A 92,074-nucleotide genomic window follows, 5' to 3' on the forward strand; every position below is an offset into this window, starting at 1 on the left:
CGGTGGGCCTCGTCGAGTCCGAGCCGACCGGAAGCCTCGAGCCGCGCCGAGCCCTTGAGCAGGCCGAGCCGCGTGATCTCGATCCCGCCATTGGCCGTGCGCCAGCTTTCCAGTGCATCGGGATTGAAGCCGCGGCGGAAGGCGAAGGACTGCGAGATGGTCGCCTGCACGTCGAGATCGCTCGGCGCGCCGTCGCCGAGCAGACCGTCGAGCACCGGCATCACCGCGCCCTTCGTGCTCAGCGCGACATCGATCGCCTGCTGGCTGGCATAGCCCTGCTGATTCGGCCGCAGATGCGCCTCGAACAGCGCCGAGCGAAGGCTCTCGGTCCGCAGGCTGCCATCCGCCCCGTCGGGCGTGCGCAGCGTCGCGACCGGCTCCCGGACGACGAGCGAGATCCGCTCGAAACCGCTGGTGGTCAGGCGCAGGCTGGCTTCGAGCGCGCTCCAGCTGAGATCGGCGTTCTGCTTGGCCGGCAGCGTCGCCGTCAGCGGGCCGGTCGCCTGCAGGATCAGATGTCCGGGCGCGGTCGCCTGCGCGACGGCAACGGCCGGACCGGTCTCGATCTTGACCTCGTCGCCCCAGCGCGAGGAGACCAGCGTCACCCCGGCGCAGCGCACCTCGATCCGGAACGGATAGCCACCGATGCTGCGGTCGCGGCAGGTCCAGTTGCGTCCGGCGGCCGCCTCGCGCGCAATGCCCGCGTCGAGATGCTGCTCGACCTTGCCACGCGCCATGAACCAGAGGGCGGACCAGCCTGCCGCCAGAAGCGCGAGCAGGCCGAACGGAGCGTAAAGCCAGAAACGGCTGTTCCGTCGCGCGGTGGTGGCGGCAGGCATGCGCGGTCGCTCCCTTGCAAGGATTTCGGCGGATTGATAGCGACCGGGGCGGCAGGAGGCCAGCGCCGATCGTCTTGCGGATTGCGGCGTCCTGTCTGCCGAGGCAAGCGGGCCAAATTGTGAGGGTGCGGATGACGGAAGCGGCGACGCCGGACGATCTCTGGGTCTTCGGCTACGGCTCGCTGATCTGGCGGCCTGGCTTCGATTTCGCCGAGCGCGCCGGGGCGCGGCTGCACGGCTTCCACCGCTCGCTCTGCATCTACTCGCATGTCCATCGCGGCACACCCGAGACGCCGGGGCTGGTGCTGGGGCTGGATCGCGGCGGCATCTGCCGCGGCGTCGCCTTCCGCGTGCCGGCTGTGCAAGCCGAGGAAACCATCGACTATCTGCGGGCCCGCGAGCAGGCGACCGCGGTCTATCTCGAAAGGCGGCTCGCCATCCGCCTCGACGATGGCCGCCGCTTGAATGCGCTGACCTACATCGCCGACCGGGCCCATACCCAGTATGCCGGCCGCCTGCCGGAAGCGGCGGTGCTCGGCCTCGTAAGGCAGGGCAAGGGCGTCTCGGGCGAGAACCCGGACTATGTCCGGCGCACCCAGGAGCACCTGCACGAAATGGGCATCCACGACCCGCTGCTCACCCATCTCGTCACCGAGCTCGACAGGATCGCGAGCCCCGCCTCGACCTGAACCTCAGGCCTCGGGCGTCAGATCGGCAAGCGCGGCGCGCCGGCTCTGGCTGTCCTCGGCCAGCAGATGCACATGGATCTCGCAGGCGCCGGCCATGGCGGCCGCGTCGCGCCAACGCGTCAGGGCCGCGTCGATGCCGAAGGCGCCGCTGTCGCGCGCCGCGACGATCGTCCGCTCCGGCGATACGGCGAGCAGCACCGCATCGGTGAAGTTCAGCGCATGCCCATCCTGAACGGCGAAGACCGAGGCGACATAGCGCCGCCCCGAACGGCCCCGCCATGCGGTGAAGCGACGTTCGGCGAGTTGCGCCGCGCCGCGCAGCGGAGCCTCACGCGCGGCCCGCACCGGGCGATCCTCGCAAGGCGCGGCCAGAAGAGCGAGAGCAGCCATCCGTTCCTCCTTTGTTCCAGAACGAAATCAGAACATAGTGACGCTGCTGTCAAGTTCAATCAGCTCTTCTGTGCGGCCTCCTGCCGCGTATTGGCAGGAGCGGGCACGCCGAGGCGGGCAAGCTCCGCCCTTCCCTCGCTGACCAGCCGGTCGGTAGCGGTCTCGATCTGCTCCTGCAGCAGGGCGTGGAAGGCCTTCTTGTCCATGCCGGGCGGGATCGCCGGCAGGATTTCGACGCGGATCGTCCCCGGCCTGCGCAGGAAGGAGCGGCGCGGCCAGAACAGGCCGGCATTGAGCGCGACCGGGACGCAGGGCACGCCGAGCTCGCCATAGAGATGGGCAACGCCGAACTTGTAGTCGGGCGGGGCGCCGACGGGGCGACGCGTCCCTTCCGGGAAGATCAGCAGCTGACGGCCGTTCTGCCCGAGTTCGACCTTGGCGCGTCGCGTCGCCATCTGCAGCGCCCGGCTGCCGGCACCGCGATTGACCGGGATCATCCGCATCTTCAGCAGGCACCAGCCGAAGAAGGGCAGCCAGGTCAGCTCGCGCTTCAGGATGTAGACCGGGTTCCGGAACACCGTGATCAGCGCGAAGGTCTCCCACGCCGATTGGTGCTTCGCGGCCATGATGATCCCGCCCGGCGGGATGTTCTCGACGCCACTGATCTCGCAGCGCGTCCCGACGATCACCCGCATCAGCCAGAGCGAGCTCTCGGCCCAGTTGAGGGCGACGCCGAGCAGGAAGCGCTTCGGCAGCGGCATGGTCGCCATCGCACAGACCAGCCAGAAGGCGAGGTTGAGATAGAAGGCGATATTGAAGAGGAGCGAGCGGAGCACGAGCATGGCCGGCAAGAAGCCTGCCGCCGCGCATCCGTCAAGAGCGCCTGCCGCCTCAGGCGCCGCCGTCTCAGGCGCCGCGGTCCTGGCCGAGGGCACGCGAACGCTTCTCGTGCTCCGGGCCGATCTGGTCCCCCGACTTGGGCGAAACCGGCTTGCGGCCACCGATGATCACCGAGAGTCGCGAGGTTTCGGGGTCGTCCTCGACGAGGCTGCGCAGGTTGGCGACGAGGTATTTGGCGTATTCGGGCACCAGCAGGCGGATGGTGTGCCAGTCCTTCCACCAGGCGGTGACGTCGACCTGGTCGGTCACCACCGGGTAGGGCACGATGCGCACGCCGGGCATGGCGTGGTTGAACTCCAGCATGGTGCGCGGCATGTGGTAGTTCGACGTCACCAGCAGCAGCGAACGGAAGCCGTGCTGACGGACCCAACGCCGGGTCTCGATGGCGTTGCCGATGGTGTTGCGGGCGCGATAGTCGAGATCGACGCAGCAGGCGAGCGCCTCGCGCGCCTTCGGATTGAGCTTGGCGAGTTCCTCGCGCCCCGTGCGCTCGTTGACGCCGCTGATCAGCAGGCGCGAGCCACGATCGGCATGCAGCAGGCCGATCGCATCGCCGACGCGCTGCGCACCGCCGGTGACGACCACGATCGCGTCGGTACGAGGCGCCGTCGCCTCGTTCAGCGCGAGGCGGGACGCGAAATTGACATAGCCGCCGACGAGCACGACTAGACCGCCCAAGGCAAGCCAAAGCAGCGCACGCCCGGCTCTGCGCCGGAACGACGTCCTGGTCACGATGGGGCGCGCATCGGCCAAATCGCCCTCAGCACGCGTAAGATGAGTCGGCCTCGCTGCGGTCATCACCATGACCACCGCAAGGTAACCGCCCAATCGGGCACAATAGCGGCATGATCGCTGCGTTCCCCCCGCAATGCATCACGACATCGCCTTCAGATAATTTCGCACGGTAACCCGCGAGACGAGACCAGCGATAGCCGCCACGATGACCGCCACCAGCACGACGACCCCATAGCCCGACCAGCCGATCTCGAAGGCGCCGAACATCGCCTGCAACTGATCTGCCTCGGGCGTTGCGCTCCAGGCCGAAGCCAGCCAGCCGAGCAGCGCGATGGCGATGACCGCGGCGAGGCCGCCGGCTCCGCCACCGCGCAAGCCGAGCGTGATGAAGCGGTTCTGGAACTCGCGCGCGATGAATTCGTCATCGGCACCGACCAGATGCAGCACCTCGACGCTGTCGCGGCTGCCCGCCATGGCGCCGCGCGTCGCGAAGGCGACCGCGAGCGCCGCCGCGAGCAGCACGAGCATGACGACCGCGACGCCGGCGACGATGATGGTGTTTGCCATGGTCGAGAGCCGGCGCAGCCAGAGACGGTGATCGTCGAGCGTGGCCGTCGGCACCTCGCGCCGCAGGGTCTGGCTGAAGGCGACGAGGTCGTTCGCCACGGTTGCGTTGAGGCGCAGCACGATCAGCCGCGGCACCGGCAGCTCGATCAGATCGAGTCCCGCGCCGAGCCAGGGCTCCAGCAGCTTGTCAGACTCCGCCCGCGGCATGGCGCGAACCTCGGCGACGCTCGGCACGGCGCGGGCGAGCTCCACGGCTTTGGCGAGATCAGCCTCGATATTGCGGCGCGGATCCGGCCTGACCTGGATCGTCATCTCGTTGGCCACCGCACCACGCCATTGCTCCGAAGCCCGCGCCGCCATCAAGGCGCCGCCGGCGCTGAGCGCGGCAAGGAAGGTCAGGATCGCGATCACCACGACCAGAGCGCGGCCGGCGACCGTATCGACCGGGACCAGCGGCTGATCCCGGCGCAGATTGACCGGCAGGCGGGGTTTCGGCTGGACGAAGCCCTCATCATCCTCATCCTGCTCCGCCGGCTCGGCGCGCCAGTCAGGCGTCGACATGGAGATGCCCGTCGGCAAGCACGAGGCGCGGCGCGTCGTACTGCTCCATCAGCGCAAGATCATGGGTTGCGATCACGACCGCGGTCCCGAGCGTCTGCAGCTCCATGAACAGGCGCAGCAGCCGCCGGCCCAGCCCCGGGTCGACATTGCCGGTCGGTTCGTCGGCGAGAAGCAACTGCGGGCGCGAGATCAGCGCCCTGGCGATCGCCGCGCGCTGCTTCTCGCCGCCGGACAGCACCGACGGCACCGCATGCATGCGCTCGCCGAGCCCGACCCAACGCAGCAATTCGACGACCTCGGCGCGATAGCCGGCCTCTTCCTTGCCGAGCACCCGCAGCGGCAGGGCGACGTTCTCGTAGACGGTGAGGTGATCGAGCAGGCGGAAATCCTGGAAGACGACGCCCATCTTGCGCCGGAAATCGGTCAGCGTCGTCGCCTCCAGCCGCGAGACGTCCTGGCCGAAGAGGTGGACAAGCCCGCGCGTCGGCTTCAGCGCCATCAGCACCAGCCGGATCAGCGTCGTCTTGCCGGCGCCGGAAGGCCCGGTCAGATACTGGAACGAACGCGGCGCGATGCTGAAATTGATATCTTTCAGCACCTCCGGCCCCATGCCGTATCGCAGCCCGACATTTTCGAACCGAACCAACTCTGCTCCTATCTCGCCACGCCCCGAATCGGGCTTCGCCGGCCTCACCGAGCCGCGATCCTACACCCGGAGCGCCCGCCCGCGGGAAGGGTCATGCCGTCGCTCCCCGCAATTCTTCCCGTAGAAGCACCGGCTTTACGCGACGTTAACCATAAATTGCGCCAATGGCTGGACGAACCGCCTCCCGGCATGGCTGCGCTGGCGCACCGCCGGAAACCAAGAGGTTCGGGCACCATCGCCGCGCCTTCCAAGCCGGCCTTAGACCAACACTGCGCGGAGCGACCACCCGAAGGCCATGCTGATCGTCTGCCCCTCCTGCGCCAGCCGCTACGAGCTCGACGAGGCCAAGATCGGCCCATCCGGTCGCAAGGTCCGCTGCGCCTCCTGCCAGACCGCCTGGCAGGTCGAGGCGCCCGCCCCGCTTTCACCGATCGTGGAGCAGGAGCCGGACGAGCCGCAGCCCGCCATCGACGCGATTGCGGAGCAGGAATTCCCAAGCGCTCCGAGCGAGGACGAGACCAACGCCCTGCTGGCAGAAGAACTGCGCCGCGCCGCCCAGATCGAGGAAAGCGTCTCGGCCCTCGCCGCCGAGCGCAACGATGCGGTGGCGCCGACGCCGGCCAAGCCGCGCAGGCAGGCCAAGCCACACAAGCAGACGCGCGCGAAAGGCTGGATGGCGGCGATCAGATCGCCATCACGCCTGCCGGTCAGCACCCCCGCCGCAATTGTGCTTGCCGGCCTCGGCCTGCTCGGCCTCGCGCTCTGGCAGCGCAACGCAGTGGTCCGAACCGTGCCGCAATTCGCCGCGCTCTATGAAAAGCTCGGTCTGCCCATCAATCTGCGCGGGCTTGCCTTCAGCGCCGTCGAAAGCGAGCTTGTCCAGGATACGCAGGGCCGCTTCCTGGTGGTCGAGGGCGACGTGACCAATATCGCCCGGACCAAGACGAAACTGCCGCCGATCACGGTCGCGGTGAAGGACGAGGCCGGGCAGGTGCTTTACACTTGGACCGCCGAACCGCCCCGGCCGGTGCTCGAACCGGCCGAGCTGGTGCGCTTCCGGGCGCGGCTGGCGGCGCCGCCGGAAAACGGCCGCTCCGTTCAGGTTCGTTTCGGCGCGGCCGCGCAGGCGACGCTCGCCAACGCGAACTGATACCCCCATAGCATTACGGCGGCGGTCTTCAATTGTCCGCCCGCCGGGGTTATCGATAGTGCCAGTTTCAGCCGCGATCATGGGGCGGCGCTAACGGGCGCCGGAGCCCGGAAGGAATGCCAGACGATGCCCCAATCCCAGCGTATCCGGGTCCTCTACGACGAAGCCGCCATCGCCGCCCGCAATGCCGAGATGGCAGCGGAGATTGCCGCCGATTCGCCGCCCGACCTGCTGGTCGTCGCCGTGCTCAAGGGCAGCTTCATGTTCGTGGCCGACCTGATCCGGGCGATGCACCGCGCCGGCATGGCGCCGCAGGTCGAGTTCGTCCATCTCTCGAGCTATCGCGCCGCCACCATCTCCTCCGGCCAGGTCGAGATCCTGCGCGACGTGCAGAGTGATGTCCGGGGCCGGCAGGTCCTGCTGGTCGACGACATCCTCGAATCCGGGCGCACCCTGGCCTTCGCCAAGGACCTGCTGGCGGCGCGCGGCGCGGCCAAGGTCTCAAGTGCGGTCCTGCTCGAGAAGCCGGCCAAGCGCGCGGTCAACATCGAGGCCGAGTATGTCGGCTTCGAATGCCCCGACTACTTCGTCGTCGGCTACGGCATGGACGTCGCCCATTCCTATCGCCAGCTCCCCTATGTCGGCGTGATCGAGACCGCCGACCAGGCCGGCCTGCCGGGGATCTGAGGCGATGTCCCGCATCCTGGTGGTCGATGACGAGGAAACCCTGCGCGTGCTCGTCGCGCGCGGCCTCGCCATGGACGGACATGATTGCATGATGGCGGGCGACGGCGCCGAGGCGCTCGAGGTCCTGATGGCGGAGAAGGGCCGCTTCGACCTGCTGCTCACCGATATCCGCATGCCGCTGATGGACGGCATCGCGCTCGCCCTCGCCGCGAAGCGCGAATTCCCCGACCTCACCATCATGCTGATGACCGGCTATGCCGAGCAGCGCGAGCGCGCCAAGAGCCTGGAGACTATCGTCGCCGAGGTGATGGCCAAGCCGTTCACCATCGCCGAGCTGCGTGAGACCGTGATGCGGGTTATCGAACGCTCGATCGGCTGAGGTCGCCCCGCGCCCTCAGCGGTTCAGCCACCAGATCGAGAGATTGAGCACCGCGGCGAACGAGACCCAGGCGAGATAGGGCGCGAGCAGCCAGGCCGCGAACCGGTCGGGGAGGGCCGCGAAGCGCCTGATCGTCCAGAGGATCGCGGCGATCAGCAAGGCGATGACGACGAGCCCGCCGGCCGGGCTGTTCAGCCCGAAGAAGACGCAGGACCAGGCGAAATTGAGCGCGAGCTGGACATGATAGGCCAGCAGCGCCCGGCTGCGGCCGATGGTGTCGGACGGCCGGCGCAGCACGCGGAAGGCGGCAAGACCCATCAGCGCGAACAGCGTCGTCCAGACCGGCGCGAACAGCCAGTTCGGCGGATTGAACGGAGGTTTCGCGAGCCCGGCATACCAGCCCGGGATCTGCGGCACGGTCACCGCGCTGCCGACCAGCGACGCTGCGACCACCGGCAGGATGGCGATGAGAAGGGCCAGCCACACTGCCGGCTGACGATCGGAGCTATCGGTCTGCGTGCTCATGCGGCAAGGATGGGGTGTCCCTGCGCTCCCGGCAAGACGGGCCTCTTGCGCTGCAGCAATCATGGTGAGATGAAACGTCTCACATAGTGGAAATCGGATCGCCCATGACCAAGCGCCCGCTGCATCCCCGTTCGCTCGCCGCCCAGGCCATGGGCAAGATCGACCCGCTGACCAAGGGGGTCGTGCCGCCGATCCACGTCTCGACCACCTATATCCGCGACGAGGACAACGCCTACTCCTCGGGCTTTATTTATGGTCGGCCGGACAATGAGACGGTGCACGAGGCGCAGGCCGTGCTCGCCATGCTCGAGGAGGCGAAGGCCGGCGCCCTGCTGTTCGGCTCCGGCATGGCCGCCGCGACCGCCGTGTTCCAGGCGCTCTCCCCGGGCGACCATGTCGTCGCCTCCAAGGTGATGTACTGGGCGCTGCGGGCCTGGCTCCTGACCGAGGCGACGCGCTGGGGGCTGAAGATCGAGTTCGTCGAGACCGATGACCTCGTCGCGCTGAAGGCCGCGGTGAAGCCGGGCGTCACCAAGCTCATCTGGGCGGAGACGCCGTCGAACCCGCTCTGGACCATCACCGATATCGCCGCCGTCGCCGAGATCGCCCATGCCGCCGGCGCCAGGCTCGCAGTCGACTCGACCTGCGCCTCCCCGGTCCATACCCGCCCGCTGACGCTTGGCGCCGACATCGTCATGCACGCCGCGACCAAGGTGCTGAACGGCCATTCCGACGTCGTCGCCGGCGCACTCTGCGCCCGCGAGGACGACGAATTCTGGGCCCGGATCAAGACCGTCCGCAAGGGACAGGGCGGCATCCTCGGCCCGTTCGAGGCTTACCTGCTGATGCGCGGCATGCGCACGCTCCATGTCAGGCAGGAGCGCCAATCGGCCTCGGCCATGACGCTGGCCCAGAAGCTCTCGGCCCATCCGCTGGTTTCGCGCGTGCTCTATCCCGGCCTGCCGCAGCATCCCGGCCATGATATCGCGGCGCGCCAGATGCAGGGCGGCTTCGGCTACATGCTGTCGATCCAGGTCAGCGGCGGCGAGCAGGCCGCGATCAAGGCGGCGGCCCATGTCGAGCTCTACAAGCGTGCGACCTCGCTCGGCGGCGTCGAGAGCCTGATCGAGCATCGTGCCTCGATCGAGGGCGCGGGCTCGCCCTGCCCGCCCGATCTGCTGCGGCTGTCGACCGGCATCGAGGATGTCGAGGATCTCTACGCCGATCTCGACCAGGCGCTGCGGGCCGGCCACGGCTGAGCAGCGCAGCCGGTTCACATCGGCTTTCGCGCTAGCCGACCTTGAGTCTGACAAGCTCGGCAGCATCGCGTCGGCCCTCCGCCGACGGCCAGCTATGGGCCAGGAGTTCCGTGTCGTCAGTGCTGACGGCGACCCGGTCGCGACCGTTCCGCTTGGCTGCATAGAGAGCCTTGTCGGCGTCGTGCAGGAGCGTGTCGAAATCGATGACGCTGTGCTCGGACCAGGCGACACCGGCACTGACAGTGCTCGCAAACGAACCGCCATTCCCGCTGAAATGGCGCTTTGCGAGGCGCCTGCGCACGCCATCGGCCAGCTTTGCCGCCGTGACCAGCGAGGCTCCCGGCAGCAGCAGCGCGAACTCCTCGCCTCCGAGCCGCGCTGCGAGCCCCTTTGACCGGGCGGACAGCATCAGGATCTTCCCGAAGCTTCGCAGCACGTCGTCGCCTGCCAGATGACCATGGACGTCGTTGGTCGTCTTGAAGTGGTCCATGTCGAAGATGATGAGCGCGGCGGGACCTTTGATGTCTTCGATACGGCTGAGCAGCGCCCGCCGGTTGAGCAGGCCGGTCAGCGGATCGATCTCGGCATCGCGCTTGTGACCGCGCGCCAGCCGCGCCTGGTTGAGCGCCAAGGACAGCGCGCCGATACCGGAAAGGGTGAGCAGGCAGACGACGATGTTGAGGTCTTCGGCCCAGTTCGACGGCGCCTGCGACAGGCGCCACTCGCCATCCAGCAGCAGCAGGATGGCACAGGGAACGAAGGAAAGCCCTGTCAGGACGTAAAGGACCGTGAGCAGCGGGATGGCCAACCGGGCTTCGGCGCGTCCGAGCCAGTAATCCCAGGCCGTGATCAGGAGGATGATCGTCGCCGCCACATTGAGCATGACGATGGCGACGCCGTTGTAGCCGGCCAGCATCGGCACGGCCATGGCGAGCGACGAGACGATCGCCATGACGGTCATGCTGCGCCAGGGCAGGATGCCAGTGCGGAACTCACGGCCGGCGCCGAAGACGAAGGCGAGGCCGGTCAGCAGGATCGTGTATCCGGCGGCGCCGACAGCCGGCGACATGGTCTGGGCGTACCAGCTGTAGATCAGCACGCCGAGCGCCATGAACGCCACGCCGAAAGTCCAGGCGATCAGGAATCGTTCCGTCCTGGAGGCCAGCCAGCTGACGAAGAAGGTGATCGCCAATCCGCAACCGGAAAGCGCAAAGGCCGTCAGCAGCGAATTGTAGTCCAGCGGCAAGGCATACTCTGCGGCAGGTGGCGAGCGGCGCGCCCGTTATGGCCGCCTGCCGTTGCGAAAGGTTTAAGCCGATCGGGTGAATTCCGACCTATCGCGGCCGACGGGTGATCCGGACCGATTTCGTCCCCCGGGCAGGCTGCCCGATCTAGACCCAGATGCCCTTCGCCGTCGCCAGCAATTGCCGGCGGTCGGCGAGGCCGTTGGCGCCGCCGTTGATCAGTTGCGTGACGCGCGCCGCGTCGTCGCGGTCGGCGGCGGCGTTGAGGTTGCGGTCGCGCCAATAGGCGAAGGCGATCTGGATCGAGATGCGTGGATCCAGTGCGAGTTCAGGCCGGCCCTCGAGATCGACGTTCAGCATCCGGCCATAGCGCCGGTAATTGGCCCGGCCGGTGAGCTGGAAGACGCCGCGGCCATGATAGCGCGCCCCGTCGCCGGGCTCGGTGTTACCGAGATCGGCGCGCCCCTCATAGCGCGCGAACTGGGCCGGACCGCCCTGCTCCTCCAGCGTCCGGAAACGGTCGGTCTCATGCGCCGCCTGAGCCAGGAAATGGCAGACCCTCAACCGCGTCGTCACGTCGGCCTGGGCGGCGAGCCGATCGAAATGCAGGGCGATGTTCGCCATGATCTCGGCCTTGCCGACCGGAGCGAGCCGGGCGAGCCGCGCCACGGTCACGGCGAGATCAGGCTCGGCGACCAGCACGTCCTGGGCCGGAACCTCTTTGGCCGGAACCTCTTCGGCCGGCACCGGCGCGGCGGGCTTCTTGCGGCTTCGCGATCCCTTCATCGACATGACGGCGCTCCCCATGGCTGCGGGCATCATGCACCGGTTTTCCGGGACGGGGATAACTCGGCGCGGCATCCCCGTTGGTCTGCCGCGAGGCCCGAGCAGAAGGCTCGCCGTCATTCTCGGACGAGGCGAAGCGCAGACCCGAGAACCTCACGACACGGGGCCGCCGACCCACGCCTCCTCCGGCCGGAGATGCCGGGGTCGAGCCCGAGCATGATGCGAGGATAGCGCTCAGTTCCGCCGTAGCAGGCGCTCGAGATAGTCGAGCTCTTCCAGCGGTCGCGAGGGATCGCCGAGGCGGCGGCGCAGCTCTTCCAGGATGCGCCGCGCCCGCTGCGTCGCGCTCTCGTCGGCGCCGGGCACACGGACCCGGCCATCGGCCCAGTCGCGCTGGCGCTGCGGCCGGCCGAGCGGATCGTCGCGGGTGCGCTGCTGAGGCGAAGGCCGTCCAGCCGGGCGCCCATCGGGCTCGCCATAGGCGTTCTCATTGCCCTCGCCTTCACCGGGCTGGCCCTGCATCTGCTGGGCGAGGTTCTGGCCGCCCTTGCGCAGCGCGTCGAGCGCCCGCCCCTGTGCATCGACGGCGTCGCCCTCCTGGCCCTGGCCGAGCTGCCCCTCGGCCTCGCGCATCGCGTCCTCGGCCTCGCCGAGCTCGCCCGGATCGGCGCCCATGCCGCGCATGCGCCGCTGCAGCTCCTGCAGGCGCTCGCGCAGGGCCTGCTGGCGCTGCGACAGGCCCTGTCCCTGGCCCTGGCCGCCCTCGGCGTTCTGGCCGTCCTCGCCCTCGCCATCCTCGCCTTGCTCGCCGGGCTGCTGCCCCGGCTGCTGGCCGCGTTGCCCGCGCTGGCCCTGCTGCCCTTGCTGGCGCTGGCCCTGCTGTCCGGGACGGGCCTGCTGCTGCCCCGGCCGCTGGCCGCGCTGAGCCCGGTTCTGGCGCTGCTGGTCCTGCTGATAGGTCTCGTCGCGCAATTGCTGTTGCTCGCGCGTCATCCTGTCGAGATCGCCGAGCGCCTGGTTCATCTCACGCTGGCGCTGATCCTGCTGGCCGGGTCGCGCCGTCTTGAGGTTGTTCAGGAGGTTGTTGAGCTCCTCCATCAGGCGCTGCGCCTCGGCCATGTCGCCGCGTCTCGACAACTCCTCGATCCGGTCGAGCATGTTCTGCAAGTCGCGCGGCGTCACCGTGCGGAAGTTCTCCGGCAGCTGCGCCTGGTTCTGCTCGCCATTCTGCTGCTGGCGCTGCATCTGCTGCGCGAGTTCGCGCATATAGCGATCCATCGCGCGCCGCATTTCCTCGGTGAGCTTCCTGATCTCCTCCTCGGAAGCACCGCGCTCAAGCGCCTGCTGCAGGTTCTCCTGGGCGGCGCGCAGTGCCTTTTCGGCATCGGAGAGATCGCCATCCTCGAGCTGCAAGGCGAGGCCCCACATCAGATCGGCGACCTCGCGCAACTGGTCGTCGCTGCTGGCACGGCGCAGGCGCTCGCTGATCATCCGCATGGCGAGATAGACCCCGGTCTCCTTCATGAAGCGATCGGGCTCGATCATCAGCGCATCCATGGCGAGCTGCACCCGCTTGCGCGTCTCGACATTCATCACCAGCCGGCGGCGCTCCTCGACCAGCGCCTTGGCCAGCGGCTTGCTGAAGACGCGCTGCGGCAGCACCACTTCGAGCGTTTCGCTGCGGCCCTCCTGGCCGGCCTCGTCGTGCGCCAGCAGGCTCATATTGACCTTCGCGCCCGCCCAGGGATGGGCCGAGAAATCGACCGTGCTCTTCATCTCCTCTTCGCCGGAGGCGGAGGACGGCGCCGGCAGCGTCTGCTTGGGCGCCTCGACCAGCGAGCGACCGGCGGTGAGCGGTCCGGCCCGCGAGACGATCACCTCGACGGCGGAGACCCCGTAATCATCCTTGGCGCGGTAGCCGATGCCGAGCCCTCCCTGCACGCCGCTCACCGGCTTGGGGGCTTCCACGAAGGCGATCTCGGGCTTGGCGTCGATCACCGCGTGCAGGCTCAGCGTCTGTTCCGGGGCGCCGCTGCCAGTGATGCGCAGCGTGCCATCGCCGGCGAGGAGATAGCGCTTCTCGAGCACTGCGACGGCCGCCTCAGACGGCTTGCCGGCGCCCGCCGGTGCTGCCTTGTCGTCGGCCGCAGCGCGATGGATGTCGCCACCACCGGCCGGCTCGATGCGCACGACCACAGTCGACTTCTCGGGCACGTTGAAGCGCGGGCTGGCGAGCCGGGAGAAATCGATCAGGATCGGCGGCAGGCGCGTATAGGCCGGCGGGTCGATCCAGGCGTCGATCCGCACCGGTACCGTCGCCGCGGCCGGGCCGCGCCAGTCGAACGCCGCCGAGACCCGGGGCCAGACCTCATGTCCCGCGATGAAGAAGCCGGTGACGGCCGCAAGCAGTGGCACGGCGCGCAACGCCAATCGGTCACGCCCCGCCATCAGCGGCCGCGGCGCGCTCACCTTCAGCGCCGCCACATGCTCGCTCTGGCGTTGCAGATGCAGCTTCCACAGCGCCTGCGAAACCGGATCGCGCCCGCCCACGGCGAGGCTGTCTTCCAGCGCAGTGGCAGGGCGATGGGCCCCCGCCATCGAGCGGTCGAGCCGCGCCAGCGCCTCGCGCCGGCTCGGCCAGCGGTCGCGGACGATCGGCCAGAAGCTCGCGACGAAGGCGGCGGCGAACAGCACGGCACCGCCGGCCCGCCCCCACCAGGGCAGGTGCAGCCAGAGGCCGAACCAGGAAACTGCGAGGAAGAGCAGGACGACGGAAATCGGCGCCCAGAGCCGCGGCCAGAGCCGCTCCCAGGCCAGTGACAACCGCGAACCGGCCGCGAGGCGTTCGAGCCTCCGGCGGATCAACGCGACCGGGTCGAGCGCCGTGCGGCGCGGCTTATCATCCATTCCGACGCTCCGAGCCGCGCCTCGCGGCTCCATGCCTCTCAGATGACACCAAGGCTAGCACGGGAATGTGGCATGACCAGCGCCGAAGCGCGGCATCGCCCAGGCGCTCCGGGAATCGTGAAGCTGCGTCAGGAGAGCCAGGGCGGGGACCGATCGGTGCCGATCAGCTCCTCATAGCTCTGCCTTGGCCGCGTCACCGCGAACTGATCGCCCTTCACCAGCACCTCGGCGACCAGCAGGCGCTGGTTGTAGGTCGAGGACATGCTGGCGCCATAGGCTCCGGCGGTCATGAAGGCGATCAGGTCACCGGGCTTCTGCTGCGGCAGTTCGCGCCCGGTGGTGAAGGTGTCGCCTGATTCGCAGATCGGCCCGACCACGTCATAGGCGACCGCAGCGGTGCCCGGCGCCGGCTCGGCGACCGGCCAGATCTCGTGATAGGCCTCGTACATCGCCGGCCGCATCAGGTCGTTCATCGCCGCGTCGACGACGAGGAACTGCTTGGTCGGGCGCGGATTGAGGTGCAGCACCCTGGTCAGCAGGATGCCGGCATTGCCGACGATCAATCGGCCCGGCTCGAAGCCGAGCTCGACATCGAGCCCCGCCGTCAGCTTCCCGACCATGCCGGCATAGGCTTCGATCAGGCCGGGGCCATGATCGAAATCCCGCGGGACTTCATAGGGAATGCCGAGCCCGCCGCCGAGATCGAGCCGGTCGACCCGGTGCCCCTCCTCGCGCAGCGCCAGGACGAGGTCGCGCATCTTGGCGTAGGCGGCCTCGAAGGCGCCGGTCTCGCGGATCTGGCTGCCGATATGCACGGCGAGCCCCATGATCCTGACGCCGGCCATGTTGGCCGCGCGGGCATAGAGCCGGTGCACATCCTCGAAGGAGACGCCGAACTTGTTGGCCGAGGAGCCCGTCGTGATCTTGGCGTGACCGCCGGCCCCGATATCCGGGTTGACGCGGAACACCGCCTCCTGGCGGCGGCCGAGCCGCTCGCCGACGCGGGACAAGAGATCGAGTTCGCTCTCGCTCTCGATATTGACCTGGTAGATCCCGGCCTCGACTGCGAAGGCAAGCTCGCCCTCGCTCTTGCCGACGCCGGAGAAGACGATGCGCTCCGGCGGAAAGCCGGCCGCCAGCGCCTTGCGGATCTCGCCCTCGGAAACGGTATCCGCCCCTGCCCCCAGCGCCGCCAACGTCTTCAGCACGCCGAGATTGCTGTTCGCCTTCATGGCGTAGAAGACATGCGGCTTCCGGCCAGGCGTGATCGACGCCATGGCCTGCTCGTAGAGCCGGTAATGCCGCTCAATCGTCGCCGAGGAATAGACATAGACGGGGGTCCCGACCTTCTCCGCGATCTCGCGCAGGTCGACATCCTCGGCGAAGAGCGCGCCGTCGCGATAGGCGAAGTGATGCATCGTCAGCTCAGAGCAGGGGGTCGAGCACGAAGGAGGATTCGGGAACCTGGATCACCTTGTTCGTCTTCGCCGGCTTGCCGAGCGGCGAGGCGTCCATGGCGGTCGGCGGTGTGTTCTCGACGGCGCCAATCTGCTTGTCCGGCAGGGCGATGGCGTTCTTGGCGTTCGGAGGCGGCTCGAGCGGGCCCTTGCGGCCGCAGGCTGAAAGCGCAAGTCCGAGCAGGCTGGCCAGCAGAACGGCACGGCCGAGTTTCAGGCGGGAATGCGGCACGAAAGAAAATCCTCGGACGGTGTTCGAACGGCAGTGTAGCGAATGGCGCCGCGGCTTGCGAGGCTCGTGGGGCGTCATTCTCGGGCGCAGCGAAGCACCGGCCCGAGAATCCCCTTCAAGTGAGGCTCAGGTCAAGCCCGGGCAGGACGGGCTCCGTCCTTCGCCAGCTGCTTCAGCCAGCGCTTGGCCTGGCGCTTCACATTGGCGGGAGCGGTGCCGCCATAGCTGACCCGGCTCTTCACCGACTGCTCGACGCCGAGCACCGCGAAGACCGCATCGGTGATCGTCGGCTCGACCTCCTGCATCTCCGCCAGCGAGAGCTTCTCCAGCCCGACGCCCTTGGCCGAGGCGACCCCGACGAGACGCCCGGTGACGTGGTGCGCGTCGCGGAACGGCATCTTCAGCACCCGCACCAGCCAGTCGGCGAGGTCGGTCGCGGTCGCGTAGCCGAGGCCCGCCGCCTTCTTCATCACCTTGAGGTCGGGCTGCATGTCGCGGACCATGCCGGCGGTCGCGGCAAGACAGAGCGACAGGGTCTGCACCGCGTCGAACGTGCCTTCCTTGTCCTCCTGCATGTCCTTGGAATAGGTCAGCGGCAGGCCCTTCATCATGGTCAGCAGGCCCTGGAGCGAGCCAAAGATGCGCCCCGCCTTGCCGCGCACCAGCTCCGCGGCGTCCGGATTGCGCTTCTGCGGCATGATCGAGGAGCCGGTCGAGAACTTGTCGGAGAGCTTGACGAAGCCGAATTGCGGCGTCGCCCAGAGCACGATCTCCTCGGCGAAGCGCGACAGATGCATCGCACAGATCGAGGCGGCGGACAGCGTCTCCAGCACGAAATCGCGATCCGAGACCGAATCGAGCGAATTCGCTGTCGGGCGCGCGAAGCCGAGCGCCTCTGCCGTCATGTGACGATCGATCGGGAAGGAGGTGCCGGCGAGTGCGGCAGCACCGAGCGGACATTCGTTCATCCGCTCGCGGGCATCCTTGAGCCGGCTGCGATCGCGCGCCAGCATCTCGACATAGGCGAGCAGGTGATGGCCGAAGGTGACCGGCTGCGCCGATTGCAGATGGGTGAAGCCCGGCATCACCGCCCCCGCATAGATCTCGGCCTTCTCGGCGAGGGCGAGCTGGAGATCGGCGACCTGCTCGTCGAGCTGGTCGAGCGCGTCGCGCACCCAAAGCCGCATATCGGTCGCGACCTGGTCGTTGCGCGAGCGGGCGGTGTGCAGGCGCCCGGCGGCAAGGCCGATCTGCTCGCGCAGATTGCCTTCGATGTTCATGTGGATGTCCTCGAGCGCGCGCGAGAACGTGAAGCGTCCGGCCTCGATCTCGGCCTCGATGCCCTTGAGTCCCTTGGCGATGACGTCCACGTCGTCCTGCGTCAGGATCCCGGTCGCGGCCAGCATGGCCGCGTGCGCGAGCGAGCCCCTGATGTCCTGACGCCACAGGCGCTGGTCGAAATCGATGGAGGCGTTGATCTCCTCCATGATGGCGTCTGGACCTGTGGCGAAACGCCCACCCCACATGCGGTTGCTCACGGCGATCTTTCCTGCTCTTGAGGACGCACGATGACGTCTCGTTCGAAAATGGCGGTGGCCCTCGGCGCGCTGGTTCTGGTCGCGCTCGGCGGCGTGGCCGCCTTCTACTCCGGGCAGGGCGGAGCCGGCAATTCCACTTGCAGCGCCGCGACGACGAAGCTCGCGCAGCTGCGGCCGCTGGTGAAGGGCGAAGTCGCCGGCATCCAGGTGCCGCAACGGTCGGCGCCGGTGCCGGACCTCGCCTTCAACGGCCCCGATGGCAAGCCGACGAGCCTCTCGGCCATGCGCGGGCGCACCGTGCTGGTCAATCTCTGGGCGACCTGGTGCCCGCCCTGCCTGCTCGAGATGCCGGCGCTGGCGAAGCTCCAGAAGACGCTCGGCGGCCCGGATTTCGAGGTCGTCACCGTCAACATCGACACCCGCAACCTCGACAAGCCCAAGGAATGGCTGGCGAAGAAGGATGTTGTCGGCCTCAGCTACTACGCCGACCCCGAGGCCAAGGTCTTCCAGGACCTGCGCGCCGCCAAGAAGGCGGAGGGCATGCCGGTGAGCCTGCTGGTCGATCCGCAGGGCTGCGAGCTCGCGACATTGCAGGGGCCCGCCGAATGGGCCGGCCCGGACGCCCTGGCCCTGATCCGGACGGCGCTCGGCCGCTGAGGCCCGCGGGGCCTGACCGGTCCCAACATTGTCCCAACATTGCCTCTGCCGGCCCGGTGCTCCATAAACCCGTCGGCATGACCTACACGATCGGCCTCGCTACCACCTTCCATGACCCCGCCATCGCCATTGTCGGCCCGGATGGCGAGGTTCTCTTCGCGGAAGCCGCCGAGCGCTATCTCCAGTACAAGCGCGCGCCCAATTGCGAGCCGGACACCACGGCGCGGATGGAATCGCTGCTCAGGCGCTACATTCCCCGCGGCGCGGAGCTCCGCCTCGCCACCAGCTGGGGCGCCGAGTTCACCGACTTCCTGGCGCAGATGGACCGCAGCGGCGCCTTCACGCTCGATGCCCTGCTCAAGCTCTCGCCGGAATTCAACCGCTCGATGGTGCAGGAGCGCTCCGAGCGCGCCTTCATTGCCTCGCTGCATCTGGCCCAGCAGCGCGCCGGCCTCGGCACGCTGATCGGGCTCGATCGCGCCTTCGGCGAGGCCAGGATCACCGGCCTCTCGCGCCATGGCCACCATCTCAGCCATGCCGCCTATGCCTGCTGGTCCTCGCCCTTCCGCGACGCCGCCTGCCTTGTGGTCGACGGCATGGGCGAGACCGGCGCTTCGGCGATCTTCGCGCTCAGGGACGGTGAGATCACCGAGCTCAAGCGCCATAGCGGGCGCGCCTCGATCGGCTTCTATTTCGGCTTCGTCACCGATCTTGCCGGCTTCGACCAGGCCAAGGGCGAGGAATGGAAGATCATGGGGCTCGCCCCCTATGGCCGGCAGGACCCGGAATTGCTGGCGCTGCTGCGCCGGCTCTACCGGATCGAAGGCACAAAGCTCTCCTTCGCCGATGCCGCGACGGTTCGGGAGGTCGGCGCCGAGATCCTCGCCCGCCGCCCGGCCGATGCGCTCGACCAGGGCTGGGCCGACCTCGCCCGCTGCGGCCAGGACGTCTTCGCCGAGATGATGGCGGCGCTGCTCGCCGAGACCGCGGCACTCTGCCCTTCCGAGAACCTCGTCCTCGCCGGCGGCTGCGCACTCAACTCCTCCTTTAACGGCAAGATCGCCGGCCGCCACGGCTTCGCCCGCGTCCACGTGCCCTCGGCCCCGGCCGATGACGGCAATGCGCTCGGCGCCGCCTGGCTCGCCTATGCCGAGGCCAATCCCGGCTGGCGCCCCCCATTGGGACCGCTGAGCCCTTATCTCGGCTCGGCCGTCTCGACCGAGCCTTTCGAGCGGATGGCCGCCTGGGAGCCGCGCCTGCGCAAGCTCGAGCCCGAAGCGATCGCGCCCGCGACCGCAAAGCTGCTCGCCGAAGGCAAGCTCGTCGGCTGGGTCCAGGGACGCGCCGAATTCGGCCCGCGCGCGCTCGGCAACCGCTCGATCCTCGCCGATCCGCGCCCGGCGAACGCGAAGGACCTGCTCAACGCCAAGGTGAAGTACCGCGAGGCCTTCCGGCCCTTCGCCCCCTCGATCCTGGCCGAGCACGGCCCCGACTGGTTCGAGGACTATCAGGACTCGCCCTATATGGAGCGCACCCTGAGCTGGAAGGAAACCGTGCGCGGGCGCGTCCCGGCCGTCGTCCACGAGGACGGCACCGGCCGGCTGCAGAGCGTCACGGCAGAGCGCAATCCGCGCTATCACGCGCTGATCTCGGCCTTCCACGATCTCACCGGCGTGCCGGTGATCCTCAACACCTCCTTCAACATCATGGGCAAGCCGATCCTGCATACGAGCGAGGATGCGATCCTGATGTTCTACACCTCGGGGCTCGACGCACTGGTCGTCGACGATTGGCTCCTGGTGAAGTGAGCCGGCGTAACCCGCAGGCAGCACTGCCGAACCTCGCGTCACAAAGTCGCCCTAGGCTGGCCCGTATCTAGGGCAGAACGGACCGACCGGGCCGCCCACCTGCTTCGGCCTTTCGGAAGGGGACACAATGCGCTCGACTTCGACACGGCACGCCATCCTCACCGGCGCTTTCGCACTCTTCGTGGCCTTCGCGGTCCCTGCTTTCGCGCAACAGAAACAGACCGTCCCCGGCACCACGGTTTCGCTGGTCGCGCCCGAGGGCTTCACCGTGGCCAGCGGCTTTGCCGGCCTCCAGAACGAGAAGACCAAGGCCTCGATCGTCATCGTCGAGATGCCGGCGGAAGCGCATGCCCAGCTCAGTGCGCTCTTCGCCAATCTCGAATCGGCCAAGGCCAATTTCGCCCGCCAGGGCGTGGAGCTCGAAGATCGCGACGAGGTCGAGACATCGGCCGGCAAGGTGCCGCTGCTCAGCGGCACCCAGAAGGCCAATGGTGTGACCTTCGCCAAATGGATCGCCTTGCTGAAGGGCGTCAAGACCGTCCTGGTCACCATTCAGTCGCCTGAGGACGCCGATTTCGACGGCGACGATGCCGAGACCCTGCTGAAATCGATCAGCCTCGGCAGCGAGCCTAGCATGGCCGACAAGATCGGCGCCCTGCCCTTCGCCGTCGCGGCCGCCGAACCCTTCCGGGTCGTGGACACGCTCGGCGGTTCCGGCATCCTGATGACCGTCGGGCCGCTGAATGCCGATCCTTCCGGCAAGCAGCCGATCCTGATCGTGGCGGGGCAGCTCGCCGCCACTCAGGGCCTTACCATCGAGCAATTGTCGGAAACGCTGCTGAGGCAGACCCGCGGCTTCGGCGACCTGACGATCTCAACGCGCGAGAAGCGACCCTTCGCCGGCACCGAAGGCTATCTGCTCGCCGGCGACGACGGCGCCGGCAAGCGCTTCGAGCAATATCTGGCGGTCGGCCCCGATGGCCGCTTCGTGCGCCTGATCGCCATCGCCGATGCCGACCAGTTCGACGGCCTGAAGCCCGGCATCGCCAAGATTGCCGGAAGCATTGCCTTCAAGCCAGCGAAGTAGCCCAAACGAAAAGGCCCGCGGCGCTGGCGCCGCGGGCCTTTTCTTGAAACGGATGAAGTTCAGCTCGCCTGCTTGACGGCGATGCCCTTCTCTTCCAGCAGCGCCTGCAATTCGCCGGCCTGGAACATCTCGCGGGTGATGTCGCAGCCGCCGATGAACTCGCCCTTGACGTAGAGCTGCGGGATCGTCGGCCAGTTCGAATAGGCCTTGATACCCTCGCGGATCTCCTGATCCTCGAGCACGTTGACGCCCTTATAGGGCACGCCGAGATAGCCGAGGATCTGGGCGACCTGGCCCGAGAAGCCGCACATCGGGAACTGCGGCGTGCCCTTCATGAAGAGCACGACGTCGCTGGACTTCACCTCGGCGTCGATGCGGGCATTGATGTCGGTCATGTCCTGATCTCCTGGGGCGGGTTCAAGGCCCGCTGGATGCATTCGTTCTAATTCTGGGGAACCGCCGTCGTCAGCGCAAGGGCATGCAGCACGCCTCCCATGCGGCCTTGCAGCGCGGCATAGACCATCTGGTGCTGCTGCACCCGGCTCTTGCCCTTGAAGGCGGCCGAAGTCACCGTCGCGGCGTAGTGGTCGCCGTCGCCGGCTAGGTCCTTGATCTCGACCACCGCATCGGGCAGCGCCGCCTTGATCATGTTTTCGATTTCGTGGGCGTCCATCGCCATGGCTGATCTCCTCAGGCGGCCTTGCCGGCCATGTAGTCCGGCAGCCAGCTCTCATGGGTCTTGCGCAGGTCAGCGATCGAGACGGCAGCCTCGCCCGGCAGGGCAAGCACGCTGCCACCCGTCTTGCCGATGATCTGCGCCGGCACGCCCGCCGCCTTCGCTTCGGCGACGACCGCTTCGGCGGCATCGGCCGGCAGCGCCAGCAGATAGCGGCCCTGGTCCTCGCCGAACAGCACGGCATGAGCCGGCCCGGCCGGCAGAGCCGCGATGGCGGCACCGATGCCCTTCGCCATCGCCATCTCCGCGAGCGCGACCGCAAGGCCACCATCCGAAAGATCATGGCAGGCGCTGAGACGCCCTGCGGTGATCAGCGTGCGCACGAATTCGCCATTGCGACGCTCGACCGCGAGATCGACCGGCGGCGGCGCGCCCTCCTCGCGGCCGCAGACCGTCGCGAGATAGGCGCTCTGGCCGAGCCAGCCCCTGGTTTCGCCGATCAGGACGATCGCCTCGCCCTCGGCCTTGAAGCCGACGGTCGCGTGTTTCGTCACATCGGCAAGCACACCGACGCCGCCGATGGTCGGGGTCGGCAGGATCGAGACGCCGTTGGTCTCGTTGTAGAGCGAGACGTTGCCGGAAACGACCGGGAAGTCGAGTGCCCTGCAGGCTTCGCCGATGCCACGGATGCAGCCGACGAGCTGGCCCATCACTTCCGGCCGCTCCGGGTTGCCGAAATTGAGGTTGTCGGTGATGGCGAGCGGGAGGGCGCCGACCGCGGTCAGGTTGCGCCAGGCCTCGGCCACCGCCTGCTTGCCGCCCTCGAACGGATCGGCTTCGCAATAACGCGGCGTCACGTCGGCGGTCATGGCGAGGCCCTTCGGCCCGTCCTCGATGCGGACGATGCCGGCATCGCCACCCGGCGTCACCGCCGAATTGCCGAGGATCAGCGTGTCGTACTGCTCGTAGATCCAGCGCTTCGAGGAGAGATCGGGCGAGCCGACCAGCGCGAGCAGCGCCTCGGCGTTCGACATCGGCGGCGTCACGCTGGCGGCATCGATCACCGGCCGCTTCGGCGTCTCGACCCAGGGCCGGTCGTATTCGGGGGCCTCGTCCCCAAGTTCCTTGATCGGCAGGTCGGCCATCGTCTCGCCGTCATGCTTGACGACGAAACGCAGCGTGTCGGTGGTCTTGCCGACGACCGCGAAGTCGAGACCCCATTTGCGGAAGATCGCCTCGGCCGGCTCCTCATGGCCCGGCTTGATCACCATGAGCATGCGCTCCTGGCTCTCCGAGAGCATCATCTCATAGGCGCTCATCTGCGCTTCGCGGCAAGGCACCGCGTTGAGATCGAGCTCGACGCCGAGATCGCCCTTGGCGCCCATCTCGACGGCCGAGCAGGTCAGGCCGGCGGCGCCCATGTCCTGGATCGCGTCGACATGGCCGGCGGCCATGATCTCGAGGCAGGCCTCGAGCAGCAGCTTCTCGGCGAAGGGGTCGCCGACCTGCACGGTCGGCCGTTTCTCCTCAGCCCCCTCGTCGAAGGCGGCCGAGGCCATGGTCGCGCCATGGATGCCGTCGCGGCCGGTCTTGGAGCCAAGATAGACGATCGCCTTACCGACGCCGGAGGCCTTGGCGTAGAAGATCTCGTCGGCGCGGGCGAGGCCGACCGCCATGGCGTTGACCAGGATGTTGCCGTCATAGCGGCGGTGGAAGCCGGTGGCGCCGCCGACATTCGGCACGCCGAAGGAATTGCCGTAGCCACCGATGCCGGCGACGACGCCGGAGACCAGATGGCGCGTCTTGGGATGGCTCGGGTCACCGAAACGAAGCGCGTCGAGCACCGCGATCGGGCGCGCGCCCATGGTGAAGACGTCGCGCAGGATGCCGCCAACGCCGGTGGTCGCGCCCTGATAGGGCTCGATGAAGGACGGGTGGTTGTGGCTCTCCATCTTGAAGACCACGGCGAGCCCGTCGCCGATGTCGATCACGCCGGCATTCTCGCCCGGGCCCTGGATCACCCAGGGCGCCTTGGTCGGCAGCGTCTTCAGATGGATCTTCGAGGATTTGTACGAGCAGTGCTCGTTCCACATCGCCGAGACGATGCCGAGCTCCGTGATCGTCGGCTCGCGCCCGATCAGGTGCAGGAAGCGCTGGTACTCGTCGGGCTTGAGCCCGTGCTCGGCGACCAGCTGGGGGGTGATCTTGATGTCGTTGGGAATCACGCGGCCTGTTCCTGACGGACGGGGCGAGCGGAGCGCTCATTGAGGGCGGGGCATAGCCCGAAGCCGGCGGAGAAACAACTTTTACAGCCCGGTTTTCAGATCCTGAGCCCGCTCATCGCCGCGCGCAGCTTCTCCGGGATCGGAACCGGCGTCTGCGGGCCGCGCTCGACATAGACGTGGGTGAACAGGCCCTGTGCCGCCGTCAGTTCCCCGCCCTGCCGGAAAATCCCGATGCGGTAGGTCACCGAGGAGCGCCCAAGCCGCTCGACCGCGAGCGCGCCCTCGACCGTCTCGGGAAAGGCGACGCTCTCGAAATAGTCGCAGCGCGTGCCGACCACCAAGCCGACGACATCGCTCTCCTTCACGTCGAGAAAGCCCTGCTCGATCAGCCAGGCGTTCACCACCGTGTCGAACCAGTTGTAGTAGACGACATTGTTGACGTGGCCGAAGACGTCGTTGTCGGCCCAGCGCGTCGGGATCTGCCGGAACAGGCGGAAATCGGCCCGCCCCAGCCGCACCGGCTTGTCGCTCATCGCTCCCCCTCGCCACCCGGCTTCTCGCCGGCGCCGACTTCCGTCACGCCGAGCGCATCCGCCAGCCGCGCCTTGGCCGAACCCGGCCGGAGCGGCTTCTGCTGGCTCTCATGCGGCGCCCAGCCCGAAAGCCAGACGATCTCGAAACTCGCGCGCAGCCTGCCATCCGCGTCGGAAAAGCGCTCGGCGTAGAGTTCGGCGGCCCGCAGCAGCACCGCGCGCCGCAGCGGCTTGCGGCTCCGTTCCAGCAGCGCATTGGCCCAGCCCATGGCGCGCAAGTCGCGCAGCAGGCCGAACAGGTCGCCATAGCGCACGGTGACGAGCTCGCTGTCGACGACCGGCAGGGCGAAGCCCGCCCGCTGCAGCAGGCTGCCGAGATCGCGCAGGTCTGCGAAGGGCGCGACCCGCGGGCTCGCCCCGCCGCTGACCTCGACCTCCGCGGCAAGCAGAGCCTGGCGCAATTCGGTCAGGCTCTGCCCGGCGAGCAGGCAGCCGATGAACAGCCCGTCCGGCCGAAGGCTGCGCCTGATCTGAAGCAACGCTCCCGGCAAATCGTTGACCGCATGCAGGGCGAGCAGCGAGGCGGTCAGGTCGAGCGAGGCAGCCGCGAAGGGCAGCGCCTCGAGATCGCCGACGATGTCGGCGCCGGCATCGGGCGCCTCCGCCAGCCGCAAAAGGCTTTCGGCCTTCTGCCGCAGGACCGGCGCCGCCAGCGGCAGGGCCGAGCCGAGATCGGCTGCGACCTCGAAACGCCGCAGCACCGCCGACAGCCGCTCGTCGAGATCGGCGGCGCAGCGCGCCAGCAGGAAATCGGGATAGCCGGCCGCGAGCGCCGCCGCGAGGCGGCGCCGATAGAGCGCGCGGTCGAAGACCAGAGAGCTCACGCGCGCTCCTTTCGCTATTCCATGCCCTCGAGCTCGATGATCAGCCCCTCGATCATGTTGAGGCCGATCTGCCAGAAGGCCGGGTCGCGCGCATCGAGGCCGAAGGGCTTCAGCAGCTCGGAATGATGCTTGGTGCCGCCGGCCGAGAGCAGCGCGAAATAGCGCTGCTGAAAGCCCTCGGCCGAGTTCTGGTAGACGCCGTAGAGCGAGTTCACCAGGCAATCGCCGAAGGCATAGGCGTAGACGTAGAAGGGCGAGTGGATGAAGTGCGGGATATAGGCCCAGAAGGTCTCGTAGCCCGGCCCGAGCTTGATCGCGGGCCCCAGGCTCTCCGACTGCACGCTCATCCACAGCTCGCAGAGGTTTTCCGCCGTCAGCTCGCCCGAGCGGCGGGCTTCGTGGACCTTGCGCTCGAAGGAGTAGAAGGCGATCTGGCGCACGACCGTGTTGATCATGTCCTCGACCTTGGCGGCGAGCATCGCCTTGCGCTGCTTCTTGTCGACCGTCTCGTTCAGGAGCTTGCGGAAGGTCAGCATCTCCCCGAAGACGCTCGCCGTCTCGGCCAGCGTCAGCGGCGTCGGCGCCATCAGGGCGCCGTTCGGCCCGGCCAGCACCTGGTGCACGCCATGGCCGAGCTCATGGGCGAGCGTCATCACGTCGCGCGGCTTGCCCTGGTAGTTGACCAGCACATAGGGGTGCGCGGAGGGCACGGTGGGATGGGCGAAGGCGCCCGGCGCCTTGCCGGGCCGTGCCGGCGCGTCGATCCAGCGCTCGTCGAAGAAGCGGCGGGCGATGCCGGCCATCTCCGGTGAGAAATCGCCATAGGCGGACAGCACGGTATCGCGCGCCTCGGTCCACGGAATCGTGCGCTGCTCGACCTTGGGCAGCGGCGCGTTGCGATCCCAGTAGTCGAGCGCCTCGCGCCCGAACCAGCGCGCCTTCAGCTTGTAGTAGCGGTGCGACAGGCGCGGATAGGCCTCGCGCACCGCCGCCACCAGCGCATCGACCACGTCGCGCTCGACCCGGTTCGCCAGATGCCGGGAATCGGCGACATCCTCGAACTTGCGCCAGCGATCGGAGATTTCCTTGTCCTTGGCGAGCGTGTTGGTGATCAGCCCGAAGGTCCGCAGATGCTGGCGGAAGACCGTGCCGAGCGCCTCGGCCGCCTCCTTGCGCACCGCCCCATCGGCATCCTGCAGCCGGTTCAGTGTCAGTTCGAGCGTCAGCTCCTCGCCGCCGGCCTTGAAGCGCAGCGAGGCGATGGTCTCGTCGAAGAGCCGGTTCCAGGCGCCGTGGCCGGTCACCGACTTCTCGTGGAACAGCTCCTCGATCCGGTCCTCGAGCTGGTGCGGCTTGTCCTTGGCGAGGTCCTCGATCCACGGCTTCCAGTGGCTGAGCGGCGCCTGCGCGGCTGCCTTGGCCAGCACGGCTTCGTCGATCCGGTTGAGCTCCAGCCCGAAGAACAGCAGCTCGGTCGAGATTGCCGTCACCTTGTCCTGCGTGTCGCCATAGAACTTGGCGCGCTGCGGATCGGTGGTGTCGCCGGAATAGACCAGGCCGGCATAGGACATGATCTTGCCGACGAGATCCTCAAGCTTCTCATAGGCTGCGACCGCCTCGGCCAGCACGGTGCTGGCATCGGCACGCTCGGCCAGCGCCGCGAGCTTGCCGCGGTAGAGCGCCGCAAAGCTGCGCGCCTCGGCCAGGGCCCGCTCCAGATCGGCGGCGAAGGCAGGCGAATCCATCGCCGGATAGAGATGCGTCAAATCCCATTCCGGCAGGATGCCGAGCGCCGTGGCGGCCTTGGAGGCGCCGGCCTCGGCGCTCCGCGCGACATTGGCGTTGGTCGTCCCGGCGAAAGCGGTCGTCATGTCGAAGGCACCTCTCTGGTGAAACCATTCCCTCCCATATGCGCGGTCGAGGCGTCGCGATCAACGCCGCGCACGGCCGCAGCCGCAAAGCAGAGCGTTCCACGCGCGGCGCATGAGGGGCATTCGCGCGGGCTCGAACGCGTTGACTTTCCGTAAGGGCTCCCACTACCCAAAGGCTGAGACCGGCCCTCGCAAGCACGCGTCCCACCGCGGAATGGTGGAATGGACCACGCCTATCTTCTGACCGCGATTCTGCCCGTCATTGCCGCGGTGCTCTGTGCGACCCTCTATTCGCTCTGGCTGAAGCAGAGGGAGCGCCGCCATGTGCTCAACTGGTCGCTCGCCTATGCCTGCGCCGTTCTGGGCTCCGCGCTCAGCCTTGCGCGCCTCGTCATCGAGAACGCCGCGCCGTTCTCCCTGATCGCCAACGCCTTCCTGGTCGGCGTCGCCTTCTTCGCGGCGCGCGGCGCGCTTCTTCTGCACGGCGGCAGGGCGGCGGATCGCATCACCGTGCCGATCCTGCTCGCCACGATCCTCGCCGGGCTCTGGTTCGGCTTCGTGAGCCCGAGCATCTTCTGGCGCGGCACCACCGCCAGCCTCGGAGCCGCCGTGATCTTCGTAATCGCCGCGCGGGCGATCGCACGGAACCCGGGCCGCGACAGGATCGACCGGCTGACCGGGCTTGTCTTCGTGCTGACGGCGGCGACCCTCGTCGCCCGCCCCGCCCTCGCCTTCGCGCTCGAAGGGCCGATCGAGAGCGAGGCAGAAGTGACCAGCGCCTTCTGGGGCGTCAGCTTCCGGATCTTCGCCATGCTGAGCTGGTGCGCCATGGCCGTCCTCTTCCTGCTCAGGACGACGAGCGATCTGATGGCGGAAGCGACCGCGCAGTCGCTGACCGATCCGCTCACCGGGATCGGCAATCGCCGCGGCTTCTTCAGCGCGGCCGAGACCGTGCTAGCCACGGTCGATCCTCAGGAGCCGGCGGCGCTCCTGCTCTGCGACATCGACGCCTTCAAGCAGGTCAATGACAGCTACGGCCATGCCACCGGCGATCTCGTCATCCAGGAACTCGCGAAGGTCCTGAGCGAGGCAGTCGAGGGAACCGGCGCCGTTCTCGGCCGCCTTGGCGGCGAGGAGTTCGTCGTCCTCCTGCCGGCGACGCCGCTCGAACCGGCAATCACGGTGGCTGAGGCGATCCGCGCGGGCTATGCGCGGCGCTCGCGCGCCATCGCTCCCTTGCAGGGCCCGGTCACCGTCAGCATCGGCATCGCCGAGACGGTCGGCGACGAGGAGGTGGAAGCCGTGATCGAGCGTGCCGACGCGGCGCTCTACCGGGCCAAGCGCAAGGGCCGCGACCGCGTCGAGGTCGCGGGCCTGGCGGAAGGCGCGCCGGAGACACCGCCGCGAGGCACCTCGCATAGTCGGCGCTACCGGCGGGCTTTCACGGCGCCGGAAGCGCGGACCCGCACGCGCCCCTGAACGCGAACCGGCCTCTCGCCTTAATCGCGGCTTAACCCTTCTCCGCGACAGTGCCCCGAAACGGAACACCGCGTCCGCCTGACTCGCCTGCCTGCCGAGGGTCCATGTCCGCCACCATCCTCGTCGTCGATGACGATCCCGTGCAGCGCCGCCTGCTCGACGCGATGCTCAAGCGGTTCGGCTATGAGGTTCTGACCGCCGACGGCGGCGATCAGGCGCTCGCTTTGCTCGGCGACGAATCGCAGCATATCGACTGCCTGGTGCTCGACCTCGTCATGCCTGGCCGCGACGGAATGGCGGTGCTGGCCGCCCTGCGCGAGCGCGGCATCGCGACACCGGTGATCGTGCAGACGGCGAACGGCTCGATCGAGACCGTGGTTTCCGCCATGCGGGCGGGCGCAGTCGACTTCGTGGTCAAGCCCGTCGGGGCCGAACGCCTGCAGGTCTCGCTCAAGAACGCCCTCAAGCTCGGCGCGCTGGAGCATGAGATCCGCTACATGAAGCGGCGCTCGGCTGGCCAGCTCGGCTTCCGCGACCTCGCCAGCAAGAGCCCGGATATGAGCCGGGTCGTGCAGCTCGCCGAGCGCGCCGCCAAGTCGAACATCCCGATTCTCGTCGAGGGCGAATCCGGCGTCGGCAAGGAGGTGCTCGCCCGCGCCATCCAGGGCTCCAGCGACCGTCGCGGCAAGCCGTTCGTGACGGTCAATTGCGGCGCGATCCCGCATAATCTCGTCGAGTCGATCCTGTTCGGTCACGAGAAGGGTGCCTTCACCGGCGCGACCGAACGCCATGTCGGCAAGTTCGTCGAGGCCAATGGCGGCACGCTCTTCCTCGACGAGGTCGGCGAACTGCCGCTCGACGCCCAGGTCAAGCTCCTGCGCGCCATCCAGGAGGGCGAGGTCGACCCGGTCGGCGGCAAGAAGTCGGTCCGCGTCGATATCCGCATCGTCTCGGCGACCAACAAGAGCCTGCTCGACCAGGTCAAGCGCGGCGAGTTCCGCGAGGACCTGTACTACCGGCTCAACGTCTTTCCGATCACCTTGCCGCCGCTGCGCCAGCGCCGCGAGGACATCGCCGACCTCGCCCATGGCTTCCTTGCCCGCTTCGCCGCCGAGGAGGGCAAGAAGCTGCGCGGCATCAGCACCGAGGCGCTCGGCCTGCTCGGCGGCTATGACTGGCCGGGCAATGTTCGCCAGCTCGAGAACGCGATGTTCCGTGCCGTGGTCCTTGCCGATGGCGACGAATTGACCATTGCCGAATTCCCGCAGATCGCCGCGCAGATGCAGGGCTTCGACGTCCGCATCCCGCCAGCGCCACCGTCGATCGCGGGCGAGTCGCGCGAGGACACGCCACCGCGCATCGTCCAGGTGCCGGTGCGCGACCCCAACGCGCTCGATCTCGTCGCCGGTTCCGACATGCGCAGCCTCGACGAGCTCGAGCGCGAGATCATCAAATTCGCCCTCGCCCATTATCGCGGCCACATGTCCGAGATCTCGCGCAAGCTCGGCATCGGCCGCTCGACGCTCTACCGCAAGCTCAAGGATTACGGGCTGATCGAGGGCGAGGGCGACGCAGCAGGGGCTGACGCCGCCTGACAGGCGGATATGCACAATTTGCTCTGGAGCCGAGAGGGGCCGGCTTCGGGGAGAATGGGCGCCGCTGTTGCAGGGCGGCACTAGTCGAAGCAGGGCGGCTCACGCAGTTATCGGCGTGCATCCGCAGGGATCCGGGGAATCAGCATGCGCCTTCGCCGTCTGGCGGAATCAGCTTCCGCCGCCGTTCTGGGCCTCGCATTGGGCGTCGCCACCGCCCTCTCGCAAGGCGCGGGGAACGAGGCCGCGACGCTCGATCTGCCGCCGCCGGAAGCGCCGGCCCTGCGCATCCTGGCCGGTGACGCCACACCGCCGCAGCTCGACATTCCCGCCCCACCCGAAATGGTGCTCGATCTGCGCTCGCCCGGCGCCGACGACGAGCCGGAACTCGCCGCCCCGCATGACGCGCGCGGCATGACCACCGGGGCGATCTCGGTGACGCCGCAGCCGGATGGCGATGACGCCTTCCTCGGCATCACCGTGCCCGAACTGCCGCCGGTCGATCCTTCGCTGCTGGCCCGTCCCGCGCCCGAAGCCGAACCGCAGCTCGCGCGCCCGACCGAGCCGCTGATCGCTCCGCCCGCCCTGCCCGAGGTGGTGGTCACGCTGCCGACCGGCCTCGAGCTTTCGGCCCGCATCGCCCAACGCGCCGAGGAGGCCCTGTCGGTACCGCGGCTGGCCCAGCGCGAGCGCGCCGACATAATCGCGGCCTATGCCGCCAACGAGAACCGGCCGTTCTGGATCGACGGCAAGGGCTGGAGCGCCGCAGGCAAGCTGCTCGTCGCCCAGCTCGCCCGCGCCGGCCAGGACGGGCTGCGGCCGGCCGACTATGCCGTGCCGGCTTTCGAGGCGAGCGACAAGGACGGCCTCGCCGAAGCCGATGTCAGGCTCTCGGCCCTCGCCGTGCTCTATGCCCGCGACGCGCGCGGCGGCCGGATCGACCCGCGCCGGCTCTCCAAGATGCTGACCCCGGTGCTCGACCTGCCTTCGGCAACCGAGGTCCTTTCCGAGCTCGCCGGCGCAACCGACCCCGGCGCGGTGCTCGCCGCCTATAATCCCCAGCACGAGGGCTATCGCCGGCTCAAGGCCAAGCTCGCCACCCTGCGCACCGACAAGGAGGATGTGCCTTCGGTGCGCATCCCGGCCGGACCGCCGCTGCGGCTCGGCATGCGCGACCAGCGCGTGCCGCTGGTCCGTGCCCGCCTCGGCCTCGGCGCCAGCGAGGAGCCGGTCTTCGACCGCTCGACCGCGACCGCGCTGGCCGAATTCCAGAAGCAGGCCGGCCTTCGCGCCGACGGCGTGCTCAGCAACCAGACGCTGGCCGCGCTCGGCTCTCCGCCGGCCGCGCGCCTGGAAAGCGACATCGTCGCGCAGATGGAGCGCTGGCGCTGGCTGCCCGCTGATCTCGGCGCCAGCCACGTCATGGTCAACGTCCCGGAATTCCGGATGCGCATGGTCCATGACGGCAAGCTCGTGCACGACACCCGCGTCATCGTCGGCAAGCCGGAATCGGCGACGCCGATCTTCTCGCACAAGATGGAATACGTCGTCGTCAACCCGTCCTGGTACGTGCCGCCCTCGATCCTGAAGAAGGAATTCCTGCCCGGTCTCAAGGCCGATCCGGACTATGCGGCCAAGCGCGGCTACATCGTCACCCGCCGCGGCAACTCGATCTCGGTGCGCCAGCCGCCGGGCGAGCGCAACGCGCTCGGCTGGATCAAGTTCATGTTCCCCAACGACCATGCGGTCTATCTGCACGACACGCCGAATCGGCGCCTCTTCGCGGGAAACAAGCGCGCCCTCAGCCATGGCTGCGTGCGCGTCGAGAACCCGTTCGCGCTCGCCGATCTGGTGCTGGGCCCGGAATGGACGCACGACCGGCTCAAGCGCCTGATCGGCTCCGGCGAGCGCACGATCAGATTGCCGCAGCCGCTGCCGATCCATCTGGTCTACAATACGCTGGTGGTGAACGAGGCCGGCGCGATCACGACCTATGACGATCTCTACGGCTTCCACCGGCTGGTCCGCACCGCCCTGGAGCGGCTCTCCTGAGGCCGCTTTGCGGCGGCGGCACGGTTTTGCCACGATCTGTGGGTAGCCAGCAGCTCGCTTGCCGAAATTCAGGCGGGATGGTTGTGCCGCCGGTAACCACCCGTTAAGCCTTCTCGGCAACTGTTCCTTGACGTTTACCGCACCGGCTCGCCGGCGCTTCGAGACGGGTCAGGTGAGAGTGAGCTGGTCGAAAGCCGAGACGACGAGACGGCTGCCGCGTCCTTTGGGGCGCCTTGCGCATGCCGGCGCTGTCCTCGTGACGAGCCTTGTTGCCCTGTGCGTCGGCATTCGCGGCACCCAGGATGCCGTGGCCAACGGCGATACCCGCACCATCACCATCAAGCACATGCACACCAAGGAGGAGACGACCGTCACCTTCAGGCGTGACGGCCGCTACGACTCCGCGGCGCTCGAGAAGCTCAATTGGGCGATGCGCGACTGGCGCACCGACGAGCCGATCCGGATGGATCCGCGCCTGTTCGATCTCGCCTGGGAGGTGCACCGCAAGGTCGGCTCGGACCAACCCTTCCACGTCGTCTCGGCCTATCGCTCGCCCGGCACCAATTCGATGCTGCGCCGGCGCTCACGCGGCGTCGCCAAGTCGAGCCAGCACATGGTCGGCAAGGCGATGGATTTCTATCTGCCGGACACACCGACCGCGAAGATCCGCGAAGTCGGCATGCGGCTGCAGCGCGGCGGCGTCGGCTTCTATCCCGGCGCCCACACGCCCTTCGTCCATCTCGACGCCGGCTCGGTGCGCTCCTGGCCGCGCATGACGCGCGACCAGCTCGTGCGCCTGTTCCCGGACGAGAAGACCGTCCACCTCCCGGCCGACGGCAAGCCGCTGAGCGGCTACGAGGTCGCCAAGGCCGAGATCCTTTCGGGCGGCGGCTCGGTGATGGGCTATGCCGCGGCCGACTTCGACGAGGGTGCGATCATCGCCTCCGGCAGCGGCGGCAAGGGCTTCTGGGCGGCGCTGTTCGGCGGCGACGACGAGGAGGCCGATGCCCGGCCGAGCCGCGGCCGCGCCGCAGCCCGCCGCGCGCCGACACCGCAGCCGACCGTCATGGCCTATGCCGGCGACAGCAACAGCGGCGATGGCGGCCGCTTCGCCGTCTTCAATGCCCCGGCCGTCCAGCCCGAACCGTCCGGCCGCGCTTTGATGCGCGAGCGCTCGAACCGCGCGACCGCGCCGTCGGCTCCCGCACCTGAACCGGCGGAAACCCAGGTCGCGGCACTCGCGCCGCAGCCGGCCGAGCCGCCGAAGCCCGCCCCGATCGCGACCGCGCTCCCCGTTGCGCGCCCGGCGAGCCTGACCCTGCCGACTCCGCCTGCCGGCTCGCCGCAGCTTGCCGCGCTCGCCGCCGAAGCCTCGACCCTGCCGCTGCCGCAGGCCGAGCAGAAGCTTATCCTCGCCTCGCTGCCGCCACGCCGCCCCGGCGACCTGCCGGCTCCCGTCATCGAGAACGTCGTCGCCGGGCGGGCAGTCTCGGCTCCCCTGCCGCCGACACGCCCGATCGTCCTTGCCCGCCTCGCGCCCGAGGCTGCGAGCCAGGAGGCCGACGAGCAGGACGCGGTGTCCGCCGGTGCTCGCCTGGTCAGCATCTCGCATCCGCCTCCGCCGATCCGCCCCCGCGCGCCTGGCGAGCCGCAGCGGCGCGCCGTCGAGGTCGCCACGACCGAGACGCGGACACCGCTGGCCGCGGAATACGATGCCGATCGCTCCGGTCTGGATTCGCTCTTCGCCGCCGTCGCCCAGCAGCCGGCCGCGCCGCGCCGCGCCGGCGTCGCCACCGCCAAGGCCAAGGTCACCGACCCGGCAGCGAGGGGCTGGGTCGCGGGGCCGAGCCCGGCCGCAGCGCTCGGCTTCAGCAACGGCGCCCCGACCGATCTCAAGACCAGCGGCTTCAGCGGCCCCGCCGTCCGCGCACTCCCGACGACCTTCGTCCAGAACTGAACGGCAAGCAGACGGACGCTACGACAGCGCCCGTCATGATCTTGTCGGCATAGCGCTGCACCAATAAAACGCGCACAGTGCCGTCGCGTCATGACACGCGTCATGGCAGAATGCGGACGATGCCTACGGGAGTCTTGGTGATGCGCGCGCAGCTTGCGGAAGTTCCGGCTCGCCGGCCCTGGAACGGAGCGGCCCTCCTGCTCCTCGCCGGCCTTGTCGTGACCGGCCCCTCGCATACCGCCCTTGCCCAGCCGGCTCAGCCCGCCCAGCCAACGGCGATCCCGGTCAGCACCACGCCGGCGCAGAAGCGGCCGATCGAGCGCACCGCCGATTTCGTCGGGCGCATCGAAGCGGTCAACCGGGTCGAGGTCAGGGCGCGCGTCACCGGCTTCCTCGAGGAGGTCCTGTTCCGCGACGGCGAGTCCGTCAAGGAAGGCTCCCCGCTCTTTCGCATCGAGAGGGCTCCGTTCGAGGCGGCGGTCGAGCAGGCTCGCGGCGCGCTGGAGAGTGCGCAGGGCACGCTGCAGAACGCCACCACCCAGCGCCAGCGGGCCGAGGACCTCCTGCGCACCAATGCCGGCTCGGTCGCGGTCCGCGACCAGCGCGTCGCCGAGGAGACGGCTGCACAGGGCTCGGCGACCACCGCTGCCGCCAATCTGAAGACCGCGGAGATCAATCTCGGCTATACCGAGATCGCCTCCCCCATCGCCGGCCGGATCGGCCGCACCAAACTGACCAAGGGCAACGTCGTCTCGCCCGACAGCGGCGCGCTCGCGCTGATCGTCAGCGAAGACCCGATGTACGTGAATTTCCCGGTCAGCCAGCGCGAATTCGTCACCTTCGGCCATAATCGCGTCGATGCCGGCTCAACCGGACCGAAGGTCACGCTGCGCTTTTCCGACGGCTCGACCTATGAGCAGCAGGGCACGATCGACTTCGTCGACGTCTCGGTCGACCGCTCCACCGATACCGTCCTGGTCCGCGCCATCGTGCCCAATCCCAAGGGCAGGCTGATCGACGGAACCCTGGTCAATGTTGCCGTCCATGCCGAGAAGCCCGTGGACAAGGTCCTGGTGCCGCAGGCGGCGCTGATCGCCGACCAGCAGGGCGCCTATGTCTTCGTGGTCGAGGATGGCAAGGCCGTGGTCAAGCGCCTGAAGGTCGGCGCCGAGGCCGGCGCCTATGTCGTGGTCGACGAGGGCTTGAGTGGCGGCGAGCAGGTCGTGGTCCAGGGACTTCAGGGTCTGCGGCCCGGCAGCCCGGTCCTGGCCTCTCCCGTTGCGCCGCCGCCGGCCGGCCGGAGCTGAGGCATGTTCACCTCCGTTTTCGTCGACCGGCCACGCCTGGCCATCGTCATCGCGGTCGTCACGGTCATCGCTGGCCTGCTCTCGCTCTTCGCGATTCCGGTCGCACAGTACCCCGACATCGTGCCGCCGCAGGTTTCGGTGACCACCTCCTACCCCGGCGCCTCGGCCGCCGTGGTCGAGGCGACCGTGGCGCAGCCGCTCGAGGCGCAGATCGTCGGCACCGACAAGATGATCTACATGAAGAGCGTCAGCGGCAATGACGGCAGCTATTCGCTCAAGATCTCGTTCGAACTCGGCACCAACCCCGACATCAACACCGTCAACGTCAACAACCGTGTCCAGATCGCGCTGTCGAAGCTGCCCGAGGAGGTCAAGCGCAACGGCGTGACGGTGAAGAAGCAGTCCTCTGCGCTGCTTGGCGTCATCGCTGTCTATTCGCCGAAGAAGACCTACGACAACCTCTTCGTCTCGAACTACACCACCATCAACCTGCTCGACTCGATCCGCTCGACCCCGGGCGTCGGCGACGCCTCCCTGTTCGGCGCCCAGGACTACTCGATGCGTGCCTGGGTCCGCACCGACGCCCTGACCGGGCTCGGCCTGACCACCGGCGATATCATCAGCGCGATACAGTCGCAGAACACCCAGGCGGCTGTCGGCCGCATCGGCGCCCGCCCGATCTCCGACGACCAGCAACTCCAGCTCAACATCCAGACCAAGGGCCGGCTGAGCTCGCCCCAGGAATTCGAGAAGATCGTCGTGCGTACGAACCCCGACGGTTCGGTGCTGCGCCTCTCCGACGTTGCGCGCATAGAGCTCGGCGCGGCCAATCTCGACCGCGAGACGCGCCTCAACGGCGGCCCGGCCGTGCTGATCGGTATCTATCAGTCGCCCGGCGCCAACGCCATCGCCGCCCTCGACGCGGTCAAGAAGACGGTGGGCGATCTCGCCCGCAACTTCCCGGAAGATCTCGCCTGGAAGGTGACATACGACCCGACCGCCTTCGTCACGGCAACGATCGAGGAGGTCCAGAAGACCCTGATCGAGGCCTTCATCCTCGTCATCGTCGTCGTCTTCCTCTTCCTCGGCAGCTTCCGCGCCACACTGATCCCGACCTTCGCCGTCCCGGTCAGCCTGATCGGCACCTTCATCGTGCTGAACGCCATCGGCTACTCCGCCAACACGGTCTCGCTGCTGGCGATCGTGCTCGCCATCGGCATCGTCGTCGACGACGCGATCGTCGTGGTCGAGAACGTCGAGCGCGTGATGGAGGAGCACCCCGAGCTTTCGCCTGCCGAGGCGACCAAGCTCGCCATGGGCGAGATCGTGGCGCCGATCATCGCGATCACGCTTGTTCTGCTTTCGGTCTTCGTACCGGTCGCCTTCATCCCCGGCATTTCCGGCGAGCTCTTCCGCCAGTTCGCCGTCACGGTCGCGGTCGCGATGCTGATCTCGGCGACCAACGCGCTCACCCTGTCGCCCGCTCTGTGCGGCGTTCTGCTCAAGCCGCATCACGGTCCGCGCCGCGGCCCCATCGGCCATGTCATGCGCGGCATCGACTGGACGCGCGACCGCTATGGCGACACCGTCGCCCGGCTGGTCCGCATCTCCATGATCAGCCTGGTGCTGACCGCCGCCTTCGGCGTCGCGATCTATGCCATGGGACGGATCACGCCGACCGGCTTCCTGCCCGAAGACGACCAGGGCGCCTTCTTCGTCGTCGCGCAATTGCCCGACGGCGCCTCGGTCGGCCGCACCGCGGCCGTCGCGGCCGAGGTCGAAACCATCCTCAAGGCCGAGCCCGCGGTCGAGGATTATTCCACCATCATCGGCCTGAACTTCATCGACGGGAACTCGCAGTCCAATTCCGGCTTCTTCCTGGTTTCGCTGAAGCCCTTCGCGGATCGCAAGGGCGCCGACCAGAGCGCCAACGCGATCATCGCCCGCGTCTCGCAGAAACTGCGCGCAGTGCGCGGCGGGGCCGTGGTGCCGATCGCGCCGCCGCCGATCGTCGGCCTCGGCACCGGCGGCGGCTTCACCTATGTCCTGCAGGACATGGGCGGCTCCGATCCCAAGGCACTCGCCCGCACGCTGCGCGGGCTCACCATCGCCGCCAACCAGGACCCGCAGCTCAGCCGCGTCTTCTCGACCTTCTCGGACACGACGCCCTCGGTCTACCTCGACATCGACCGCGACAAGGTCCAGATCCTCGGCGTCGAGCTCAGCGCCTTGTTCCAGTCCTTGCAGGCCTCGCTCGGCGGCTATTATGTCAACGACATCAACCTGTTCGGCCGCACCTGGCAGGTCCAGGTTCAGGCCGACGGCATCGACCGGAAGTCGATCGACGACATCTACCGCATCAATGTCCGCAGCCGCGACGGCGGCATGATCCCGCTGCGCAGCCTGCTCGAGGCACGCATCGTGGTCGGGCCTCAGGCATTGATCCGCTACAACAACCGCCTCGCCGTCACCGTGCAGGGCTCGGCCGCTCCGGGCGTTTCCTCCGGCCAGGCCCTGGCTGCGATGGAGCAGGTCGCGGCAAAGACGCTGCCCGCCGGCTATCGCGGCGACTGGACCGACGTCTCATTCCAGGAGAAGCGGGCCGAGGGCCAGACGGGGATGATCCTCGCCTTCGCCCTGCTCTTTGCCTATCTCTTCCTGGTCGCGCTCTATGAAAGCTGGACGATCCCGGTTCCCGTCCTGCTCTCGGTCGCGGTCGGTGTGCTCGGCGCCTTTGTCGGCATCGTGGTCGGCGGTTTGACGCTCGACCTCTATGCCCAGATCGGCATCGTCGTGCTGATCGGCCTTGCCGCCAAGAACGGCATCCTGATCGTCGAGTTCGCCAAGGAGCAGCGCGAGAAGGGGCTTCCGCTGCTCCATGCGGCGACGCTCGGCGCACGCCTGCGCTTCCGGCCGGTGATGATGACCTCGCTCGCCTTCATCCTCGGCCTGCTGCCGCTCGTCATCGCCGAGGGCCCCTCGATGCTCGCCAGGCGCAATGTCGGCACGCCGGTCTTCGGCGGCATGATCGCCGCCGCGGTGATCGGGATTTTCCTGATCCCGGCGCTCTATGTCGTCTTCCAGGGACTGCGCGAACGCTTCCGCCCGGCTTCCAGGCCAAAGATCGAGCGCGAACCCGACCCGGCGCAGTAGCGCCGGGACCTCACTCCCGGTCGATCGGCCAGGCCTTGAACACGTCGAGCGCCTCGCAGGCCCTTGCCTGCGCGGCGAGCGCCGGCCAGCGGTCTTCCGGGGCGAACTCCGGAATGACGAAGCGGCAGAAGCCCCAGGCGATCGCCGCCGCGATATCGCCCGGCCGCAGCTCCGGGCCGGCTGAGAGCTCGCCGCGCTTGGCCGCCTGGTCGAGGAGGTCCAGCGCCGTATGGAGCTGGGTCAGGATGCGCTCCTGCCAGTTGGCGTAGCGCCGCTCCTCGGGCCGCTTGCGCTCATATTCGACAGAGACCGCCTTGTCGGCCGCGACGATGCCGATGCCGGTCAGGCTCAGGTCGCGCACCCGCGCGCCAGCCTCTATCGGGCGCAGGGAGCGTCCGGCGACATCCTCGAAGTGCTGGATGATCAGCAGCGATTCGCTGATCACCGTGCCATCATCGGCGACCAGCGTCGGCGCCTTGATCAGCGGGTTGATCTTGCTGAATTCCGGCATGTGCCGGAACACCGAGACCGAGCGATGCTCGAATTCGAGCCCGAGCAGGGTTCCGGTGATGGCGGCGCGCCGCACATAGGGGCTGTCGAGCATTCCAACCAGCAGCATGGCGATCTCCCGTTTCGATGGCTGCAACACTGCCTTTGCGGAAAGCGGCTGACACGCGAAATCGGGTGAAGTGCGAGTTCACGCAGCTTGATGCTCGTCCTCACCGGGTACGCTCCTGCCCTGCCCGGCCGCGGCCGCCTGCTCGGCCAGCGCCTTCTGGCAGGGATCCCAGGTCGCGGCGGAGCCGAAGCGCTCGACCAGAAGATCGGTGAGCACGCGGACCTTGCCCGAGACATAGGCGCCGGGCGGACGCACGACATAAAGCCCGCTTTCCGGCAGCGGGAATTCGGTCAGCACCGGCTCGACCCTGCCGGCGCGGATCGCTTCGCCTGCGATGAAGCTCGGCAGCAGGGCAAGCCCCAGCCCCGCTTCGGCCCATTGCAGCAAGGTGTCGCCACTATCGGAACGCAGCCGTCCGCTCGGCCGGACCGAGACGACCCGCCGGTTGACCTTGAAGTTCCAGTCGGGCGCGGCGCCGCCCGTGTAGATCAGGCATTCATGGCCGCTGAGTTCAGCCGGCGTCGCCGGGCGGCCATGCCCGGCGAAGTAAGCGGGACTGCCGACGACGATCCCGCGCACCGACGCGATCCGCCGCGCGACCAGGCTGGAATCCTTCAGCACACCGATCCGCACCGCCATGTCGAAGCGCTCGCCGATCAGGTCGACCTGGCGGTCGCTGGCCTCGGCGTCGATCTCGAGCCGCGGATGCCGGCGCGCCAGTTCCGCCAGCACCGGCGCGACATGGTGGATGCCGAAGGAGAGCGGCATGCTCAGCCGCAGGCGCCCGGCCACACCGCCGGCCTGCAGCGCCACCGCCTCGCGCGCTTCGGTCAGCTCCGCCAGGATGCGTTCCCCGCGCGCCTTGAATTCGAGCCCGGCCTCCGTCGGGCTGACGCCGCGGGTCGTGCGGCTCAGAAGCCTGGTGCCGAGATCGGCCTCCAGCCGCGCCACACGCCGGCTGACGATCGATTTCGACAGGCCGAGGCTGCGCCCGGCCCGGCCGAAGCCTCCGGAATCGACGACGGCGACGAAGCTTCGGATATCGTCGAGCTCGGACATGCAGGCGTTCCCCTGTGAGCAACAGATTGGTGCCCAATATGGGCATTCCGATGCCGCAAGTGAACCGCTACCTCTCCCTCATCAAGTCCCGCTTTCGCTGGGACGGCGCCTTCGGAGGCGCTCCGGGAAAACCGTCCTGTCTCATCGGCTCAACCGACGTGACATGCGTTAGCATATGAGGAAGCCATGCTCGACAAGCTCAAGAAGCGCCGCACGCAATATGCGCTCGGCAAGAATCTGCCGATCCCCGAGACCCAGGTGGATTCCCTGATCAGAGAGGCGATCCGCCTTTCGCCGTCCAGCTTCAACTCGCAGAGCTCGCGCGCCGTCATCCTGTTCGGCAAGGAGAGCGACAAGTTCTGGAACATCACCCGGGAGGCCCTTCGCGCCGTCGTGCCGGCCGCCGATTTCGACGGGACCAGCAAGAAGATCGACAGCTTCGCCAACGGCGCGGGGACCGTCCTGTTCTTCGAAGATCAGGAGCCGGTGAAGGCGCTGCAGGCCAATTTCCCGCTCTATGCGCACAACTTCCCGATCTGGTCCGAACATTCGACCGGCATCGCGCAGCTGGCCGTGTGGGCCACGCTCGCCGACGCCAATATCGGCGCGAGCCTCCAGCATTACCATCCGCTCGTCGACGCGGAAGTCGCCAAGACCTGGAACATTCCTGCGTCCTGGAAGCTCACCGCCCAGATGCCTTTCGGCTCCAATGAAGCGGCCTTCCCGGAGAAGACCTTCATGGATGATGGGCTCCGTTTCCGGACCCATAGCTGAGCGGAGCGCGAAATCAGGCGGCCCAGAGGGCCTGTTCGCCGGCAAGTGCACCATCGTGCACGCCGGCTGCGAGGCCCGCGAGGAGACGATCGCAGCCGCGGGCGGCCGAACTCAAGCTGGTCGCCTGACGCGACGCCAAACGCCGATTTTCCAGAACAGCGCCGGCCTCGTTCATCCGAGGCCGGCGTTTTTTTTGATTTTCCCGCTCGTCCGCGGCACTTGGCAAGCCACCACATGCCTTGCAAGCTGCGGACGACCTCTTGCCATGGAGGCCGGCATCGGATGGAGGTTTCCGGCACGGCCTGCGAATCGCCCGCGGCTTGCCGGTATCGTGCGGAATGAGATGGCCACAGCCACCGCTCTGTCGGAGGCGGGCCTCGATCGGTCCCGGCCTGCACCCGTCGCAGGCGTCTTGAGGAGAACCGGATGGCCGATAGCGGGACGCCCCTTGCCTTCACCGGCGTCACGCTCGGCCGGGTCGACATCCTGGCCCTGACCGCCAGCGACTTGCCCAGCCGGCTTTCTGCCTGCGACCTCCAGGAGGTCGACCTGTCGCGGCTGGATCTTTCCGGCTGGACGTTCGAGCGCTGCAATCTCCAGCGCACGCAGCTGAAGGGAGCCAATCTGGAGCGCACCAGCTGGGTATCGTGCGGCGCCGCCTTCACCGACATGACCGCAGCGGACCTGACCGAGGCCAGTTTCACCTCCTGCGACCTCAACAATGCCAGCCTGCGCGGGGCGAAGCTCACCTCCGCATCCTTCATCGGCTGCAAGCTAACCGGGGCGACCTTGACGGAAACCCGGTCGCTCGACACCTGCTTTCGCGATACGCTGCTGGTCTACGCCAAGCTCCGCGGCATGTCGTTTCGCGGGATGCGCCTCACGGGCGTGGATTTCTCGCAGGCGGATCTCGGGGGGTGCGACTTCCGCGACGCCATCTTCGAAGGAACGAGCCTCCGCGAGGCGTCCCTGAAGGATGCGCGCTTCCAGGGCGCGGATCTGCGCGGCGCCGATCTGGGCGGCCTGCGGATCGGCGATGCCGCCGTCTTCAAGGGTGCGACGATCTCGCGAGAGCAGGCCGGGCAATTGCTGCGGGAGTTCGGGCTGAACGTCCGGTAGCTGGCAGTGCCGCCGGACTGCCTCCATCGCCTGGCGACGGGGGCAGTCCAGCTGGCATTAGGCAGGTTGGCGCTGGGCGCAACCCGGATCAGGGCGTCTCGCCGACGGCCTGCAGGTAGAGATCGAGGATCGCCTCCTCTTCCTTGCGCTCGTCCAGATCGCGCTTGCGCAGCGCGATCACCTTGCGCAGCACCTTGACGTCATAGCCATTGGCCTTGGCCTCGGAGTAGACCTCCTTGATGTCGTCGGAGATCGTCTTCTTCTCTTCCTCGAGCCGCTCGATGCGCTGCACGATGCTAAGCAGCTGATCGCCTGCAACCGGATCGTCCATTCTCAAACCCTTCTTCGAAAATTGGTCGCAGGGGTTCGCCCGGATGGGCGGCGAGGTCAAGCGGGAAGCGGCTGGATTTCACATTTCTCGCGCGACTGCGAGGCTCCCGGGCAACAGCCGAGCCAGCCTCCTGCCCCAGGCGCGGGCCGCGTGCGGCTCGCCGATCAGGTCCTGCCGGATCTCGATCAGCGCGTCGAGCAGGCCGCGCCGCGTCGCATGCCGGTCGATGGTGTCGCCGGGCAGGCCGCCCATATAGGGCTCGTTGTCGCCGACGATCAGGTCGCCCTCGTTCTGCAGGGCAGCGATCAGCGCCTGTGCCAGCCGGCCCTCCCGGTCCCAGAGCACCCCGGCATGCCAGGGACGGGGCACACCCTTCCAGAACGGCGTGAAGGAGTGCACCGAGACGATCGCCGGCGGGTGGCCGGCCGCAATCGCGGCCTCGACCGCAGCATCGATGGCGGCGTCATAAGGCGCGTAATAGCGCGCGATCCGCTCGGCGATGCCGGCCTCGTCTATCCTGGCATTCGCCGGCACGAGCGCACCGTCCGAGATGCGCATCACCAGGGTCGGATCGTCGCGCCCGCGATTGGGATCGATCAGCAGCCGCGAGAAATTGCTCAGTATCGCCGGCGCGCCGAGCGCCTCGGCCATCGCACGGGTCATCTCGGCCGCGCCGATGTCATAGGCGATGTGGCGCTCGAGCTGCTGGGCCGGCAGGCCGAGTCCGTCGAGCTCGGCCGGGATCGCGTTGGTGGCGTGGTCGCAGAGCAGGAGCACGCCGCTTGCCGGGTCGCCCCGGATGATTTCGACCTCGCCCGGCCGCAGCGCGGGAGCTCCGTTCGGCAAGGCCATCTGCGCACCCATTCCGCCCTCGGAACCGCTCAGCAAATCGCGGGTGACGCCCGCGCGCCAGCGACATAGAAGGGGCTGAGACGAAAGTCGATCAGCATGATCGGGATTCGCGGGAAGGCGGGCGATTTGCAACAGCTTGGCAATGCAATCGAGCAGCGGCGCAAGGTGGCGCGCGCGATCTTCGACGACGCCGTGGCGCGCGCCCATCCGAGCAGCTGGCTCGCCGGGCACCTGCCGGCGCCGCCGCCCTCCGGCCGGCTGATCCTGCTCGCCGCCGGCAAGGCCGCCGGCAGCATGACCGCACTGGCGGAAGCGCATTATCTCGACACGGTCGGCCTGGCGCCCACACGCCTGCTCGGCCACGCCGTCGCCCGGCACGGCTACGAGACCACGACCCGGCACATTCCGATGGTGGCCGCCGGCCATCCGGTGCCGGACGAGGGCAGCATCGCCAGCGCCACGCGGGCGCTCGAACTCGCCCGCGCCGCGACCGCCGACGACCTCGTCCTCGTGCTGCTCTCCGGTGGCGGCTCGGCCAATTGGGTCGCGCCGGCGGGCACGCTTGCGCTCGCCGAGAAGCAGACCGTCAACAAGGCCCTGCTGCGCTCGGGCGCGCCGATCGGCGAGATGAACATCGTCCGCAAGCGGCTCTCGCGCATCAAGGGCGGCAGGCTCGCTCTCGCCGCCGCCCCGGCGCGGCTGCTGACCATCGCCGTCTCCGACGTGCCGCATGACGACCCGGCCGCCATCGCCTCGGGCCCGACCGTGCCGGACCCCAGCACCATGGCCGATGCCCGCGCCATCGTCGCCCGCTACGGGCTCAAGCTGCCGCCGGCCGCCGAGGCCTTGCTCGCCGACGATGCCAGCGAGACGCCGAAGCCCGGCCACCCCGCCTTCACGAACAGCGAATACCGCATCGTCGCCCGCCCGGCCGACGCGATCGCTGCGGCCGTGGCAGCCGCCCGCGCCGCCGGCTACGAGCCGATCGATCTCGGCCCCGATCTCGAAGGCGAGGCCCGCGAGGTCGCGCAGGCGCAGGCGCGGCAGGCCCTGGCGCTGAAGTCGGAAGGCCGGCGCGCGGCGCTGATCTCCGGCGGCGAATTGACCGTCACCATCGCCGGCAAGGGCCGCGGCGGCCCAAACCAGGAATTCGCGCTGGCGCTCGCCATCGCGCTCGCCGGCGAGCCGGGCATAATCGCGTTGGTGGGCGACACCGACGGGACGGATGGCGGCGGCGGCGAGGCGAGCGACCCGGCCGGCGCGATCATCGACGAGACCACGCTGCCGCGCGCCCGCGCTCTCGGCCTCGATCCCGCCCAATCGCTGCGCGACAACGATTCGACCGGCTTCTTCGAAGGTCTCGGCGACCTGCTGCGGACCGGCCCGACCCTGACCAATGTCAACGATTGCCGCGTGATCCTGATCGACCCCACCCCGGCGGCCCCATGAGCCTGAGCGCACGCCTCGCCCGGTCCGGGCTGCGCCTCGCCGCGCCCGCCGCCCTCTTCCTCTTCGCGGGTGCCGTGCCGGCCCTGGCGGATCTGCGCATGTGCAACACCACCGGCAGCCGCGTCGGCGTCGCCATCGGCTATCGCGACGCCCAGGGCTGGGTCACCGAAGGTTGGTGGAACATCGCGCCGCGGGCCTGCGAGACGCTGCTGCGCGGCACGCTGGCCGCGCGCTTCTACTATGTCCACGCCGTCGACTACGACAAGGGCGGCGAATGGACCGGCAAGTCGATCATGTGCACGCGCAACAAGGAGTTCACCATCCGCGGCATCGAGGACTGTCTGTCGCGCGGCTATGACCGCTCGGGCTTCTTCGAGGTCGACACCGGAGAGCAGAAGGGTTGGACGATCCAGCTGACCGACACCCCGGGCGCTGCGCCGCCGCGCCCCTGAGCGGCGACATGGTCCCAGAACCAGACAAGGGCACGCCTCCGGTCGCGAGCTTGCCCCGCGGCCGCGAATAAGCGACGGAACATCGAGGCGCGGAGCAGGCTGCGCCAGCGTGAGGAAAGGCAAAGCGATGAGGCGGGAACGACGGATCAAGATCATCGCGACTTTGGGGCCCGCCTCCTCCACCCCGGAGATGTGCGCCAAGCTGTTCCAGGCCGGCGTCGACGTCTTCCGCATCAATATGAGCCATACGCAGCGCGAAACGCTGCCCGAGCGAGTGGCGATGCTACGCGCGCTGGAGACGCAGTTCCGCCGTCCGGTCGGCATCCTCGCCGATCTGCAGGGCCCGAAGCTGCGCGTCGGGCAGTTCGGCGGCGATGGCGGCGCGATGCTGGAGAAGGGCGAGCGCTTCGTGCTCGACTCCGACCCGGCGCCCGGCTCGGCCAAGCGCGTCTACCTGCCGCATCCCGAGATTCTCTCGGCGCTGGAGCCCGGCCACAACCTGATCCTCGACGACGGCAAGATTCGGCTGGTCGTCGAGAAGGCCTCGCCGAAGCAGGCCGTGACCCGGGTGACCGTCGCCGGGCGGCTTTCCTCGCGCAAGGGCATCAGCCTGCCCGACACCACGATCGCGGTTTCGGCGATGACCGACAAGGACCGCTCCGATGCCGAGGCGGCGGCGGAGGCCGGCGTCGACTGGATCGCGCTCTCCTTTGTGCAGCGGCCCGAGGACATGGCCGATCTGCGCAAGATCGTGCGCGGGCGCGCCCTGGCGATGGCCAAGATCGAGAAGCCGCAGGCGCTGCTGCGCCTGGAGGAGATCATCGAGGCCTCGGACTCGATCATGGTCGCCCGCGGCGACCTCGGCGTCGAGATGCCGCTGGAGAAGGTTCCCGGCACGCAGAAGCGCATCACCCGCCTGTCGCGGCGCATGGGCAAGCCGGTCGTGGTCGCGACGCAGATGCTCGAGAGCATGATCACCGCCCCGGTACCGACCCGCGCCGAAGTCTCCGACGTCGCGACCGCCGTGTTCGAGGGCGCCGATGCGGTGATGCTCTCGGCCGAGAGCGCCGCAGGCGAGTATCCGGTCGAGGCGGTTACGATGATGAACCGCATCGCCGAGGAGGTCGAGAACGACTCGACCTATCGCTCGATCCTGGACGCGCAGCGCGCCGAGCCGGAAGCGACCGGCGCCGACGCCATTGCCAAGGCCGCCCACGAGATCACCACCGCGCTGAATCTCAAGGCGATCGCGGCCTGGACCTCCTCGGGCTCGACCGCTTTCCGCCTCGCGCGCGAGCGGCCGAATTCGACCGTCGTCGCGCTGACGCCGAACCGCTCGACGGCCCGCCAGCTGACCCTGGTCTGGGGCGTGCACGCCGTCGTCACCAAGGATGCCAGCGACATCGACGACATGGCCTCGCGCGCCTGCAAGTTCGCGGTCCGCGAAGGCTACGCTTCGCTCGGCGACCGGATAATCGTCGTCGCCGGCGTCCCCTTCGGCACGCCGGGCGCGACCAACATGGTGCGCATCGCCTTCGTGGCGAAGGAGCATGTCGACCAGGCGTGAAGTCGTCGCCGACCGGTTGCGGCGCGATCACGACATTGATGCGGTGCATCGCCATTCCGAGGCGAGCACCGCATAGATGTATTCGTCACCCCAGACGCCGTCGAAACGGTCGTTCTGGATGAGATGCGCCTCCCGGCGAAGCCCGAGGCGTTCGACGACGCCGACCGATGGCGCATTGCCGGCATCGAGCGGCGCGAAAATGCGATGAAGAGAGAACGCGCGAAAGCCCTGCTCGATCGTCGCCGACACCGCTTCGCTCGCATAGCCCTTGCCCGCGAAGTCTGGATTGAAGATATAGCCGACCTCGCCCTGCAGGGCCGAGCGGTTAGCCAGCTTGAGCAGAGTCTCACCGAGCAAGGCACCGTCCGCCCGGCGTGTCACCGCGAACCGGAAGACATCTCCATCGCTCTCGAACCGGGGCATCAGCGCCTTGGCAAACTGTCGCTCCATCTCCTCTCCTTCTGGCGGCGCGGCGTATAGATAGCGATAGACCTCCTGCGAGGAGTGGTAGGCGGCATAGGCGCTGAAATCGCCCGGAACGAAAGGACGAAGCGCGAGACGCTCCGTCGTCAATGGCAGGGCAGCGTTCATGTTCGGCGTGGCGAAGTCTCGATGATAGGGCCAACTGAGATGGGGGACAGGCGCACCGGCCGCAACGGCCGAGCGCGAACTGGGTTTCGGCCCGCATTCTCATTCCCCTGCGGCCGCCCCTGCTCTACTGCTTAAGTTCCCGCTTCCGGCAGCCTGCGACCGCCATGGCCATCACCGACATCGCCTCACGGACCTACAACCACAGCTGGCGGCTCGACCCGATCGTCCGCAGCCTGCTCGACACCGATTTCTACAAGCTCCTGATGCTGCAGATGATCAGGAGCTTCCACCCGCAGGTCGAGGTCACCTTCGGGCTGATCAACCGCAGCAAGGCGATCCGCCTCGCCGAGGTGATCGACGAGGGCGAATTGCGCGCCCAGCTCGACCATGCCCGCGAACTGCGCTTCACCAAGAAGGAACTGATCTGGCTCGCCGGCAACAGCTTCTACGGCAAGACCCAGATGTTCACGCCGGACTTCATCGCCTGGCTGGCCGAGTTCCGCCTGCCCGAATACGAGCTCCGCAAGGTCGACGGGCAGTACGAGCTGACCTTCGCCGGCCCCTGGACCCATTCGATGATGTGGGAGATCCCGGCGCTCGCCATCGTCAACGAGCTGCGCTCGCGCCAGGCGCTGAAGGGCTGGGGGCGCTTTGCGCTCGACGTGCTCTATGCCCGCGCCAAGTCGAAGCTCTGGGACAAGGTCGAGCGGCTGAAGAAGCTTCCAGACCTGCGCATCTCCGATTTCGGCACCCGCCGCCGCCATGGACATCTCTGGCAGCGCTGGTGCGTCGAGGCGCTGAAGGAGGGCCTCGGCCCGACCTTTACCGGCACCTCCAACGTCCTGCTCGCCATGGAGAACGATCTCGAGGCGATCGGCACCAACGCCCATGAGTTGCCGATGGTGCTGGCGGCGCTGGCCAACAACGACGAGGAACTGCGTGCCGCGCCCTATCGCGTGCTCGACGAATGGCGCCAGGTCTACGCCGGAAACCTCCTGATCGTGCTGCCGGACGCCTTCGGCACCACCGCTTTCCTCGACGATGCTCCCTCCTGGCTTGCCGACTGGACCGGCTTTCGCCCCGACAGCGCCCCGCCGATCGAGGCCGGCGAGCAGATCATCGCCTGGTGGAAATCGCAGGGCCGCGATCCCCGGAGCAAGCTGCTGATCTTCTCCGACGGCATGGACATCGACTCGATCGAGGAGGCCTATCACCATTTCCACGGCAGGGTCCGCACCAGCTTCGGCTGGGGCACCAACCTCACCAACGACTTCGTCGGCTGCTCGCCCGACGGCACGCCCGATCTCGACCCGATCTCGCTGGTCTGCAAGGTCGTCAGCGCCAATGGCCGCCCGGCGGTGAAGCTCTCCGACAACCCCAACAAGGCGACGGGAACGCCGGAGGAGATCGCGCGGTATCTGCGGGTATTCGGCGGTGCGGATCGTAAGGCGAAGGCGGTGAGGGTCTGAACCCACCGCAATCCGCACCCAATCAACGCTGCGCCGACACCAGCAGCATCATCGGCCGCTCCAGTTCCTCCGCCAGTCCCGGCTGTTCCGCGATCTGGGCCGCCGTCGGCGCGAACTCCTCGACATGGCGGAGTGTCCAGCCCGCGGCGATCAGGCTGTTCAGCGTCGTCCCCAGCGTCCGGTGATATTTGAGGACGCCGTCGGTGAACCAGTTGGTGCGGCGCTCGCCTTCCAGCGCATAGCCATTCACCGGCCAGGTCTTGCGTCCATCCTCGTCGCTCCACCAGCGCGGATGAGCTGCCGCCATGTAGATCGGGTGCTCGATCGTGAAGACGAACTGCGCACCCGGCCGGAGAGCCCGGTGCAGCATGCGGACGAGCCGGCCGAAATCGGCGATGTAGTGGAAGGTCAGGGCGCTGTAGGCGAAATCGAACGCGGCCGCCGGCAGTTCCAGCGTCTCGAGATCGGCGATTTCGTAGGTGATCGCGGCATCGGAAGTCTGCGCCCGGGCACGCGCGATCATCTTCTCCGAGACGTCCAGCCCCACGACGGCCTCGGCGTCCTGCTCGCGCGCCCAGCGCGCGAACCAGCCGAAGCCGCAGCCGAGGTCGACGACACGCTTGCCCTTCAGATCGGGGACAAGCGCGCGGATGGAAGCCCATTCCGGCGCGCCGGCGAGGCCGTGGACCTGCCGCGGAAGCTGGCTGTAGCCGGCGAAGAATTCGGGATCGTCATAGATGTTCTGTGCCATGAGGGGGCTCCATCGGTCATTGGGATGGACGAGGCACAGGCGGCAAGACGGCCTCGTCCGTTTCCGGCGAGGCTGCGGGTGCGCGATACGCTTTAGCTAACGCGATCGATGCCCCGGCATCCCGCCTGTCGGGACGCCGGCGAGCCGGGAGACAATATGCGTGTCCTTCTCGATCATGCCGGCATTATTTGGCGGGCCTCGAAGCCTGTCAACGAGGCCCGGCGCCCCGCTACCAGCTGGCGCGGAGCCCGGCCGTGACGGCGTGGGCGGTCGCATCGCGGTTGAGGCGCACATCGTAGTCGGCGAACAGCGTGAGGTTCCGGCCGGCACGGGCCGAGAGGCCGACACCGAGGATCGCGCTGTCGCGAGCGACCCGCGGGCCGCGAACCGGGAAGGACGCTGCAGGCGCCCCGATGAAGGCGGTGTCGAGGGCTACAGCATCGTCGAGGAATTCGTGCTGCCAGCGGCCTCGCGCCTCGACCGCGACGCGGCCCTCGCCAAGATCGAACTCCCGCATCAGGCGCAGCCCGATGCTGCCGAGCAGGCTCGAAGCCGACTGTCCCGCCGCGGCCAGGCCGATGCTCTGGGCCCCGGTCTCGCTGAAGCTGCCCTGCCTGAGGAAGGTGTAGCGCAGCCCCAGAAGCGGCTCGACCGTCGACCAGCCGAGATCAAAGGCGTAGCCGGCTTCCAGCGCGCCGGTGAAGCGGTCGCCGTCATAATCGGCCTTCGCCTGTCGCGACAGGCCTCCGAAGCCGATGCTGCGCTCGCTCTCGAAATTGAGGCGGCCATAGCCGAGAAGACCGCCCAGGCGCAGCTTGCCGCTGGCATAGCTGCCATAGAATGCACCTTCATAGGCATCGATGCTGCCCTTGCCGGCGTGGTGGCGGAAATCTGCGTCCGTGCTGGAATAGCCGAAGCTGAATCCGGCCAGGAAGGAGGGCGTGATCTGCCGGTCGAAGCCGCCGATGACGCCGCCCCCGCGATAGCTGGCGCCGCCGGCATTGGCGTCGCCGCCGAGCCTGCCGGTGAAGCCGTAGCCGCGCGCCCAGGCGTTGTTGTTGGCGGTGGCCTGCGCAGGCAGCCGCATCAGCATAGCCGCTGCCGGATTGGTCGCCGCGCTCGCGGTATAGGCCAGCGGCAGATCGGCGCTCGTCGCATCTGCCTGGCCTGAACGCAGGGCGCCGAGGCGCTGGGAAATCATGCTGCCGAGCTGTCCGGCCCCGCCGAGCGCAAGGGTGGAGAGGCCCGCATGCACCTCGCCGGACAGGCTGGCAAGCGCGCCGCGTGCCCCCTCCCGTGTCCCCGCATGCTGCAGCAGAAGCGCGACGTCGCGCAGATCCTGGTCGGCGCTGGCCAGCCCGCGCTCGAGCGCCCCGCCGACCGCGCACTGATTGGCAGAGGCGCAGACGCCGGGCGTATCGAAGGGCAGCCCCTGGATATCGAGATAGGCGGTGTTCGGCTCGTAGCGCAGGCTCGCCCGGATGAAGGGAGCGGTGCCGTCGCCGAACGGCCCCTCGACTCCCGAGAAGCGACCGGAGATGCCCCGATCGGCGGTGAGCACCGCCATGGAGAGCTGGCGCGGCAGGAACAGCTGCTCTCCGGCCAGGGCAACCCAGCCTGCGAGGCCCGCCGTGCCGGTGACGGCGAGGTGGTTCTGGCCCCCTTCCGGCCCGAACTGCTGCACCAGCAGGCCGCCCGCCTCCTGCACGAAATTGCCGTCGATCCTCAGCGTGCCGACGCCGTTCCGGTCACCGGCCCAGATTGTGCCGGCATTGCTGACATTGCCGGTGATCAGACCGGTGCCAGCGAGCGTGCCCGCTGCGGCGACGCTGGTCGGCGAGGCGATGCTGCCCATCACCGACAGGAAGCCGCCCTCGACGCGCGTCGCCCCCGCATAGGCGCTGTTGCCGGTGAGCACGAGCTCGCCGGCACCGCGCTTCACCAGCCCCCCGGCCCCGACGATGTCGTTTCCGAAATGGGCGACACCGCCGGGCTGCTCGACGACGAAATCGCCCCAGTCGAAACGGCCGGGGCCGAGCACGGCCTTGCCGACATCGAGCAGGCCGTAGCCATAGATCTCGTCCACGCCGGACGGGCCGATATCCCGGGCGGTGCCGAGCAGGGTCTGGCGCACCTGGTCGGCACTGAAGAACGGGAACATCTGCCAGACCAAAGCCGCCGCGCCCGTGACATGGGGAGCGGCGAAGGAGGTGCCAAACGTCTTGGTGTAGCCGCCGTCCTTGTCGGCGACGACGATGGGATCGTCTGGATAGGGATTGGGGAACCACCAGTCGCCGCCGCCGGGCGCAGCCAGGCACCAGTTCTTCGCCACGCCGCACCGGTTGGTGTAAAATGGTTCATAGCCCGGCCCAACAGCCGACACCGCCAGCCAGCCGCGCTCCAGTTCGGGGAAGAGGTGAGGCAGGCCGGCATGGACGCTCGGTTGATCCAGACCCTGGTTGGCCGCGCCAAAGACGTTGAGAACTCCTGCGGCGACAGCGCGCTGATAGACAGCCAAGCTTGACGCATCCTCTGACAGGAAGCTGCCCTTTGTGAATGCTGTAACCGGGCGGTCATCACCGTAGCTGTTGTTGATTACACGGACGCCGCGCGCGATCAGCGCATTATAACCCCTGATGATGAAATTCGCGTCGAACATTCCCGTGCCGTCGTCGACGCCGGCCATGATGACCGTCGTCCCCGGAGCCACGCCGTGCACGCCCACGCCGTCCCTATTGGCCGCAATCACCGAGGCGACATGGGTGCCGTGCCCGAAACGATCAATCGCCCCCGCCGTCTCAGTCAGATAGTCGTAGCTACCGCCATAGCGGCCGGCGAATTCGGGATGCGCCGCGAAGATGCCGGAGTCGACCACCCCGATGAGAATGCCGGTGCCGTCGACGCCCCGCGCATAGGCATCCGCGGCACGGATCGTCTCGAGCCCCCATTGCGCCCTGTACTCGGGCGTCCGCCAGCTGTCGGGATCGGTGAGCAGAGGGCCCGTTTGAGCGACGGACGGAGTGACGAGAGCCGTCGCCAGCAGGAGAGCCGCGACGCTAGGCATAGGCAGGAATTTCACGAAGCCCCCGGCACGAAGGCGAGTCGCCCCCCGCGATCTCGCCGGGCGCAACCCTGCCGCCGCAGCGCCGAAGTGGTCAATACGGAACACGCGTCGGGCGGTCGGCTATCCGCCCTTGGTTCGGTGCTTCCGGACGGCGAATGCAGTTCTTGCTTCCCGAGCGGTGAATCGGAAAGCCGGCTTTCGACCCATGGGCCGTCTAAGAGCCGGCGGGCTCGCCAATGCGAAAAACCTTGCCGGTTCCGGCCTCGCGATAGAGGTCCACGCGCTCGCCATCCCAGTGATAGTCGAGATGCCGGCCCTGCACAGGATCGCGCGCAAGGTCCGGCCAGAACAGGCCGACGCATTCAGCGCCCGGCCGGCGCACGCTCGGATAGACGACGCCGTCGGCGCCCGCCGCCCTGAGCCGCGCGCCCAGTGCCTGCCCGGCCTCGTAGCCCTGCCCGAGCAGCAGCGGACTTGCTCCGACCGTCTCGCCGCGCAGATCGTGCAGCGAGCCTTGGATCGAGAGGAGAATCTCGCGGAACTGCGAGCTCCAGCCCGGCGGCTCATTGGTCCGCGCCATGAAGCGCGCATGATGGTGGATGGTCTCGAAAAGGGCGGTCTCGAAGACATCGCCGACATAGAGCACGCCATAGGAGCCATCGCTGAACCGGCTCGGCCGGTCCTGGCTGACATGGGTGAACGGCGCCATCAGCAGGCTCGCCCCCGGGCCGGAGACACGGCGGCCCGGCGGCACCAGATCGAGATTGCCGATCGTCTCCATCAGTCGCGGATTGGTCTTCATCTCCGCCGAGATCAGCAGCGGCCAATCGGCGGGGTCGGCGATGTCCTCGAACAGGTCGATCGGCGGGAAGGCGCTGCGGATGATGCGGACCGCCGCCGGCCACGCAACCGGCGCGATCGGAAATTCGCCGGAACTCACCAGAGCCCGCGCTCGGCGTCGAGATAGCGGCGCACCCGCATCAGATCGGTGAGTTCGCCGCCGAGCATGACCGCGAGCGCCGACCTGCCGCCGAAGGCGTCGTTGCCGGCCTTGATCCAGGCATAGCCGCGCTGTGGCTCGCGGAAGATCAGGCGCAGCGCCTTGTGGATGCCCATCAGGTTGGAAAGGCGAGCCGCGCCGTCGCGGTCGATCCGGCCGATCTCGCCGGCCTTCCAACGCCGATAGCTGCGCACCGGCTGGTCGAGCAACACGGCGGCCTCCTCATCGGTGACGCCCCAGAGCCGGAACAGGTTGACCGCCGCCCGGAACATCGCCGCCGCCTCCTCCTGCGTGATCGCGGCGGGAGAAAATGGCGCCGCGGCGGTATCGACCGGGGAGAGCGCAGTCATGACAAAACCTCCATATGGCATCATATGGATAAATTCATGCCATTTGGCAAGATCAGCCCGGCGATTGGCCGCTCAGGGTCGGTCGCGCGCCGCTCCGAACATCGCGTCGACGGCCGCGGCGATCAGCTCCGGCGCGGCATGGTGCGGCATGTGCCCGACACCCGGCAGCAGCACCAGCCGGCCTTGCTGCGCCTCGCGCGCGATCGCCGCAGAATGGATCGCCGGCGGAACGATGGTGTCACGGTCGCCGGCGATCGCCAGCACCGGCAGTTCGAGGCCGCCATAGCGCGGCGCCTGCGCGGAGAGAAAATCGCGGGCCGCCGCCATGTCCTCCGCATTGGATTGCTGGACGTCTGGACGCAGCAGCAGGCGGACCTCGCCTGCCGCATCATGGCAAGGCCTTGGCGCAGTGGATTCAACTGCCGTGCTGTCGCCGAGCCGATGGCGCGCCAGGGGCACGGCAACGACCCGGCTGTACAGCGGCCCGATCCAGGGCATGGCAGCGATGCGCTGCGACCAGGCGATGCCGCCCGGCCAGGGATGGCTCATGGCGCCGAGCAGCACGAGCCCCTGCAGGCGCTCCGGCCGGTCGAGCGCAATCCGCGACGAGAGCGCTCCCGCGAGCGAATGGGCCACGATCACGAAGCGCTCCGGAGCGATCTGGTCGAGCGCCTGCATCAGCGCCTGCGCCTGCCGGCCGGGATCGGCCATCGCCCGCCCGGCCAGCCGCTCGCTCCAGCCATGGCCGGGACGATCCAGCGCAATGACGCGATAATCGGAGAGTTTCGGGCCTAGTCTCGCGAGCAGATCGGCATGGTTGTCATAGGCGCCATGGACCAGCACCACCGTGCCGCGCGACTCGCCTGCGGGCCGGCACTCCCGGTAATGCAGCCGCCCGCCTTCGACGGCGGCGAAGGCTCCCCGGGGCGGATGGTGCGCCTCGACCCGGGCGCGGGTGATTTCACTGAAAAGGGCGAGCCCGACTGTGACCAGGAGGATGGCTACGAGGACGAGGCGCAGCATCGTCAATCCATCTCGGGCAGCGGAGCCCGGTCCCGATGCGCCGCTCAGGCGTCGCGGCCGTCGACCTCGATCTTGAGCGCCTCGACGGCTTCCTTGACCGCTTCGAGCTCGGGATAGATCGCGAGCACCTGACGGTAGGCGACCATGGCGCGCTTGTCGTCGCCCTGCTGGCGCAGGATCGTGCCGAGCCCCATCATCGCGCCGTAATGGCGCGGCTCGCGCTTCAGCGTCTCGCTGATGTCGTACAGAGAGCGAATCGGGTCGCCGAGCAGGAAGAGCGCATTGGCCCGCTGATTCCAGCCCTCGGCCCAGTCCGGCTCCAGCGCGATCACCCGGTCGAGCAGCTCGATCGCCAGCGGCAGCTCCTGGGCCTTCACCGCCTGCTGCGCCCGGCTCATCAGGAGATCGGCGGTGTCCGAGCCCGAGCGGGCCCAGCGGCGCTGGATCAGATTGGCGATGCCCTTGGCTTCTTCCGGCGTCTTGGCTGCGGCGAGGCGCTCGAACAGCTTGTCGAGCGTCGCGGCCGGGCTGCGCGGCGCGGGCGTTTCCGGCTGACTGGGCTTGTCGTCCATGTCCGCTGGCGGCACCGCGCCGTCGCGCGAAGGCGGCGCCGGCTGCGCCCAAGCGGACAGCGGCGCCGTCACGGCGAGCGACAGCGGCACCAGCGCCAGGCGGAGGAAACGAGCGGGCCTCATGGCCCTGAATGTAGGCGGCATCCGGCCGGCGTCAATTCACGGGACGGCGAGACCGCCGGCAGGCCGCGACCAGCCAAGCCAAAAAAGCGGGCCGCACCGAAGTGCAGCCCGCTGATCTCGATCATCTGGCAAGGTGCCGGTCGCCGCGGCCCAAAGCCGCGACTAAACTCAGCCCTGGCGCGCCTTGAAGCGCTTCTGGACCTTGTTGATGATGTAGACGCGGCCCTTGCGGCGCACGAGCTGGTTGTCGCGATGACGGGCGCGCAGCGACTTGAGCGAATTGCGGATCTTCATGGTCCGGACTCCCATCGGCTCGCCCTGCGGCGAAACCGGTCAAAAATTTCTGGCGCGACGCGAACCGTTTGACCGGCCCTCATCGAACAAACGACAGCGCGCCTGATGCGATGGCGGCTGTATAAGGCCTTTGACGCCGAAAGCAAGGGCAAAGGCGCCGAAATCATCGCCTTTGTCGCAACCGGCCGCCGCCATCCTCCCGCCGTTTTCGCATGACCCGTCTAGCGGCCACAGAAAGCGGTGCCTAGAGTGCGCCGCCGCCCCGGCATGCCTTCCGAAGGAGTCCTTCGATGTTCAACGCCAAATCCCTTCTCGATGCGCTCGTCAGCGCCGGCAACCAGATTGGTGCCCAGGGTGGGCAGCAGGGTGCGCAGGGCGGCAGCGGTGGGCTGGGCGGAATGCTCGGCAATATCGCCCAGCAGGTCCAGCAAGCCGGCGGCGCAGGCGGCCTCACCGGCATGGCCGGCCAGATCTTCGGCCAGGCGACCCAGGGCGTCCAGGACGCTGCCCAGAAGACCGGACTGCAGCAGGGCGCGACCGACATCGTCGGCCAGCTCTCCGGCGGCAAGACCCCGGAACAGCTGATCGCCCAGGCCAAGGGCATGATCGGCAACAACCAGCTCGCTGCCGGCGCCCTGCTCGGCGGCCTCGGCGCCCTGATCTTCGGCACCTCGGCCGGACGCTCCATCGCCGGCTCGGCAGCCAAGGTCGGGGGGCTCGCCCTGGTCGGCGGCCTCGCCTACAAGGCCTATCAGAACTATCAGGCCGGCAAGCCGCTGCTCGGCGCCGAGCAGGAGGCGCTGCTGCCGGCCCCCGCCGGCTCGGGCTTCGAGCCGGAAGCCGCGAGCGATGCCAATGCGCTGATCTTCATCCGCGCGATGATCGCAGCCTCCGCCTCCGACGGCCATATCGACGATGCGGAGCGCGGCGCCATTCTCGGCGGGCTGCGCGAGGCCGGCTTCGACCCGGAGGCCAACACCTGGCTCGCAAATGAGATGGCCAAGCCCGCCTCGGTCGACGAACTGGTCGAGGGCGCCGAGTCGCCGGAGCTCGCGGCGCAGATCTATACGGCCGCCCGGATCGCCATCAATCCGGACAAGCCGGCGGAGAAGGACTTCCTCGCCGGCCTCGCCGGCTCACTCGGCCTCGACGCCGAACTCGTCGCCAATATCGACGCCGCCGCGAGCGCAGCGAAGGTCTGAGCGGCCTTCACGCTGCCGGCGCGCTCAGCGCCGGCGATCGGGCCGACCGCTCAGTGGGCGACCGATTTCGAGAAGGCGTTGATCACGATCACGCCGGCGACGATCAGGCCCATGCCGATTACCGCCGGCAGATCGAGTTTCTGCCCGAACAGCACCAGCGCGATCAAGCTGATCAGCACGATGCCGACGCCCGACCAGATCGCATAGGCGATGCCGACCGGCACGGTGCGCAAGGTCAGCGAGAGGAAGTAGAACGCGCTCGCGAAGGCGACGAGGGTGATCAGCGAGGGCACTGGCCGGGTGAACTGCTCCGACGCCTTCAGCGCCGAGGTGCCGATCACCTCGCTGACGATCGCGATCGCGAGATAAAGATAGCTCATGCGGGTCAGGCTCTTCTTTCGCTCCGGCGCTCGGGGCGCAGGCAGGCGCCCTCGATACCCAAATGCCGACCTCAGGGTGCGCGACGTGCGCCCTGATCGTCCTCGAAGACCGGCCGAAAGAACGAGCGCTCATAGCTGATGATGAAGCGGTGCTTTTTGTTCAGCGCGAAGGCGGCCTGGCACTCCGGGTCGTCGAAGGAGCGCTTACGATAGTCCTCATAAGCCGCGAACGAGGGAAAGCTGAACATCGCCAAAGCGACATTCGATGTCCCCTCCGACGGCATGAAATAGCCGTGATGCTTGCCACCGAACTTCTCGACCAGCCTGATCCAGAGCTTGCCGTAATGCTCGAAGGCCGGCAGCTGATAGGGATCGACGACATAGCGCAGATGGCAGGTGATCATGCTCAGGCCGCTTTCGCGCTCTTGAGGAACTCGCCCATCCGGCCGAGCGCCCGCTCGATATTCTCAAGCGAATTGGCATAGGAGAGGCGGATATAGCCCTCGCCGTGCACGCCGAAATCCGGCCCGCCAATGGTCGCGACGCCGGTCTCCTCGAGCAGTGCCGAGGCGAGCTTCTTCGCCTTCCAGCCGGTCTGCGAGACGTTCGGGAAGGCATAGAACGCGCCCTTCGGCTCGATGCAGGAAACGCCCGGCAGTTCGTTCAGCCCGGCGACCACCGCCTTCCGGCGCCGATCGAACTCGGCGAGCATCATCGCGACCGCGTCCTGCGGGCCGGTCAGCGCCGCAAGGCCCGCCCATTGCGCCGGCGCGTTGACGCAGGAATGCGAATTCACCGCGAGCTTGCGGGCATTGTCGTAGAGCGGCTTCGGCCAGACCGAGAAGCCCATGCGCCAGCCGGTCATGGCATAAGTCTTCGACCAGCCATTGAGCAGGATCAGCCGGTCGCGGATCTCGGGATAGCTCAACAGGCAGACATGCTTCTCGCCGTCATAGAGCATCTGGTCGTAGATCTCGTCCGACATCACGGCGACATCGGGGAAGTTCGCGAGCCCGGCGACGAGCTGGTCGACCTCGGCCTTGGGCGTCACGCCGCCGGTCGGGTTCGCCGGCGAGTTGACGATCAAAAGCCGCGTCTTCGGCGTGATCAGGGAGAGCGTCTCCTCGGCCGAGAAGGCAAAGCCGTTCTCCTCGCGGATCGGCACCGGGATCGGCGTCGCGCCGGTGTACTCGATCATCGAGCGATAGATCGGGAAACCGGGATCGGGATAGAGGATCTCGGCGCCGGGCTCGCCGAACATCAGGATCGCCATGAACATGGTGACCTTGCCGCCCGGCACGATCATCACCTCCTCCGGCGAGACATTCACGGCATAGCGCTTGTGCAGGTCGGCCGCGACCGCCTCGCGCAGGGGCAGGATGCCGTTGGCCGGCGTGTAGCCGTGATGGCCGTCGCGCAGCGCCTTCACCGCCGCCTCGACGATATGCTCCGGCGTCGGGAAATCCGGCTGGCCGATGCCGAGATTGATGATGTCCTTGCCCTGGCGCTGCAATTCGGTCGCCCGCGCCAGCACGGCGAAAGCGTTCTCCTCGCCGATCCGGGCGAAGGATGGGACGACCTGGAGCGTCATGGCTGTTTCCTCTTGCGCTTGTTGTCGCACCCGTCCCGCGGGCCGGGCCGGCCTTGTGCGCATGTCTTGGCCGCAAAGCCGCGCCCGGGCAAGCCCGCTCTGGACCCCGGCACCTGCGCTCCGGGCCGGGCTGGGCCGCATTTGGAACACTTGCAAACTGCGCCGCCGCGACCTTTGCTGGTCCCGGGCGCGCTTTGACGATTGGCAGGCCGCTCAAAGCTGCTGTATGCAGAATACAGCAGCTGCGGCAAGCTCCCTTGCCGATCTGTCCGGGCCGGCATGACCTGTCGGTCAAATCGATTTAAAGACGATGCCGAAGCGGCTCGAAGGCCGCCTGGCCGCGAGAGGAAACGACGGGATGGCCAAGAGCCCCACAGGCAAGACTCCGAACGGCAAGAAGCCGGTCCGCAAGATCAAGCCGGAGCAGTTGCGCTCCAAGGCTTGGTTCGACAACCCCGCCAACGCCGACATGACCGCGCTCTATATCGAGCGCACAATGAATTTCGGTCTGTCGCGTGAGGAATTGCAGTCGGGCCGCCCGATCATCGGCATCGCCCAGACGGGCTCCGACATCGCCCCGTGCAACCGCCATCACCTCGAGCTCGCCAGCCGCGTCCGCGACGGCATCCGCGAGATGGGCGGCGTGCCGTTCGAGTTCCCGATCCATCCGATCCAGGAAACCTGCAAGCGGCCGACCGCCTCGCTCGACCGCAACCTGCAATATCTCAGCCTGGTCGAGATCCTCTACGGCTACCCGATCGACGGCGTCGTGCTGACTACCGGCTGCGACAAGACCACGCCGGCCCAGATCATGGCGGCCGCGACCGTCGACATCCCGGCGATCGCCCTACCGGGCGGGCCGATGCTGAATGGCGATTTCCGTGGCGAGCGCACCGGCTCCGGCACGATCGTCTGGAAGGCGCGCCAGATGATGGCGGCCGGCGAGATCGACTATCGCGGCTTCGTCGATCTGGTCGCGTCGTCCGCGCCATCCGCGGGTCATTGCAACACCATGGGCACGGCCTCGACCATGAACGCGCTCGCCGAGGCGATGGGCATGACCCTGCCCGGCGCCGCCGCGATCCCCGCGCCCTATCGCGACCGCTATGAGATGGCCTATCTCACCGGCCGGCGCATCGTCGAGATGGTCTGGGAGAACCTGATCCCCTCGAAGATCCTGACCCGCGAGGCCTTCGAGAACACCATCGTCATCAACTCGGCGATCGGCGGCTCGACCAACGCACCGATCCACGTCAACGCCATCGCCAAGCATATCGGCGTCAAGCTCGACAATGAGGACTGGACCAAGATCGGCTACGACACGCCGCTGCTGGTCAACATGCAACCTGCCGGCGAATATCTCGGCGAGGACTACTACCGCGCCGGCGGCCTGCCCGCCGTGATCGCGGAGCTGCTCGAAAAGGGCAAGCTCAAGCCGGCGATCACCGCCAACGGCCGCACCCACGAGGAGAATTGCAAGGGCTTCTTCGCGATCAACCGCAACGTCATCAAGAGCTATGACGAGCCGATGAAGAAGGAGGCCGGGTTCCTCAACCTCTCCGGCAACCTGTTCGACTCGGCGATCATGAAGACCTCGGTGATCACGCCGGAATTCCGCAAGCGCTATCTCGAAAATCCGAAGGACCCGATGGCCTTCGAGGGCCGGGCGATCGTCTTCGACGGGCCGGAGGATTACCACCACCGCATCGACGATCCCGCGCTCAAGATCGACGAGCACTGCGTCCTGTTCATCCGCGGCGTCGGGCCGGTCGGGTATCCGGGCGCGGCCGAGGTCGTGAACATGCGGCCGCCGGATTACCTGATCAAGAAGGGCGTCACCGCACTCGCCTGCGTCGGCGACGGCCGCCAGTCCGGCACTTCGGGCTCGCCCTCGATCCTCAACGCCTCGCCGGAAGCGGCGACCGGCGGCGGGCTGGCCCTGCTCAAGACCGGCGACAAGGTCCGCATCGACCTGAAGAAGCGCACGGCCAACATCCTGATCTCGGACGAGGAACTGGCGCAGCGCCGGGCCGAGTTCAAGGCCAATGGCGGCTACAAGTATCCGAAGAGCCAGACGCCCTGGCAGGAGATTCAGCGCAAGATCGTCGGCGAACTCTCCGAGGGCATGGTCCTGAAGCCGGCGGTCAAGTACCAGAAGATCCATAAGAAGTTCGGCGTGCCGCGCGACAACCACTGATCGCGCGACTGCCTTCCTGGCCTGTCAACCCGGCCGGACAGTAGCGACGGGATCCATCGCAAGGCGCCGGCCTTTGCGATGGATCCCGGATTTGCGCAGCTTCGATGGTTGTCCGGGATGATGGCAAAGCTACTGCGGCAAGACTTGTTCCGCTTCGCGCGTCCGTCCTTTAGGCTTTGAGCATGGAAGCGCTCTCGGGGCAGCTCTTGCTGGCGCAGCAAACGAACCTGACGATGATGGCCGCGGCCATGGCGGGCACTTTGCTCGGCGCGGCCATCGCATACTGGAGCCGCGGGCCGCGCATGGTCAGTGCTGGTGCGATCATAGGCGCCTTCGCATTGCCCCTCTCCGTTCTCGCCCTGGCCGCTCTTGTCCAGAGCAGAATGCTCGATTGAGACCTTCCATCAGTTTCCATACCGCAGACGCATTCCCGCTCGCCGGCAGATGCGCGTGAACGGGGCTGACAAATCGGCGCAAGAACGACAGTATGGCGCCCCTAAACCGTTTTGAAACGATTTAAAATGGCTTACAGCCCGCAGGTCGAGACCTTCCGAAAGCTCCATGAAGCCGGCTGCTTCGTCATGCCCAATCCCTGGGACGAAGGTTCGGCCCGCTGGCTGCGCGGACAGGGTTTTCCGGCCCTGGCTTCGACCAGCGCCGGCTTCGCCTTCACCAGGGCCCGCGCCGACCAGGACGTGCCGCGTGACATGATGCTGGCGCATCTCGCGGAGCTGGTGAAGGCAGTGCCGGACCTGCCGATCAATGCCGATTTCGAGAACGGCTATGCCGACACGGCAGACGGCGTCGCCGCCAACGTCAAGCTCTGCATCGCGACCGGCGTCGCCGGCCTCTCGATCGAGGATGCGACCGGCCGCACCGAGGACCCGCTCTATCCGTTCGAGCTCGCGGTCGAGCGCGTCCGTGCCGCCCGCCGCGCCATCGACGAGACCGGTTCCGGCGTGCTGCTGACCGCCCGCGCAGAGTGCTTCCTGACCGGCCATCCCGATCCGCTGAACGAGTCGGCGCGCCGCATCAGCGCTTATGCCGAGGCGGGCGCCGACGTGCTCTATGCCCCCGGCCCGAAGACCTCGGCCGATATCGGCACCATCGTTACCGCAGCCGGAGGCAAGCCGGTCAATGCGCTCGTCTACGGCGATTTCGGCCTCAGCGTTTCCGACATCGCCGCGGCCGGCGCCCGCCGGATCTCGATCGGCGGCGCCCTCGCCCGGGCCGCCTGGGCGGCCTTCATCGAGGCCACCCGCCTGATCAAGGACGAGGGCAGTTTTCGGGGCTTTGCCGGCAATGGCGCCTCCGCCCCGCTCAACCCGTTCTTCCGCGACGATCTGAAGGCACGCTCGTGACCGACAAGCTCGTCATCGCGCCCGAATGGCTCGGCCGCAGCGGCCTCTGGCTGATCGACGCCAAGGGCAAGCGCAAGCCGGTCGACGGCGAGGATATCGGCCTGTCGGACGCTCTCGCCGACCGGCTCGAAAGCTGGATGGACTCCTTCGACGCGATCTATGACGAGACGAACGAGGCCGCCTCCGATTTCGGCAATGCGGTCGAGCGGCTCGCCTGGGAAGCCGAGGGCGCCGCGCTGGCAGAGGCCATCATCGGCGAGCTCGGCTCGGACTGGGACGTCACGCAGGATTTGAACGGCTGGCGCGGGAAGGTGGCGAAATGAACCCGGTTCTGGACTGGACACCCCCGCCCTTCCCTCCGGCGAAGGTCCTTGAAGGCCGCTATTGCCGGCTCGAACCGATCGATCCGGCCAAGCATCTCGACGACATCTGGGCGGCGATGGCCGGCCATGACGGGCTCTGGGAGTGGATGCCGGCCCATCCGCCCAAGGACAAGGCGGCCTATGGCGAGCTGCTGGCGACGATGGTTGCCAAGCCCGGCATCGTCCCCTTCGCCGTGATCGACAAGGCCGACGGCAAGGCCAAGGGCCATCTCTGGCTGATGGAGATCCGCCCGGAGCAAGGCGTCTTCGAGGTTGGCTACATCACCTATTCGCCAGCCTTGCAGCGCACCCGGGTGGCGAGCGAGGCGATCTATCTCTGCGGCGCCTACGGCTTCTCGCTTGGCTATCGCCGCTATGAGTGGAAGTGCAACAATCTCAACGAGCCCTCCAAGCGCGCCGCTCTGCGCTTCGGCTTCCAGTATGAGGGGCTTTTCCGCCAGCACATGGTGGTCAAGGGCCGCAACCGCGACACCGCCTGGTTCTCGATCACCGACGGCGAATGGCCAAAACGGGCCGAAGCCTTCGAGCGCTGGCTGGCGCCGGAGAATTTCGATGCGGCAGGCCGTCAGAAGGCGACGCTCGCAAGCCTGATGCAGAACGCGGAAGCGGCCTGACATGTCCCTGCGCCGCGCCTCGACGGACGATATCCCGGCGATCGTCGCGCTGACCGAGGCCGCGTACCTGCCGAATGAGAGCGTCATCGGCGTGCCCTCGCTGCCGCGCATAGCCGACTACACGAAGGTGCTGGCGGAGCATGAGATCTGGCTCGCCGAGACCGGCGCAGAGCTCGACGGCGTGCTGGTTCTCGAGGAAGAGCCGGCGAAGTTCACGCTCTGGAGCATCGCCGTGGCGCCTGCCGCCGCAGGCCGGAAGATCGGCTCGACCTTGATGAATTTCGCCGAGGAGCGAGCCCGCGCGCTCGGCCACGACGCCGTCCACCTCTACACGCATGCCAGGCTTGCCGAGCGCATCGGCTGGTATGAGCGGCTGGGCTACCAGACCACCCATTTCGAGGATCTGCCGGACCGCCGGCTGATCCATATGCGCAAGAACCTCCGATAGTCGGAAAGTACAAGGAAGAAGCACAATGGCTGGACGTTTGAAGGGCAAGGTTGCGGTCGTCACCGCGGCTGGGCAGGGCATTGGCCGCGCGATCGCCGAGGCCTTCGTCGCCGAGGGCGCGACCGTCTGGGCGACCGACAAGGACGTCGCCTTGCTCGAGGGCATTCCGAAGGCCAAGAAGCGCAAGCTCGACGTGCTCTCGACCAAGGCGGTCGAGGCCTTCGCCGAAAAGGTCGGCACCATCGACATCCTCGTCAACGCCGCCGGCTTCGTGCATCACGGCACCGTGCTGGAATGCGACGACAAGGCCTGGGAGTTCTCCTTCGACCTCAACGTCAAGTCGATGCACCGCACGATCAAGGCCTTCGTTCCCGGCATGCTCGCTGCCGGCAAGGGCTCGATCGTCAACATCGCCTCGGGCGCCGGCTCGGTGCGCGGCATCCCGAACCGCTATGTCTACGGCGCGACCAAGGCGGCGGTGATCGGCCTGACCAAGGCGGTCGCGGCGGACTACATCAAGAAGGGCATCCGCTCCAACGCGATCTGCCCCGGCACCATCCAGTCGCCCTCGCTCGACCAGCGCATCATCGAGCTCGCCAAGGTCACCAACACGACCGAGGCCCAGGCGCGCCAGGCCTTCATCGATCGCCAGCCCATGGCCCGTCTCGGCACCGCCGAGGAGATCGCCTGGCTCGCCGTCTATCTCGCTTCCGACGAGGCGAGCTACACCACCGGCCAGATCCACCTCGCCGATGGCGGCTTCGCGCTCTGAGCGCGCCTTCCGCCCGGCAGGAACCGGCCGGGCGGTGGAAATCCTCATAAGGTCAAAAGACCGGGCATGGTCCGCGGGAGTGGCGTTCACTCCTGCGGGCCATGCTGCAGCGACGGGAGAGACGCCATGCATGTCCTGATAACCGGCGCCAGCGGCATGATCGGCCAGCGCCTTACCGCGCGCCTGGCGCGCGAGGGCACCTGCAACGACCGGCCGATCTCGCGCCTGACCCTGACCGATGTCGTCGCACCGCCGAAGCCGGCCGGCTTTGCCGGGCCGATCGAGATTCGCACCGAGGATGCCGGCGACCCTGCGGTCGCCGAAGCCCTCGCCGCGCTGCGGCCCGACATCATATTCCACCTCGCCGCGATCATCTCCGGCGAGGCCGAGCGCGATTTCGACAAGGGCTACCGGATCAACCTCGACGGCATACGCAACCTGCTGGAGGCGATCCGGCAGGAGGGCATCCACAACGGTCCCTATGTCCCGAAGCTGGTCTTCTCCTCGTCGAGCGGGATCTTCGGCGCCCCCTTCCCGGCCTCGATCTCCGACGAGTTCCACGTCACGCCGCTGACCAGTTACGGCGCCCAGAAGGCGATCGGCGAACTCCTGCTCGCCGACTATTCGCGCCGCGGCTTCGTCGAGGGTGTCGGCGTCCGCTTCCCCTCGATCGTGATCCGGCCCGGCAAGCCCAACGCCTCGGCCGGCGGCTTCTTCTCCGGCATCATCCGCGAGCCGCTGCAGGGGCTGGAGGCACTGCTGCCGGTCGAGGACAGCGTGCTGTTCACCCATGCCAGCCCGCGCTCGGCCGTCGGCTTCCTGATCCACGCTGCCGGCCTCAGCCGCGAACAGCTCGGCCCGCGCATCAATCTCAGCATGCCCGGCGTCTGCGTCACGGTCGGCGAGCAGATCGAGGCGCTGCGCCGCATCGCCGGCGAAAGGGCGGTGAAGCTGATCCGGCGCGCGCCCGACAAGGCGGCCTCCGACATCGTCAAGGGCTGGCCGACCCGCTTCGACGCCGCCCGCGCCACCGCTCTCGGCTTCAAGGCCGAGAAGGATTTCGACGAGATCATCCGCATCCATATCGAGGACGACCTCGGCGGCCATCTCCCCAACTGACCAATCAGACAATCGAGGAAACACCCAATGCATGTTCTCGTTCTCGGCGGCGCCGGCATGGTCGGCCGCAAGTTCATCGAGCGGCTGGCACGCGACAAGCAGCTCGGCGGCAAGCCGGTCGACAAGGTCACGGCGCAGGACATCTTCCCGGCCAGCCCGCCGGCCAACGCCCCCTTCGCCTTCGAGACGCTGACCTCCGACCTGTCGCAGCCCGGCGAGGCCGAGAAGCTGATCGCCTCGCGCCCCGAGCTGATCGTCCATCTCGCCGCCGTCGTCTCCGGCGAGGCCGAGGCCGATTTCGACAAGGGCTACCGCATCAATCTCGACGGCACGCGCTACCTCTTCGAGGCGATCCGCCATGCCGGCGACGGCTACAAGCCGCGTGTCGTCTTCACCTCCTCGGTCGCCGTCTTCGGCGCGCCCTTCCACGACAAGATCGAGGACGAGTTCTTCACCACGCCGCTGACCAGCTACGGCACCCAGAAGGCAATCGGCGAGCTCCTGCTCTGCGATTATAGCCGCCGCGGCTTCTTCGACGGCGTCGGCATCCGCCTGCCGACCATCTGCGTGCGGCCCGGCACGCCGAACAAAGCCGCCTCCGGCTTCTTCTCCAACATCATCCGCGAGCCGCTGAACGGCCAGGAGGCGGTGTTGCCGGTCTCCGACCAGGTCCGCCACTGGCACGCCTCGCCGCGCTCGGCCGTCGGCTTCCTCGTCCATGCCGCGACCATGGACACCGCCGCGATCGGTCCGCGCCGCGCTTTGACCATGCCGGGCTATTCCTGCACCGTCGCCGAGCAGATCGAGACCTTGCGCAAGGTCGCCGGCGAGAACGTCGTGAAGCGTATCCGCCGCGAGATCGACCCGGTGATCGACAAGATCGTCGCCGGCTGGCCGCGGAACTTCAACGCGCAGCGCGCGACGGCGCTCGGCTTCAAGGCCGAGGCGAACTTCGAGGAGATCATCCGCGTCCATATCGAGGATGAGCTCGGCGGCAAGTTCGTCGCGTAAGGACCGAAGGCCGAATTCCTCCACCGTCATGCTCGGCCCCGTGCCGAGCATCCACGTCTTGAATACCGCACGCGATCAGCAAAGACGTGGATGGTCGGGACAAGCCCGACCATGACGAGAGAGGCCCTTTGGGCGGAAAGCTAGCCTGTCCTAAGGCAGCTTCTTCAGCAGCAATGGCGCGCCGACCGCCGGGTCCTTGCGCCATTGCCCGTCCTCGAAGACGAGCTCGACCTTATGGCCCTTGCGGGCGATCAGCTCGAGCCGGCCGGCGGCATAGCGCCAGGCCACGGGCGAGAAGATCGTCAGGCCGGTATCGGCACAGCTGCCTTCGAAGCTCGCGACGGTGGCGCCTGCGGTCTCGGACGGCGTCGCCGTCAAGGCGAGCTTGCAGACCTCCCGCCCCGGCTGGCGCATCACCCCATAGCGGCCCGCCACGGTCTCCGGTGCGGGGGCCTGGGCGGGATCGACCGCCGTGCGGCGGGTAGCAGCCGTCGCAGCCTGTTCGGCGGCGCTCGGTGCCGGGCGCGCCGCGACGCGGGGATGGCCCTTCGGATCGAGCCCGTATTGCGCCCCGTCGCCTCCCTTGCCGCGCCGCCCCGCACCACTGGCCTTCTCATCGAAGGCGACCAGCACCTTGCCGGCCCCGTCGACAAGGCGTGGAACGCCAGCGGGGCCAAGATCCCAGCCGACAGCATCGTTCAGGATCGGCAGTGCCCGCCGGCAGGTGGCCGGAAAGCGCAGCTGCCAGCCTTTCGCAGCCGCTTCCGAGCCGAAAGTGACGGTGCAGCTCCGTGACGCGCCGACCTTCTCGATATCCCAGGCACCGACGAGGGAACTCGGCGCGGCCGCCGGCCGAGCAGGCGCCGGGGGCTGCCCCTGCGCTATCGCCGGTCCGGCGAGCAGAAGGAGCCCGGCGGCGAGCGCCGCGAGCCCCTTCGCGTTGCGGGTGGCGATCAGGCCTTCTTCCATGGCGTCTCGACGACCGGCGTCAGCGGGCCCTTGCCATCGAACCATGATTTCAGATTGTCGACCAGCAGCTGGCCCATCTGCTCGCGGGTGTGCACCGAGGCCGAGCCAACATGCGGCAGCAGCACGACATGGTCGAGCGCGATCAACTCGGCCGGCACGCGCGGCTCGTCCTCGAACACGTCGAGGCCGGCCGAGAGGATGGTCTTGTCCTGCAGCGCCTTGACCAGCGCCGGCTCGTCGATGACCGTCCCACGGCCGACATTGACGACGATGCCGTTCGGCCCGAGCGCCTTGAGCACCTCGGCATTGATGATGCGGTAGGTCGAGTCACCGCCCGGTGCCACCGAGACGAGCGTATCGACATCCTGGGCCATCTCGACCAGCGAGGGATAATAGCGATAGGCGACGTCAGCCTGGCGCGAGCGGCCGTGATAGGCGATGTCCACACCGAAGGCCTCGAGGCGATGCGCCACGGCCTTCCCGATGCGACCAAGGCCGACGATGCCGATCTTGCGCTTGCGCAGCGAGGTGGTCAGCGGATAGGCGCCGGTCAGCCACTTGCCCTCGCGCAGATAGCGGTCGACCTGCGGCAACTGCCTGACGGTGGCAAGCAGGAGCCCGATGGCGAGGTCGGCAACCTCGTCGGTCAGCACGTCCGGCGTATTCGTGACGATGAGACCGCGCCTGCCAGCCTCGGCAGCGTCGACATTGTCGTAGCCGACGCCGAAATTCGAGACGACCTCGAGCTTCGGCAGGGCGTCGAACAGCGCGCCATCGATCTTGATATGCGCGCCGCCGCCAGCAACGCCGCGCACCCGGTCCTTGAGCTCGGCGAGCGCGGCAGCCTTGTCCTGCGCCTTCCAGAGCTCATGCACGGTGAAGCGCTCTTTGAGCTGGTCGGCGGCATAGGCCATCAGCGGCCCGGTCATGATGATCTCGATCTTGTTCTGCGCGGTCATGGCCTGTGCTCTCGTGGACGTGAACGGATACCCGTCTCCGGGTTGATTTCAAAATATTAAAACGATTAAATAGACAGTAGAGGTTCAGCGCCGCTCCGCAAATCCGGACCAGCGCATTACCGGGTCGCCCGCAGAGCAGGAGGCGACGAACTCTGCTCGCCGCCCGCGAGCCGGGACTGCATCAGTTTATAGTATGATTTAATCACGGGCTGAGCTCGCGTTTTCCGATGCGCGGCCGGCAAGCAGGCGCAGAGTGCTGTTCAGGCTGTCGATCACCAATCCGCTCATCCGGGCGGCGGCGAGATCCCCGTCGCGCTGGCTGATCGCATCCAGCACCCGCTCATGGTCGACCAGCGAAGCGGTGAAGAAGAAGCGATCGTCCGGGGCCTTGAGGAACAGCGACCACTGGATCGTGGCGCAGACCGCAGGCGCAAGGCATTGCAGCGGCGGATTGCGCGTCGCCTCGAAGATCGATTCGTGAAAGGCGAGGTCGGCCTGCACCGTCGGCTCGGCATAGGGCGGATTCACGGTCATGCCGCGATAGGCTGCCGCGATCTTGGCCAGATCCTCCTCGCTGCGCCGCTGCGCCGCCAGCCGCGCCGCGCTTGGCTCGACGAAGAGCCGCAACTCGAAGAGATCGCGAATGAATTTCTCGTTCGGATCAGCCTCGAAATGCCAGGCGAGCACATCGGGATCGAGCAGATTCCAGGAATCCCGGGGCGCCACGCGGGTGCCGCTCTTCGGCCTCGCCTCGACCAGACCTTTGCCGGTCAGGAACTTCACGGCCTCGCGATAGGCCGTCCGTGAGACGGAAATCTCGCTGCGGATATCATCCTCATTCGGCAGCAGCTCGCCGGTCCGCGAGGCGCCGCTGATGATCGAGACCGCGAGCTTGTGCGCGACCTGCCCGAACAGCCGGTCGGGACTGAGCATCCGCGCCCGCGAAGTGTCGCGCATCCGCATCCGGCTTGACTTTCCTCCGCGCCGCGCCGCCTTGCGGCGACGCCGGCTTGTTCTGGCCGAGCGCTTGACACGCCCGTTTCTATCGTATGACTTTATCCGGGAACGGGAGCGACGCAACAGGCGAAGACCTTGCCTGCACTGCGGCGCGCCATGGTCATCGGCCTCACAGAAGCCGAGACCGATGGGATTGCGGCCATGCCGCCGGGGTGCGATCACTCGTCCCTGAGGAAACGAACGACCGGGAGAAGCCAAGATGGCCTCAGTCCAGATCGCGGATGTGCGCAAGGCCTATGGCTCGACGCAGGTCATCCATGGCGTCGACATCGACATCGACGATGGCGAGTTCGTCATCCTGGTCGGCCCTTCCGGCTGCGGAAAGTCGACCCTGCTGCGCATGATCGCCGGCCTCGAGAACATCACCGGCGGCGAAATCCGCATCGGTCCGCGCGTCGTCAACGACGTGCCGCCGAAAGAGCGCGATATCGCCATGGTGTTCCAGAACTATGCGCTCTATCCGCACATGACGGTGGCCGACAACATGGCCTTCTCGATGAAGCTGCGTAAGGCGCCGAAGGCCGAGATCGACGAGCGCGTCAGCAAGGCCGCCGGCATCCTTGGCCTGGAGAAGCTGCTGGATCGCTATCCACGCCAGCTTTCGGGCGGCCAGCGCCAGCGCGTCGCCATGGGCCGCGCCATCGTCCGCAACCCGCAGGTCTTCCTCTTCGACGAGCCGCTCTCCAACCTCGACGCCAAGCTGCGTGTGCAGATGCGCACCGAGATCAAGGAGCTTCACCAGCGCCTCAAGACCACCACGGTCTACGTCACCCACGACCAGATCGAGGCCATGACCATGGCCGACAAGATCGTCGTGATGCATGACGGCATCGTCGAGCAGATGGGCGCGCCGCTCGACCTCTACGACAATCCGGCGAACCTCTTCGTCGCCGCCTTCATCGGCTCGCCGTCGATGAACCTGCTCAAGGGCACGATCCGCGCCAACGGCTTCGAGACCGAAGGCGGCGTGATCTGGCCGATCGGCAAGCATCCGACCGATTCGAACGACCGGGCCGCCGTGCTCGGCATCCGCCCCGAGCATCTCATGCTCGATCCAAACGGCCTGCCGGCCGAGGTCGTGGTCATCGAGCCGATGGGCTCGGAGACCCAGGTCGTCGTCCGCTGCGGCGGCCAGGACCTGACCTGCATCTTCCGCGAGCGCATCACCGCCAAGCCGGGCGAGAACATCCACATCCGGCCCGATACCTCGGTCACGCATCTCTTCGACGCTGCCACCGGCAAGCGCATCTGAATATACGCCGCTCCGCCCAATGGGGGCGCCGCCCCCGGGGCGGCGCCGCGCATCCGCCGACTACAAACCCTGACGAGGCTCCCATGTAGGGCCTCGCGGTCCAACGGAGGAGCAACCCATGACGATTTCCAGACGTGACGTATTGATCGGCGGCGCCGGGCTCGCCGCCGGTGCCACATTGTCGGCGCCGTCGATCGCCCAGACGGCCAACATCGAAAAGGGCGCGACGCTGCGCGTCCTGCGCCCGACCAAGTTCGTCGACCCTGACCAGACGATCTTCAACGAGAACACCGAAGCCTTCACCAAGGCGACCGGCGTCCAGGTCCGCGTCGACTATGCGAGCTGGGAAGACCTGCGCCCGCAGACGGCGGTGACCGCCAATACCGGCGCCGGCCCCGACGTCGTCGTCGGCTGGGCCGACGATCCGCACATCTTCGCCGACAAGCTGGTCGACCTGACCCAGATCGCCGAGGATCTCGGCAAGAAATATGGCGGTTGGTACCCGGTCGCCGAGAAATACGGCAAGAAGGACAAGACCAATCAGTGGATCTCGATCCCGATGGGCGGCTCCGGCGGCCCGGCGGTCTATCGTGAATCCTGGGTCAAGGAAGCCGGCTTCGACAAGTTCCCGACCGACCATGCCGGGTTCCTCGACCTCTGCCGCAAGCTCAAGGCCAATGGCCACCCGGCGGGCTTTGCCCTCGGCAATGCCGTCGGCGACGGCAATGCCTTCTGCAACTGGCTGGTCTGGTCGCATGGCGGCTACATGGTCGACGAGAACAACAAGGTCGCGATCAACAGCAAGGAGACGATCGAGGCGCTGAAATACGCCAAGGCGCTCTACGAGACCTTCATCCCCGGCACGCTCTCCTGGCTCGACATCAGCAACAACAAGGCGCTGACAGCGGGCGAAGTCGGCCTGACCCAGAACGGTGTCTCGCTCTACTTCTCGATCAAGAACTCCAAGGACGAGAAGACCGCCGCGATCGGCAAGGACCTCAACCATGCGCCGATGCCGGTCGGCGCCGGGGTCGGCCGGGCGACAGAGACGGCGCTGGTCATCAACGCCATGGTGTTCAAGCACACCAAGTTCCCGAACGCCGCCAAGGAATATCTCCGCTTCATGATGGAGAAGGAACAGTACGACAAGTGGCTGACCGGCTGCTTCGGCTACTGGACCCAGCCGCTCAAGGCCTACGCCAACAGCAAGGTCTGGGAGAGCGATCCCAAGATCCTGGTCTATCGCGACACCTGGGAACGCGCTCTGTGGAGCGGCTACAAGGGCGCGATCACCGAGGCTGCCGGCACCGTCAACGCCGAATACGTCATGGTGCAGATGGTCGCCTCGGTCTGCGCCGGCCAGGCGACGCCCGAACAGGCTGCTGCGGAAGCCGAGCGCCGCGCCAAGCGCTACTACCGCACCTGATCCGTCACGACCGCGCCGCCGCCATCGCGGCGGCGCGGCTTCATTACGGGAAATCGCGCCATGACGATCGCGGCCGAGGCACGGGCCGGCCACCAGTTCTCTCACGGCTGGCTGACGCGCCTGTTCGACTACAAGCCATTTCTGGTTTTCATCTGCCTGCTGCCGGCCCTGGGCCTGCTGCTGGTTTTTCTGAGCTACCCGCTCGGCCTCGGCGTCTGGCTCGCCTTCACCGACACCCGGATCGGCCGCGCCGGCTATTTCATCGGCTTCGAGAACTTCCAGTCGCTCTGGCACGATCCGGTCTTCATCACCTCCGTCTGGAACACGCTGCTCTATACGGGTGTCGCGACCGTCGGAAAGTTCGCGCTCGGCCTCTGGCTGGCGCTGCTGCTCAACAACCACCTGCCGTTCAAATCGCTGCTGCGGGCGCTGATCCTGGTGCCCTGGATCGTCCCGACGGTGCTCTCGGCGATCGCCTTCTGGTGGATCTACGATCCGCAGTTCTCGATCATCTCCTACATCCTGGTCGACGTGCTCGGCTGGCGCGACACCTATATCGACTTCCTCGGCGCGCCCTGGCCTGCCCGCTGGTCGCTGATCGCCGCCAATATCTGGCGCGGCATCCCCTTCGTCGCGATCTCGCTGCTCGCCGGCCTGCAGACCATCTCGCCGGCGCTTTACGAGGCGGCGATGCTCGACGGCGCCAATGCCTGGCAGCGCTTCCGGCATGTGACGCTGCCGATGCTGATGCCGATCCTGGCGGTGGTGCTGACCTTCTCGGTGCTGTTCACCTTCACCGATTTCCAGCTCGTCTACGCCATCACCCGCGGCGGGCCGATCAACTCCACCCATCTGATGGCGACTCTCGCCTTCCAGCGCGGCATTCCCGGCGGCCAGCTCGGCGAAGGCGCGGCGATCGCCGTGGCGATGATCCCCTTCCTCGTGATGGCGACGCTGTTCAGCTACTTCGCACTCGCCCGCCGCAAATGGCAGCAGGGAGAAGACAATGACTGATCAAGCTGCCGCGGCGCGCCCGCAACTGGTCGAGAAGGAGCAGACCGGGGTCATCGACTGGTCGTCGGGCCCGCGCCGCTTCATCACCCTCTACCTGCCGCTTTCGCTCTTCGTGATCGTGCTGCTGTTCCCGTTCTACTGGATGGCGATCACCGCCATCAAACCGAATGCCGAACTCTACGACTACAAGAACAACAACCCGTTCTGGGTGAAGTCGCCGACCCTGGAGAACATCAACAAGCTGCTCTTCCAGACCGACTATCCGCAATGGCTGCTGACGACGATGACCGTCGCCACGGTCGCGACGGCCCTCTCCCTCTTCTCCAGCGTGCTCGCCGCCTATGCGATCCAGCGCCTGAAGTTCAAGGGCTCGCAATATGTCGGGCTCGGCATCTACCTTGCCTATCTCGTGCCGCCCTCGATCCTGTTCATCCCCATGGCGACGCTGATCTTCCAGCTCGGTCTGTTCGACTCGCAATGGGCGCTGATCCTGACCTATCCGACCTTCCTGATCCCGTTCTGCACCTGGCTCCTGATCGGCTACTTCAAGTCGATCCCGTTCGAGCTCGAGGAATGCGCCATGATCGACGGCGCGACCCGTTTGCAGACGCTCTGGAAGATCACCCTGCCGCTGGCGCTGCCGGGCCTGATCTCGGCCGGCATCTTCGCCTTCACCCTGTCCTGGAACGAGTTCATCTACGCGCTGGCCTTCATCCAGTCAGCGGAGAAGAAGACCGTCCCCGTCGCCGTGCTGACCCAGCTCGTCGAGGGCGACGTCTACCATTGGGGCTCCCTGATGGCCGGCGCCCTGCTCGGCTCGATCCCGGTCGCCCTGCTCTATTCCTTCTTCGTCGACTATTACGTGGCGTCGCTCACCGGCGCGGTGAAGGAATGAGTCCCTGCCGGGCCCGTCCAGGGGCGGGCCCGCTATCAGCATAAAGGTTGGTTTTGTGAGTTCGATCGCCTTCATCGGGCTCGGCGCAATGGGTGCGCCGATGGCCGAGAATCTCGTCAAGAAGCAGTTCCGCGTCACCGGTTTCGACATGCGCCCGCAGGCGCGCGACGCCCTGGCGGCAGCCGGCGGCCATGCCGCGGCGAGCGCCGGCGAAGCAGCACAAGGTGCGGACGCCCTGATCCTGATGGTCGTCAATGCCGCGCAGGCCCGCGCCGTGCTGTTCGACGCCGGGGCGCTCGCCGCCCTCGCACCTGCCGCGACCGTCATCCTGATGGCGACCTGCCCGCCCGGCGAGGTCGAGGCGATCGCCGCCGAGGTCGAGAAGAGCGGCCGCCGCTTCGTCGACGCGCCGGTTTCCGGCGGCGTCAATGGCGCGCGCGGCGGCACGCTGACGATCATGGCCGGCGCCGCACAGGCGGATTTCGATGCCGCCAGGCCGATGCTCGACGCGATGGGCAACAAGGTCTTCCATGTCGGGCTGAGGCCCGGCCAGGGCGCGACCGTGAAGACGGTCAACCAGTTGCTCTGCGGCGTCCATATCGCGGTGGCGGCAGAAGCGCTCTCGCTCGCCCAGAAGGCCGGAATCGACGGCGCGCTGCTGTTCGAGATCATGGGCGGCTCGGCCGCCTCGTCCTGGATGCTGAGGGATCGCGGCCCGCGCATGCTCGACGATGAGCCGCCGGTCGCCAGTGCCGTCGACATCTTCGTCAAGGATCTTGGGATCGTCCTCGATGCCGGCCGGGCCGCCAAGGCTTCGCTGCCGCTCGCGGCCGCCGCACACCAGATGTTCCTCGCCGCTTCGGGCCTCGGCCATGGCGGGCGCGACGACTCGCAGGTCGTCCGCGCCTATCGGGCGCTGAACCCCAAAGCGGCCAACGATGCCTGACTACGATCAGGAACGCGCCGCCTGCGGACAGAACGGTCTGCAGGCGGGGAATGCGGCCGTGCGTAATGAACGGAAGTGTCGGCCTGCGCTAGCGCTTGCGCGGCGGAGCCGTGGTGCCGCGCACCACGAGATCCGGCTTCAGCACGACCCGGCGCGGAGGCGCAGCCGGTTCGGCGATGCGGCGCAGCAGCATCTCGGCCGACTGGCGCCCCATATCGTCCTGGAAATTCTTGATCGTCGTCAGCGCCGGATACCATTGCGCCGCCTCCTGGACGTCGTCGCAGCCGACGAGCGAAAAGTCCTCGCCCGCCTCCAGCCCGCGATGGCGCAGGCCGAGCATGGCGCCGAAGGCCGTGAGATCGTTGAAGCAGACCGCGGCTGTCGGCGGGTTTTCAGCGTCGAGAACCGTCTGGACCCCCTTCAGCCCGGTCTCGCGGGTTCCCCAGCCGGAATAGACCAGCGCCGGGTCGAGCGGCAGGCCGTATTTGGCGAGCATCTCGGAATAGCCGCGATAGCGGTTGCAGCCGGTCGAGATCAGCTTGCTCTGCCCGAGAAAGGCGATACGGCGGTGGCCGAGCTCAAGCAGATGCTCCATGGCGAGCACCGTGCCATGCCGGTCGTCCGAGCCGACGAAGTCGAGGTCGACTCCGTCGATCTCGCGCGAGAGCTGGACCAGCGGCACCTGCGCCGCCATCAGATGCGCCAGCGTCTCTGCCGTCGTGCCGCCGGCCGGGCAGATGATCATGCCATCGGGCCGGTACTCCTTCAGCGTGTTGAGCACGCGGTCCTGACGCTCGAGATTCTCGGCATAGGTGCCGAGCAGGATCGACCGTCCATGCGCCGCTGCCGTCTCCTCGATCGCCGCCAGCAGCTCGGCGAAGTACGGGTTGGTGATGTCGTGGAAGCCGACGCCGAGGATGTTGGTCCGGTCGGTCCGCAGCGAGGCCGCGCTGCGGTTGTAGCTGTAGCCCATCTCGCGCGCCATTTTCTGCACGCGTTGCTTGGTCGCATCGGCGACGAGCGGGCTGCCCCGCAACGCCAGCGAGACGGTCGCGGTCGAGACGTCGAGATGGTCGGCAATGATCTGCAAGGTAACGCGGCCCCGCCCTCCCAAGCGTTCCCGAGGCACCGCTGCGCCCTTCCCGAACGAAGAAGGGTCACGCAGGTTTCCGTCACCAGCCATAAAGCGCTTCTCCTGAAGCGGGTTAACCACGGCCTTCAACCAGTTCTTGGTCAAATCGTTCCGCATGTTCACAGTCCATCTCATATAATACGGAGAAACTGAAGATGAGCGCTCAGAAAGAATCGATCGGCTTCATCGGCGTAGGCTTCATGGGTCAAGGCATGGCCTCGTGTATCCTCGCCAAAGGCTTCCCCTTGACCGTCATGGGGCATCGCAACCGCAAACCAGTCGAAGAACTCAAGGCTGCTGGCGCGCAGGAAGCCGCGACGCCGCGGGAACTTGCCGAAAAGGCCTCGATCATCTTCCTTTGCGTCACCGGCACGCCGCAGGTCGAGGCCGTGGTCAACGGTCCCGACGGCATCGCAGCCGGCGCCAAGCCCGGCACCATCATCGTCGACTGCTCGACCTCGGATCCGAGCTCGACGGTCAGACTGGCAGCCCAACTCTCGGCCATTGGTCTCCACCTCTGCGATGCTCCGCTCGGCGGCACGCCCGCGCAAGCGGCTCTTGGCCAACTCTCCACCATGATTGGGGCGGACAGCGAGGTTTTCGCGCGGATCAAGCCGGTCTGTGACGCATGGGCACAAAAGGTCGTGCATCTCGGCCCGGTCGGCGACGGCCACAAGATGAAGCTGCTCAACAACTTCCTCTCGATGGGCTATGGCGCGATCTATTCCGAGGCGCTGACGCTGGCGCAGAAGATCGGTATCACGCCCCAGACTTTCAACAGCGTGATCTCCGGCGGCCGGATGGATTGCGGCTTCTACCAGACCTTCATGCAGTACGTGCTGCAGCGCGACCGCGACGCCCACAAGTTCACCTTGTCGAACGCGCTGAAGGATGTCCGCTATCTCGAGACCGTCGCCAACGATGCCGGCGTACCCAACCCGGTCGGCAACGCCGTTAAGAACGTCTATGCCCAGGCCGTCGCGGCCGGCAAGGGCGATGACTTCGTGCCGATGCTCTCTGATTTCGTGGCGTCGCAGAGCCGCCTCTCGCTCGCCGACAAGGGCTGAGCGAGGCGTCCCCTAGTCCAGCCGGGCCGAGCCTTCGGGCACGGCCCGGACACGTTCGCGATAGAGCAGATAGAGGCCCGAGGCGATGACGATGCTGGCGCCGATGAAGGTGTAGCGGTCGGGGATCTGGCCAAAGACGAACCAGCCGAGCGCGACCATCCAGACGATCTGCGAATAGTTGAAGGGCGAGAGCATGCTCGCCGGCGCGCGCTGATGCGCCAGGATCAGCAGCCAGTGGCCGAGCGCGCCGAAAAATCCGGTGCTGAGCATCAGCAGCCAGCTCAACCCGTCCGTCGGCCAGGTCCAGATCAGCGGCAGCAGGGGCAGCATCACCACCGCGCCGACGATGCCCGAATAGAACATCGTCGTTTCCGGCGAGTCGCTGGCGGCGAGCATCCGGGTCGAGATGCTGTAGAAGGCGTAGCAGCAGCAGCCACAGACGACGAGCAGCGCAGCCGGATGCAGGCCGCCCAGCCCCGGCCGCGTGATCACCAGCACGCCGACGAAGCCCACCGCGATCGCGATCAGCCGGCGCGGCCCGGCCCATTCGCCGAGGATCGGCCCCGCCAGCAGCGCGACGAGGAACGGCGTCGCGAACATGATCGAGACGGTCTCCGCGAGCTGTAGGTACTTCAGCGCGAAGAAGTTCAGCGCCGTCGAGGTCAGCAGCAGTAGCGAACGGAAGGCCTGAAGCCAGGGCCGACGCGTCCGGACGATGCCGGGCCTCGACCAGGGATTGAGCAGGATCGAGACCAGCGCCACGCTGATGATATAGCGCGCGGCGACGACCTGCGCCGTGGGCAGCGAACTCCCGAGCCACTTCGCCGAGGTGTCGAGCAGCGAGAAGCACAGCACCGCCGCGCACATCAGCAAGATGGCGGTCAGGCGATTCCGGCTTGTGTCCGGGTGCGGAGCAGGTGCGGCCGACAAGCGAGGCGTCTCGTCATGCTCTGGGGGAATGGCCAGAGATCAATGAACCGATTTAGAGACTGAGACCAGCCCGGTGGCGCATGCGCGCCATGCCGCAGAAGCGCCCGGCCAGGTTAGGCCGCGTCGTCCACATCCTCTTCGGGATCGTCGAGCTCGGCGCCGGCCTGCGAAAGCCCCTTGGCGACCTTGCGCAAGAGCTTGCGCAACTGCTTGCGCTCCTTGGAATCAAGCTTCTCGAGCAGTTCGTCCTCGACCTGGTTCCAGACGGCGTCGAGCGCCGCGGCAGTCCTCTGGCCGTGTTCGGTCAGCGCGACCTGGACGAGCCGGCCGTCGCGGCCGCCGCCCTCGCGGCTGACGAGGCCCTGCAGCGACAACCGGCCAATCGTCTTGGAAACCGTCGGCGGCTTGACCCGCAGCAGCCCGGCGAGTTCACCCATCGTCATCGGCGCTGCCTGCAGCGCCTTCAGTGCTTGCTCCTGACCGGGAAAGAGCCCAAGTGCGTTGAGCCGCTCGCCCATCCGGGCCCTGTGCAGCCGGGCTGCGACCAGCAAGGCCCGGCCGACGCTTTTCTCGATCGTCTTGGTCATGAGCCGGCCCCCCGAAAAGATTGCTCATCCTTTTCGCCGGCTCTGCAATCGCCTGCGATCATGACAGGCAAATGACAGTCTTTCGACGCTCACCTAAAATTGCGCGGTCATTCCCTGAATTCTGCGCAGAAAGCGCTCGCGGCTGTCCGGAGTCGAGCGGTTCATGTCGTAATGCGCCTGGTAGCTGAGGCGGGCGGTGGGATGGCAGACCGCCCGCAGCGAGCGGCAGACCAGCTTGCGCGGCGGGTCCCCCATCAGCATCGCCCGCCAGCGTGAGCCGCCATAGGTGGTGACTGCGGCAAGCCGACGAATATTCCAGAGGCTCGGCTGTGCCTGCCCTTCCACCAGCTTGAACGAGACGCCGGGCAGGAAGACCCGGTCGAAATAGCCTTTCAGCATCGCGGGGTAGCCAAAATTCCAGACCGGGAAGCAGAGGACCAATGCTTCGGCCGCGCGCAGCCGCTCGACATAGCCGGCAACCGAGGTGCCGTTCTTAGTAGGATCGAGATAGTCGAGACGCTCCTGCCGGCTCAGCACCGGCTCGAAACCCTCGGCATAGAGGTCGCAATCGTCGACCTCATGGCCGTGCCGGCGCAGCCCGTCGACGGCAGCGGCGTGCAGCGCCGCGCCGAAACTCTCGGGATTGGGATGCGCGTAGACGACGAGGACGCGCATGCTCAGCCGCCGGCCGCTTCACCCAGGCTGCGGAACAGGAAGGTCTTGCCGGCGCGATAGTCGTATTCCGGGTCCTCCCAGGCGATCATCTTGCCGGGGTTGAGCAGGCCCTGCGGGTCCGCCTCGCGCTTGAAGGCGAGCTGGATCTCGTCGGTCTGCTTCATGCCGCCCTCCTCCAGCGTGTAGCGATGCGGGTTGAAGATCGGCGCGCCCATCTCCTCGTGGATCGCCATGATCTCCTCCAGCCGCTCTTCCGTAGTGAAGCGGACCAGCGGCAGGCCGAAGCAGGTGATCTTGCCGTCGAAGCGGACGAATTCGAGATGGCAGGTCAGCTCGTCGCCGAAACGCTGATGGATCTTCTCGACCAGCTCGACCTGGTTGGGGAAGGGGTAGAGCACCTGCAGATAGGTGATCGATGGATCGACCCTGAGCGCCCGCAAGGTGGTGTGGTTCCAGGCCAGTTCGAAGGAGGGCGGTAGACCCTTCGCCTCCTCCGGCGTCAGCTTGTCCGAGCGCATCAAAAGTTCCGCGCCACGGAAGCGGCGGGCATAGGCCAGCGTCGATTCCACCGCGAAATCCGCGACCATGACGATGACGCAATGGCTGTCGCGCGGCAGGAACTTGCGATGGCGCAGGAAGTAGTCGTGCGGCGCTGGAGCCGCGACGACGGCGAGTTCCTTCAGCGCCAGCCCATCCTGCTCGCCCAGCGAATTGGCGAACTCGGTGGCGCCGCGCAGGCTGTCGAAGCCGATGATCACATCGACCCAGTTATAGGCCGGCCCGAGCGGCATCTCGACCTCGGTGATGATGCCGTTGGTGCCATACGCGTGTGAGACCTTGTGCAGGTCCTCGCCCTGCAGCTCGAGGATGCGCGGCTGCGCCTCCATCGTCGCGACGCGCAGGCGGATGATGTTGCCCCAGTCGCGCAGGCCGCCCCACTTGATCGAGCCGACGCCGCCGGAGCCGCCGGCGATGAAGCCGCCGACCGAGGCCGTGTGGTAAGTCGAGGGGTGCAGGCGGATCTCCTGGCGCGAATGCGCCCGGGTCTGCTTGTCGATATCCGAGAGGATCGCGCCGGGCTCGGCGACATAGCGGCCGGGCTCGATCGCCTTGACCTTGTTGAAGCCCGAGAGATCGAGCACCACCCCGCCCGAGAGCGGCATAGCCTGGCCGTAATTGCCGGTGCCGGTGCCTCGCGGCGTCACGGGGATGCCGAGCGCATGAGCAGCGGCGAGCACCTGCAGCACCTCCGCCTCGCTGGTCGGCGAAACGATGATATCGCCGGTGACCTGGTCGAGCTGGCGCTTCAGCGTCGGCGAGTACCAGAAGAAGTCCCGGCTCTTCTGCTTCACCAGCGCGGGATTGTCCTCGCTCTTGATGCTGCCGAGGCGGGCCTTGAGGGCGGCGATGTCGTACTTCGTGCTCATGCGTCGGTGCTCATCAGATGGTCGAGTTCGCGATAATCGGGCAGCGTGCGGTCGATTGCCTTGCCGCAGATCAAGACGGTGCGCTCGGCCTGCGGCCGGGCGAAGAATTCGGTCCAGTCCCGTGCCCGGGTCAGGATCATGTCGGCGGGGCCGCCGACATTGAGCCGTCCCTGTCCGGGCAGGCCCATCAGCGCGGCCGGGGTCGTCGCGATGCTCTGTACCCAGTCATTGCCCGAATGGTCCAGCTGGAGAATGCGCGTTCCCTCGCGCAGCACCTCGACAAGGTCGAGATCGCCATAGGCGTAGAAAGGATCGCGGGTGTTGTCGGAGGCGATCATCACCGGCACGCCGGCTGCCTTCAGTTCGTGCAGCGCGGTGACGCCGCGCCAGCGTGGCGTGCGACCGGCCTGGCGGTCCTGCAGATACATGTTGCACATCGGCAGCGAGACCACGGCGATGCCGGCCTCGGCGACCTTGGCGATGATACGGGCCTCGTCAGCCGGCTGCTGCAGCGCCAGCGAGCAGCAGTGACCGGCGAGGATCTTGCCGGTGAAGCGATGGCGCAGCGCCGCGTCCGCTATATGCTCCAGCGAGCGCGCCGCCGGATCGTTGCTCTCGTCGACGTGGAAATCGAGGTCGAAGCCGTTCTCGATCGCGGTCAGGAAGATCGTGTCCAGCGCCCTGTCGAGCTCCGGGATCATGTAGGTGACGCAGCCGAGCAGCCCGTCGCCATGCGCCCTCACCGCCCGCGTGATCGCCTGCATATGGGCGTCGTCGGCAACCGCCTCGACGCCGAACAGCGGCGAGCCCTGCAAGGCGATACGCCCGTCCCATTCCGCCCGGAGCTCGGCCAGCACCGGCCAGGAAATCCCGATCTGCGGACCGAGCGAGTCGATATGGGTGCGGATCGCCGCCGTGCCATGAGCGAAGGCGCAGCGCAGGCCGAACTCCATGCGGCTACGCACGTCCGGCGCCGTCCAGTTCGTCTCGCGGTCGACGCCGACGCTGGTCAGCGCCCCCATGAAGCTGCCGTCAGGATTGGGCCGGCGCGGCCAGATATGGCCCTTGTCGAGATGGGTATGCACGTCGACGAGGCGCGGCAGGACGATGCCACCGTCGAGATCGAAGGCCGCCCCGGCGTCGAGGCCGGGCATGCCGGCCGGCAGGAGCGAGGCGACGACGCCGTCCTCGATCGCGATGTCGAGCGCGGCGAAGCCATGCCGGTCGCTCGCAATGGTCTCGGCCGAGACCAGGCAGGCCGGCACCCGGGCATTGTTCAAGCGATAGCTGCCCGAGGCCGGGATTGCTGCAAAGCCGGTGGTCACGTGGTTCTCTCCGGCTCGCCAAACGCCGCCTGAATCGGGAGGCGCGAAGATGAGGGCTCGGAGCGCCGCGATCAAGCGGCTCGTCGAACCCTCGCGATCAGAGCCTGAAGACCTGCTGCGCCGTCTTGTGGGCCCGGATGTAGTCCCAGTCATAGGTCACGCCGAGACCCGGCCCGGTCGGGACCGGCACCGTGCCGTCCTTGTCGACGGCGTCGATCTGATCGGAATAGCCGCAGGTGTAAACCGGCGGCACGGCATTCGGGCAGTCCGGGCCGAGCAGCGCGATCTCGTAGAAGTTGGTGTTGCGCGTCGCCGCCATGCAGTGACGATGCGCCGGGCCGCAGGCATGGATCTCGACATCGACGCCGAAGGCCTCGGCGAGATGGGCGATTTTCATCGCCCCGGTGATGCCGAGATCGTATTCCGGGTCGGAGCGCAGCATGTCGGTGCCGCCGGCGATCAGGAAGTCGGCCTTGGTCTCGAAGCCGCGCAGATATTCGGTCTGGAGGATCGGGGTCTTCAGCATCTCGCGCAGCTTCTTGTGAGCGAAGGCCGAGACGCCGCAATCGCGCATCGGGTCCTCGTACCAGAAGTAGTTGCCCTCGTCGCAGGCCCGTCCGACATAGAGCGCGTCGGCGAAGGTTCTGAGTTCGTTGGCCGGGTCGAGCATCAGCGTCATCCGGTCGCCGACGGCCTTGGCGACATGGAGCACGTTGCGCGCCTCTTCCTTGGCATCGCCCTCGTGCCAGCCATGAACCTTGTAGGCACGGTAGCCGAGTTCGTAGCAGCGCTCGGCGAAGTCGGCGAAGGCCTGTGGCGAGTCGAGGCCGCCATTGCGGTCCCCGTGATAGGTCGATGCGTAGGCCTTCAGCCGCGTGCGGTAGCCTCCGAGCAGCGCCGAGACCGAGGCGCCATAGCGTTTGCCGGCGAGGTCCCACAGCGCGATGTCGATCGGGCCAATGCCCATGCCGTCATGCTGGCGCAGCTCGCGCTTCATCTCGTTCCAGATCAGCTCGCGGTGATCGGGATCGCGGCCGAGCAGGCTCGGCGCCAGCGAGAGCGTCTGCGCCATGGTCGAGCGGCTGCCGCCCCAATGCATGACGTACTCGCCCTGCGCCCCGTCATCACTGCGGATGACGATCGCGAACTTGGTCAGCTCCAGCGAGGAATTGGGCTTGTAGCCCATATTGTAGATCGCCCGCAGCTTGTCGGAGGAGACCCCGAGATTCCTCGCCGTGAACGAGAACTCGGTGATCTCCACTTCGGTGATGGTGGCCATGGAGTGTCCTCTTCAGAAGCCGGCGATCTTGGGGAGCCAGAGGCTCAGGGCCGGGACATAGGTGATGATCGCAAGCGCAAGCACGAGCGCGATCAGGAAAGGCCAGAGCTCGCGGATCAGCGGCCCGAGCTTCTCCCGCGTGATCGCCATCGCGACGAAGCAGAGGACGCCGACCGGCGGCGTCACCTGGCCGATCACCAGATTGACCAACAGGATGATCCCGAAATGCACGAGGTCGATCTGCAGCGCCGTCAGCAGCGGCAGCAGGATCGGCACCAGGATGATCATGATCGCGATCGTCTCCATGAACATGCCCGCGATCAGCAGGGCGATGTTCAGGATCAGCAGCACGACCAGCGGGTCGGTGGAGATGGAGGTCATGAAGTCTGTGACGAGCTGCGGTGCCTGCTCGATCGCGAGGATCCAGCTGAACGGCGAGGCCGCCGCGACGATGGCGATGATCACCGCCGTCTCGCGCGCCGTGCCGACCAGGATCGCCGGGAGATCGGCGAGCCTGATCGAGCGATAGATGAACATGCCGACGACCAGCGAATAGGCGGCGGCGACGCCGGCGATCTCGGTCGCGGTGAACAGGCCCGCCCGGAAGCCGACGATGATCAAGACCGGCATCAGGAGCGCCAGCGAAGCGTGACGGAACTCGCTCCACAGGGTCGAAAGCGAGAAGGCGCCGGCCGGCCTGAAGTCGCGCCGCAGCGCCTGGATCGCGATCGTTCCCATGATGCAGCCGGCCATGACGAGGCCGGGGATGATGCCGGCGACGAAGAGCTGGCCGAGCGAGACGTTCGCCTGCCAGGCATAGACCACCATCAGGATCGAGGGCGGGATGATCGGCCCGAGCGTGCCGGCAACCGCCGAGAGCGCCGCGCCGAAGGCGCGCGGATAGCCCATCTTCTCGAGCTGTGGCACGAAGACCCGTGCCGCGGCGGCCGTGTCCGCGACGGACGAACCGGAAATACCGGAGAGGAAGACCTCGCCGACGACGAGCGTATGCGCCGGGCCGCCGCGGATATGGCCGACCAGCGCCTTGGTGAAGCTGAACAGTCGCTCGGAAATGCCGGACGCGTTCATCAGCGAGCCGGCGAGCGTGAACAGCGGGATCGCCAGCAGCGGGAAGGACTGGACGCCGGCGACCATGCGCTGGGCGGCGACGGTCAGCGGCACGCCGTCCATGAAGATCGTGAGCAGGGCCGAGCCCGCCATGGCGATCCAGATCGGCGTGCCTACGACGAGCAGCGCCGCGAAGGTGAGGAGGAGGACAAGCACCATGCCGGGTCACTCGCGCGTGGTGATGTCCGACCAGAGCGCGCCGGTGACGCCCTCGTCGATCAGATTGCGCAGGAGATGCAGCAGCGACAGGAGGCTGCCAAGAAAGAGCGGCGCGATCGCCCAGCCGGCGGAAATGCCGAGCATCGGGGTGAGATTGGGCATCTCGCGCTGGAGATAGAGCCAGGAATACCAGGTCAGGACGCCGAGCACCGTGGCGGTCACCGCCAGTGCAAGAACACCGAAGGCGAAGCAGAGCCAGCGCGGCGCGAACAGCACGACGACATCGATGATGATGTGCGTGCGGGCATGGAAGGCGTTGGCGATGCCGAGGAAGATCATCCAGCCGAAGAGCAGGAGGATCAGCTCCTCCGACCAGGTCAGTGGATCGTTGAGCACGTAGCGGAAGATCACGGCCGCGCAGACCAGCGCGGCGATGATGCCGTGCAGGGCTGCGAGCGCGAGGTTCTCCAGGCGGCTCGACCAGTCGTCGAGCCGCCGGATCAGGTTAAGGCCCGCCATGGCGGGGTCAGCGCTTGCGCTGGGCGTCGATCGCCGCCTGCACGCGCTCGACATGGGGCTTGCCCCAGCGGCCTTCCATGGCCGTGGTCACCACCTTGGCCTTGGCCGCGAAGGCGTTCCGATCGACGTCCTCGACGATCTTCGAGCGGCCGGACTTGCGGATGTCCTCCAGCATCGAGGCTTCGCGCTTCTGCTGGAGATAGGTGTTCATCGCCGAGGCGCGGGCGGCCTCCGCGAACAGCACCTCGCGATGCTCGGGCTTCAGCTTGGCGAGGCTGTCCTTGTTGATGACGATCATGTTGTTCTGCAGCATGTGCTTTGTCATCGCGACATAGCCCTGCACCTCGTAGAACTTGCGCGAGAAGATCGTCGGGATCGGGTTCTCCTGGCCGTCGACGGTCTTCTGCTGCAGGGCGGTGTAGACCTCGCCGAACGGGACGGGTGTCGGCGCGCCGCCGAAGGCCTTGATCATCTCGACCCAGACCGGGCTTTCCGGCACGCGGATCTTCAGCCCCTGCACGTCCTCGGGCTTCTTCACGGCGCGGTCGAGCGTCGTCATGTTGCGCCAGCCCCAGTACCAGATGCGACTGACCGGCACGATGTTGTGCTTGTCGCGCAGCTCGTCGAAGATCGGGTCGAAGGCTTCTGAGCGGATGATCGCCTCGGCCTCGCTCCAGTCCTTCCAGAGGAAGGGCGCGCTCGGGATTTCCAGTGCCGGAACGAGCGAGGAGGCTGCGGCCATGGAAGGCGCCGAGATGTCGAGCGCGCCTTCCTTGACCTGCTTGAAGAGGTCGATCTCCTTGCCGAGCTGCTCGGCCGGGAAGACGCGGACCGTGACCGCGCCCTTGGTGCCCTTGTTCACGCGATCGGCGAATTCGGCGAAGAGTTCGCCGGCGATCTCGCTCGTGGTGTTGGCGTGGCCGAAGCGTAGCGTCTGCGCCTGGGCTGCGCCCATCATGAAGCTGCCGGCGATCAGCGCGGCGGCGATGTGTTTCAACATGTCGGTCCCTCCCTCGGGTCGAAAGCCGGGCCGTTTTCGGCCTCGGCCGGTTGGCTATTTGATCAATCGCTCATAGGAGCCTTGCAGATGCCGGCGCATCGCGTCGGCGGCGGCCTCGGGGTCGCCGGCCTCGAGCGCATCGACGATGGCGTAGTGCTCGCGATGGGTCGGGCCGACATCCTGCTCGCGCGTCAGGTAGAGGCGCGAAATGTGCAGGTGGAAACGCAAATCGTCATAGCTCTTCAGCGCGACCTGGTTTCCGGCCAGCTGCAGGACGATGCGATGGAAGCGATCATCCGCCTCGGTGAAAGCGCGATGGCTGCGGTATTCGCGCGATGGCTCGCCGGCCATCATCGCCGCGACCGCCGCGCGCAGCCCCGCGATCGCCTCGGCAGCCGGCTGGCGCCGTGCTGCCGAGGCCGCCGCCCAGGGCTCGATCACGCCGCGGAAACTGTAGACGTCCTCGTAATAGCGCTGGTCGGGCACCGGCGCGGTCGTGAAGCCGATGAAGGGCTCGGCGCGCACCAGCCCCTCGGCGGTGAGCCGCATCAGAGCCTCGCGGATCGGCGTCGAACTGACGGCGAACTCGCGCACGAGCGCGTCGATATTGAGCCGCTCGCCGGGCACATAGGCCTGGTCGAGAATGCGTTCCTTGATCAGCTCATAGACCTGCTCGGCCAGAACGACCCGGGACGGCTTACGGAATGAGGGCTCGGCATGCATCATGGATCGTGCATGATTTTGACATAGACCAAACTAAGTCAAGGCCTTCCGGTCATGCGGCCTTGTTTGCGCTGCAGCAATCGCGCATGAGAACGGCTCGCGAGAACGCAAGGACGAGCACATGCCGGCACAAGCGCGCATCATCGACGGCAAGGCGGCGGCAGCCGAGCTGCGGGCGGGGATCGGCCGCGAGGTCGCGGCGATCAAGGCGGCCAAGGGCCTGGTGCCGGGTCTCCATGTCGTCCTGGTCGGCGACGATCCGGCGAGTCGCGTCTACGTCGCCTCCAAGGAGAAGCTCGCGGCCGAGATAGGCATGAACTCCGTCGCCCACCGCCTGCCGGCGGAAACGACCGAAGCCGAGCTCCTCGCCAAGATCGCCGCGCTCAACGCCGACGATGCGGTCGACGGCATCCTGGTCCAGCTGCCCCTGCCCAAGCATATCGACACCGGCCGGATCATCGACGCGATCGACCCGGCCAAGGATGTCGACGGCCTGCACCCGATCAATGCCGGCCTGCTCGCCGGCGGCAAGAACGGGCTCGTGCCCTGCACGCCGCTCGGCTGCATGCTGCTGCTCAAGCAGACCCTGCCGTCGCTTTCCGGCCTTGATGCCGTGGTGGTCGGCCGCTCGGAACTGGTCGGCCGGCCGGTCGCGCAATTGCTGCTCCAGGCCGATTGCACCGTCACCATCGCCCATTCGCGCACCCGCAACCTCGCCGAGGTGGTGCGCCGCGCGGATATCGTCGTCGCCGCGGTCGGCCGCCCGCTGATGATCAAGGGAGACTGGCTCAAGCCGGGCGCGACGGTGATCGATGTCGGCATCAACCGCATGCCCGACGGCAAGCTCGCCGGCGATGTCGACTTCGCCGAGGCGGCCACGGTTGCCGGCGCGATCACGCCGGTCCCGGGCGGCGTCGGCCCGATGACCATCGCTTGCCTGCTCCGAAACACGCTGACGGCGTTTCACGCGCGCCGGGGCAAGTAAGGGCCGTCATTCATGGCCGGGCTTGACCCGACCATCTCAGGACGAGAATGCGCGCCGCGCTCCGCCCCCCAGAAAGCAAGACGCCCGGCTCTTCGCCGGGCGTTTTTCGTTCTGCCTAGGCCCTTGACCGGGCCGCGTCCGGCGAGGACGCCCGATCACATATGGATCGGGCGCTTGTCGACGGCGAGCGCCGCTTCCTTCACCGCCTCGGCCAGCGTCGGGTGCGCGTGGCAGGTGCGGGCGAGATCCTCGGCCGAGCCGCCGAACTCCATCAGCACCGTGACCTCGGCGATCAGGTCGCCGGCATGCGGGCCGATGATGTGGCAGCCTAGCACCTTGTCGGTCGTCGCATCGGCGAGCACCTTCACGAAGCCGTCGGTATGGCGCATAGCGCGAGCCCGGCCATTGGCGGTGAAGGGGAACTTGCCGACCTTGTAGGCGACGCCCGCGGCCTTCAGCTCCTCCTCGGTCTTGCCGAGCGCGGCGACCTCGGGGGCGGTGTAGACGATGCCGGGAATGGCGTCGTAGTTCACATGGCCGTGCTTGCCGGCGATGATCTCGGCGACCGCGACGCCCTCATCCTCGGCCTTGTGCGCCAGCATCGGCCCGCGCACCACGTCGCCGATCGCGTAGATGCCGGCGACATTGGTCTTGAAATGATCGTCGATGACGACGCGGCCGCGTTCGGTCGCGACACCGGCCTTGTCGAGGCCGAGCCCGTCCGTGTTCGGACGGCGGCCGATCGCGACCAGCACGATGTCGGCATTCAGCGTCTTGGCCTCGCCGCCGGCGGCCGGCTCGACCGTGACGGTGGCGCCGCCCTTCTTGCCGGTCTCGACCTTGGTGACCTTCGAACCGAGATGGAACGCGAAGCCCTGCTTCTGCAGGATGCGCTGGAACTGCTTGGCGATCTCGTCATCCATGCCGGGCAGGATGCGGTCGAGATACTCGACCACAGTGACCTTCGCGCCGAGACGGGCCCAGACCGAGCCGATCTCGAGCCCGATCACGCCGGCACCGACGACCAGCAGCTCCTTCGGCACGGCGGTCAGCTCGAGCGCGCCGGTCGAGGTCACGATGGTCTTCTCGTCGGTGGTGACGCCCGGCAGCGCCGTCGATTCCGAGCCGGTGGCGATGACGATGTTCTTGGTCGTCAGCTCCTGCGTCTTGCCGTCCTCGGCGGTGACGACGACCTTGCCGGCGGCCGGGATCGAGGCGGTGCCGTGGAAGGGGTCGATCTTGTTCTTCTTCAGCAGGAAGGCGACGCCGTTGACGTTGGCGTCGACCGTCTCCTGCTTGTGGACCAGCATCTGCTTCAGATCGAGCTTGGGCGTGCCGACATCGATGCCGAGGCTGGGGAAGGTATGGCCCGCTTCCGCGAACATCTCGGAAGCGTGCAGCAGGGCCTTGGAGGGGATGCAGCCGACATTCAGGCAGGTGCCGCCATGGGTCTTGCGCTTCTCGACCACCGCGACCTTGAGGCCGAGCTGGGCGGCGCGGATGGCGCAGACATAGCCGCCGGGGCCGGTTCCGATGACGACGAGATCGTAGGACATGGTCTCTCTTTCGTTCAGACTTTACGATTGCTGTTGCGCCAGAGGCGCGTTGAAGGCCCAGAGATGGCCGAAGGGATCGCGCAGGCGCCCATATCGGGCGCCCCAGAACACATCGCTCGCCGGCATGACGACATCGGCGCCGGCAGAAGCTGCCCTGGCGATGGCGGCATCGACATCGGCGGGCCGCGGCAGGTTGATGCTGATCGTCATGCTGGCGCCGCTCCGCGAGCTCGGCGCCATGATATCGCCGCCGAACTCGGGGAATTCGTCGTGCAGCATCACCTCGCTGCCGAACATGGCGAGATTGGCGTGCATCACGCGCTTACCGTCCTCGGCCATCGCCTTGAAAGTGCACTGCGCGCCAAAAGCCTTCTCGTAGAAGGCGATCGCCGCGTCGCCGCCCTTGACGCAGATATGCGCCTGGATCGGTGGTGGGTTAGGTCCGAAAGCCATGCTCCCTCCTCCTTCCGGGGTCAGACCAGCAGGCGGGCCGCCATCAGCGCCAGGCCGATCGCGGCGGCGAGCCAGACGAGGCTGCGCCAATACGGGACGCCGGCGAGGTAGAGCGGCAGGTAGACGATACGGGCAGCGAGCCAGAGACCGCCGCCGATCAGGCCGACGCCATCGGCCCGGCCGCTGGCGATCAGCGCCACGGCCAGCACCGCGAAGGCCGGATAGGTCTCGAGATAGTTGCGCAGCGCCCGCTCGGCCCGCCCGGCAACGACACCTTGCGGCCGCTCGCCCGCGTCACGCGCCCCGACATTCCAGGCGGAGCCCAGCTCGCTGGTCGCCGCGATCGCCTGCGCTCCGATATGGAGGAAGAGCAGAGCGACACTCGCGACGATCAGCGAGAGCATGGACCGGCAGCCTCAGAGGTCGAGGACGAGACGCGCCGGGTCCTCCAGCGCCTCCTTGATGCGCACCAGGAAGGTCACGGCCTCCTTGCCGTCGATGATGCGGTGGTCATAGGAGACCGCCAGATACATCATCGGCCGGATCACGATCTGGCCGCCGACCACCATCGGCCGCTCCTGGATCTTGTGCATGCCGAGGATCGCCGACTGCGGCGCGTTCAGGATCGGCGTCGACATCAGCGAGCCGTACACGCCACCATTCGAGATGGTGAAGGTGCCGCCCTGCATGTCCTCGATCTTGAGGGAGCCGTCGCGCGCCTTCTTGCCGAGGACGCCGATCTCCTTCTCGACGCCGGCGATCGACAGCTGGTCGGCATCGCGCACCACCGGAACCACCAGGCCCTTGTCGGTGCCGACGGCGACCGCGACATGGTAGTAGTTCTTGTAGACGATGTCGGTGCCGTCGATCTCGGCGTTGACCGAGGGGATCTCCTTCAGCGCCTGCACGCAGGCCTTCACGAAGAAGCCCATGAAGCCGAGCTTCACGCCGTGCTTCTTCTCGAAGACGTCCTTGTACTGGTTGCGCAGCGCCATCACCGCCGACATGTCCACCTCGTTGAAGGTGGTCAGCATCGCCGCGGTGTTCTGCGCTTCCTTGAGGCGGCGCGCGATGGTCTGGCGCAGCTTGGTCATCTTGACGCGCTCTTCGCGCGAGGCGTCGTCCGGCGCCGACGGAGCGCGGACCTGCGCAGCCGGGGCCGGAGCCGAGGCGGCGACGGCCGGGCCGGTCGCGATCGCAGCGAGCATGTCACCCTTGGTGACGCGGCCATCCTTGCCGGAGGCTGCGACGCTCGACGGATCGACGCCGCTCTCGGCAGCGAGGCGGGCGACGGCCGGGCCGGAATCGGCGGCCTTGGTCGCGGCGCCGGAGGCGGCCGGTG

At 67.5% G+C, this 92,074-nt stretch carries 89 protein-coding genes; 37 read left to right on the top strand and 52 right to left on the bottom strand.

Translation table 11 applies throughout. The features are described from left to right. Nucleotides 1–839: DUF2125 domain-containing protein (locus RKE40_RS14855; protein ID WP_316019011.1), on the bottom strand; the 839-nt coding region annotated here is incomplete at its 3' end. A gap of 131 nt (nt 840–970) precedes the next feature. Here RKE40_RS14855 and RKE40_RS14860 point away from each other — a divergent pair. After that, nucleotides 971–1,528, top strand: a complete 558-nt coding sequence (locus RKE40_RS14860; RefSeq protein ID WP_316019012.1) for a gamma-glutamylcyclotransferase — start codon at nt 971–973, stop codon at nt 1,526–1,528. Nucleotides 1,529–1,531: 3 nt separating this feature from the next. On the opposite strand, the gene RKE40_RS14865 is transcribed toward RKE40_RS14860, so the two are convergent. The 5 genes from RKE40_RS14865 to ftsE all read right to left on the bottom strand — a co-directional run bounded on the left by RKE40_RS14865 (nt 1,532) and on the right by ftsE (nt 5,327). Then, nucleotides 1,532–1,918, bottom strand: a complete 387-nt coding sequence (locus tag RKE40_RS14865) for a hypothetical protein (protein ID WP_316019013.1) — start codon at nt 1,916–1,918, stop codon at nt 1,532–1,534. A 59-nt stretch (nt 1,919–1,977) separates the two neighbouring features. Continuing rightward, nucleotides 1,978–2,760 (bottom strand): lysophospholipid acyltransferase family protein, encoded by a 783-nt coding sequence (locus tag RKE40_RS14870; RefSeq protein ID WP_316019014.1) that lies wholly within the window; start codon nt 2,758–2,760, stop codon nt 1,978–1,980. A gap of 64 nt (nt 2,761–2,824) precedes the next feature. Then, complete coding sequence (locus tag RKE40_RS14875; protein WP_316019015.1) at nt 2,825–3,496, bottom strand: YdcF family protein; 672 nt, start codon at nt 3,494–3,496, stop codon at nt 2,825–2,827. Nucleotides 3,497–3,691: 195 nt separating this feature from the next. Then, on the bottom strand, nt 3,692–4,681 hold the full coding sequence (locus RKE40_RS14880) for a cell division protein FtsX (protein WP_316019016.1): 990 nt from the start codon (nt 4,679–4,681) through the stop codon (nt 3,692–3,694). Next, on the bottom strand, nt 4,668–5,327 hold the full coding sequence (gene ftsE, locus RKE40_RS14885; RefSeq protein ID WP_316019017.1) for a cell division ATP-binding protein FtsE: 660 nt from the start codon (nt 5,325–5,327) through the stop codon (nt 4,668–4,670). The genes RKE40_RS14880 and ftsE overlap by 14 nt, the downstream gene beginning before the upstream one ends. A gap of 295 nt (nt 5,328–5,622) precedes the next feature. Between ftsE and RKE40_RS14890 the strand changes: the two genes are divergently transcribed. From RKE40_RS14890 to RKE40_RS14900, 3 genes are all read left to right on the top strand, one after another. After that, a complete protein-coding gene (locus RKE40_RS14890) occupies nt 5,623–6,477 on the top strand; it encodes a DUF3426 domain-containing protein (protein ID WP_316019018.1) in 855 nt (284 codons plus the stop codon). A gap of 126 nt (nt 6,478–6,603) precedes the next feature. Then, nucleotides 6,604–7,164, top strand: a complete 561-nt coding sequence (gene hpt / locus RKE40_RS14895; RefSeq protein WP_066477535.1) for a hypoxanthine phosphoribosyltransferase — start codon at nt 6,604–6,606, stop codon at nt 7,162–7,164. A gap of 4 nt (nt 7,165–7,168) precedes the next feature. Then, the gene (locus RKE40_RS14900; protein WP_066477534.1) at nt 7,169–7,543 is read left to right on the top strand and encodes a response regulator; all 375 of its coding nucleotides are present in this window, start codon (nt 7,169–7,171) and stop codon (nt 7,541–7,543) included. Nucleotides 7,544–7,558: 15 nt separating this feature from the next. On the opposite strand, the gene RKE40_RS14905 is transcribed toward RKE40_RS14900, so the two are convergent. Continuing rightward, entirely contained in the window at nt 7,559–8,068 is a 510-nt protein-coding gene (locus tag RKE40_RS14905) for a TspO/MBR family protein (RefSeq protein WP_316019019.1), read from the bottom strand. Nucleotides 8,069–8,172: 104 nt separating this feature from the next. Between RKE40_RS14905 and RKE40_RS14910 the strand changes: the two genes are divergently transcribed. Then, nucleotides 8,173–9,327 (top strand): trans-sulfuration enzyme family protein, encoded by a 1,155-nt coding sequence (locus RKE40_RS14910; protein WP_316019020.1) that lies wholly within the window; start codon nt 8,173–8,175, stop codon nt 9,325–9,327. Nucleotides 9,328–9,358: 31 nt separating this feature from the next. Here RKE40_RS14910 and RKE40_RS14915 read toward each other — a convergent pair whose 3' ends face one another. The 6 genes from RKE40_RS14915 to argH all read right to left on the bottom strand — a co-directional run bounded on the left by RKE40_RS14915 (nt 9,359) and on the right by argH (nt 17,491). Continuing rightward, nucleotides 9,359–10,573 carry a GGDEF domain-containing protein gene (locus RKE40_RS14915; protein WP_316019021.1) on the bottom strand — a complete coding sequence of 405 codons (1,215 nt, stop codon included), beginning with the start codon at nt 10,571–10,573 and terminating at the stop codon, nt 9,359–9,361. A gap of 145 nt (nt 10,574–10,718) precedes the next feature. Then, the gene (locus tag RKE40_RS14920) at nt 10,719–11,363 is read right to left on the bottom strand and encodes a glycoside hydrolase family 19 protein (RefSeq protein WP_316019022.1); all 645 of its coding nucleotides are present in this window, start codon (nt 11,361–11,363) and stop codon (nt 10,719–10,721) included. A gap of 228 nt (nt 11,364–11,591) precedes the next feature. Beyond that, entirely contained in the window at nt 11,592–14,264 is a 2,673-nt protein-coding gene (locus RKE40_RS14925) for a TIGR02302 family protein (protein WP_316019023.1), read from the bottom strand. Nucleotides 14,265–14,392: 128 nt separating this feature from the next. Beyond that, the gene (lysA, locus tag RKE40_RS14930) at nt 14,393–15,682 is read right to left on the bottom strand and encodes a diaminopimelate decarboxylase (RefSeq protein ID WP_316019024.1); all 1,290 of its coding nucleotides are present in this window, start codon (nt 15,680–15,682) and stop codon (nt 14,393–14,395) included. 7 nt (nt 15,683–15,689) lie between these two features. Then, nucleotides 15,690–15,953, bottom strand: coding sequence for an LPS translocon maturation chaperone LptM (gene lptM, locus RKE40_RS14935; protein ID WP_316019025.1), 264 nt, complete (start codon nt 15,951–15,953; stop codon nt 15,690–15,692). Between the two features lie 131 nt (nt 15,954–16,084). Further along, nucleotides 16,085–17,491, bottom strand: coding sequence for an argininosuccinate lyase (gene argH / locus RKE40_RS14940; protein ID WP_316019026.1), 1,407 nt, complete (start codon nt 17,489–17,491; stop codon nt 16,085–16,087). Between the two features lie 30 nt (nt 17,492–17,521). On the opposite strand from argH, the gene tlpA reads away from it, so the two are divergent. The 3 genes from tlpA to RKE40_RS14955 all read left to right on the top strand — a co-directional run bounded on the left by tlpA (nt 17,522) and on the right by RKE40_RS14955 (nt 21,043). After that, nucleotides 17,522–18,148, top strand: coding sequence for a thiol:disulfide interchange protein TlpA (tlpA, locus tag RKE40_RS14945; protein WP_316019027.1), 627 nt, complete (start codon nt 17,522–17,524; stop codon nt 18,146–18,148). A 77-nt stretch (nt 18,149–18,225) separates the two neighbouring features. After that, complete coding sequence (locus RKE40_RS14950; protein WP_316019028.1) at nt 18,226–19,956, top strand: carbamoyltransferase family protein; 1,731 nt, start codon at nt 18,226–18,228, stop codon at nt 19,954–19,956. Nucleotides 19,957–20,083: 127 nt separating this feature from the next. Continuing rightward, nucleotides 20,084–21,043, top strand: a complete 960-nt coding sequence (locus RKE40_RS14955) for a hypothetical protein (RefSeq protein WP_316019029.1) — start codon at nt 20,084–20,086, stop codon at nt 21,041–21,043. Nucleotides 21,044–21,102: 59 nt separating this feature from the next. Here RKE40_RS14955 and grxD read toward each other — a convergent pair whose 3' ends face one another. The 6 genes from grxD to RKE40_RS14985 form a co-directional block, all read right to left on the bottom strand. Next, nucleotides 21,103–21,438 (bottom strand): Grx4 family monothiol glutaredoxin, encoded by a 336-nt coding sequence (gene grxD, locus RKE40_RS14960; protein ID WP_066477491.1) that lies wholly within the window; start codon nt 21,436–21,438, stop codon nt 21,103–21,105. A 47-nt stretch (nt 21,439–21,485) separates the two neighbouring features. After that, on the bottom strand, nt 21,486–21,722 hold the full coding sequence (locus RKE40_RS14965; protein WP_291637664.1) for a BolA family protein: 237 nt from the start codon (nt 21,720–21,722) through the stop codon (nt 21,486–21,488). Between the two features lie 11 nt (nt 21,723–21,733). After that, nucleotides 21,734–23,944, bottom strand: coding sequence for a phosphoribosylformylglycinamidine synthase subunit PurL (gene purL, locus RKE40_RS14970; RefSeq protein WP_316019030.1), 2,211 nt, complete (start codon nt 23,942–23,944; stop codon nt 21,734–21,736). Between the two features lie 95 nt (nt 23,945–24,039). Continuing rightward, complete coding sequence (locus RKE40_RS14975; protein ID WP_316019031.1) at nt 24,040–24,477, bottom strand: acyl-CoA thioesterase; 438 nt, start codon at nt 24,475–24,477, stop codon at nt 24,040–24,042. Further along, on the bottom strand, nt 24,474–25,361 hold the full coding sequence (locus tag RKE40_RS14980) for a methyltransferase domain-containing protein (RefSeq protein ID WP_316019032.1): 888 nt from the start codon (nt 25,359–25,361) through the stop codon (nt 24,474–24,476). Before RKE40_RS14980 ends, RKE40_RS14975 begins: the two co-directional genes overlap by 4 nt. Nucleotides 25,362–25,375: 14 nt before the next feature. Then, on the bottom strand, nt 25,376–27,232 hold the full coding sequence (locus RKE40_RS14985; protein ID WP_316019033.1) for a M3 family oligoendopeptidase: 1,857 nt from the start codon (nt 27,230–27,232) through the stop codon (nt 25,376–25,378). Nucleotides 27,233–27,454: 222 nt separating this feature from the next. On the opposite strand from RKE40_RS14985, the gene RKE40_RS14990 reads away from it, so the two are divergent. The 6 genes from RKE40_RS14990 to RKE40_RS15015 all read left to right on the top strand — a co-directional run bounded on the left by RKE40_RS14990 (nt 27,455) and on the right by RKE40_RS15015 (nt 38,772). Then, complete coding sequence (locus RKE40_RS14990; RefSeq protein WP_316019034.1) at nt 27,455–28,711, top strand: GGDEF domain-containing protein; 1,257 nt, start codon at nt 27,455–27,457, stop codon at nt 28,709–28,711. Between the two features lie 104 nt (nt 28,712–28,815). After that, nucleotides 28,816–30,306 (top strand): sigma-54-dependent transcriptional regulator, encoded by a 1,491-nt coding sequence (locus RKE40_RS14995; RefSeq protein ID WP_316019035.1) that lies wholly within the window; start codon nt 28,816–28,818, stop codon nt 30,304–30,306. 144 nt (nt 30,307–30,450) lie between these two features. Then, entirely contained in the window at nt 30,451–32,355 is a 1,905-nt protein-coding gene (locus RKE40_RS15000) for a L,D-transpeptidase scaffold domain-containing protein (RefSeq protein WP_316019036.1), read from the top strand. Nucleotides 32,356–32,611: 256 nt separating this feature from the next. Continuing rightward, a complete protein-coding gene (locus RKE40_RS15005; protein ID WP_316019037.1) occupies nt 32,612–34,312 on the top strand; it encodes a peptidoglycan L,D-endopeptidase MepK in 1,701 nt (566 codons plus the stop codon). A 140-nt stretch (nt 34,313–34,452) separates the two neighbouring features. Further along, nucleotides 34,453–35,619 (top strand): efflux RND transporter periplasmic adaptor subunit, encoded by a 1,167-nt coding sequence (locus RKE40_RS15010; RefSeq protein WP_316019038.1) that lies wholly within the window; start codon nt 34,453–34,455, stop codon nt 35,617–35,619. 3 nt (nt 35,620–35,622) lie between these two features. Beyond that, the gene (locus RKE40_RS15015) at nt 35,623–38,772 is read left to right on the top strand and encodes an efflux RND transporter permease subunit (protein WP_316019039.1); all 3,150 of its coding nucleotides are present in this window, start codon (nt 35,623–35,625) and stop codon (nt 38,770–38,772) included. A 10-nt stretch (nt 38,773–38,782) separates the two neighbouring features. Here the strand turns inward: RKE40_RS15015 and RKE40_RS15020 are convergent, their stop codons facing one another. Together RKE40_RS15020 and RKE40_RS15025 are read right to left on the bottom strand one after the other, a co-directional pair. After that, the gene (locus tag RKE40_RS15020; protein ID WP_316019040.1) at nt 38,783–39,391 is read right to left on the bottom strand and encodes a glutathione S-transferase family protein; all 609 of its coding nucleotides are present in this window, start codon (nt 39,389–39,391) and stop codon (nt 38,783–38,785) included. Nucleotides 39,392–39,469: 78 nt separating this feature from the next. Then, entirely contained in the window at nt 39,470–40,450 is a 981-nt protein-coding gene (locus tag RKE40_RS15025) for a LysR family transcriptional regulator (protein ID WP_316019041.1), read from the bottom strand. A gap of 186 nt (nt 40,451–40,636) precedes the next feature. Between RKE40_RS15025 and RKE40_RS15030 the strand changes: the two genes are divergently transcribed. Both RKE40_RS15030 and RKE40_RS15035 read left to right on the top strand, forming a co-directional pair. Then, a complete protein-coding gene (locus RKE40_RS15030) occupies nt 40,637–41,224 on the top strand; it encodes a nitroreductase family protein (RefSeq protein WP_316019042.1) in 588 nt (195 codons plus the stop codon). A gap of 426 nt (nt 41,225–41,650) precedes the next feature. Next, nucleotides 41,651–42,343 carry a pentapeptide repeat-containing protein gene (locus RKE40_RS15035; RefSeq protein ID WP_316019043.1) on the top strand — a complete coding sequence of 231 codons (693 nt, stop codon included), beginning with the start codon at nt 41,651–41,653 and terminating at the stop codon, nt 42,341–42,343. Nucleotides 42,344–42,431: 88 nt separating this feature from the next. On the opposite strand, the gene RKE40_RS15040 is transcribed toward RKE40_RS15035, so the two are convergent. Next, nucleotides 42,432–42,674, bottom strand: coding sequence for a DUF2312 domain-containing protein (locus RKE40_RS15040; RefSeq protein ID WP_066477463.1), 243 nt, complete (start codon nt 42,672–42,674; stop codon nt 42,432–42,434). 78 nt (nt 42,675–42,752) lie between these two features. Beyond that, nucleotides 42,753–43,538 carry an N-formylglutamate amidohydrolase gene (locus RKE40_RS15045; protein ID WP_316019044.1) on the bottom strand — a complete coding sequence of 262 codons (786 nt, stop codon included), beginning with the start codon at nt 43,536–43,538 and terminating at the stop codon, nt 42,753–42,755. Nucleotides 43,539–43,622: 84 nt separating this feature from the next. Here RKE40_RS15045 and RKE40_RS15050 point away from each other — a divergent pair, with 84 nt between their 5' ends. From RKE40_RS15050 to pyk, 3 genes are all read left to right on the top strand, one after another. Further along, entirely contained in the window at nt 43,623–44,975 is a 1,353-nt protein-coding gene (locus tag RKE40_RS15050; protein WP_316019045.1) for a glycerate kinase type-2 family protein, read from the top strand. Next, nucleotides 44,972–45,427, top strand: a complete 456-nt coding sequence (locus RKE40_RS15055; RefSeq protein ID WP_316019046.1) for a DUF1036 domain-containing protein — start codon at nt 44,972–44,974, stop codon at nt 45,425–45,427. Before RKE40_RS15050 ends, RKE40_RS15055 begins: the two co-directional genes overlap by 4 nt. A gap of 127 nt (nt 45,428–45,554) precedes the next feature. After that, entirely contained in the window at nt 45,555–46,994 is a 1,440-nt protein-coding gene (pyk, locus tag RKE40_RS15060; protein WP_316019047.1) for a pyruvate kinase, read from the top strand. A gap of 27 nt (nt 46,995–47,021) precedes the next feature. On the opposite strand, the gene RKE40_RS15065 is transcribed toward pyk, so the two are convergent. Then, entirely contained in the window at nt 47,022–47,585 is a 564-nt protein-coding gene (locus RKE40_RS15065; protein WP_316019048.1) for a GNAT family N-acetyltransferase, read from the bottom strand. Nucleotides 47,586–47,749: 164 nt separating this feature from the next. Here RKE40_RS15065 and pncB point away from each other — a divergent pair, with 164 nt between their 5' ends. Next, a complete protein-coding gene (gene pncB / locus RKE40_RS15070) occupies nt 47,750–49,054 on the top strand; it encodes a nicotinate phosphoribosyltransferase (RefSeq protein ID WP_316019049.1) in 1,305 nt (434 codons plus the stop codon). 22 nt (nt 49,055–49,076) lie between these two features. Here the strand turns inward: pncB and RKE40_RS15075 are convergent, their stop codons facing one another. The 7 genes from RKE40_RS15075 to ykgO all read right to left on the bottom strand — a co-directional run bounded on the left by RKE40_RS15075 (nt 49,077) and on the right by ykgO (nt 56,231). Further along, entirely contained in the window at nt 49,077–49,805 is a 729-nt protein-coding gene (locus RKE40_RS15075; RefSeq protein ID WP_316019050.1) for a class I SAM-dependent methyltransferase, read from the bottom strand. Nucleotides 49,806–50,034: 229 nt separating this feature from the next. Beyond that, on the bottom strand, nt 50,035–52,869 hold the full coding sequence (locus RKE40_RS15080; protein ID WP_316019051.1) for an autotransporter domain-containing protein: 2,835 nt from the start codon (nt 52,867–52,869) through the stop codon (nt 50,035–50,037). 214 nt (nt 52,870–53,083) lie between these two features. Beyond that, complete coding sequence (locus tag RKE40_RS15085) at nt 53,084–53,809, bottom strand: RES family NAD+ phosphorylase (RefSeq protein WP_316019052.1); 726 nt, start codon at nt 53,807–53,809, stop codon at nt 53,084–53,086. Continuing rightward, nucleotides 53,806–54,219, bottom strand: coding sequence for an MbcA/ParS/Xre antitoxin family protein (locus tag RKE40_RS15090; protein ID WP_316019053.1), 414 nt, complete (start codon nt 54,217–54,219; stop codon nt 53,806–53,808). The genes RKE40_RS15085 and RKE40_RS15090 overlap by 4 nt, the downstream gene beginning before the upstream one ends. Nucleotides 54,220–54,291: 72 nt before the next feature. Beyond that, nucleotides 54,292–55,242, bottom strand: a complete 951-nt coding sequence (locus RKE40_RS15095; RefSeq protein ID WP_316019054.1) for an alpha/beta fold hydrolase — start codon at nt 55,240–55,242, stop codon at nt 54,292–54,294. A 44-nt stretch (nt 55,243–55,286) separates the two neighbouring features. Beyond that, entirely contained in the window at nt 55,287–55,937 is a 651-nt protein-coding gene (locus tag RKE40_RS15100) for a tetratricopeptide repeat protein (RefSeq protein WP_316019055.1), read from the bottom strand. 168 nt (nt 55,938–56,105) lie between these two features. Next, entirely contained in the window at nt 56,106–56,231 is a 126-nt protein-coding gene (ykgO, locus tag RKE40_RS15105) for a type B 50S ribosomal protein L36 (RefSeq protein ID WP_038363015.1), read from the bottom strand. A gap of 290 nt (nt 56,232–56,521) precedes the next feature. Here ykgO and RKE40_RS15110 point away from each other — a divergent pair, with 290 nt between their 5' ends. Continuing rightward, nucleotides 56,522–57,433, top strand: a complete 912-nt coding sequence (locus RKE40_RS15110) for a tellurite resistance TerB family protein (RefSeq protein ID WP_316019056.1) — start codon at nt 56,522–56,524, stop codon at nt 57,431–57,433. Nucleotides 57,434–57,483: 50 nt separating this feature from the next. On the opposite strand, the gene RKE40_RS15115 is transcribed toward RKE40_RS15110, so the two are convergent. The 3 genes from RKE40_RS15115 to RKE40_RS15125 form a co-directional block, all read right to left on the bottom strand. Next, on the bottom strand, nt 57,484–57,813 hold the full coding sequence (locus RKE40_RS15115; protein WP_316019057.1) for an SMR family transporter: 330 nt from the start codon (nt 57,811–57,813) through the stop codon (nt 57,484–57,486). A gap of 71 nt (nt 57,814–57,884) precedes the next feature. Continuing rightward, nucleotides 57,885–58,217 carry an NIPSNAP family protein gene (locus RKE40_RS15120; protein WP_316019058.1) on the bottom strand — a complete coding sequence of 111 codons (333 nt, stop codon included), beginning with the start codon at nt 58,215–58,217 and terminating at the stop codon, nt 57,885–57,887. 2 nt (nt 58,218–58,219) lie between these two features. Next, on the bottom strand, nt 58,220–59,404 hold the full coding sequence (locus RKE40_RS15125; protein ID WP_316019059.1) for a pyridoxal phosphate-dependent aminotransferase: 1,185 nt from the start codon (nt 59,402–59,404) through the stop codon (nt 58,220–58,222). A 358-nt stretch (nt 59,405–59,762) separates the two neighbouring features. Here RKE40_RS15125 and RKE40_RS15130 point away from each other — a divergent pair, with 358 nt between their 5' ends. The 9 genes from RKE40_RS15130 to denD (RKE40_RS15170) all read left to right on the top strand — a co-directional run bounded on the left by RKE40_RS15130 (nt 59,763) and on the right by denD (RKE40_RS15170) (nt 67,309). Continuing rightward, on the top strand, nt 59,763–61,601 hold the full coding sequence (locus RKE40_RS15130; protein WP_316019060.1) for an IlvD/Edd family dehydratase: 1,839 nt from the start codon (nt 59,763–59,765) through the stop codon (nt 61,599–61,601). 182 nt (nt 61,602–61,783) lie between these two features. After that, entirely contained in the window at nt 61,784–61,996 is a 213-nt protein-coding gene (locus tag RKE40_RS15135) for a hypothetical protein (protein WP_316019061.1), read from the top strand. A 126-nt stretch (nt 61,997–62,122) separates the two neighbouring features. Then, nucleotides 62,123–62,962 carry an isocitrate lyase/PEP mutase family protein gene (locus RKE40_RS15140; protein WP_316019062.1) on the top strand — a complete coding sequence of 280 codons (840 nt, stop codon included), beginning with the start codon at nt 62,123–62,125 and terminating at the stop codon, nt 62,960–62,962. Beyond that, the gene (locus tag RKE40_RS15145; protein ID WP_316019063.1) at nt 62,959–63,285 is read left to right on the top strand and encodes a hypothetical protein; all 327 of its coding nucleotides are present in this window, start codon (nt 62,959–62,961) and stop codon (nt 63,283–63,285) included. Before RKE40_RS15140 ends, RKE40_RS15145 begins: the two co-directional genes overlap by 4 nt. Beyond that, a complete protein-coding gene (locus RKE40_RS15150; protein WP_316019064.1) occupies nt 63,282–63,959 on the top strand; it encodes a GNAT family N-acetyltransferase in 678 nt (225 codons plus the stop codon). Before RKE40_RS15145 ends, RKE40_RS15150 begins: the two co-directional genes overlap by 4 nt. Before the next feature lies 1 nt (nt 63,960). Further along, entirely contained in the window at nt 63,961–64,407 is a 447-nt protein-coding gene (locus RKE40_RS15155) for a GNAT family N-acetyltransferase (protein WP_316019065.1), read from the top strand. Nucleotides 64,408–64,432: 25 nt separating this feature from the next. Beyond that, complete coding sequence (locus RKE40_RS15160) at nt 64,433–65,179, top strand: SDR family oxidoreductase (protein WP_066477402.1); 747 nt, start codon at nt 64,433–64,435, stop codon at nt 65,177–65,179. A gap of 126 nt (nt 65,180–65,305) precedes the next feature. Then, nucleotides 65,306–66,298, top strand: a complete 993-nt coding sequence (denD, locus tag RKE40_RS15165; protein ID WP_316019066.1) for a D-erythronate dehydrogenase — start codon at nt 65,306–65,308, stop codon at nt 66,296–66,298. A 27-nt stretch (nt 66,299–66,325) separates the two neighbouring features. After that, nucleotides 66,326–67,309 (top strand): D-erythronate dehydrogenase, encoded by a 984-nt coding sequence (gene denD / locus RKE40_RS15170; protein ID WP_316019067.1) that lies wholly within the window; start codon nt 66,326–66,328, stop codon nt 67,307–67,309. Between the two features lie 150 nt (nt 67,310–67,459). Here denD (RKE40_RS15170) and RKE40_RS15175 read toward each other — a convergent pair whose 3' ends face one another. From RKE40_RS15175 to RKE40_RS15185, 3 genes are all read right to left on the bottom strand, one after another. Beyond that, nucleotides 67,460–68,278, bottom strand: coding sequence for an AprI/Inh family metalloprotease inhibitor (locus tag RKE40_RS15175; protein ID WP_316019068.1), 819 nt, complete (start codon nt 68,276–68,278; stop codon nt 67,460–67,462). Beyond that, nucleotides 68,263–69,237: a 2-hydroxyacid dehydrogenase gene (locus RKE40_RS15180; protein WP_316019069.1), complete on the bottom strand. Its 975-nt coding sequence runs from the start codon at nt 69,235–69,237 to the stop codon at nt 68,263–68,265. The genes RKE40_RS15175 and RKE40_RS15180 overlap by 16 nt, the downstream gene beginning before the upstream one ends. A gap of 198 nt (nt 69,238–69,435) precedes the next feature. Continuing rightward, nucleotides 69,436–70,194 carry a FadR/GntR family transcriptional regulator gene (locus RKE40_RS15185; RefSeq protein WP_316019070.1) on the bottom strand — a complete coding sequence of 253 codons (759 nt, stop codon included), beginning with the start codon at nt 70,192–70,194 and terminating at the stop codon, nt 69,436–69,438. 259 nt (nt 70,195–70,453) lie between these two features. Here RKE40_RS15185 and RKE40_RS15190 point away from each other — a divergent pair, with 259 nt between their 5' ends. The 5 genes from RKE40_RS15190 (at nt 70,454) to RKE40_RS15210 (ending at nt 75,787) form a co-directional block, all read left to right on the top strand. Further along, nucleotides 70,454–71,506, top strand: coding sequence for an ABC transporter ATP-binding protein (locus RKE40_RS15190; RefSeq protein WP_316019071.1), 1,053 nt, complete (start codon nt 70,454–70,456; stop codon nt 71,504–71,506). A 118-nt stretch (nt 71,507–71,624) separates the two neighbouring features. Next, complete coding sequence (locus RKE40_RS15195) at nt 71,625–72,932, top strand: ABC transporter substrate-binding protein (RefSeq protein WP_316019072.1); 1,308 nt, start codon at nt 71,625–71,627, stop codon at nt 72,930–72,932. Nucleotides 72,933–72,992: 60 nt separating this feature from the next. Further along, nucleotides 72,993–73,946, top strand: a complete 954-nt coding sequence (locus tag RKE40_RS15200; protein ID WP_316019073.1) for a carbohydrate ABC transporter permease — start codon at nt 72,993–72,995, stop codon at nt 73,944–73,946. Next, the gene (locus RKE40_RS15205) at nt 73,939–74,841 is read left to right on the top strand and encodes a carbohydrate ABC transporter permease (protein ID WP_316019074.1); all 903 of its coding nucleotides are present in this window, start codon (nt 73,939–73,941) and stop codon (nt 74,839–74,841) included. Before RKE40_RS15200 ends, RKE40_RS15205 begins: the two co-directional genes overlap by 8 nt. 55 nt (nt 74,842–74,896) lie before the next feature. Then, nucleotides 74,897–75,787 carry an NAD(P)-dependent oxidoreductase gene (locus RKE40_RS15210; protein WP_316019075.1) on the top strand — a complete coding sequence of 297 codons (891 nt, stop codon included), beginning with the start codon at nt 74,897–74,899 and terminating at the stop codon, nt 75,785–75,787. 88 nt (nt 75,788–75,875) lie between these two features. Here RKE40_RS15210 and RKE40_RS15215 read toward each other — a convergent pair whose 3' ends face one another. Then, nucleotides 75,876–76,877, bottom strand: coding sequence for a LacI family DNA-binding transcriptional regulator (locus RKE40_RS15215; RefSeq protein WP_316019076.1), 1,002 nt, complete (start codon nt 76,875–76,877; stop codon nt 75,876–75,878). 197 nt (nt 76,878–77,074) lie between these two features. On the opposite strand from RKE40_RS15215, the gene RKE40_RS15220 reads away from it, so the two are divergent. Next, a complete protein-coding gene (locus RKE40_RS15220; protein WP_316019077.1) occupies nt 77,075–77,986 on the top strand; it encodes an NAD(P)-dependent oxidoreductase in 912 nt (303 codons plus the stop codon). A gap of 12 nt (nt 77,987–77,998) precedes the next feature. On the opposite strand, the gene RKE40_RS15225 is transcribed toward RKE40_RS15220, so the two are convergent. The 10 genes from RKE40_RS15225 to RKE40_RS15270 form a co-directional block, all read right to left on the bottom strand. Continuing rightward, complete coding sequence (locus RKE40_RS15225) at nt 77,999–78,859, bottom strand: DMT family transporter (RefSeq protein WP_316019078.1); 861 nt, start codon at nt 78,857–78,859, stop codon at nt 77,999–78,001. 170 nt (nt 78,860–79,029) lie between these two features. Then, nucleotides 79,030–79,503, bottom strand: a complete 474-nt coding sequence (locus RKE40_RS15230) for a MarR family winged helix-turn-helix transcriptional regulator (protein ID WP_316019079.1) — start codon at nt 79,501–79,503, stop codon at nt 79,030–79,032. A gap of 93 nt (nt 79,504–79,596) precedes the next feature. Next, nucleotides 79,597–80,178: an NAD(P)H-dependent oxidoreductase gene (locus RKE40_RS15235; protein ID WP_316019080.1), complete on the bottom strand. Its 582-nt coding sequence runs from the start codon at nt 80,176–80,178 to the stop codon at nt 79,597–79,599. Between the two features lie 2 nt (nt 80,179–80,180). Then, complete coding sequence (locus RKE40_RS15240; RefSeq protein ID WP_316019081.1) at nt 80,181–81,605, bottom strand: FAD-binding oxidoreductase; 1,425 nt, start codon at nt 81,603–81,605, stop codon at nt 80,181–80,183. Then, nucleotides 81,602–82,930, bottom strand: a complete 1,329-nt coding sequence (locus tag RKE40_RS15245) for a cytosine deaminase (RefSeq protein WP_316019082.1) — start codon at nt 82,928–82,930, stop codon at nt 81,602–81,604. The genes RKE40_RS15240 and RKE40_RS15245 overlap by 4 nt, the downstream gene beginning before the upstream one ends. Nucleotides 82,931–83,027: 97 nt before the next feature. Then, nucleotides 83,028–84,209: an enolase C-terminal domain-like protein gene (locus RKE40_RS15250; protein WP_316019083.1), complete on the bottom strand. Its 1,182-nt coding sequence runs from the start codon at nt 84,207–84,209 to the stop codon at nt 83,028–83,030. A gap of 12 nt (nt 84,210–84,221) precedes the next feature. Continuing rightward, nucleotides 84,222–85,496 carry a TRAP transporter large permease gene (locus tag RKE40_RS15255; protein WP_316019084.1) on the bottom strand — a complete coding sequence of 425 codons (1,275 nt, stop codon included), beginning with the start codon at nt 85,494–85,496 and terminating at the stop codon, nt 84,222–84,224. A gap of 6 nt (nt 85,497–85,502) precedes the next feature. After that, the gene (locus tag RKE40_RS15260; protein ID WP_316019085.1) at nt 85,503–86,015 is read right to left on the bottom strand and encodes a TRAP transporter small permease; all 513 of its coding nucleotides are present in this window, start codon (nt 86,013–86,015) and stop codon (nt 85,503–85,505) included. 7 nt (nt 86,016–86,022) lie between these two features. Further along, nucleotides 86,023–87,015, bottom strand: coding sequence for a TRAP transporter substrate-binding protein (locus RKE40_RS15265; protein ID WP_316019086.1), 993 nt, complete (start codon nt 87,013–87,015; stop codon nt 86,023–86,025). Nucleotides 87,016–87,069: 54 nt separating this feature from the next. Beyond that, nucleotides 87,070–87,741: a GntR family transcriptional regulator gene (locus tag RKE40_RS15270; protein WP_316019087.1), complete on the bottom strand. Its 672-nt coding sequence runs from the start codon at nt 87,739–87,741 to the stop codon at nt 87,070–87,072. Between the two features lie 118 nt (nt 87,742–87,859). Between RKE40_RS15270 and folD the strand changes: the two genes are divergently transcribed. After that, the gene (gene folD / locus RKE40_RS15275) at nt 87,860–88,723 is read left to right on the top strand and encodes a bifunctional methylenetetrahydrofolate dehydrogenase/methenyltetrahydrofolate cyclohydrolase FolD (protein WP_316019088.1); all 864 of its coding nucleotides are present in this window, start codon (nt 87,860–87,862) and stop codon (nt 88,721–88,723) included. Nucleotides 88,724–88,878: 155 nt separating this feature from the next. Here folD and lpdA read toward each other — a convergent pair whose 3' ends face one another. The 4 genes from lpdA to odhB all read right to left on the bottom strand — a co-directional run. Next, nucleotides 88,879–90,279, bottom strand: coding sequence for a dihydrolipoyl dehydrogenase (gene lpdA / locus RKE40_RS15280; RefSeq protein WP_316019089.1), 1,401 nt, complete (start codon nt 90,277–90,279; stop codon nt 88,879–88,881). Nucleotides 90,280–90,300: 21 nt separating this feature from the next. Continuing rightward, on the bottom strand, nt 90,301–90,732 hold the full coding sequence (locus tag RKE40_RS15285; RefSeq protein ID WP_316019090.1) for a VOC family protein: 432 nt from the start codon (nt 90,730–90,732) through the stop codon (nt 90,301–90,303). Nucleotides 90,733–90,752: 20 nt separating this feature from the next. Further along, a complete protein-coding gene (locus RKE40_RS15290) occupies nt 90,753–91,136 on the bottom strand; it encodes an MAPEG family protein (RefSeq protein WP_316019091.1) in 384 nt (127 codons plus the stop codon). A gap of 12 nt (nt 91,137–91,148) precedes the next feature. Further along, on the bottom strand, nt 91,149–92,074 hold a 926-nt coding region (gene odhB, locus RKE40_RS15295), incomplete at its 5' end, for a 2-oxoglutarate dehydrogenase complex dihydrolipoyllysine-residue succinyltransferase (protein ID WP_316019092.1).

This window comes from Allobosea rubneri, from assembly GCF_032464875.1.
Taxonomy (GTDB): domain Bacteria; phylum Pseudomonadota; class Alphaproteobacteria; order Rhizobiales; family Beijerinckiaceae; genus Allobosea; species Allobosea rubneri.

Coding starts and splice junctions, on each gene's coding strand:
- RKE40_RS15250 (WP_316019083.1), bottom strand. CDS start 84,209: ATGGCCACCATCACCGAAGTGGAGATCACCGAGTTCTCGTTCACGGCG.
- lpdA (WP_316019089.1), bottom strand. CDS start 90,279: ATGTCCTACGATCTCGTCGTCATCGGAACCGGCCCCGGCGGCTATGTC.
- RKE40_RS15050 (WP_316019045.1), top strand. CDS start 43,623: ATGATCGGGATTCGCGGGAAGGCGGGCGATTTGCAACAGCTTGGCAAT.
- RKE40_RS14910 (WP_316019020.1), top strand. CDS start 8,173: ATGACCAAGCGCCCGCTGCATCCCCGTTCGCTCGCCGCCCAGGCCATG.
- RKE40_RS15065 (WP_316019048.1), bottom strand. CDS start 47,585: ATGAACGCTGCCCTGCCATTGACGACGGAGCGTCTCGCGCTTCGTCCT.
- RKE40_RS15035 (WP_316019043.1), top strand. CDS start 41,651: ATGGCCGATAGCGGGACGCCCCTTGCCTTCACCGGCGTCACGCTCGGC.
- RKE40_RS15160 (WP_066477402.1), top strand. CDS start 64,433: ATGGCTGGACGTTTGAAGGGCAAGGTTGCGGTCGTCACCGCGGCTGGG.
- RKE40_RS14900 (WP_066477534.1), top strand. CDS start 7,169: ATGTCCCGCATCCTGGTGGTCGATGACGAGGAAACCCTGCGCGTGCTC.
- denD (WP_316019067.1), top strand. CDS start 66,326: ATGCATGTTCTCGTTCTCGGCGGCGCCGGCATGGTCGGCCGCAAGTTC.
- denD (WP_316019066.1), top strand. CDS start 65,306: ATGCATGTCCTGATAACCGGCGCCAGCGGCATGATCGGCCAGCGCCTT.
- RKE40_RS15155 (WP_316019065.1), top strand. CDS start 63,961: ATGTCCCTGCGCCGCGCCTCGACGGACGATATCCCGGCGATCGTCGCG.
- RKE40_RS14880 (WP_316019016.1), bottom strand. CDS start 4,681: ATGTCGACGCCTGACTGGCGCGCCGAGCCGGCGGAGCAGGATGAGGAT.
- RKE40_RS15120 (WP_316019058.1), bottom strand. CDS start 58,217: ATGATCACCTGCCATCTGCGCTATGTCGTCGATCCCTATCAGCTGCCG.
- RKE40_RS14955 (WP_316019029.1), top strand. CDS start 20,084: ATGCGCTCGACTTCGACACGGCACGCCATCCTCACCGGCGCTTTCGCA.
- RKE40_RS14920 (WP_316019022.1), bottom strand. CDS start 11,363: ATGTCGATGAAGGGATCGCGAAGCCGCAAGAAGCCCGCCGCGCCGGTG.
- RKE40_RS15020 (WP_316019040.1), bottom strand. CDS start 39,391: ATGCTGCTGGTTGGAATGCTCGACAGCCCCTATGTGCGGCGCGCCGCC.
- RKE40_RS15195 (WP_316019072.1), top strand. CDS start 71,625: ATGACGATTTCCAGACGTGACGTATTGATCGGCGGCGCCGGGCTCGCC.
- RKE40_RS15235 (WP_316019080.1), bottom strand. CDS start 80,178: ATGCGCGTCCTCGTCGTCTACGCGCATCCCAATCCCGAGAGTTTCGGC.
- RKE40_RS15240 (WP_316019081.1), bottom strand. CDS start 81,605: ATGAGCACGAAGTACGACATCGCCGCCCTCAAGGCCCGCCTCGGCAGC.
- RKE40_RS15110 (WP_316019056.1), top strand. CDS start 56,522: ATGTTCAACGCCAAATCCCTTCTCGATGCGCTCGTCAGCGCCGGCAAC.
- RKE40_RS14865 (WP_316019013.1), bottom strand. CDS start 1,918: ATGGCTGCTCTCGCTCTTCTGGCCGCGCCTTGCGAGGATCGCCCGGTG.
- RKE40_RS15040 (WP_066477463.1), bottom strand. CDS start 42,674: ATGGACGATCCGGTTGCAGGCGATCAGCTGCTTAGCATCGTGCAGCGC.
- RKE40_RS15095 (WP_316019054.1), bottom strand. CDS start 55,242: ATGCTGCGCCTCGTCCTCGTAGCCATCCTCCTGGTCACAGTCGGGCTC.
- RKE40_RS14860 (WP_316019012.1), top strand. CDS start 971: ATGACGGAAGCGGCGACGCCGGACGATCTCTGGGTCTTCGGCTACGGC.
- tlpA (WP_316019027.1), top strand. CDS start 17,522: ATGACGTCTCGTTCGAAAATGGCGGTGGCCCTCGGCGCGCTGGTTCTG.
- RKE40_RS15205 (WP_316019074.1), top strand. CDS start 73,939: ATGACTGATCAAGCTGCCGCGGCGCGCCCGCAACTGGTCGAGAAGGAG.
- RKE40_RS15130 (WP_316019060.1), top strand. CDS start 59,763: ATGGCCAAGAGCCCCACAGGCAAGACTCCGAACGGCAAGAAGCCGGTC.
- RKE40_RS14905 (WP_316019019.1), bottom strand. CDS start 8,068: ATGAGCACGCAGACCGATAGCTCCGATCGTCAGCCGGCAGTGTGGCTG.
- RKE40_RS15135 (WP_316019061.1), top strand. CDS start 61,784: ATGGAAGCGCTCTCGGGGCAGCTCTTGCTGGCGCAGCAAACGAACCTG.
- RKE40_RS15045 (WP_316019044.1), bottom strand. CDS start 43,538: ATGGGTGCGCAGATGGCCTTGCCGAACGGAGCTCCCGCGCTGCGGCCG.
- RKE40_RS14995 (WP_316019035.1), top strand. CDS start 28,816: ATGTCCGCCACCATCCTCGTCGTCGATGACGATCCCGTGCAGCGCCGC.
- RKE40_RS14870 (WP_316019014.1), bottom strand. CDS start 2,760: ATGCTCGTGCTCCGCTCGCTCCTCTTCAATATCGCCTTCTATCTCAAC.
- pncB (WP_316019049.1), top strand. CDS start 47,750: ATGGCCATCACCGACATCGCCTCACGGACCTACAACCACAGCTGGCGG.
- hpt (WP_066477535.1), top strand. CDS start 6,604: ATGCCCCAATCCCAGCGTATCCGGGTCCTCTACGACGAAGCCGCCATC.
- RKE40_RS15230 (WP_316019079.1), bottom strand. CDS start 79,503: ATGACCAAGACGATCGAGAAAAGCGTCGGCCGGGCCTTGCTGGTCGCA.
- RKE40_RS15100 (WP_316019055.1), bottom strand. CDS start 55,937: ATGAGGCCCGCTCGTTTCCTCCGCCTGGCGCTGGTGCCGCTGTCGCTC.
- RKE40_RS15220 (WP_316019077.1), top strand. CDS start 77,075: ATGAGCGCTCAGAAAGAATCGATCGGCTTCATCGGCGTAGGCTTCATG.
- RKE40_RS14925 (WP_316019023.1), bottom strand. CDS start 14,264: ATGGATGATAAGCCGCGCCGCACGGCGCTCGACCCGGTCGCGTTGATC.
- RKE40_RS14890 (WP_316019018.1), top strand. CDS start 5,623: ATGCTGATCGTCTGCCCCTCCTGCGCCAGCCGCTACGAGCTCGACGAG.
- ykgO (WP_038363015.1), bottom strand. CDS start 56,231: ATGAAGATCCGCAATTCGCTCAAGTCGCTGCGCGCCCGTCATCGCGAC.
- RKE40_RS15030 (WP_316019042.1), top strand. CDS start 40,637: ATGCTCGACAAGCTCAAGAAGCGCCGCACGCAATATGCGCTCGGCAAG.
- RKE40_RS15255 (WP_316019084.1), bottom strand. CDS start 85,496: ATGGTGCTTGTCCTCCTCCTCACCTTCGCGGCGCTGCTCGTCGTAGGC.
- RKE40_RS15175 (WP_316019068.1), bottom strand. CDS start 68,278: ATGGAAGAAGGCCTGATCGCCACCCGCAACGCGAAGGGGCTCGCGGCG.
- RKE40_RS15075 (WP_316019050.1), bottom strand. CDS start 49,805: ATGGCACAGAACATCTATGACGATCCCGAATTCTTCGCCGGCTACAGC.
- RKE40_RS15025 (WP_316019041.1), bottom strand. CDS start 40,450: ATGTCCGAGCTCGACGATATCCGAAGCTTCGTCGCCGTCGTCGATTCC.
- RKE40_RS15185 (WP_316019070.1), bottom strand. CDS start 70,194: ATGCGCGACACTTCGCGGGCGCGGATGCTCAGTCCCGACCGGCTGTTC.
- RKE40_RS15140 (WP_316019062.1), top strand. CDS start 62,123: ATGGCTTACAGCCCGCAGGTCGAGACCTTCCGAAAGCTCCATGAAGCC.
- RKE40_RS15265 (WP_316019086.1), bottom strand. CDS start 87,015: ATGTTGAAACACATCGCCGCCGCGCTGATCGCCGGCAGCTTCATGATG.
- RKE40_RS15010 (WP_316019038.1), top strand. CDS start 34,453: ATGCGCGCGCAGCTTGCGGAAGTTCCGGCTCGCCGGCCCTGGAACGGA.
- RKE40_RS14985 (WP_316019033.1), bottom strand. CDS start 27,232: ATGACGACCGCTTTCGCCGGGACGACCAACGCCAATGTCGCGCGGAGC.
- RKE40_RS15150 (WP_316019064.1), top strand. CDS start 63,282: ATGAACCCGGTTCTGGACTGGACACCCCCGCCCTTCCCTCCGGCGAAG.
- RKE40_RS15000 (WP_316019036.1), top strand. CDS start 30,451: ATGCGCCTTCGCCGTCTGGCGGAATCAGCTTCCGCCGCCGTTCTGGGC.
- RKE40_RS15200 (WP_316019073.1), top strand. CDS start 72,993: ATGACGATCGCGGCCGAGGCACGGGCCGGCCACCAGTTCTCTCACGGC.
- RKE40_RS15270 (WP_316019087.1), bottom strand. CDS start 87,741: ATGATGCATGCCGAGCCCTCATTCCGTAAGCCGTCCCGGGTCGTTCTG.
- RKE40_RS15090 (WP_316019053.1), bottom strand. CDS start 54,219: ATGACTGCGCTCTCCCCGGTCGATACCGCCGCGGCGCCATTTTCTCCC.
- RKE40_RS15080 (WP_316019051.1), bottom strand. CDS start 52,869: ATGCCTAGCGTCGCGGCTCTCCTGCTGGCGACGGCTCTCGTCACTCCG.
- RKE40_RS15180 (WP_316019069.1), bottom strand. CDS start 69,237: ATGACCGCGCAGAACAAGATCGAGATCATCATGACCGGGCCGCTGATG.
- RKE40_RS14965 (WP_291637664.1), bottom strand. CDS start 21,722: ATGGCGATGGACGCCCACGAAATCGAAAACATGATCAAGGCGGCGCTG.
- RKE40_RS15055 (WP_316019046.1), top strand. CDS start 44,972: ATGAGCCTGAGCGCACGCCTCGCCCGGTCCGGGCTGCGCCTCGCCGCG.
- folD (WP_316019088.1), top strand. CDS start 87,860: ATGCCGGCACAAGCGCGCATCATCGACGGCAAGGCGGCGGCAGCCGAG.
- pyk (WP_316019047.1), top strand. CDS start 45,555: ATGAGGCGGGAACGACGGATCAAGATCATCGCGACTTTGGGGCCCGCC.
- RKE40_RS14950 (WP_316019028.1), top strand. CDS start 18,226: ATGACCTACACGATCGGCCTCGCTACCACCTTCCATGACCCCGCCATC.
- grxD (WP_066477491.1), bottom strand. CDS start 21,438: ATGACCGACATCAATGCCCGCATCGACGCCGAGGTGAAGTCCAGCGAC.
- RKE40_RS15260 (WP_316019085.1), bottom strand. CDS start 86,015: ATGGCGGGCCTTAACCTGATCCGGCGGCTCGACGACTGGTCGAGCCGC.
- RKE40_RS15015 (WP_316019039.1), top strand. CDS start 35,623: ATGTTCACCTCCGTTTTCGTCGACCGGCCACGCCTGGCCATCGTCATC.
- RKE40_RS15290 (WP_316019091.1), bottom strand. CDS start 91,136: ATGCTCTCGCTGATCGTCGCGAGTGTCGCTCTGCTCTTCCTCCATATC.
- lysA (WP_316019024.1), bottom strand. CDS start 15,682: ATGCATCACTTCGCCTATCGCGACGGCGCGCTCTTCGCCGAGGATGTC.
- RKE40_RS14990 (WP_316019034.1), top strand. CDS start 27,455: ATGGACCACGCCTATCTTCTGACCGCGATTCTGCCCGTCATTGCCGCG.
- RKE40_RS15190 (WP_316019071.1), top strand. CDS start 70,454: ATGGCCTCAGTCCAGATCGCGGATGTGCGCAAGGCCTATGGCTCGACG.
- RKE40_RS14975 (WP_316019031.1), bottom strand. CDS start 24,477: ATGAGCGACAAGCCGGTGCGGCTGGGGCGGGCCGATTTCCGCCTGTTC.
- RKE40_RS15285 (WP_316019090.1), bottom strand. CDS start 90,732: ATGGCTTTCGGACCTAACCCACCACCGATCCAGGCGCATATCTGCGTC.
- RKE40_RS15115 (WP_316019057.1), bottom strand. CDS start 57,813: ATGAGCTATCTTTATCTCGCGATCGCGATCGTCAGCGAGGTGATCGGC.
- RKE40_RS15125 (WP_316019059.1), bottom strand. CDS start 59,404: ATGACGCTCCAGGTCGTCCCATCCTTCGCCCGGATCGGCGAGGAGAAC.